Raw genomic sequence first — 113893 nt, 5'->3', positions numbered from 1 at the left:
AGATTGACGGGATCACCCGCAGGTTCGGCGACGTCACCGCGCTCGACGGCGTCTCGCTGGAGATCGGCCAGGGCGAGTTCTTCGCCCTGCTCGGCCCGTCGGGCTGCGGCAAGACGACGCTGCTGCGCATCATCGCCGGGTTCGAGACGCCCGACGCCGGCACGGTGACGCTCGACGGCGAGGACCTGCTGGACAAGCAGCCGAACCGGCGCCCCATCAGCCTGATGTTCCAGTCGTACGCGCTGTTCCCGCACATGACCGTCCAGAAGAACGTCGCGTACGGACTGGAGCGCGAGAAGCTGCCGCGCGCCGAGATCAAGAAGCGCGTCGGCGAGGTGCTGGAGACGGTGGGCCTGTCGGAGCTGGCCGGCCGCAAGCCGAGCCAGCTCTCCGGCGGCCAGCGGCAGCGCGTCGCGCTGGCACGATCCATCGTCAAGCGCCCGCGCCTGCTCCTGCTGGACGAGCCGCTGTCGGCGCTCGACAAGAAGGTCCGCGCCGACATGCAGCTGGAGCTCAAGCGGCTGCAGAACGAGGTCGGCATCACGTTCGTGGTCGTCACCCACGACCAGGAGGAGGCCATGTCGCTCGCCGACCGCATCGCGGTCTTCGACAGCGGCGCGGTGCGCCAGGTGGACGAGCCGGTCGCGCTCTACGAGCGGCCCCGCACCCCCTTCGTCGCCGACTTCGTCGGCGCCAACAACCTCTTCGAGGGTACGGCCGGCGCCAAGGACGAGCTGGAGACCGAGGACTTCGGGGTGCTGCCCGGCTCCCCGGCGGAGGGCCTGGAGCAGGGCGCCAAGGCGCTGCTGGCCGTCCGGCCGGAGCGGGTCAGGCTGATCGGGGCCACCGAGTCACGCGGCCTGAAGGGCACCGTGGTGGACGTAAGCTTCTACGGAGGCGTCTCCCACGTCTCGGTCGGGGTTCCCGGCCGGGGCAAGCCCGTGCTGGCGGCCGTCCAGGGCGCGAGCGAGGTGCGGCCGGGCGCCGAGGTCCGGCTCGACTGGCAGGCCGATGAGGCGGTCATCATCCCGGTGGATCAATGAAGCAGATCGTTGCCCGTGACCGTGCGGGCGTACGAGAGGATCAGCTCCGCGGCCTCGTCGGGGCCGATGAGCGGGTGACGAGCGGTGATGCGGTAGCCGTACGCGTCCTCCAGCGCGACCAGGTTGCGCGAGATCGTCAGCGTGTCGGTGGTGAGCCTGAAGACGCCCAGCGCCGCCCCGGTGTCCAGGATCGACTGGTACATCGACACCTGCCGGTCGTAGAGCGAGGTGAGCAGCACCCCGTAGACGCGGTTGCGGCCGGCCGCGCCGCCCATCTCGTTGAGCAGCCGCACGTCCGGGTCGAGCGATCCGGTGGGCAGCCCCGACCGGATCGTCAGCACCAGCTTGGCGACCGGGTCGGTGTGCGCGGCGAGCTGCCGCAGCCGCTGCTCGTAGAAGCGCTCCATGCCCGCGTGCTGCGCCTCGACCAGCAGCTCGCTCAGGTCGGGGTAGTGGTAGAGCACCGCGCCGGAGGTCAGCCCGGCCTCCTCGGCCACGTGCGAGAGCTGCACCCGGTCGATGCCATGCCGGATGATGGCCCGCCGCGCCGCCTCGATCAGGTCGATGCGCCGGTCACTGCGGCTCTTGCGCTGGGCCATCTTCGCCTTCGCTTCCCAGAGTTCGCTTTACATTCAGGAATCCGTTGACCATAGTGCCCTGAAGTTGACCTTCGCGCCAGATGCGTAATTGAATTCCCCTTCAAAAGGCTAGATCTCCCCCGGAGCGCACATGTCTCTCACCATCCTGTTCATGCCGGAAAGCGCCTACGGCCCGACCAACAACAGCGCCGGCATCGGCGACATCCTCCGCCGCCGCGGCCACCGCGTCGTCTTCGCCGCCGAGGCGTCGTGGAAGGGCAAGCTCGAGGCGCTCGGGTTCGAGGAGGACCTGGTCGACCTCGCGCCTCCGGCCGAGGAGGAGCAGGACGCGGGCCAGTTCTGGAAGGACTTCATCCGCGACACCGCGCCCGAATACCGCAAGAGCACCCGCGAGCAGCTGGAGACCGTCACCGCTCCGATCTGGAAGGAGCTGATCGACGGCGCCAAGTACTGCGAGCCGCAGCTCAAGGAGATCATCGAGCGGGTCCAGCCGGACGTCATCGTCGAGGACAACGTGCTCACCTTCCCGGCGCTGCTGACCGCCGGCAAGAAGTTCGTCCGCATCGTCTCCTGCAACCCGCTGGAGGTCCGCGGCGAGGGCATCCCGCCGGTCTTCTCCGGCCTGCCCGCCGCCGACCGCGCCGAGTGGGACGCCTTCCGTGCCGAGTACGACCGCACCCACCGCGAGATGTGGACCGCCTGGAACGAGTGGTGCGTCGAGCAGGGCACCGAGCCGCTGCCCGAGCTCGACTTCATCCACGAGGGCGACCTGAACCTCTACGTGTACCCGGAGCTGCTCGACTACGTCGACGCCCGCCCGCTGGGCGCCAACTGGCACCGGCTCGACTCCTCGGTGCGCGAGACCGACGAGGACTTCGAGCTGCCCTTCGAGCGCAACGAGGGCGCCTCGCTGGTCTACTTCTCGCTCGGCTCGCTCGGCTCGGCCGACGTGGGGCTCATGCAGCGGGTGATCGACGTGCTGGGGACCACGCCGCACCAGTACGTCGTCTCCATGGGCCCGCTGCACGAGGAGATCAAGCTCGCCGGAAACATGTGGGGCGCCGAGTTCCTGCCCCAGACGAAGATCATCCCGCAGTGTGACCTGGTCATCACGCACGGCGGCAACAACACCACCACCGAGGCGCTCCACTTCGGCAAGCCGATGATCCTGCTGCCGCTCTTCTGGGACCAGTACGACAACGCCCAGCGGGTGCACGAACTCGGCTATGGTGTCAGGCTTTCCACCTACGCCTTCACCGACGAGGAGCTGACGGGGGCGCTCGACCGCCTCCTCGGCGACGAAGAGATGCGCGCCAAGCTGGCCGCCGCCGGCGAGGAGATCCGCCGCCGCGACGGCCTGCGCAAGGCCGCCGACCTGATCGAGGAGCTCGGCCGCAGCTAGGCGGCCGGGGCCAGCGAGGAAAGTAAGTTCATGCGTACGTTGATCAACCCAGCCACCGGCACCGCCTGCGCCGAGGTGCCCGACACTCCCGTGGAGGCCGTCGAGGCCGCCGTGCGGCGGGCCCGCACGGCCTCCGCGGAGTGGGGCGAGGCCACGCCGGCCGAGCGGGCCAAGCTGCTGCTCCGGGTGGCGGACCTGGTGGAGGCCGAGGCCGAGGAGCTGACCAGGCTGGAGGTCGAGGAGACCGGCAAGCCCGCGGCCGTCTTCAGGGACGGCGAGCTGCCCTTCCTCGCCGACAACCTGCGGTTCTTCGCCGGGGCCGCCCGCTCGCTCGACGGCACCGGCGCCGGGGTCTTCAGCTCCGGCTACACCTCGGTGCTGCTGCGCCGCCCCGTCGGGGTGGTCGGGTCGATCGCGCCGTGGAACTTCCCGCTGGTCATGGCCGTCTGGAAGGTCGGCCCGGCGGTCGCCGCCGGCAACGCCGTGGTGATCAAGCCGGCTCCCCAGACGCCGCGCACGACGCTGCGGCTGGCCGAGCTGTTCGCCAAGGCGGGCGCGCCCGCCGGGCTCGTGCAGGCGGTCACCGGCGGCGCCGAGGTCGGCCAGGCCCTGGTCACCGACCCGGGGGTCGACATGGTGAGCGTGACCGGCTCCACCGAGACCGGCCGGGCCGTCATGACCGGCGCCGCCGCCACGCTCAAGCGGGTCCACCTGGAGCTCGGCGGCAAGGCTCCGGCGCTGGTCTTCGAGGACGCCGACCTGGCCGAGATGGCCCGCGGCGTGGCCATGGGCGCCACGTACAACACCGGCCAGGACTGCACCGCCGCCACCCGCGTGTACGTGGCCCGGCAGGTCTACGACGAGGTCGTGGAGGCGCTGCGGGCAACTCTTGCCGAAATCCGGGCCGGCGACCCCTGGGACCCGGAGACCGACATCGGCCCGCTGATCTCCGAGACGCACCGGGAGCGCGTGCACGGCTTCGTGGCACGTTCCGGCGGCCGGATCGCGCACGGCGGCGCGCCGGTCGCCGGGCCGGGCTTCTACTACCCGCCCACGCTTGTGACGGATGTCGCACAGGACAGCGAGATCGTCCAGGGCGAGCTGTTCGGGCCGGTGCTCGTGGTCCTGCCCTTCGACGGCGAGGACGAGGCGGTGCGGCTGGCCAACGACACCCGTTACGGTCTGGCCTCGTCGATCTGGTCGCGTGACGTGGCCCGCGCCATGCGCGTCTCACACCGGCTGGACGTGGGTGTGACCTGGGTCAACGACCATCTCCCGATCGCCAGCGAGGCTCCGCACGGCGGGGTCAAGGGCAGCGGGTCCGGCAAGGACATGAGCCAGGAGGCGGTCCTGGAGTACGCGGTGACGCGGCATCTCATGATCAAACACGCGGCGCCCGCTGAGCGGGACTCCTTCAGGCCAGCCTGAAAGCGTGTGCGGCGGAATGTCGCCCAAAATGCCTACTTGGGCGCATTTGATGGGATATGTTCGGTTGGCCGATCTGGTACGGAGTGTGTTCCAATTACCCAGCCCGGCAGATTCCCATGCGCCACACGCGTGTCTGATTTCTTCGAGCACGTAAGGCGAGAGGTAGCGAGAGTCAGTGAGGACGGAAAACCCCAAGCACACGAGGCCGGGGGACAACACAGGCGGACGTTTCCGGCTGGCGAACTGGCGCGTGCGCTCGAGGCTGGTAGCACTGATCCTCATCCCCACGGTCGTGGGTGTGCTGCTCGCCGGTTTGCAGCTCGCGAGCGCGATCAACACGAGCACCGAGTACCGGCGCCTCACCGAGGTGGCCGAGCTGGCGCAGCGCGTCGGAGCGCTCGCCCACGAGCTGGGCAAGGAGCGCACGCTCACCGCCTGGTACATCGCCGACCGCCGTCGTGCGGGGCGTCTCGCCCAGTTGCGTACCCAGCGTGGAACGGTCGATAACGCCAAAAAGCGGGTAATCGAGGCGGCAGGTGCGATCGACGACAGCCACGCCGCCCGCGTGCGCGCCGACGTCGACGGCATCCTGCGCTGGCTGAACGGCCTCGACGGCCTGCGTGACTCGATGACCGCCCAGAACGTCCCGCCCCGCGCGTCCATCAGCACCTTCACCGACATGATCGGCGTGCTCGCCAACCTGCAGAACGACCTCGGTGAGGGCATCGCCGACGACGGGCTCCAGGGTGACGCGGCCGCGCTGACGGCGCTGCAGCGGGCCAAGGAAGAGGTCTCCCGCCAGCAGGGCATCCTGGTCGTCGCCCTGGTCGAGCGGAAGCTGGACTACGACGACCTGTCCGACTTCCTGGGCTCCTGGAACCGGCAGCAGTCGGAGCTCGACAGCTTCACGCAGGAGGCGCGCACCGCCGACCAGGCCGCCTACCGGCAGGCCATGCGCGGCCCGGAGATCGACCGCGCCGACGCGATGCGCCAGCGGGCGCTGGCCCAGCTGCGCGAGTACTCCACCATCAGGGACCTCGACGTCACCACCCGGCGTGACCTCAGCCTCTGGTACGAGAGCACGACGCTGGCGGGCAACGCCATGCGCAAGGTCGAGGACAGCCTGGCCACCAGGGTCGTGACCCAGACCAGGGAGCTGAGCGACGCCGAGCAGCGCAACGCGATCATCTCCGGCGCGACCATCCTGATCCTGCTGCTCCTCGTCCTGGTGATCACCAGCCGGGTGGCCGGTTCGCTGGTCCGCCCGCTGCGCCGGCTGCGCGCCGAGGCGCTCCAGGTGGCCACCACCCGGCTGCCGGAGACGGTCCGCATCCTCCGCGAGGGCGGCGAGGGCGCCCAGATCCCCGAGGTCCCGTCGATCGGCGTCAACACCCGCGACGAGATCGGGGAAGTGGCCCGGGCCTTCGACGAGGTCCACCGCGAGGCGATCCGGCTGGCCGGCGACGAGGCCAAGCTGCGCGCCAACGTCAACGCGATGTTCGTCAACCTCTCCCGCCGCAGCCAGACTCTGGTCGAACGGCAGCTGCAGCTCATCGAGGGCCTGGAGCAGGGCGAGGAGGACGAGCAGCGGCTCGCCAACCTGTTCCGCCTGGACCACCTCGCCACCCGCATGCGCCGCAACAGCGAGAACCTCCTGGTCCTCGCCGGCCAGGAGGCCGCGCGGAAGTGGAGCGAGCCGGTGCCGCTGGTCGACGTGGCCCGCGCCTCGCTGTCCGAGGTCGAGAACTACGAGCGCGTCCAGATCCAGATCCCGTCCGGCATCCAGGTCGCCGGCCCGGCGGTCACCGACACCGTCCACCTGCTGGCCGAGCTGATCGAGAACGCCATCTCGTTCTCCCCGCGCGAGAGCAAGGTGCAGGTCAGCAGCCAGACCGCCGAGGGCGGCGTGCTGGTGACCATCAACGACCAGGGCATCGGCATGAGCCCCGAGGAGCTGGGCGAGGCCAACTGGCGGCTGGCCAACCCGCCGGTCGTGGACGTCGCCGTCTCGCGGCGCATGGGCCTGTTCGTGGTCGGCCGCCTGGCGCTGCGCCACGGCGTCCGTGTCCAGCTCAAGCAGCGCGAGCGCGGCGGCCTGAGCGCGATGGTGCTGCTGCCCGCGACGCTGCTCATCGGCGGGCAGGGCTCGGTGCCGAACCAGCGCTCGCAGTACGACGCGTTCACCAGCTTCGACCCGTCCCAGTTCGACTCCGCCGCCGCGGCGGCCAACGGCTCGGTCTTCCCCGCCCCGTCGTCCCTGTCCATGGAGACGAAGGACGTCCGGGGAAGCGACAGCGCGCCGCTCGACACCCAGTGGCCGGGCACGATCCCGGCGCCCGGTGGCGAGGGCTGGCCGTCCTACCCCGAGCCCGGCAAGCAGGACTGGCCGCCGTTCACCGAGCAGCCCGCCGCCGGCCAGCAGGGCGAGCCCCGCTGGCCGTCCTTCGCCGAGCAGCCGCCGGTCAACTCCGACGACTCCCGCTGGCCGTCGTTCGCCGACCAGCCGCCGCCGCCCAAGGCCGAGGAGCCGCGCTGGCCGTCCTTCGCCGACGAGCCGCCCGCGCAGCAGGACCAGCCGCGCTGGCCCTCGTTCGCCGAGGACCCCGCGGCGCGGCGCGACGAGGCCCAGTGGCCGTCCTTCGCCACCGAGCCGCCGCCGCAGCGGGAGGAGCCGCGCTGGGGATCCTTCGGCGACCCGGCCCCGCAGGCGCCCTTCGGGGCGGAGCCGAGCCAGCCCTTCGGCGCGGAACCGAACTCGTTCGGCGACCAGCGCTGGCCCTCCTTCGCGGAGACGGTCAAGGCCGCCCAGTCCTACCCGTCGAACGGCAGCGCCGACCCGTTCGGGCCCGGCGAGTACTCCTCTCAGGACCTGACCGGCCCGCTTCCCGCGGTGCGCAACTCGCCGATGGAGGAGCAGGGCGAGGAGTTCCTGCCGATCTTCTCCTCCGTCGGCTCCGACTGGTTCCGCCGGCCCGAGTCCGAGCAGAGCGCGGAGCCTGAGCTCCGGGCCGCCGCTCCGGTGGAGGAGGCGGAGACCGCCCAGCACGCGGCGGTGACCGACCGTCCGGTGCTGCCGCAGCGCACTCCGGGTCAGTCGGGCGCGGGCGCGTCGTGGTCCTCTCCCGCCGACAGCGGCTGGCAGGCCGCGCAGGCCGCCGCCCAGCCCGCGCAGGGCGGCACCACGTCGTCCGGCCTGCCGCGCCGCGTGCCCAAGGCCAACCTGGTCCCCGGTACGGCGAGCCTCGCCGAACCTGCGGTCACCTCGCCCGCTCCGCAGATCTCGCCCGAGCGGCTGCGGAGCCGGCTGTCGAGTTTCCAGCAAGGTGTACGGCAAGGCCGCGCGTTCACCCGCGGAGATGTGAATGAGGAGGAGCAATGAGAGAGTTGAGCCAGGGAGCGCGTGGCATCAACTGGCTGATCACTGATTTCGTCAACAACGTGCCCGGCGTCGCGCACACCGTCGTGGTGTCGGCCGACGGCCTGCCGTTGGCCTACTCCGAGGGCTTTCCCAAGGACCGGGCCGACCAGCTCGCCGCGGTGGCCTCGGGCGTGATCAGCCTGACCCAGGGCGCCGCCCGGGTTTTCGAGGGCGGGATGGTGACCCAGACCGTCATCGAGATGCAACGCGGACTGTTGATGATCATGTCGATCAGCGACGGCTCCTGTTTGGCGGTTCTGGCCGCACCCGACTGTGACATGGGCCTGGTGGCCTATCAGATGACGCTGTTGGTCGAGCGTGCGGGGCAGGTGCTGACGCCTGCCGTACGCGCTGAACTGCAGGCGGCCCGCCCCCGCTAGCCGGGCGGTGACAGGAGATCATGGTGTCAGGTCAGGGTTGGGCTGGTGATAGCAATACTCCGCCGCATCCGTCGGCTCCCCGTCCGCCGAAGTCCAGCTCCCTGGTCCGGCCGTACGCCGTGACCGGGGGGCGAACCGCCCCGCGGATGAAGTTCGCCATGGAGGCGCTGGTGTCCTCCGTGACGTCCGAATACCAAGACATTTCAATGCTGAGTCCGGAATATCAGGCGATCATTCAGCTGACTCGGAACGTCCGGTCAGTTGCCGAGATCTCCGCCCTCTTAAAGCAACCTCTGGGGGTGGTCCGGGTGCTGATCGCCGACATGGCGTCAGAAGGCCTGATCCGCGTGCACCAGCCTGCCCTGGACGCGGGCAAGCCGGACCTCAACCTGCTGGAAAGGGTGCTCAGTGGACTTCGCAGGCTCTAGCGCCGGGCTCACCTCGACGAAGATCGTCGTGGCGGGCGGGTTCGGCGTGGGCAAGACGACGTTCGTGAAAGCGGTGTCCGAAATCCTGCCGCTCACCACGGAGGCGGTGATGACGGACGCGTCGGCCGGTGTGGACGACGTCTCGCTCACCCCCAACAAGACGACCACCACGGTGGCCATGGACTTCGGCCGCGTGTCGCTGGACCGGGAGCTGATCCTCTACCTGTTCGGCACGCCCGGTCAGCACCGGTTCTGGTTCATGTGGGACGACCTCGTACGCGGCGCCATCGGCGCGGTCGTGCTGCTCGACACCCGCCGGCTGGCGGACAGCTTCCCCGCGATCGACTACTTCGAAGAGGCCAAGCTGCCGTTCGTCATCGGCATCAACGGCTGGGACGGGCAGTTCGCCCACTCGGAGGACGAGGTGCGCGAGGCGCTGTCGATCGGCCCGCAGACCCCGATCGTGCGGCTGGACGCCCGCGTCAGGGACTCGGTCAAGGCCACCCTGATCGCGCTGGTCGAGCACGCGCTGTCCCGCCACATGCACGCGCCCGCCTGATCCGGGCGGGAGAACGGCCGCCGCCGCGTTCCGGCGGCGGCCGCCGTGTGTCTCCGGCGCGCCCCCGGGAGGTCAGTGGGCCACCGGCTGGCCGCGGACCAGGCGGCCCACCTCGGCACGCAGGTGGACGAAGTCGGGGTGCTCGCGGGTGTTGATCTGGTCGCGCGGCGACGGCAGGTCCACCTGGAGGTCGGCGACGACGTGCGCGGGCGCCTTGGAGAGCACCACCACGCGGTCGCCCACGTACACGCTCTCGTCGATGTCGTGGGTGATCAGCACGATCGTCATCTTGTGATGCCCGCGCACCTTGAGCACGAGGTCCTCCAGGTCCTCGCGGGTCTGCGCGTCGACCGAGCCGAACGGCTCGTCCATGAGCATCAGCGTGGGCCGGTAGGCCAGCGCGCGGGCGATCGCCACCCGCTGCTGCATGCCGCCGGAGAGCTGGAACGGGTACTTGCGGCCCGCGCCGGAGAGTCCCACCGACTCCAGCGCCTCGGCCGCGGCCTCGCGGCGGCGCTTCTTGTCCATGTTCTTGCGGCGCAGCGGCAGCGCCACGTTGTCGGCCACCGACATCCAGGGGAACAGGGACCGGCTGTAGTCCTGGAACACCACGGCGAGGTTGTCGGGGGTCTGCCTGACCAGCTCTCCGTCGACCTTGATGCGGCCGCCGGTCGGGGTGATCAAGCCGGCGATGGACCGCAGGAGGGTGGACTTGCCGCAGCCGGAGGGGCCCACGATGCACAGTAACTCGCCCTCGGCCACGCTCAGGTTGAGCTGGTCGATGGCGTGGTGCGCGCTGGGCCCGCCGCCGCCGTAGATGTGGGTGAGGTTCTCTATCTCAAGCAAGGCGATTGTCCTAAAAAGGGGCGAATCCAGAGATAACACGGCGACTCTACCGAAGGCCACATTGGTTGCACATGGTTACGCCGTACCGGCCGGTTCATGTCAAGCGCCCGCCGTCTCGCGGGCGTGATGCCAGCCGAGCACGCGGCGCTCGACGACCAGGAACACCTCGTTCAGCAGATAGCCCAGGATGCCCAGGAGCACGATCCCGGCCCACATCGCCGGCAGGTTGAACATCGAGTACGCGACCGTCAGCTGGAAGCCGATGCCGTTCGTGGTGCCGGGCAGCAGCTCGGCGAAGACGGTGACGATCAGTGACAGCGACAGGGCCAGCCGCAGCCCGGCGAACACCTTCGGCAGCGCGGCGGGCAGCACGATGCGCAGCACCCGTTCCCGGCGCGACAGCCGGAAGGCCCGCCCGGTCTCCAGGTAGAGCGGCTCCACCGCGCGGGCGCCGTCGGCGGTGTTGAGCAGCACCGGCCAGATGATGCTGAACATGATGAAGGCGAGCTGCATCCGCATCCCGAAGCCGAACACCACGAGGAACACCGTCACCAGCGCCGGCGGCGGGATCGCCCGCAGGAACTGCAGCACGCCGTCGAGGTAGTCGTAGGCCCTGGAGGACAGCCCGAGCGCCAGCCCGAGCAGGATCCCGGCGGTGGCGCCGCCGGCCAGCCCGCCCGCCATCCTGCCCAGGCTCGGCAGGATGTCGGCCACGGCCTGGTCGGTCAGGAACAGCCTGCCGGGCGGCCCGGAGAACCACATGGCGTGCATCCGGGTCACGATCGTGGACGGCGGCGGGAAGAACGCGCTGCCCGCGGCCCTGGTCGCGACCTCCCAGAGGATCACGAGCACGATCAGCAGCGGCCACCGGAGCAGCGCCCCGCCCAGCCTGGTCATGAGCCGCCTCCCACGCGCGTGTGATGCCACCGGAACAGCCGCCGCTCGGCCGCCACCAGCAGGGCGTTGACCACCACGCCGAACAGCCCCACCCAGACGACCCCGGCGAGGATGTCGTCCATCCGGGCCGGCACCGCGATGCCGGCGAAGTAGATGAACACGCCGATGCCCTCGCCCCGCCCGGCCACGATCTCGGTGCTGACGGTCAGGATGAGCGCCACCCCGGTGGCCAGCCGGAAGCCGGTCATGATGAACGGCGCCGCCGAGGGCAGCGACACCCACCACAGCACCGAGAGACGGCCGAAGCCGTAGGAGCGCAGGGACTCCCTGGCCACCGGGTCCACGCCGCGCAGCCCGTACATCGTGTTGTAGAGGATGGGCCAGACGGCGGCGTAGATCACCAGCGTGACGCGCAGTTGCAGGCCGGTCCCGATGAGCAGCGCCACCAGCGGGATGAGCGCCACGGACGGGATGGGCCGCAGGAACTCCACGATCGCCCGCGTCGCCGCGTCGATCACCGGGACGCTGCCGAACAGCACGCCGAGCGGCACCGCGACCAGCGCCGCCACGGCCAGCCCGATCGCCCACGCGAGCACGCTCGTGCCCGCGTGCGCGCGGAAGCCCTCGTCGAACAGCAGGGCTCCGGCGCGCTGGAGGATCTCCGAGGCGGGCGGCAGGAACTCGGCCAGGCCGGCCCGCCCCGCGATCTCCACCAGCGCGGCGAACGCGAGCGCTCCCGTCACGCGGCGCGCCCACCGGGAGGACCGGGGACGCGCCAGAGGCGAGCGGGTGAGTACGGGGGCGTTCACCCCGAGGTGGTGGGCGACATCAGCGACGCGACGTCGATGTCCTTGCCGAGCCATCCGGCCTCGACCATCCAGTCGGCCACCCGCTGCAGCCGCACCGGGTTGTCGGAGCTGGAGAAGTACGGGAACGTGACGGTGGCGGCGGTCGCCTTCTCGATCTGGGTGAAGTTGGGCAGCACGTCGACGACGAGCTCGCGGTTGGACTCCATCATCTTGGCCGCGGCGTGCAGCGCGCGCTGGAAGGCGGCGGCCGTGTTCGGGTTCTTCTCGTACCATTCCTGGGTGCTGACGTAGCCCGAGATGGGGAACTCGGCGGCCGGGCCGGACGCCGGGTCGAGAATCTTACGGGCGCCCATCTGGGAGGTCGCCGCGGTGACCATGGGCTCACCCAGGTAAGCCGCGTCGATCTGGCCCTTCTGCCAGGCCGGCATGATGTTCTGGAACGTCACCTGGACGTATTTGATCTTTTTCGGATCGACATTATTTGCTTTTAGGACCTGGGTCAGCGCGAGCTCCTGGAAATTGTGCAGGACGTTCACGTTGATCGTCTTGCCTTCGAGGTCCTTGGCCGACCTGATCGGCGAATCAGGCAAAGCCATCACACTCAGGGAATCCGGGGCCGCGCGCGAGCCCTCGGCCAGGATCCGCAGCTTCAGCGCGCCCTGGTCGTGGGCCTGGAACATGGACACGTAATTGCCGAACATGGCGTCGATCTCGCCATTCAGGAGCATGGGAATGGCCTCGGGGGACGACTGCACGATCTGCGGCGTGACCTTGAGCCCCTCCTTCTCGAACAGTTTCTGGTCGATGGCCACGTACAGGGCGGCCGTGTCGATGGCCGGCAGGCCGACGACCTTGATCTCGGTCTTCTCCAGGCCGCCGTTGGCGGCAGCGGTTGAGGTCGGCGCGCTGGTCGTGGTGCTGTCACCGCTGCACGCGGTGATTCCCAGCGCCAGGACCAGCCCGATGACGGCGGCCCTGCTAGGACGGCCAAGCCTCATGTCTGGGACTCCCTTCGCACGGTTAGACGGAGCCTGAAGGTAGGGGGGTGGTCTGTTTCTCGCGGGAGGTGCGCCTGGACACGCAACAAGCACTGACGGTAGCACCAGATGGCGCTCCATCATCGCGAAAATAACACTTATGGTTGCATTGCCGGTTTGACGTTCTATCGTGGTGATTGGCTTGAACAATTAACAATCTTCGTGCTTTCGCCTGCCTTGACTGGGGTTGAGGGGCTCGGGTCGGGCGGTGAAGGAGGTGATGGGTGGGTTCCCGATACTGGTGATGCGTTCGATGATCGGCCAATACGAGCTGTGAGTCGGCTGCCCTCATTTCTCATGACGTGATGGGCGGTCTGGTGACCGTGTCGCGATATCGGGGACGATTAGGCGCCCCGTGCTCGAAATGGCCCTCATCTCGATAGTCAATGAGCCCCCACCCGCAATGGTCATCGAGATTCCCCGTCCGGGGCGAGAGGTTGCGAAGGCAGTGAGTAAGCAGGGTGCTGTAGCTTCCGTTGACCGCGAACCGCACGGCCACCAGGACCGACACCGGACCAGACCTTTCCCGAGCAGATTCCGTCTGGGCAACTGGCACGTGCGATCACGCCTGGTCGCGCTCATCGCGGTGCCCACGGCCGTGGGCGTCGCCCTGGGCGGCCTGAACGTGATCACCTCGCTCCAGGACGCGAACACGTACCAGACCCTGCGCGAGGTCGCCGAGCTGAGCGAGTCGCTCGGCGCGGTCTCCCACGCGCTCGCCGCCGAGCGGGACGAGACCGCTCTCTACATCGCCCAGGGCAGGCCCGACGTGCGCGAGCCGCAGCTGCGCGGCATCCACAACGAGGTCGACGACCTCATCGCGGACGTCAGGCAGCGCGCCACCGCCGTGAACGACACCCACGGCGACGCCGTCCGCCCGGTGCTGCGCAGGCTGGAGGAGATCCGGGCGCTGCGCGACACCGCCGTCGAGGGCAAGATCCAGCCGTTGCCGACGATCGTCAAGTACTCCCAGATCAACGCGGGCATCCTGCAGTTCCACGACCAGCTCGGCCAGGTCGCCGTCGACGACGTGGTCGCGCACACCGCGGGCGCCATGGCGGCGATCGCGCGGGCCAAGGAGCAGGCGTCCAGACAGCGCGGCATCCTGGCCAGCGCGCTGGACAAGAAGAGCTTCGACGCCGGCGAGCTGGACTCCCTCACCACGTCCAAGGCGCGGGAGGAGAGCGAGGAGACGCTCTTCGCCACGCTGGCGACGCAGGACCAGCTCGAACTCTTCCGCAACGTGGTCGTGGGCCAGGACATCGACCAGACCGACCTGTTCCGGTTGCGGGCCATCGCGCAGTCGGCGCAGAACCGGCCGCTGAGCATCGGCACCGACCCGGCCAAGGACGTCGCCACCTGGTTCGACGTGAGCTCCGGCAAGATCGAGGCGATGCGGAAGGTGGAGACCTCGCTGTCCTCCTCCCTCATCCTGCGCGCCCGCGCGCTGGAGGACGGCGCCAACAGGGCCGCGCTGATCTCGGCCGGGCTCATCATGATCCTGCTGCTCGTGGTGCTCGCCGTCATCACGCTCATCGCCCGCTCCCTGATCAGGCCGCTGCGGAGGCTGCGCCGCGAGGCGCTGGACGTGGCCAACCACCGCCTGCCGGAGACCGTGCGCACGCTGCGCGACAGCGGTGACGCGACGCCCGCCCCCGTCGCGCCGATCGGGGTCAAGACCGAGGACGAGATCGGCGAGGTGGCGCGGGCGTTCGACGAGGTGCACCGGGAGGCGGTGCGGCTGGCGGGCGAGGAGGCGCGGCTGCGCGCCAACGTCAACGCGATGTTCGTCAACCTGTCGCGGCGCAGCCAGACGCTGGTAGAGCGGCAGATCACCCTGATCGACGGCCTGGAGCAGGGCGAGCAGGACGAGCAGCGGCTGGCCAACCTGTTCAAGCTGGATCACCTGGCCACCCGCATGCGCCGCAACTCCGAGAACCTGCTGGTCCTCGCCGGTCAGGACCCGCCCCGCCGGTGGAGCCAGCCGGTCAAGATGGTCGATGTGGCCCGCGCCTCGCTGTCGGAGGTGGAGGGATACGAGCGGGTGGTGCTCCAGGTCCCCGACGGGGTGTCGATCGCCGGACAGGCCGTCAACGACGTGATCCACCTGCTGGCCGAGCTGGTGGAGAACGCGCTGTCCTTCTCCCCGCGCGAGACCCGCGTGACCCTCTCGGGCAGCCGGATCGACGGCGGCGGCGTGATGCTGTCGATCACCGACTCCGGCATCGGCATGACCCAGGAAGAGCTCGCCCAGGCCAACGAACGGCTGACGGACACGCCCGGCATGGACGTCGCGGTCTCGCGCCGCATGGGCCTGTACGTGGTGGCCAGGCTGGCGCACCGGCACGGCGTCCGGGTGCAGTTGCGCCCGCACGCCTCGGGCGGGCTGACCGCGATGGTGCTCATCCCCGAGTCGCTGCTCGCCCAGTCGGCCGCCCTCGCGGGCGCGTCCGGCGGCCAGGGCGACGCGTACACCGGGCCCCAGCCCGCGCCGATGCCGCTCAACGTCTTCCCGATGGGCCCCGGACACCCCTCCTTCCCAGGCCCCGACGTCGGAGCGGACGGCGTCGGCTCCGTCTGGCCGGCCCCGCCGTGGCCGCCGGACGGAAGCTGGCCGGAGCCCAGCCGGGGCGGCGGCGGGTCGTACGAGACCAACGACTGGGTGCCCCCGCGCACCCCCGGATGGAACGGCGGCAACCCGCCGATGCCCCGCCGTGGCATGCCCGACCAGCGGCAGCCCATGGGCTACGCGTACGGCGAGCGCATCGACCCGCCGGAGCGGCCGAAGTACGAGTTCCCCGGCAGCGAGCCGTCCACCGGCCCGCTCCCGGCCGTCGGCCCCGGCTCCTCCGGCAGCGGGGACGACTACCTGCCGATCTACGCCGCGGTGGAGTCGGCCTGGTTCGAGCGCGGCGGTTCGAGCTGGAGCTCGTCGAAGGCGGACGAGGGCTGGTCGGCGGCGCAGGCGGCCGTGGAGCCGGTACGCGACGGCTCGACCGCGGCCGGGCTGCCCAAGCGGGTGCCCAGGGCGAACCTGGTGCCCGGCTCGGCCGAGACCGCGTCGGCGCCCAAGGGCGTCATGCCGGTGCCCGCCGTCTCGCCGGATCGGACCCGCTCCCGGCTGTCGAGCTTCCAGCAGGGCTTCCGCGCGGCGCGCGACGACATCAACGGCGGCCGGACACCGGCGAACACGCCCCCGCCCGGCCCGGCCTTCGGCGGGAACGCGTCCGGAGGGAACACCTTCGGCGGCATCAACGGCAGGAACGACGACACAGGCGAGGACCTATGAACGAGCTGAGCCATGCCGCACGTGGCGTGGACTGGTTGATCACCGATTTCGTCAGCACGGTGCCGGGCGTGGCGCACGCCGTGGTGGTCTCCTCCGACGGGCTGCCGCTGGCGGCCTCGTCGGGGTTCCCCGCGGACAGGGCTGATCAGCTCGCGGCCATCGCGTCCGGCCTGGTGTCGCTGACCGCGGGAGCGGCCCGGGTGTTCGAAGGCGGCGGGGTGGCGCAGACCATCGTCGAGATGCAGCGGGGGCTGATGCTCATCATGTCGGTCTCGGACGGCTCCTGCCTGGCGGTGCTGGCCGCCCCCGACTGCGACATGGGCCTGGTGGCGTACCAGATGACCTTGATGGTGGACCGGGCGGGGCAAGTGCTCACGCCCGCGGTGCGTGCGGAACTGCGCGCGGCCCAGACCAGGTGATGCGGGTGACGGATTCGCGGTGGAACAGCGGCGGCTGGGAGCAGGGCCTCCCGCCCCGATCGCAGGCCGACCCGGCGTCGCCGGTGCGGCCTTACGCGGTGACCGGCGGGCGGACGGCGCCGCGGGTCAAGCTGGCGATGGAGGCGCTGGTGTCGTCGGCCACCGCCGAACACCGGGAGTTCTCCCATATAACCCCTGAATATCAAGCGATTTCCCGATTGTGTCGTCAGGTGCGGTCGGTCGCCGAGGTGTCGGCTCTGCTGCACATCCCGTTGGGGGTGGCGCGGGTGCTGATCGCCGACATGGCGGCTGAAGGGCTCGTACGCGTGCACCAGCCGCAGCTGGATGCCGGCCGTCCGGACGTCAACTTGCTGGAAAGGGTGCTCAGTGGACTTCGCAGGCTCTAGCGGGGAATTGACCTCGACCAAAATAGTGGTGGCCGGCGGCTTCGGGGTGGGCAAGACGACGTTCGTCGGCGCCGTGTCGGAGATCATGCCGTTGACGACCGAGGCCGTGATGACCGACGCGTCGGCGGGGATCGACGACCTTGGCATGACGCCGCTGAAGTCGACCACGACCGTGGCCATGGACTTCGGGCGGGTGTCCCTGGACCGTGACCTGATCCTCTACCTGTTCGGCACGCCGGGTCAGCACCGGTTCTGGTTCATGTGGGACGACCTGGTGCGCGGCGCGATCGGGGCCGTGGTGCTGGTCGACACGCGGCGGCTGGCCGACAGCTTCCCGGCGATCGACTACTTCGAGGAGGCCCAGCTGCCGTTCATCGTGGGCGTCAACGGCTGGGACGGGCAGTATCCGCACCCCGACAGCGAGGTCCGCGACGCGCTCTCGCTGGTCCCGCACATCCCGCTCATCCGCCTGGACGCGCGCTCCAAGGAATCGGTGAAGGGCGCGCTCATCCACCTGGTCGAGCACGCCCTGACCGTGCGCACCGCCGTCCCCGGCTGGAACGGCTAGGCGGGAACCGCCTCGATCACGCTGGCGGCGGCCTCCAGGCCGACGACCCTGGTCAGGGTGAGGTCCGCGCGGGCGAGCAGCGCACCGTACTCCGCCCTGCTGCGCTCGGCGCCGCCGTCGAAGACGGCGAGCATCCGCATGTCGAGGTCCTTGCCCAGGTGGGGAGCGTCGTCGTCGGGCAGCACGATCTCCAGGATCAGCACCCGGCCGGTCGGGCTCATCGCCTGACGCACCGTGCGCAGGATCGCCACCGCGTCCTCGTCGTCCCAGTTGTGCAGCACGCTGCCGAGCAGGTAGGCGTCCCGGCCCTCCGGGACCGACCGGAAGAAGTCGCCCGGCACCAGCTCGCAGCGGCCGGCCAGACCGTCGTCCGCGAGCGCCTGCCTGGCCTGCTCGACGACGTGCTCCCGGTCGAGCAGCACTCCGCGCATCTCGGGGTTGGCCCGCAGGATCGCCGACAGGATGTGTCCCCGCCCGCCGCCCACGTCCACCAGGCTGTGCACGCCGGTGAAGTCGTAGCCTTTCACCAGGCCCTCGATGAACGGGATCGCCCTGGTCGACATGTATTCGCCGAAGATCCTGCTCGCCTCGGGGTCGGTGGCCAGGCTCTCGTAGAGAGGGCCGTAGCGGGCCGTGAGCGCCGACGATCCCGAGCGGACGGTGGCGGGCAGGTTGCCCATCGCATACCAGAGCCTCTCGTCGCCCAGCATCCGGATCGACGAGCGCAGCGAGCCGGGGACGTCCGAGCGCAGCGCGGTGCCCCGTTCGGAGAGGTCGTAACGGTCGTCTCCGGCACGCCGCACCAGGCCCATGGCCGCCAGCTCGCGCAGCACCCTGCGGAGCGCGCGCGGATCCGCCTCGCACCGCCTGGCCAGCTCGGCCGGCTCGAGCGGGCCGTGGGCCAGCTCGTCGGCCACGCCCAGCTCGGCCATGGTCAGCAGGGCCGCGAAGCGGGAAAGATCCGCCATCGCGTCCCAGATGAGGTCGTCGGAGTGACGCATGGATTCCTTTCTCGATCTCGTATCGTCATGGTCTGCGGGTGGCCTGGCGGTGCCAGACCAGGACCCGCCGTTCGGCCAGCACGAACAGCGCGTTCACCAGATAGCCGAGCACGCCGAGCAGCGCGATCGCCGACCAGACGCCGGCCGCGTCGAAGCTCCGCTGCGCCTGCAGCATCTGGTAGCCGATGCCGTCGGTGCCGCCGAAGATCTCCGAGAGCACCATGAGGATCAGCGCCAGCGACAGGCTCAGCCGCAGCCCGGCGAAGATCTTCGGTGACGCCGCGGGGATGACGACCACCCGCAGATGCTGGGCCTTCGACAGCCCGAACACGGTGGCGGTCTCGGTGTAGGTGCGGTCCACCGACCGGGCGCCGTCGATGCTGTTGAGCAGCACCGGCCAGATGACGCCGAACACGATCGTGGCCAGCTGCGTCGCCAGGCCCGACTGGAACAGCACGAGGAACAGCGGCAGCAGCATCGGCGGCGGCACCGCCCGGCCGAACTCGATCAGCCCGTCCACGTACCCGGAGATGGTGCGCGAGCGCCCCAGGACCACCCCCACCACCACGCCGATCAGCGAGGCGAGGACCCAGCCGCCGAACATGCGGCCGAGGCTGGGCATGATGTTGGCGAACGCGTCATCGGTGAGGAACAGCCGGGAGGCCGGTCCCGAGAACCACAGCTCGTACATCCGCACGACGATCTCGCTGGGAGGCGGGAAGTCGTCGTCCACGTAGACGAAACGGGTGACCAGCTCCCAGGCGACTATCACCAGGGGTACGAACCAGAGCCGGTTGAGCACTTTCACGTCCGCGCCCCTCCCGTCCGCAGCCAGTGCCAGCGGAACAGGCGCCGCTCGGCCGTCTGCAACGCCAGGTTCGCCACCACTCCGAAGATCCCGGCCCACAGCGTGGCCGCCATGATCAGGTCCATCCGGTTGCCCGAGCCGGCCGCGACCGCGAACACGCCGATGCCGTTGACGCCGCCGGCCAGCAGCTCCGCGCTCACGGCCAGCACCAGCGCGATCCCGGCGGCGATCCGCACGCCGGTCGCCATGAACGGCGCGGCGCTGGGCAGGCTGACCCGGGCCAGCACCGCCAGCGGGCCGAACCCGAAGGTCCGCATCGACTCCTTGGCCAGCGGGTCGACGTCGTGCATGCCGTACAGGGTGTTGATGAGGATCGGCCACAGCGACGCGTAGACGATGACCGAGACCTTCATCAGCGAGTCTTCGGGGATGAGCAGGATCGCCAGCGGGATGATCGCCACCGACGGGATCGGCCGCATGAACTCCAGCAGCGGCCGGACCGCCTGCTCCGCCCGGGGCAGCGCGCCGAGCAGCACGCCCAGCGGCACCCCGACGCCGATCGCGACCAGCAGGCCGAGCGCCCAGTTGCCGATCGTGACCAGCATTCCTTCGAGGAACTCGGGGTCCGCCAGGAGGAGCGCGGCTTCGTACAGGATCACCGACGGAGCCGGGAAGTCGAACGTCCGGGACACCCAGAGTCTGACGACCAGCTCGCCGAGAATGAGGAAGCCCGCGACGCCGATGGCGCCGCGGGTCAGTTGGGCACTTCTCATCCTGCTGCTGGGGGAGCCACGATGATCGACTTCACGTCGATCGGCTTCTCGAGGTACTTGTACTCGAGCATCAGGTCGGCGACCTTCTGCAGCCGGTCGGCGTTCAGCTCGCTCGGGTAGGTGCCGAGCGTGATCACCGACGCGACCTCCGGCGTGATCTTCGTGTACGTCGGGATCATCGCCTCGATCTCCTTGCGGTCGCTGGAGGCGAGGGTCTGGGCCTTGGAGATCGCGCGCTGGAAGGCGGCCAGCGTCTTCGGGTGCTTCTGCGCCCACTCCTCGGTGGCCATCCAGCCGGCGATGGGCAGGTTCTCGGTCTCACCGGTCATCGTGTCGGCGAGCTTGCGGAAGCCGAGCTGGCTCTGCGTCGCGGTGATGAACGGCTCGGTGATCCAGCCGGCGTCGGCCTGGCCGCTCGCGATGGCGTTGCCCATCTCGGGGAACGGCTTCTCCGCGAATTTGACGTCGTTTTCAGTAAGACCGGCGACCTTCAGCTGCGTCGTCACGGCAAGCGTGGCGACGTTGCGCAGGTTGTTGACCAGGATGGTCTTGCCCTTGAGGTCCGCCACCGCGTTAATCGGCGAGTCCTTCGGGACCATGATGTTGAAGTTGTTTTCAGCGGCCTGGTACATGTCCGCGACGAGCTTGAGCTTCTTGCCGGCCTCGACCGCGGAGAAGGTCGAGACGTAGTTCGTCATGGAGATGTCGAGTGAGCCGTTCTCCACTTGCGGGATCGCGGCCGCGCCACCGGTAATGATGACCGGCTCGACCGTGAGGCCCTCCTCCTTGAAGTAGCCCTTGGCGTTCGCGATATAGAGCGACACGGGGTCGGGAATGGGGAGGGCCCCCACCTTGATGGTGGTCTTTTCCAGACCGTCGGCGTTGGCCGTCGTGTCGGGGGACTCGCCGCCGCTGCCACAGGCGGTAAGGGCGAGTGCGACTGCGGCGCCGACGGCAATGGCGCGACAGCGCAGGTTGCGTGTCATGGGGAAGGTCTCCTACCAGGGGGGAAGCTATTGGAGCGCGGCATTCGATCGCCGGGCGTGAAGCGTACCGGAGGGGAGATCAGAGCTGAAGCCGATCCGTCTCGAATCCCCTACTTTTCTGCTTAACACGACTTCTCGCTTTATAGTCGCATATATTACTTTCTGTCATCTAAAGGGTCATATGTCCGAATTGGAAGATCGTAGCTCTCCGTAAACGGAAGCTAGCGGCTCGAACAAAGCGGCCCTCTGGACGATGGAAAACTCGTGAGGCGTTGGCTCAACTATGAGGTTTGTGCTCAAATTGGGCACCGAACTTGCCTGCGATCACGCGTCGGCGTGCCAAATGCGCGTGATCCCCACTAAGCAGCAGGCTATGGCGAGAGGTTGCCACAGTGAGGACACCAGCGACCGATTCCGGTCGTAGCAGGGCGCAAGACCTGCCGGGACCGCCCGTTTCCACGCTGGCGCCGGCGGACCGGCCGCTGCCCAAGCCGGGCAGCTCGTTCGCTCTGCGTAACTGGCGAGTACGGACCCGCCTCATCGCCCTCATCGCCATCCCGACGATCGTCGGCGTCCTCCTCGGCGCGCTGCGCGTCGGCACCTCCATCGGCAGCGCCCAGCAGTACGCGCAGGTCGGTGAGGTCAACACGCTGATGAGCAGTGTCGGGGAGCTCGCGCACAACCTGGCGGTCGAGCGCGACCGGGCCGCCCGCTACGTCGCCTCCAATCGCAGACAGGGCGAACTGCAGCCGCTGACCACGCAGCAGGACATCGTCGACGCCAGCGCCAAGCGCTTACTCGGGATTTCGGGCTCCGCCCAGGGCCTGCTGTCGGATCTGGGCCAGAGGCGTCTGGAACTCACCCGCTTCCGGCTCGGGCAGCTGCCCACGATGCGCAAGACGATCCAGGGAAGCCAGCTCCCGCCGCTGCCGACCATCGAGAAGTACAGCGAGGTCATCAGCGATCTGCTGCAGCTCTTCGACGAGGTCGGCCAGGGGGCGGCCGACGAGCAGATCACCTCGACCAGCACGGCCATGCGCGCCGTGGCGCGGGCCGAGGAGGAGACCTCCAAGCAGCGCGCGCTGCTGTCCGCCGCGCTGCTGAAGAACGAGTTCACCGGACCCGAGTTCAACGCCTTCGTCGATGCCCGCGCCCGCCGCGAGAGCGAGCGGGCGACCTTCCGCAGCGCCGCCACGCCGGCCCAGCGCCAGCACTTCGACAACACGGTCACCAGCGTCGAGGTCGGCCGGGCCGAGTTCTACGCCAACCGCGCGATCTTCCTGCACAACGCGGGGACGGCGCTGCAGCGCCTGGACACCACGACCACCAAGGACGTCGACAAGTGGTACGACTCCATCACGCGGACGGTCGACAAGCAGAACGAGGTGCAGAAGGCCCTCTCGCAGCAGATCGCCACCCGCAGCGCCGACCTGCAGGGCGCCGACCGGCAGGCGGCCGCCTTCAGCATCGGCCTGGTCATCCTGCTGCTGGCGCTGGTCCTCGTGGTCACCGCCGTCATGGCGCGCTCGCTCGTACGGCCGCTGAGGCGACTGCGCGGGGACGCGCTCAAGGTCGCCGGCAAGACGCTGCCCGGCCTGGTGCGTCAGCTGCGCGAGGGCGAGGCGGATCCGGAGTCGCTGCACGTGCCGCCCATCCAGATCTCCTCCAAGGACGAGATCGGTGAAGTCGCGCGGGCGTTCGACGAGGTGCACCGGGAAGCGGTGCGGCTGGCGGGCGAGGAGTCCCGCCTGCGGGCCAACGTCAACGCGATGTTCGTGAACCTGTCGCGGCGCAGCCAGACGCTGGTCGAGCGGCAGATCACCCTGATCGACGGCCTGGAGCAGGGCGAGCAGGACGAGCAGCGGCTGGCCAACCTGTTCAAGCTGGATCACCTGGCCACCCGCATGCGCCGCAACTCCGAGAACCTGCTGGTCCTCGCCGGCCAGGAGCCGCCCCGCCGGTGGAGCCAGCCCGTCAAGATGGTCGACGTGGCCCGCGCCTCGCTCTCCGAGGTCGAGAACTACGAGCGGGTCGTGCTCCAGGTCCCCGACGGCGTCTCCGTCGCCGGCCAGGCCGTCAACGACGTCATCCACCTGATCGCCGAGCTGGTGGAGAACGCGCTGTCGTTCTCCCCGCGCGAGACCCGGGTGACGGTGTCCGGCAGCCGGATCGACGGCGGCGGCGTGATGCTGTCCATCAGCGACTCCGGCATCGGCATGACCCAGGAAGAACTCGTCCAGGCCAACGAACGGCTCGCCCAGACCGTGGCCGTGGACGTCTCGGTCTCGCGCCGCATGGGCCTGTTCGTGGTCTCCCGGCTGGCACAGCGGCACGGCATCCGCGTACAGCTCAGGACGCAGAGCGGCGGCGGGCTCACCGCGATGGTGCTGGTGCCCGAGAGCCTGCTGGGCGCGCAGACGCAGGGCTTCGACGGCGCGGCCGGCGCCGCCGGGGCGCTGGCCGGCATGCAGCGCGCCCGGGCCGAGGCCTTCACCTCGCCGCCGCCCGTGCCCCAGTGGGGCGACAACGGCTTCCAGATGAGCCCGGCGCACCCCTCGTACCCGGGGAGCGCGGAACCCAGCGGCTCCTGGCCCGCCACCAACGTGCAGTGGCCGTCCAACGGCGGCGGCTCGGGCGCGTGGCCGTCCGATCCGCGCGGCGGCGGCGGGTTCGACACCGACGACGTGTGGATCCCCTCGCGCGTCCCCGGCAGCTGGACGAACGAGCAGGCGCCGCCGATCGAGCGGCCCGCCGACCCGCTGCCGACCAGGAACCCGGCCAACCGCGGCAAGCAGTCGTACGACTTCCCGGAGACGGCCGAGTCGGGGGCCACCGGCCCCATGCCCGCGGTCAACGCCTCCTCGGGAGGGGACGACTACCTGCCGATCTTCGCCTCGGTGGAGTCGGCCTGGTTCGAGCGCGGTGGCAGCAGCGGCGCGTGGGGGTCGGCCAAGGCGGACGCGGGATGGACCGCGGCGCAGGCGGCGGCCGAACCCGTACGGGACGGCGCGACGGCCTCAGGGTTGCCCAAGCGGGTGCCGAAGGCGAACCTGGTGCCGGGCTCGGCCGACACGGCCGCGGCGCCCAAGGGGGTCGCCCCGATGCCCGCGATCTCACCGGACCGGGTGCGCAGCCGGCTGGCGAGCTTCCAGAAGGGCTTCCGTGCGGCACGCGACGACATCAGCGAGGGCAGGGCGAACGTCTCTGACCCGAGGGAGAACAGGGAGGAGGGCGCGTGAACGACCTGAGCCAGGCGGCGCGGGGAGTGGACTGGTTGGTCACGGACTTCGTCAACAGTGTTCCCGGTGTCGCGCATGCGGTGGTGGTGTCGTCTGACGGACTGCCCCTGGCCACGTCGGCCGGGTTTCCGGTGGACCGGGCCGACCAGCTGGCGGCGATCGCCTCCGGGCTGGTGAGCCTGACCCAGGGCGCGGCCCGGGTGTTCGAGGGCGGCGCCGTGAACCAGACGATCGTGGAGATGCAACGGGGGCTCATGCTGATCATGTCCATTAGCGACGGTTCCTGTCTGGGAGTGCTCGCCGCTCCGGACTGTGACATGGGGCTGGTCGCGTACCAGATGACGTTGATGGTGGATCGCGCCGGCAAGGTGCTGACCCCGGCGGTGCGTGCCGAGCTGCGCGCCAGCCAGACCAGGTGATGTAGGTGACGGACCCCAGATGGAACAGCGGCGGCTGGACTCCCCAGCCGCCTCCGCCGTCGAGCAACGACCCGGCCTCGCCGGTCCGTCCCTACGCGGTGACCGGCGGGCGGACCGCGCCCAGGGTCAAGCTCGCGATGGAGGCCCTGGTGTCGTCGGCGACGGCCGAGCACCGGGAGTTCTCCCACATCACTCCCGAATACCAGGCGATCAGCCATCTCTGCCGTCAGGTGCGGTCGGTCGCGGAGGTGTCGGCGCTGTTACGGATGCCCTTGGGCGTGGCGCGGGTGCTGATCGCCGACATGGCCGCTGAGGGCCTGGTCCGGGTGCACCAGCCGCAGCTGGACGAGGGCAGGCCGGATGTCAACCTGCTGGAAAGGGTGCTCAGTGGACTTCGCAGGCTCTAGCCCCGGGCTCACCTCGGCGAAGATCGTGGTGGCCGGCGGCTTCGGGGTGGGCAAGACGACGTTCGTCGGCGCCGTGTCCGAGATCATGCCGCTGACGACCGAGGCCGTGATGACCGACGCGTCGGCGGGGATCGACGACCTCGGCATGACCCCGCTCAAGACGACCACCACGGTGGCCATGGACTTCGGGCGGGTGTCCCTGGACCGCGACCTGATCCTCTACCTGTTCGGCACGCCCGGGCAGCACCGGTTCTGGTTCATGTGGGACGACCTGGTGAAGGGGGCGATCGGCGCGGTCGTCCTGGTCGACACGCGCCGGCTCGCCGACAGCTTCCCGGCCATCGACTACTTCGAAGAGGCCAAGCTGCCCTTCATCGTGGGCATCAACGGCTGGGACGGACGGTACCCGCACGGCGACAACGAGGTCCGTGAGGCGCTCACGCTCGCGCCGCACATCCCGCTCCTCCGTCTCGACGCGCGTACGAAGGACTCGGTCAAGGGCGCTCTGATCAACCTCGTGGAGCACGCGTTGTCGGTCCGGATGGCCGTGCCAGGCTGGAACGGCTAGCGAAGCGGATAGGCTGAGAGCAGACCCACATTCGCTTCGAGGACTGGCCAACCACGTGTTCGAGACGCTTTCCGACCGGCTGACATCGGTCTTCTCCTCCCTCCGATCCAAGGGTCGGCTGTCCGACGCCGACATCGACGCGACCACCCGCGAGATCCGCATCGCGCTGCTCGAGGCCGATGTCGCGCTCCCGGTGGTCAAGGCGTTCGTCGCCCGGGTCAAGGAGCGCGCCCGCGGTGCGGAGGTCTCGCAGGCGCTCAACCCGGCGCAGCAGGTCGTCAAGATCGTCAACGACGAGCTGATCGAGATCCTGGGCGGCGAGACGCGCAGGCTGCGTTACGCCAAGACGCCGCCGACCGTGATCATGCTCGCCGGTCTCCAGGGCTCCGGCAAGACCACGCTGGCGGGCAAGCTCGCCAAGTGGCTGCGCGAGCAGGGCCACGTGCCGCTGATGGTCGCCGCCGACCTCCAGCGCCCCAACGCGGTGCAGCAGCTCCAGGTGATGGGTGAGCGCGCGCAGGTCGCGGTCTACGCTCCGGAGCCCGGCAACGGGGTCGGCGACCCGGTCGACGTCGCCCGCCGCTCGATCGACGAGGCCAGGCGCCAGCAGCACGACATCGTCATCATCGACACCGCCGGCCGCCTCGGCATCGACCAGGAGCTCATGCGGCAGGCCGCCGACATCCGCGACGCGGTCCAGCCCGACGAGATCATGTTCGTGGTCGACGCCATGATCGGCCAGGACGCCGTCACCACGGCCCAGGCGTTCATGGACGGCGTCGGCTTCGACGGCGTGGTGCTCACCAAGCTCGACGGCGACGCCCGCGGCGGCGCGGCCCTGTCGGTGCGCCACATCACCGGCCGCCCGATCATGTTCGCCTCCACCGGCGAGAAGCTGGAAGACTTCGACGCCTTCCACCCCGACCGGATGGCCTCCAGGATCCTCGACATGGGTGACATCCTCACCCTGATCGAGCAGGCCCAGAAGACGTTCGACGAGGAGCAGGCCGCCAAGATGGCGGGCAAGCTCACCTCGGGCGAGAACTTCACGCTGGAGGACTTCCTCGAGCAGATGATGATGGTCCAGAAGATGGGCCCCATCAAGAACCTGCTCGGCATGATGCCCGGCATGGGGCAGATGCGCGACCAGATCAACTCGATCGACGACCGCGACCTCGACCGCATCGCCGCCATCATCCGTTCGATGACCCCGGCCGAGCGGCAGGACCCGAAGATCATCAACGGCTCCCGGCGGGCCCGCATCGCGAACGGCTCCGGCACCACGGTCAGCGCCGTCAACAACCTGGTCACCCGCTTCTTCGAGGCCCAGAAGATGATGAAGCGGATGGCCGGCGGCATGGGCATCCCCGGCATGCCGGGCGGCAAGGGCAAGGCGGCCAAGTCCTCCAAGAAGGCCAAGAAGGGGCGGCGCGTGAGCGGCGACCCGCGCAAGGCCGCGCTCGGCAAGGCGGCCGCGGCCGACGAGGCCCCCGCCGCGCCCAAGAAGGGCGGCGCGCTGGGCAACCTCGGCGGCAAGCTGCCTCCGGGCGTCGAGCTGCCCCCCGGCTTCGACCCGTCGAAGCTGCGGCTGCCCGGCCAGAAGTAATCTTCGTGGCGGCGGGCGTGTGGGTCCCGGGCAGTGTCCGGCGTCTGGCACAATGACATGTTGGAACACCGTGACCAGGCGGGTGCCCTCTCACCTCCCGCAGGTCACGTTTGTCCCTTGAGCGGGCTCGCATCGTGCCCCACTCGATGAGAAGCCGCTCACTCGTGTCTGTGAACGCAGGAGAGACCACACCCGTGGCAGTCAAGATCAAGCTCAAGCGGCTCGGCATGATCCGCAACGCTCAGTACCGCATCATCGTCGCCGACAGCCGCACCAAGCGTGACGGCCGTGCGATCGAGGAGATCGGTCTGTACCACCCGAAGGAACACCCTTCGCGCATCGAGATCAATGGTGAGCGTGCCGCTTACTGGCTGGGTGTCGGCGCGCAGCCGACCGAGCCGGTGCTCAAGCTGCTCAAGCTCACCGGCGACTGGCAGAAGTTCAAGGGCGAGCCCGCCCCGGCGCCTCTCAAGGTGGCCGAGCCGGCGCCCGACAGGCACGCCGTCTACGAGGCCGCCGCCAAGGAGGCCCTGGCCGGTGGCGAGACCGCCACCACCGCCACGACGCCGAAGAGGTCCAAGAAGAAGGACGAGGCCGAGGCCCCCGCCGAGACCCCGTCCGAGGGCGAGGGCTGACGTGCTCGAGGAGGCACTCGAGCACCTCGTGAAGGGCATCGTCGAACATCCCGACGATGTCCGGGTCCGCGCACGCCGCATCCGCAGCGGGCGCGTCCTGGAGGTCCGAGTGCACCCTGACGACCTGGGCAAGGTCATCGGCCGCGGCGGGCGCACCGCCAAGGCTCTGCGCACGGTCGTGAACGCCCTGGCCGACGGCAAGTACGTCCGGGTCGACCTGCTCGACCTGCACGAAGCGGTCCGTTGACGTCAGGTTTCGCGCGCCCTCATCGGTAAGCCCGGTGGGGGCGCTCGTGGTTGTGGAGAGGGAAGGTTCACGTGCAGCTGGTCGTCGGCCGGATAAGCCGTGCCCATGGAGTGCGCGGTGACGTCACCGTGGAGGTGCGCACCGACGATCCGGGGCTGCGCTTCGCCGTCGGCAACGCGCTCACGACCGACCCGCCCGAGCGCGGGCCGCTGGTGATCGAGAGCAGCCGCTGGCACAAGGGCGCACTGCTGCTTTCGCTCGCCGGCGTCACCGACCGCGACAGCGCCGAGGAGCTCCGCGGCACCCTGCTCGTCATCGACTCCTCGGACGTCGAGCCGTCCGACGACCCCGACGAGTTCCACGACCACCAGCTCATCGGGCTCACGGTCGAGACCACCGGCGGCGAGACCGTCGGCGAGGTGGCCGACGTCCTCCACCACGGCCAGGACCTGCTCGTGGTGCGGCGCGGCGGCGGCCGCGAGGAGGCGCTCGTCCCGTTCGTGAAGGCGCTGGTCCCCGTCGTGGATCTGGAGGGCGGCAAGCTCGTCGTCGATCCGCCGGAAGGCCTGCTGTGAGGCTCGACATCATCTCGATCTTCCCTGAATACTTCGCGCCGCTCGGCGTCTCGCTGATCGGCAAGGCCCGCGAGCGCGGCACCCTCGACGTCCGCGTCCACCAGCTCCGCGACTGGGCGCACGACGTCCACAAGACCGTCGACGACACCCCTTACGGCGGCGGCCCCGGCATGGTGATGAAGCCGGAGGTGTGGGGCGAGGCCATCGACGACGTCATCGGCGACGGCGGGCCCCGGATGATCGTGCCGACGCCGAGCGGGCGGCCGTTCACCCAGGAGCTGGCCCAGGAGCTGGCGGGGGAGGAGTGGCTGCTGTTCGCGTGCGGCCGCTACGAGGGCATCGACTCCCGGGTGATGGCCGAGTACGGCTCGCGGCTGCGCGTCGACGAGGTGAGCATCGGCGACTACGTGCTGGCGGGCGGCGAGGTGGCGGTGCTGGTGATGGTGGAGGCCATCGGCCGGCTGCTGCCCGGCGTGCTCGGCAACGTCCGCTCCGCCGTCGACGACTCCTTCGCGCCCGGGGCCATGCGCAACCTGCTCGAAGGCCCGGTCTACACCAAGCCGCCCGTCTGGCGGGGTCACGAGGTGCCGGACGTGCTGCTGTCCGGGCATCACGGCAAGGTCGCCAGATGGCGCCGTGACCAGGCGCTCCGCCGTACGGTCGCGACCCGGCCCGAGCTGCTGGCGGAGATCGACGCCGAGACGCTCGACAAGCACGACCGGCGGCTCCTCGACGAGCTGGCGTTTCGCGTCCCTCCGGAAGATGTGGCAAACTGAAGCGTCGCCAACTGCCATGTGGTTGGTCAGCATGCCCGGGAAGCTTCCCGGGTTCACCGAATCAGCAGGCGCGTCCGCCATGAGCCCAGGCCGGGTGGACCTCCGCGTGCTCGCGAGACTTGAGGAAGCATCTCTCATGCACACGAAGATCCAGGAGCTTGAGAAGGCCAACCTGCGCAGCGACGTCCCGGACTTCCGTCCCGGTGACACGCTCGAGGTTCACGTACGCGTCGTCGAGGGCAACCGCTCCCGCGTCCAGGTCTTCAAGGGGTTCGTGCTCCGCCGTCAGGGCGGCGGCGCCCGCGAGACCTTCACCGTCCGCAAGGTCAGCTACGGCGTCGGCGTCGAGCGCACCTTCCCGGTGCACAGCCCGGTGATCGAGAAGATCGTCGTGGCCAGCCGGGGCGACGTGCGCCGCGCCAAGCTCTACTACATGCGCGACCTGCGCGGCAAGGCGGCCCGCATCCGCGAGAAGCGTGAGACGCCCGTCAAGTGAGCCCGGCGTCCGAACGGCCCGCCCCGTGGGGCGGGCCGTTCCGCCTTTGCGGGGGCCTTCCCTTTATGTGGAGCGACTCGTGCCCGGTGTAACGTCGGTCGAGGCTTGTCGAGCCGACACATCATCTAGGCTCATCACCGATGACTAGCGAGAGCCAGGAGTACGGCGCGTCGCGCCGCCCTGTCGAGGACGAGGTGGACGTGGTCGCCGAAGAGACTCACCAACCGGCAAAAGGCGGGAAGCCCGACGAAGACCAGAAGAAGGAAAAGAAGGGCTCCTTCTGGAAGGAGCTCCCCGTCCTGGTCGTCGTGGCACTGGCCCTCGCGCTGATCATCAAGACCTTCGTGATCCAGGCGTTCTACATCCCGTCCGAGTCGATGGAGAACACCCTCCTCACCAACGACCGGGTCCTCGTCAACAAGCTCGTCTACCACACCCGCGACATCGAGCGCGGCGACGTCGTGGTCTTCTCCGGCGTCAACTCCTGGGACGGCGAGTTCCAGATGGAGGAGCCGAGCAACCCGGTCGAGGGCTTCTTCCGGTGGGTCGGCACCGCGTTCGGCATCGTGCCCGGCGAGAAGGACTACATCAAGCGGGTCATCGGCGTCGGCGGCGACCACGTCGAGTGCTGCGACAAGCAGCAGCGCATCACCGTCAACGGCGTGCCGCTCGACGAGAGCTCATACCTCTACCCGGGCAACCTGCCCTCGCGCGAGGAGTTCGAGACCGACGTGCCGCCCGGCCACCTGTGGGTGATGGGCGACCACCGGCAGGTCTCCATGGACTCGCGCTCCCACACCGGCGATCCCGGCGGCGGATCCATCCCCGAGAGCCAGGTCATCGGGCGGGCCTTCGTCATCGTCTGGCCGTTCTCCCGGGCCACCACGATCCCCATCCCCGAAACGTTCGCACAGCCCGCGCTCCAGGCGCTCAGCGGCGCGACACCGCTGGTCGCCGGGTTCGCGCTGGCCGTCCCCCTGGTTCTGGTCCGTAGGCGCTGGCTGCGGAGTAAGCGCTGATGGCCGCCACCGAGAAGGCGGAGTCCTTGGAGAAGAAGAAAAAGGGCGGCTTCCGGGAGACCGTCCTCCTGCTGATCACGGGGATCGGCATCGCCCTGTTGCTGCAGGCCTTCGTGGTCGGATCGTTCTACATCCCCTCGGAGTCGATGGAGAACACCCTCAAGATCAACGACCGGGTGTTCGTCAACAAGCTCGCCGGGCCGCCCGGGCGCGGCGACATCGTGGTGTTCAAGGGCTGGAACGGCGAAGACACCATCAAGCGGGTGATCGGCGTCGGCGGCGACCAGGTCAAGTGCTGCGACTCCAAGCGGCGCATCACCATCAACGGCAAGCCGCTCGACGAGTCGTCCTACCTCTACCCCGACGACTACCCCTCGGGCGACGAGTTCGACGTCAAGGTGCCCGAGGGCAAGCTCTGGCTGATGGGCGACCACCGCAGCGCCTCCGCCGACGCGCGCAGCCACATGGAGGAGCCCGGGGGCGGCTTCATCTCGGTCGACGACGTCATCGGCACGGCGGTCGTCCGCTACTGGCCGCTCGGCCGCGGCACGATCTTCACGAAGCCTGACAGCTTCGCACGGGTCGAGTAGTCGCGGTTTGCGCCGGATGGGGCGTACGCTTCCAGTGTCATGACAGTAGCGTTCCGCCCTCGACCGAGCGTGGTCCGGCGTGATTCCGGGCTCTACGCCTACGAGCGGGCGCTGGCCCGCCGCGGCCTCACTCCCATCGCCGGAGTCGATGAGGCCGGACGTGGCGCGTGCGCCGGCCCGCTGGTCGTCGCCGCCGTCATCCTGCGCAAGCCGATCGAGGGGCTGGGCGACTCCAAGCTGCTCACACCCGCCGTGCGGGAGCGGCTGCACGACCTCATCCTCGCCACCGCGCACGTCGGCGTCGTCGTCATCCCTCCGGAGGTCATCGACGCCAGGGGGCTCCACAAGTGCAACGTGGCGGGAATGCGGCGGGCGGTCGCGCGGTTGACCTGCGATCCGGGATACATCCTCACCGATGGCTTCCCGGTTCCGGGTCTGCCGGCGCCTTCGCTGGCGGTCTGGAAGGGGGACCAGGTGGCCGCCTGCGTGGCGGCCGCGTCGATAGTGGCGAAGGTGACGAGGGACCGGCTGATGGCCGCGCTCGACGAGGAGTTCCCGCTTTACGGCTTCGCCGAGCACAAGGGGTACGTCACGCCACAGCATCGCCTCGCACTCGAAACGCACGGCCCGTGCCCGCACCACCGTTACTCCTTCGTCACGGTGGCTAGGGGGATGGGCGAGAATGAAATGGGGGCCGGGGTTGCCTGATCAGGCACGCCGGGGGACCGGTACGACAGGAGGACCGCGATGAGCGCAGAGGATCTCGAAAAGTACGAGACCGAGATGGAGCTGCAGCTTTACCGCGAATACCGCGATGTCGTCGGATTGTTTACCTACGTGGTGGAAACGGAGCGGCGGTTCTACCTGACGAACTCGGTCGACCTGGACGTACGCACGGCGGAGAACGGTGATGTGTTCTTCGACGTGAAGATGCAGGACGCGTGGGTGTGGGACATGTACCGGCCCGCGCGGTTCGTGAAGAACGTCCGTGTGGTCACGTTCAAGGATGTCAACGTCGAAGAGCTGGCCAAGGCCGACCTGGAGATGCCCAAGGAGGGCTTCTCCGGTTAGCGGCGTGACAGGTTGACGAAGGGGCGCGAGCTGTTCGCGCCCCTTCGTCGTATGTGCGGGTCTTCTGGGTTGTCCACAGGGTGCCCGCGCTCGCCCCCGCTGTCCCCAGAGCCACGTTCGGGGCCGGACGCGGCGGCCCCCGTGCGCGAAGGTCAGTGCCCGGAGGTGGCACACATGGCCGCGAAGAACGAACTCGGCAGGCACGGCGAGCAACTCGCCGCCGACTACCTGCGTGCCGAGGGCATGACCATCATCGAGCGCAACTGGCGCTGCCGCCACGGCGAGATCGACATCATCGCCGAGGACGGCCCCACCCTCGTGGTGGTCGAGGTCAAGACCCGATCGAGCATGTCGCACGGCACGGCGCTGGAGTCCGTGCGCCCCGCCAAGCTGGCCCGCCTGCGCGCACTCGCCGCCAAGTGGCTGGCCGCGGAGTCGCGCACGTACGCCACGGTCAGGATCGACGTGATCGCCCTGGACCGCTTCGCGGGCGACTACTCCCTGCGCCACGTGCGGGGGGCGTCGTAGATGGCGGTCGCACGCACCCGCAGCGTCGCCCTGGTCGGCGTCACGGGCAGCTCGGTGGAGGTGGAGGCCGACGTCGGCAACGGCCTGGCGGGCATCCACCTCATCGGGCTGCCCGACGCGGCGCTGAGCGAGGCCAGAGAGCGGGTCCGCTCGGCCATGGTCAACAGTCATTTCCCGTGGCCCGACGCCCGCATCACGGTCAGCCTGTTCCCCGCCAGCGTCCCCAAGCGCGGCAGCCAGTTCGACCTGTCCATAGCGGTGGCCATCCTCGGCGCCGCCGGGGTGGTCCCGGCGAGCCGCATCGCGGGCCCGTTCTTCCTCGGCGAGCTCGGCCTCGACGGACGCCTCCGCCCGGTGCGCGGCGTGCTCCCGTCCGTGCTGAGCGCGGCCAAGGAGGGCGACGACATCACCGTCGTGGTCCCGGCGGCCAACGCCGCGGAGGCCGCCCTGGTCCCGGGCGTGCGGGTGATCCCGGTGCCCGACCTGCGCCGCCTCGTGGAGTGGCTCCGCGCGGACGACTTCCCGTCGTCGATCGAGACGCCCGCCCACCCTCCGACGCCGGGCGGGACGCCCGATCGCTTCGGGGCGCCCGCCCACCCTCCGACGTCGGCCGCAACGTCCGACCGCTTCGGGGCGCACGGCCACCCCCTGACGCCGGCCGGGACGCCCGACCGCTTCGGGGCGTCCGGGCACTCGCGGCCGTCCCCGCCCGTCCAGCCGCACGTCGACCTGTCCGACGTGGTCGGCCAGCCCATGGCCAGGCGCGCCCTGGAGGTCTGCGCCGCGGGCAACCACAACCTGTGGATGCTCGGCCCGCCCGGCACCGGCAAGACCCTCCTGGCCGAGCGCCTGCCCACGCTGCTCCCCGACCTGGAGCTCGATCACGCCCTGGAGGTCACGGCCATCCACTCCGTCGCCGGCGCGCTCCCGCCCAACAGCCCCATGGTCTTCCGTCCGCCGTACATCAGCCCGCACCACACCGCCACGGCGGCGGCGATCGTCGGCGGCGGCAGCTCGGTCGTCCGTCCCGGCGCGGTCTCCCTGGCGCACCGGGGCATCCTGTTCATGGACGAAGCGCCCGAGTTTCCCTCCCACGTGCTCGACTCGTTGCGGCAGCCGCTGGAGTCCGGGCAGGTGACCGTGTCCAGGTCGATCGGCTCCGTCACCTTTCCCGCGCGTTTCATCCTCGTGCTGGCGGCCAACCCCTGCCCGTGCGCCCAACCGCAGGACAAGGGCGGAGAGTGCCAGTGCTCGCCCACCACCCGGCGCCGCTACCTGAGCAGGCTCTCCGGCCCGCTCCTCGACCGCGTCGACATGAAGGTCACCGTGGCGCGCTCGTCCAGACGCGAGCTGATGGCCGACCGGCAGTTCGTCGAGACCAGCGAGACCGTGGCAGGGCGCGTTCTCGCGGCCCGCGCCCGCGCCGCCGAACGCCTCACCGGCACGCCATGGCGGACCAACGCCGAAGTCCCCTCCGCGGCCCTGCACTCCCGGTTCCGGCCGTCAGATGCCGCCATGAAGCCCATGACGAGCTGCCTCGACTCCGGCTCCCTGAGCGCCCGCGGCCTCGACCGTGTCGTCCGCGTCGCCTGGACGCTCGCTGACCTGGCGGGCAAGCCCCGCCCCGACGAGGACGAGACCTCGGCCGCGCTGGCCCTCTGGCTCGGCCTCAATCCATGACAGCCATCCGCCACCGGAGGATCACCATGAGCACCCCCGATCACGAGGCGAGAGCCGCCCTCATGCGCGCCGCCGACGCCGGCGACACCGTCATGGGCGCCCTCGTGTCCCACCTGGGCGCCGTCCAAGCGCTCCAAGCCGTACGGGAGAGAGCCGCGCCACCCGGGTTCGCCCTCGCCGAAGAGCTGGCCGGCCGCTTCCAGAGCTGGCACGCCCGCCTGGCGGCCTGCGACCCCGCGGCCGACCTGGAGGCGGGCGAGCGGGCAGGCGCCAGGCTCGTCATCCCCGGCGACGCCGAATGGCCCACCCAGCTGGACGCGCTCGGCTCCGGCCGCCCGCTCGGCCTCTGGCTCCATGGCACGGCCGACCTGCGCTTCTCCTGCCTGCGTTCGGTCGCGGTGGTCGGCGCGCGAGCCGCCACCTCCTACGGCGTCCACGTCGCCGCCCAGTTCGGCATCGGGCTGAGCGAGGCTGGATGGACTGTGGTGTCCGGCGGCGCCTTCGGCGTCGACGGCGCCGCCCACAGGGGAGCGCTGGCCGCCGGAGGCCCCACGGTGGTGGTCCTGGCCTGCGGCGTCGACTACTGCTACCCGGCGGAACACCGCTCCCTGTTCGCCGGAGCCCGCGACCGGGGCGTGCTGGTCAGCGAATGCCCGCCGGGCGTCCGGCCGACCCGGTCCCGCTTCCTGATCAGAAACCGCGTGATCGCCGCCCTGTCCAGGGGCACCCTGGTCGTGGAGGCAGCCCTGCGCAGCGGCGCGCTCAACACGGCCGGCCACGCCCTCACGCTCGACCGGCATCTCGGCGCTGTCCCCGGCCCCATCACCTCCGCCCTGTCCGACGGCTGCCACCGTCTCCTGCGCGAACGCAAGGCCGTCTGCGTGACGACCCCGGAGGAGATGATCGAACTCGTCGGCGTCATGGGCGACGACCTCGCCCCCGCGTTGCGGGCCCCCGCCCTTCCCCGGGACTCTCTGCCGGAGCAGACCAAGCGCGTCCTGGACGCCGTCCCGGCCAGGATCAGCGCGGGCCCCGCCACCATCGCCGTGACCGCCGGCGTGGACCTCAACACGGCCCTCAGCGCTCTGGGCTCCCTGGCGGCCACCGGCTACATCGAACGCACCGCCGGCGGCTGGCGCGCCCGCCGCCCGGTCTCACCGATCTACCCGAAGGCCGAGCCTGCCCTTCCGCGGTCCACCCCGGCGCCCGCCGCCGACGACCTCGCCGTCGTACCGAATCCGCCCAGGGAAGCGTCCTCGGCGAGCAACTCCGGCGTACCCGAAGAGCTCCCGGAGGTGGTGCCGTCCATGCCTGATCCCTGCGGCGTGCCGACGGAACCGGCGGGATCGGAGCCGTCGTCCCGCTCGGCCGCGGCAGGCGCTCCGGCTCCATCGGCTCCCACGGAGGGACCTTCCTTTCACGGTCCGGGATCACCCGTCAGTACGGGGAAATCCGCGGCTGGGACATCGGTTCACGCGAAGGAGTCTCTTGTGCAGGGTTCCGCGACGCCGGTCAGTTCGGCGGAGCCTGGGACTGGGGCGTCTGCCCGTGCGGGGGAGTGTCCTGTGCGGGCTTCGGCTTCGCCGGTCAGCTCGGCGGAGCCTGGGACTGGGGCGTCTGCCCGTGCGGAGGAGTGTCTTGTGCATGCCTCCGCGACGCCGGTCAGCTCGGGGGCGTTTCCGGCTGGGGCCTCGTCGTCAGCGCATATGGGTAGGGCTCCCTCCCGTGCTTCGGCATTGCCGGTCGGTTCGGCGGAGTTTGGGGCTGGGGCGTCGGTCCGTGTGGGGGAGTGTCCTGTGCAGGCTCCGGCGTCGCCGGACTGGGCGGGACAGCCCTCGGCCGGGGGGTGCGCGTCCTCGGTTGGTCTGGGGGCGGCTGTGGGCGGGGCGTCGGAATCCTCCGATTGGGTGGGTGGGCTTCTGGATCGGGGTTCGCGGTCGGAGTCCTCGGTATGCCCGGAAGAGATCGCAGGCGCTGTTCCGGAGACGCTTGCCTGTCCGAGTGCGTTGGCCGGACCTTCCGCTTCGTCGGAGGAGTGCGCTGATCCCGGAGGCCTGATCCCGCGACCACGACCGGCTCGCGAATGAGCGCACGCGGTCACGCGGGGATCAGGATCGCTGCTCATGTTCGCCTTCGGTGTCGCCTCCTGCGACGGCCACAGCATCGACTCCTGCGACGGCCGGCACCGCCTGAGGCGACTCGATGACCACTGCGCCGCCGAGCAGGCGGTCGCTGGGGTTTTCCCTATCGACGAAGGACTGGGAGATCGCTGGAATGCGGGAGCCGGCGGCGTGCCGACGATGCGTGGGATCGAACTGTCGTTGAACGGCGCAGGGCGGTGAGCCCGGCTGGGCCAGTCGGCCAGGGGTCAACACCAGGTCTCAGGGTTTGCGTTCGCGACATCACGGGAGCGATCGAGCGAGAAGCGCTCTCTTCGGAAGGAGGGGAGTAATCGCCATGGGGAAAGATTGAGGGGTGGCTGACGGTGGAGGCGCTGTGGACGTCAACGACGTGATCGGTGAGTTCGAGTCGTACCTGCGGTTCGAGCGGGACCTCTCGCCGCATACGGTCCGGGCCTATGCCGGTGACGTGACCTCGCTGCTCGAACACCTCGGCGGCACGATCGACGGCCTGGACGTGAGCGCGCTGCGGGGATGGCTGGCGACGCAACATGACGAGGGCAAGGCCCGCGCCACGCTCGCCCGGCGGACGGCGTGCCTGCGGACGTTCACCGCCTTCTGCCATCGGCGCGGGTGGCTCCCCGACGATCCCGGACTGCTACTGGGCACGGCCAAGGCTCCACGCGCGCTGCCCGCCGTACTCGATCAGGAACAGGCGCGCCAGGCGCTCGACACGTCACCCACCGGGGAGCCGAAGGATCTGCGCGATCAGGCCATGCTGGAGTTGCTGTACGCGACGGGGATCCGGGTGAGTGAGCTGTGCGGGCTGGACGTCGACGACGTGGACCGGGATCGCCGGGTCGTGCGGGTGCTGGGCAAGGGGCGCAAGGAGCGGGCGGTGCCGTTCGGCGCTCCGGCGCTGCAGGCGCTGGACAGGTGGTGCGTGCACGGCAGGCCCTTGCTGATGTGTGAGGGGAGCGGTCCGGCGCTTTTCCTGGGGGTGCGCGGCGGGCGCATCGACGCGGGCACGGTCAGGCGGGTGGTCCACGCCCGGGTGCGGCAGGTGGAAGGCGCTCCTGAGATGGGGCCGCACGGGCTGCGGCACAGCGCCGCGACCCACCTGCTCGAGGGCGGGGCCGACCTGCGCAGCGTCCAGGAACTCCTCGGTCACGCCTCGCTCAGCAGCACCCAGGTCTACACGCACGTCTCGATCGACCGCCTCCGCCGCGCCTACAACCAGGCCCACCCCCGAGCCTGACTACCGGGCACCGCACCGCCACGCGGTCTCCGCTCTGGTTCCTGCCCCCGAGCGTTCGCGTCGCCGCTTGTGTCACAGGTGCCGGCTCTGGTTTTGAGTACTGGTGTTTGCCGATGGGAAGTCCTCGGCAGGTGGTTCGTCTTGACCGACCGCCTACCGGAGATCTTCATCAGTTCTCTTTGAAAACGCCGTCTTCATGTGAGGGAGGAAGCGGACCTCTGCGCGGCAGGTGCCGCAAGCGCCTGGATGACCGGAGGGTCCTGTCGGGCATCTTGTTCGTGCTCTACAGGTATCCCTGGGAGTTCCTGCCTCAAGAGCTGGGCTTCGGTTCGGGGATGACCTGCTGGCGGAGACCGCGGGACTGGCATCAGGCCGGGGTGTGGCAGAAGCTGCACGAACTCCTGCTGGCTGAACTGCATACCGTGGGCAAGCTGGACTGGTCCAAGGCGGTGATCGACAGCTCCCACATCCGGGCGCTGAAGGGTGGCCCGAAACGGGTCCGAGCCCGGTCGACCGTGCCAAGCCGGGCTCCAAGCACCACGTCATCGCCGACGGCAACGGCATCCCGCTCGCCCTCAGCCTGACCGGCGGCAACCGCAACGACGTCACCCAGGTCATGCCGCTGCTCCGGTCGATCCCGCCGATACGTGGCCGGCGCGGCCGGTCACGTCAACGCCCGAAGGCGTTGTACGCCGACCGGGGCTACGACCATGACAAGTACCGCCGGATGTGGTGGGCCACAGGCGTCAAGCCGGTCATCGCCCGCCGGGGTACCGGGCACGGCTCCGGCCTGGGTGCACATCGTTGGGTAATCGAGCAGACGATCGCCCTGCTGCACTGGTTCCGCCGCCTGCGCATCCGCTGGGCGATCCGCGACGACATCCACGAAGCCTTCATGACCCTCGCCGCTGCGATCATCTGCTGGCGACGGCTCACGAGCAGTTGATAACAAGTCAGCGATCGGATCCAACCGCCGATAGGTCCCCCACGGCGTCGCCGTAGTACGCCGAGCCTGCCAGGTGGAACGCTATCTGTCGGAATGTCCAGCCCGCGCCGGGCGATCGGTCGAGCTGGTCTAGGGTGAGCGCGCTCAATCGGTTGGTCCAGATCTGGCTGAGCCGGGTGAGCCGGCTCTTGGCCTCGTCCAGGTCCTGGTCAGTGAAGGGCGCCAGATCGCCAGGAGTTGTGCTCGCTGACGCATGCCAGCGATCAGGAATCGTGGGGTTGCCAGCCAGCCGTGCGTCCACCTCGGCGAGATGATCGATGAGGTGATCGGCGACTCGGCGGATTGCCTTGTGCGGGGTGTAGATCCGATCACCGGCGCGCACCGGGTGACCGTCCCACGTTGTCCACGTCGCTGCCAGGTCGAGTACGTGGTCGATCATCAACGACACGACCAGCGCCGGTTCACGATCATCAGTGGTCGGAATCTCATCGGACATCTACGGCCTCCAGCTCAACGCGTCTCACGGCCGGACGGGACACACTCACTGACCCCGACCCGGCGCAAACCGACAACGGCTTAGGAACGGAACCTAGGCTCCAGACATCTCGATCGGCATCGAAGTATGGATGCACAGCCGGTCAAGACTCATTCCGTTAGGACCTCTAAGCGGGCCGCCGTTGAAACGCGGCACGACAACGCACGGTTCGGTGGTGTGCTGGTTCGGTGGCGACAACCAAGACACTGAACCAGCGATCAGAACCAACCCTGGCCAACTGCGACCATCCCAACCACACCGTGCGGACCCGCGCACTGCACGCCTACCTGCGCTGGCGCAACGCTCACGCTCGTCATCCCGACGTGCTGGCCGCGCAACCACGCGAACGCGCCCGTATCCGCGGCGAGAAAGGCATCCGCGGGGGTGGCCGAACGCTGGCATCCGCCGCGTGACCACCCGCCCGGTACTCTCGCCACGCTGAAGGAAAGGACAGTTCGCACCTCATGCAGATCCTGCAGACGAATCACGCGCTGCTGAGCCGACTACTGCCGGCGGTCAAACCGGAGGATCTCACCGTCCGCCAAGGACAATTCCACCAGGTAGTGATCGGCGCAGACCGTGTCGTGTGCCTGCCTCGCACCGAGGCTGCGGCCACCCGGCTGCCGCGCAGGGCCGCTGTCTTGCGCCTGCTTGCCGGATTCGATCTCGGCTTCCGCACGCCTCGGCCACTGCCGGAGAGCAACACTCAGGGCACAGACCAGCCGCAGTTCCTGGTCCTCAGCCGCGTTCCCGGAGCCCCGCTGGAGGTCGAAGCACTCAAAGACCCCCCGGTAGCCGAGGCCGCGGCGGCGCAGTACGTCACGCTGCTTACCGAGTTGGCCAGGATCGGCACTGAGGAGAACGTGCGAGCGGCCCTGCCGGCACCACAGGATCGATGGCGGCAGTTCGCAGCCGACGTCCGCGCCGAACTGTTCGGGCTCATGTCCGATGGCGGGCGTCGACGAGCCGAGCGAGAGCTCGCGGCGCTCGACGGCCTTCACCACATCACCGATGCGGTGGTCCACGGTGATCTCGGTGCCGAGAACGTCCTATGGGAGTGCCATGACGGATTGCCCGTGCTCAGCGGGGTGATCGATTGGGATGAGGTCACGATCGGTGATCCCGCGGAGGACCTTGCGGCCGTTGAGGCCGGCTACGGCACGCATTTCTTGAATCGGGTACTGACGCTGGGCGGCTGGACGGACAGCACGATGGCCACCCGCATCGCCATCATTCGCACAACCTTCGCCCTGCAGCAGGCTCTATCCGCGCACCGGGACGGCGACGAAGAACAACTGGCGGACGGCCTGATCGGCTACCGCTGAATCCGTCCCCCGGCGCCACCGTGATCGTCGTCTACTCCCCTCACTGGTGTTGACGGACAGCACCCGATCCCCGAAGACGCGGACGAGCCTCTGCAAAGGAGCTCATGCCTGCAATAACCCGGTGATCGTTTCCGGTCACAGCACTAGCTGTGAAGGAGGAATCTTCACGGGCGACCGGTTGTGAAGGGGGAGCCTTCACGGGCGACCGGTTGTGAAGGGGGAGCCTTCACGGGCGACCGGTTGTGAAGGGGGAGCCTTCACGGGCGACCGGTTGTGAAAGGGGAGCCCTCGCGGGCGTCCGTGGGATCCCGGTCCTTCCGGGACGGGAGGATGTCTGCGATCGGCCCGAGGGCCTGGGGCCGATCGCACACCTCGTGGCGGGCTTGGACGTGGGGTCCTAGGACGGCTCGTCCGGGAACCAGGTGCCGTGGAAGCCAGTCGGCACGCCGCGTGGCAGGTGGACGGTCGCCACCGGTCCTGCGGCGACGTCGGAGGCGTCGAGCACGAGGAGTCGGGACGCGCTCCCGTCGAGGGTGGTGGTGATGGTGATCAGCCAGCCGTCGTCCTCACGGCGGGGCCCGGAGGTCGCGGGCACGAAGACCGCCTCGCCGGTGCTCGTCCACTCGGGCAGGGCGTGGGCGGTGACCTCGCCGCCCGACAGGTCGTACTTGACGATCTCGGGGCCGGCGACGGCGTAGAGATAGCGCGCGCCCCGGCCGACCCGTTCGTCGTCGAGTGTCGGGAACTCCACCGAGCGGTCGTCGAGCGTCTCCTCCTTGGCCACGCCGGTCACCGGGTCGAGCGTCCAGCGGTGCAGCAGGGCCGAGGCGGAGGAGGCGGCGGCAGCGGCGGCGGGCCCCGCCGGGTCGTCCGTGATGTCGGGGGTGCTCCAAAGGGCGGTGAAGTCGGCGCGGGCGTAGCGGACGGCGTTGAGGACGATACGGCCCGACGCGTCCTCGTGAGCGTCGCCGACGTGGAAGACGTAGCAGGGATCGACGTCGAACCAGCGCACCGGGGCGTCGGGCCGGTCGTGGCGCATGACGCCGAGGCGGGCGCCGTATCCGTCGTCCCACTGGTAGGGCATGGTCTTGCCGACCAGTTCCGGCCGGAAGGTGAGCGGAAGGTCGAGCCAGACCACATGGTGCTCGGTGATGGCGAAGTCGTGCATCATCGTGCCCCCGGGGACGGTGATCTCACGACTGTGCACGAGCTCGCCTGACGCGTCGAGCCGGTGGTAGGTCAGGTAGGGCGGGACCATGCCGTACCCGAAGAAGTGCAGTTCGCCCGTCGCGGGGTCCTGCTTCGGGTGCGCGGTCATGGCGGTGGTGAGCCGCCCGCCGAAGTCGTGCGCGCCGACCGTGTCGAGCTCCGGCGTGACCTCGTACGGCAGGCCGCCCTCCTCCAGCGCGAGGATGCGGCCCGCGTGGCCGATGACGTGCGTGTTCGCGGCCGAGATGGACAGGTCGGGGGTGCCGTCCGGCCTGAGCTCCGGTCGGCCGGCGAGATACGCCGTGCGGACCCACCGGTTGCGGTACCACTCGGCGCGGCCGTCGCGCAGCCGTACGCCGTGCAGCATGCCGTGTCCGAGGAACCAATGGTCGGACGGCTCTCCCGGCAGCGGGTTGGGGCCGTTGCGGATGTAGCGGCCGTTGAGCTCGGGCGGCAGCGTGCCGGTCACGGGCAGGTCCGCGGCGTCGATCTCATCCGGGACCGGGGCCAGGTGGCCGGTCATGTGGGCGGGTGTCTGTGGCATGTGGGTTCCTCTCGATGCTGCTCACCAGTCTTCACGTATCCAATTGGACATGTCAATGCTGACATGTCCAATTGGAGTGATAAGGTCGGCGGCATGGCGCTGCGATACGCACTGCTCGGCCTGCTGGCGGAGCAGCCGGCGAGCGGGTACGAACTGGCGAAGGCGTTCGAGGGCGACCTCGGCCGGTACGCCTGGCAGGCCGGTCACAACCGGATCTATCCAGAGCTGGCCCGTCTCGTCGACGAAGGCCTGGTCGAACGTGCCGAGGAAGGCGCGCGGGGCCGCCGCGTCCACACCCTCACCGCCGCTGGACTCGAGGAGCTGCGTGCGTGGCTGCGCCAACCGTGGGAGGGCAGCACGGTGCGCAACGAGGGGGTGCTCAGGCTCTTCCTGCTGTCCGCGCTCGATCCCGGCGACGCCCGGAAGATCCTTCATGAGGTGGCCGCGCGGTGTGAGGAGGAGCTCGCCCCGCTCAGGGAGATCGTGTCCGGCGAGACGCCGATCTCCCCGGAGGGGCGTCTGGAGCTCGGCTGGCTTGCCGCCGGCTATGGCCTGCGCCAGTACGAGGCCTCCCGGGACTGGGCCGTCTGGGCTCTCGGCGAGCTCGACAAGGTTGACTGCGGGGGATGAAAGCCTCGGGGTGACTCTCGCCGGCGATCATTTGGTCGGTGATGAAGATGGCCAGGGCCTGTTGGTGGCCTGCGGGGTCTGTCTGTCTGCGATCACGTGCGGGTCCCGGGTGATGGTGGCTGTTGGGTGAGGGTTGCCATGGTCATCGCCTGTTCGCTCAGTTGTCGCCCTTCGCTGCCGGGGCTGGGCGATCCGGCTCTTTTCTGTGCTGGCCTCTGGTGGCCGGAGGGCGGACTGCGTGCTTCCCCCGTGATCGGCGCCTGCGGGCTCTTGTACGGAGCAGGCGGAGGACGAGGCCGAGCAGGAGGAGGGCGGCGAGGGCCGTCAGGGCGAGGGGGCCTGGTGGCGGGGTGGCGGCGGATCGGGGGAGGAAGGCCGGGAGCCGGTTCGGGGACCCGGTGGGCAGAGCTGACGAGGTGGCGGCCGGTGTCGGCACCTGGGCTGAGATCGCGGTGACCTGTGGCGGGAGTTGGGCCGAGGTCGCGGTGGCGGGTGGTGGCAGTCGGGCCGAGGTCGCGGTGGCGGGCTCGGACTCCCAATAGGGCAGGAGGCGGATGCGGGTACCGGTCAGCAGGAGGAGGGGATCGAGGTACGTCAGGCCGTCGCGGAGCCCCCAGTGGAGGCAGGACTCCGGGCAGTGCGGCGGGGCCGGGGCGAGGGTGCCCAGGAGATCGCCTGCTGACACCGGGTCGCCCGGGCGGACTGCCGGGGTCACAGGGAGGTACGTAGTGCGCAAGCCGCCCGCGTGGTTGACGGTGACGACGCCTCGGCCTGCTACTGAGCCCGCGAAGCCGACCGAGCCTGCACCCGCGGCGAGGACCGGGGCGGCAGGTGGTGCAGCGAGGTCGACGCCTCTGTGACCGGCCAGCCAACGGGCCGGCGGCGGGGAGAAACGGCGCAGGATCTCGGGAGTGCCGTCCAGGGGCCATCGCCAGGCGTTGCCAGCAGGTGCGGCGAACAGCGACCCGGTGCCACGGGCCGCGGATGGTGTGCGGAACGGGATCCCGCTGCGGTGGGTTGCGGATGGTTCGGTGAGGGGACGCGCGGTACGGGTCGCCGCGGGCGGTGGTGCGAGGAGGGTCTCGGCGCGGATGGGTGCGGGGAGGGGAGGGCGGGCGCCGCGGGGCATGGACGCTGCGGCGGGTACGTGTGGGTCGGCGTTCGCCGAGACAAGGGGTGCGGCGGCGGAAAGGGCGACAACCAGGAGGGGGATGGCCAGGGCGATGCGGGGAGGCATGCACGTGAGTGTGCGGCTCAGCGGGGCGGCGGTCCTGGGGCGAACGCGGTTCTGTGGATAAGGGCGGGCGGACGGTGGCAGGGCTGTGGACGAGGAGGGGCGCCGTACGTGGAAGGGAGTTCTGTCTTGCCTCAGAACGGTCCGTCCTTGATGAACCTCCTGTCTTGCCTAAGACGGTCCTTCCTTGACCTCCTGTACGCCTAGGACGGTCGTCTTTGACGTCCTCTCTCGCCCATGACGGTCCGTCCTTGATATGTCTCGCCCGGCACGGCCCGTCCTCTGACGAACCTCATGGACGGACGGCAGGCCTCTAGACCAGGGGCTGGCGCTTGGTGACCTGGCGTTCCTGGTGCGTTGAAGAGTTCAACGGCACGGAGTCGGGCTGCCGGTAGGACGGGGGGCGCGAGGACGGGGAGCGGAGGGGAGAGGCCCAGATCCAGAGGATGGCGGTCGCGATCCCGACCGCGCACACCAGGATCACCGGACGCAGGCCGAGCACCTCGGCCAGGGCCCCGCCCGCGAGCCCGCCCAGCGCCATCACGCCCTGGACGGCGAAGGTCATGGTCGCGTTGACCCTGCCGCGCAGTTCCTCGGCCGTGTCGCGCAGGATGATCCCGCTCATGCACGAGGCGAACGCCACCACGATGCCGCCCGTCGCCGTCCCGGTCAGGGCGAGCACGGTGACCTTCCACCACAGCGGCCCGTCCAGCAGGCCGACGGCCAGGATCTCCAGAGGGAAGAACAGCACCGAACCCAGCAGCACCTTGTTCTCGCCGTACCGTTCGGCCAGGCGGGTGACCGCCCAGGCGCCCAGGAGACCCCCGACGCCGCCGAGCGCGGTGAGCAGGCCGATCAGGCCCTTCGGGATTCCGAGGGTGTGCAGCATGTACAGCATCGACACGGCCACGTACGCCATCGCGAAGAAGTTGATCGTCACCCCGGCCCCCAGCAGGGCGCGGAGCACAGGCTGGGTCACGCTCACCCGCAGGCCCGCGACCACGTCACGCCACAGGCCGCGCGAGGGGGCGGGCTGCCGGTTCTCGGGCGTCCTGATCGTCCGCAGGAGCAGCGCCGACACCAGGAAGGAGATGCCTTCGACCAGCACGGCCAGCGGCGCGGTCAGCACCTGCACCAGCACGCCCGCCAGCCCGGGCCCGGCCACGGACGCCACCGAGTAGGAGGCGTTGAACCCGGCCATCGCGGCGGTCCTCTGGTCAGGAGGGACGAGCGCGGCCACGTACGGGAAGTTGGCGGACCTGAAGAGCACCGCCGCCGTGCCGATCACGAGGGCGACGGCGATCAGCCACGGGATCGTGAGCACCCCGAGGAACCACGCCAGCGGCACGGTGAGGGCGGCGGCGCAGGACACCAGCTCACAACCGATCATGAGCGGCCGGTGGCGGCGCAGGCGGTCGGCGATCGCGCCCGAGTGCAGGCCGAACAGCAGGGCGGGCACCGATGCGGCGGCCGTCAGCACGCCCATCTGGAAGGGCGAGGCGGCCAGCAGGGTGATCGCGGTCAGCGGCACGGCGAGCTTGGAGACCTCCGAGCCGGTGATCGAGATGGTGCGCGCCGACCAGAGCAGCCGGTAGTCGCGCTGCCGGCGCAGCGGTACGGACGGGTTCATGCGTCGAACTCCAAGATGTGAAAGAAACCCTTTAGGACTATGAAAGTAATCCTTCAGAGTTCTGAAGGCAATCTTTCAGATCTGATCGCGGTACCTTGGGCGCATGGACACGGAAGGGCTCAGCGACCCGAAGGCGATGCGGGCCCTGGCTCATCCGGCCAGGCTGGCGATCCTGAGCCGGCTCCGCACAGAGGGCAGCGCCACCGCGACCGAGGTGGCCGAGAGCGCCGGCATCACGCCCAGCGCCGCCAGCTACCACCTGCGGATGCTGGCCAAGTACGGCTTCGTCGAGGACGCGCCGCCGCGCGGCGACGGCCGGGAGCGCCTGTGGCGGTCGATCGGCACGGCCCTGCAGGTCGGCGTAGTGCCCGAAGACCGGCCGGACGTCCGCGAGGCCAAGAACGTCCTGATCCGCGCGCTCCGCCGTGACGCCCACGACGAGGTGGAGCGGGCGCTGAGCGCCGTCGAGCAGGAGCCCGAGGAGTGGCGCGACGCCACCCTCTTCTCCCGTACGACGCTCAGGCTCGACGCCGCCGAGATGGCGCGCCTGGCCGGGGAGATCGGCAAACTGCTGGAGCCGTACGTGGCGAGCATCCGGAGCCAGGAGGACGCGCCGGAAGGCGCGCGGATCGCCGAGGCCCAGATCAACCTGTTCGTACGCTCCAGCAGGCCGGTCCCTGGCCTGCCCACCGAAGACCACGACAGGGCGGCGCCGGGTCCGGACGGGCCGCGTTGACCTGATCGGTCAGGCGGGTGCGGCGCGGGAGGTAGACTTTTCGGTGGCCTGGGACCCAGGCCGACTTCGCATGCCTCGCCAAGGATCGCGCCATCGGTCCGGGTTCTGCCCGGCTGGAGCGGTTCGGGGCATCAGGGCGGTGCCGACCGGTCACCGCGACACAACCGAGAACGCGCCCGGCCCCGGCAGGGCGCCCAACCTGGAGGACCAGCTCATGGCCCCCGTCGTCACCATGCGACAGCTGCTTGAGAGCGGCGTTCACTTCGGACACCAGACCCGCCGCTGGAACCCGAAGATGAAGCGCTTCATCTTCACCGAGCGCAACGGCATCTACATCATCGACCTGCAGAAGTCGCTGTCCTACATCGACCGCGCCTTCGACTTCGTCAAGGAGACCGTCGCCCACGGCGGCACGATCCTGTTCATCGGCACGAAGAAGCAGGCCCAGGAGGCCATCGCCGAGCAGGCCGCCCGGGTCGGCATGCCGTATGTCAACCAGCGCTGGCTCGGTGGCATGCTCACCAACTTCTCCACCGTGCACAAGAGGCTTCAGCGCCTGAAGGAGCTCGAGGAGCTCGACTTCGACAACGTCGCCGCCTCGGGGCTCACCAAGAAGGAGCTCCTCATGCGCCGGCGTGAGAAGGACAAGCTGGAGCGCACGCTCGGCGGCATCCGCGACATGGGCCGCGTGCCCAGCGCGGTGTGGGTCGTCGACACCAAGAAGGAGCACATCGCGATCAGCGAGGCCAAGAAGCTCGGCATCCCCGTGGTCGCGATCCTCGACACCAACTGCGACCCCGACGAGGTCGACTACCCGATCCCGGGCAACGACGACGCCATCCGCGCCGTCGGCCTGCTGACCCGCGTGGTCGCCGACGGCGTGGCCGCCGGGCTCATGGCCCGCTCGGGCGCCTCCCGCGGCGACGAGAAGCCGGCCGCCGCCGAGCCGCTGGCCGAGTGGGAGCGCGAGCTCATCGAGCAGGGTGGTGGCGAGCAGGGCGAGGCCCAGCCGCAGGAGACCGCCGAGGCGGCCGCTCCGGCCGCTCCCGCTGAGGAGGCTCCCGCCGCCGAGGCCGAGGCCGAGGCGCCGGCCGTCGAGGCCGAGGCCAAGCCCGAGGGCGAGCAGCAGGCCTGACCTGCCCGCGCCGCACCCGGATCCACCCGCCGCCGCCCGTGCCCGTTTCCCGGGCACGGGCGGTGAGCGGCGGACGGTCCCTCTCGGGCTGATCGGCCCGGGGGGTTCGCGGACGGACCGGTGCCGGGGCTGGTCAGGGGGCAGGCGAGCAGGACGTTCCGGGTCCGAAATGACGGGCACGGGACGCGTACCGGCTTCTGCGCGGCACGCGGTGCCGTGACGACAGCCGAGCGGCGGCGCCCGCTCGACGCACGACGACATCCACCGACATCTCACAAGGAAAAGCAATGGCTTCCGTGAACATGGCCGACGTCAAGCGGCTTCGCGAGATCACCGCCGCCGGCATGATGGACTGCAAGAAGGCTCTGGAGGAGGCCGAGGGCGACTTCGACCGCGCCATCGAGCTGCTCCGCCTCAAGGGCGCCAAGGACGTCGGCAAGCGCGAGGCGCGCACCGCCTCCAACGGCCTGGTCGCGCTCAAGCAGGACGGCGACTCCGTCGCGGCGCTGCTGGAGCTCAACTGCGAGACCGACTTCGTGGCCAAGGGCGACCGCTTCCAGGAGCTCGCGGCCCAGGTGGTGGCGCACGTCCTGGCCACCCGGCCGGCCGACGTGGCGTCGCTGCTGGAGTCCTCCTTCGACGGCCAGACCGTCAAGGAGCACCTCGACGCCGCCAACGCCACGCTCGGCGAGAAGATCGAGGTCCGCCGCTTCGCCGTGATCGAGGGCGGCTACGTCGGCGCCTACATGCACAAGACCGACCCGGCGCTGCCGCCGGCCGTCGGCGTGCTCGTCCAGCTCGACAAGCCGAACGCCGAGGTGGCCAAGGACATCGCGCAGCACGCCGCCGCCATGGCCCCGCAGTACCTCAAGCCCGACTCCGTCCCCGCCGACGTCGTCGACAAGGAGCGCAAGCTCTTCGAGGAGATGACCCGCGAGGAGGGCAAGCCCGAGGCCGCCATCGGCAAGATCGTCGACGGTCGCGTCAAGGGCTGGTACAAGGACTTCACGCTGCTGGAGCAGGCCTTCGTCAAGGACAACAAGAAGTCCGTGGGCAAGTACGCCGAGGAGAACGGCGTTCAGGTCCAGGCCTTCGTCCGCTTCAAGGTCGGCCAGGCATAGGCTGGAGCGAGTCGTCCAGTCCGAAGAACCGCCGAGAGAGGGAGGCCGCCGCCGTGCAGGACAATCAGGAGCCAGCCACGACGGCGGCTGCTCCGCCCCGAAGCCAGCTCCGCTGGAAGCGGGTGATGCTGAAGCTGTCCGGTGAGGCGTTCGCCGGCGGCGAGCCCCTGGGGATCGACCCCGTGGTCGTCGACCACCTGGCCGACTCGATCACCGAGGCGGTGCGCGAGGGCGTCCAGGTGGCGATCGTGGTCGGCGGGGGCAACATGTTCCGCGGCGCCACCCTGTCCGAGGGCGGCATCGACCGCGCCAGGGCCGACTACATGGGCATGCTGGGCACCGTCATCAACTGCCTGGCCCTGCAGGACTTCCTGGAGAGGCGCGGCGTCGAGACGCGGGTGCAGACCGCGATCACCATGCAGCAGGTCGCCGAGCCGTTCCTGCCGCGCCGCGCCATCCGCCACCTGGAGAAGGGGCGTGTGGTCATCTTCGGCGCGGGGCTCGGCTCGCCCTACTTCTCCACCGACACCGCCGCCTCCCAGCGGGCTCTGGAGATCGGCGCGGAGGCGTTGCTCAAGGGCACCCAGGTCGACGGCATCTACGACTCCGATCCACGGAAGAATCCCGACGCGGTGCGGTTCGACCAACTGGACTACGGAGAGGTGCTTCTCCGTGACCTCGCGGTCATGGACGCCACCGCGATCAGCCTGTGCAAGGACAACGACCTGCCGATCGTGGTCTTCGACCTGATGGGCGAGGGCAACATCCTGCGAGCGGTCCGCGGTGAGAAGATCGGCACGCTGGTGAGTCCCGCAGGCAAATAGGTGTGAGCCCGACACCGCCAGCTAGAAGACAGGGAGCCGCTGTGATCGACGAAACCCTCCTCGAAGCCGAGGACAAGATGGACAAGGCCGTCTCGGTCGCGAAGGAGGACTTCGCGACCATCCGGACGGGCCGGATCACCCCCTCGATGTTCAACAAGATCACCGCCGAGTACTACGGCACGCCGACGCCGATCCAGCAGCTGGCGTCGTTCCATGTGCCCGAGGCTCGCATGGTGCTCATCCAGCCGTACGACAAGAGCTCGATGCCCGCGATCGAGAGGGCCATCCGCGACTCCGACCTCGGCGTCAACCCGACCGACGACGGCCAGGTGATCCGCGTGACCTTCCCCGAGCTGTCGGAGGAGCGTCGCAAGGAATACATCAAGGTCGCCAGGAACAAGGGCGAGCACGCCAAGGTGTCCATCCGCAACATCCGGCGCTCCGCCAAGGAGACGCTCGACAAGATGATCAAGGATGGCGACGCGGGCGAGGACGAGGTCAGGCGGGCCGAGAAGGAGCTCGACGACCTCACCCAGAAGCACGTCGCCAAGGTTGACGAGCTGCTGAAGCACAAGGAAGCCGAGCTGCTCGAAGTCTGAGCGGCCCGCTGCCGGCGGACCGCGGTCAGCGGACCGCCGCAGGTAGCGCATCTACGGCCCTCGCCTGACGGCGAGGGCCGTGGCCTATGGAGAAGTCTTGGAAGAACGCACGGCCGGCCCCAGCCCGAGCGGCGGCAGCCGCACCGGCCGCAATCTCCCCGCCGCGATCGGTGTCGGCCTCGGACTCGCCGCCCTGGTCCTGATCTCCCTCTACACCGTCAAAGAGCTCTTCCTGGTAGTGGTCACCGCGGCGGTCGGCGTCGGCGTGGTGGAGCTGGTGCGGGCGTTCGCCACCCGCGGCATCCGGGTGCCGGCCGCGCCGGTCCTGGCCGGGCTGGCCGCGATGCAGGCCGCCGCCTACTGGGGCGGCGGGGTCTGGCTGCTCGGCACGTTCGTGGTGTTCGCGCTGGCGCTGCTGGTGTGGCGGATGTTCGCCGACGGCACCGACGGCTACGTGCGCGACGCGACGGCGTCGGTGTTCATCCTGTTCTACCCGGCGTTGCTGGCGGGGTTCGTGGCACTGCTCCTGGCGCCTGACGACGGCAGCCACCGGGTGGTGGTCTTCATCGCGGTCACGGTGGCCAGCGACACCGGCGGTTACGCCGCGGGGGTGCTGTTCGGCAGGCATCCGATGTCGGTGATCAGCCCGAAGAAGACCTGGGAGGGCTTCGCCGGTTCGGTCCTGGCCTGCACGGTCGTGGGCGCGTGGCTGGTGACGTGGTTGCTCGGCGGCGAGTGGTGGCAGGGCGCGCTGCTCGGCGCGCTGGCCGCGGCGCTGGCCACCATGGGCGACCTGATCGAGTCGATGATCAAGCGGGATCTCGGCATCAAGGACCTGGGCTCGATCCTGCCCGGCCACGGCGGGCTGATGGACCGGCTCGACTCGCTGGTGGCCACGCTGGTGCCGGTCTGGCTGCTGCTCTCGCTCTTCGTCTAGCCGGTCAGGGCCTCGGCGGTGATCGGGGTGAGCCAGAGCCACCGTACGGCCTCCCCGCCAAATGCAAACCCCGACATATCCGGCATGTCAGGGGGGTCGGCCTGCATGAGCACCCCGGAGTACTGCGGCCCCAGCGGGAACGTCTCCGGCTCGTGATACCACTTGGCGGTGTGGCCGTGGCCGAGCCAGGTAACCGAGTGCCACGGATACTGCGCCAGCCACACCAGCAGCAGCGCCGCGTCGCGCGGGTTCGCCCGGGTGGCCACCGCCAGCTCGATCCTGGCGTACGCGCCGGGCTGGTCGATCCACTGCTCCACCGTCGGCATCCGCTGGCAGCTCATCCCCACCGTCGACAGCACGCTGAACACCCGGTCGCCGTGAGCCGGGCGCTCGGTGATGCCGACGGTCGGCAACCGGTCACCGGCGGCGTCCCAGTAGCGGCCCGACGGGCCCAGCACCCGGTCCAGATGGCCCATCACGAACTGCTGGAACGACGGCCACGACCCCTCGGAGTAACGCCAGCGCCAGTAGGACCCGGCGTTGGCGATGCGCGGGCTCAGCCCTTCGAGCGCCTCCGACAGCGCCCACGCGAACGGCGACTCGCCCACCGCGTCCCGGGCGTAACCCGGCATGCCCCGATGCATGTCGGCCCAGCCCGGGATGACCGCCAGCAGATCGTCCTCCTCGTACAGCGCCACCCCGTCACCCTCCTCGAACCAGAGCGGGGTGAGCTGGCCCAGCGGCCGGCGCCCCCCGGGGTGGAGGGTGTTGGCCCGCGGCATCAGCGGAGGCAGGCCCGCGTTGATCCGCGCCAGGTCGACCACGTCGGGGGCGGCCCGATGGTTGGCCAGCCAGCAGGCGCCGTGCACGGTGCCGTCAGGAGAGCACAGGTAGGCGACCGAGGCGTCCTCGTCGCGCTCGACCACGAGCGTCCGGCTCCCGTACGGGTTGCCGGCGGTGAGGACGACCTCGGTGTGCCCCTCGCCCGACGCAGACCGGAAAATCGCCATACGGGGAAACTGTAGATCCGCGAGTCGCTCTCGTGCGAGCCTTACCCCGATCGGGAGCGCCGGGTGACGGCCATGGAATTCGCCCCGCCGGGCAAGCGTTCACTACCCTGGTCGGCAATCCCCGTGACAAGCAGAGGCAGGATCGTGTCCCAGCAGCCAGGCCAGCTCACCTTCGTCGCCCCGCGCAGGGCCAAGCCGGCTCGCCACCTCGCGGACCTGTCCATGGCCGACCGCCGCGCGGCCGTCACCGAGCTGGGGGAGAAGGCGTTCCGCGCCGACCAGCTCTCCCGCCACTACTTCGAGCGGCTGACCACCGACGTGCAGGCGATGACCGACCTGCCCGCGGCCTCCCGCGACAAGCTGTCGGCGCTGCTGCCGCCGCTGCTCACCTCGGTACGCGAGCAGACCACCGACCGCGGCACGACCCGCAAGACGCTGTGGCGGCTGTTCGACGGCGCGCTGGTCGAGTCGGTGCTGATGCGCTACCCCGACCGCGTGACGATGTGCGTGTCGTCGCAGGCCGGCTGCGGCATGAACTGCCCGTTCTGCGCCACCGGCCAGGCCGGGCTGACCCGCAACATGTCCACCGCCGAGATCGTCGAGCAGGTGGTCGCGGGCGCCCGCGCGCTCGCGGCGGGCGAGGTGCCGGGCGGCCCCGGCCGGGTGAACAACGTGGTGTTCATGGGCATGGGCGAGCCGCTGGCCAACTACAAGCAGGTGATCCAGGCGGTCCGCCGCCTGGTCGAGCCCGCCCCCCACGGGCTGGGCATCTCCGCCCGCGGCGTCACCGTCTCCACGGTCGGGCTGGTGCCCGCGATCGGCAAGCTCGCCGACGAGGGCCTGCCGGTCACGCTCGCGCTGTCGCTGCACGCCCCCGACGACGAGCTGCGCGACACGCTGGTGCCGATCAACACCCGGTGGAAGGTGGCCGAGGTGCTCGACGCCGCCTGGGCGTACGCGGCGAAGACGAAGCGGCGGGTGTCCATCGAGTACGCGCTGATCAAGGACATCAACGACCAGGAGTGGCGGGCCGACCTGCTCGGCAAGCTGGTCAAGAACAAACTCGTGCACGTCAACCTGATCCCGCTCAACCCGACCCCCGGCTCGAAGTGGACGGCGTCCCGGCCGGAGGACGAGCGCGCGTTCGTCAGGCGGCTGGAGCTCCACGGCGTGCCGGTGACGGTCCGCGACACCCGCGGGCGCGAGATCGACGGCGCCTGCGGCCAGCTCGCCGCCGCCGAGTGATCTACGGCCTGGTACGGCGGAGCCACGCGTACGCCGCCAGGCCGAGCAGACACCAGACCAGCGAGACGGCGGCCAGCTCGGGGAGCTGGGCGACCAGCCGTTCGGCGCTCGCGGCGCGCATCCACACCGTGAGCGGGACCGTGAGCCAGTGCAGCGGCGACGCGCTGATGAGCAGCATCGCGACGAACCCGGACACCAGCGCCATGATCGACAACGCCGGTGACGGCAGCAGGGCGCGGCTGGTGAGCGCCCCGAGCGTGAGGCCCGCCAGCGCGCTCAGCGCGTGCAGCACGATCCCGGCGGCCAGCACCGGCCCCGGGGGCGTGGCGCTCATCCCGAGCAGCACTCCCCAGACCAGGGCCAGGGCGGCGAACGCGGCGCACGCGGTCAGCGCGGCCAGCAGCCCGGCCGCCAGCTCCCTGCCGCGGCCGCCCGCCAGGGCCGCGGACATCTCCCGCTGCCGGTCCGGCTCGGTGTCGAGCAGGCTCCGGGCGGCCCAGGCCAGGAGCGGGAGGATCAGCACGGCCGAGTCCGCCAGGACGGCCGCCTCGTGGCCCGCCGGCGCCCGGGTGGCGTAGACGACGGCCAGCGCGGCCAGCAACGCCAGCAGCGCCTGATGGACCCGGTGCGACCGGACGTAGGCGGCCAGCCGGAACGCGCTCAGAGCGATCACCGGGACTCTTCCCCCCTCACCGGGCGGGCAGGGTATCCCTCACCGCGCATCCGCTCCAGAAAGGCCCCCAGATCCCCGACCGGCACGGTCACCTCCACAGCGACCCCACCTCCGTGCACACCCACTCCGACATCAGCAGAACCTCCTACGGCCCTTCCGCCGGCCTCACCGGCGGGACTACCGACAGTCGTCGCGGTCGTGTCGGGCGTGACCGCGGGTTCTCCGGCGATGCCCCCGACGGCGTCTTCGGCGGGTCCTTGAGGGGTGGTTCCGGCGAGCTTTCCCGCGAGTACGGGGGTGCGTGCCGGGGTCGTCTCCACGAGGCGTCCGTCCGTGATCGTCCAGTGGCGCAGAGACGGGAGGTCGCGCAGGCCGCCCTGGTGGTCGGCGGTCACCACGATGGCGCCGCGCGCCGACAGTTCGGCCACGATGGGCGGGAGTTCGTCGCGGGTGCCGGAGTCCAGCCCGGCGAACGGTTCGTCGAGGAGCAGCAGCCCCGGCTCCGCCATCAGCGCCTGTGCCAGACCGACCTTGTGCGCGCTGCCCTTGGACAGCTCGCGCAGCCGCACGCCCAGCAACTGCTCCATGTTCAGCCGCTCCGCCCACGGACGCCACCGCCCGCCGCACACGCGCGCCATGTGGTCGAGGTAGCCGGACACGGTGAACGGCTGCTCGCCGGGGAACCGGTCGGGGGCCAGCCCGACGGCGGCCGGGCGGCCGGTGATGGCGCCGCCGGTGGGCCTGAGCAGCCCGGCGAGCAGGCGCAGCAGCGTGGACTTGCCCGCGCCGTTGGCCCCGGTGAGCTCGACCACGTCGCCGGGGGCCAGCTCGGCGTCGGCCTCACGGATGACGGATGGATCACGTCTTCGATAGCGGAAAGACACGTCGGTCAGGCGCATGGTGGTCTTTACCATAGACACCGGCCCGCAGGGCCGGGATAAAAGGACCCCAGAGGGCGACCCCCCGTCAGGACCCAGAAGGAGTGGGCTTGAACCGCTTTCCGCGCGTCATGGGTATGCGTTCAGGCTATGACCCCGCCGAGGTCGACGCTCTGATCGAGCGGATCGAGGCCACGCTGGGCAGAGGCTCACTCGACGCCGAGCCCGTGACCGCCGACGAGGTGCGCGCGGCCACCTTCCGCTCCCGGCGCCGCGGCTACCAGGAGACGGCGGTCGACTTCGCGCTGGAGGCGTTCGTGGTGGCGCTGGAGACCATGACCCAGCGGCCGGTGCGGCTGGCCCTCGCCGAACCCACGGGCGAGCTGCTGCGCGAGGAGTGGTTCGAGAGCCAGGCGGCCCGCGTGGAGAAGGTGATGTTCCGGTCGGCCCGCATGGCCACCGGCTATCACGAGGACGAGGTCGACGCCTTCCTCGACCGGATCGTGGCCACGCTGCGCGGCACCACCCAGTATCCGGTGACGGCGAAGGAGGTGCGCGAGGTGAAGTTCGGCACCGTCGTGCTGCGGCCCGGCTACCTGATCGCCGACGTCGACGCGTTCCTGGCGGGCATCGCCGACGTGCTGGAGCAGCGCGCCTGACCGTACGCGTCAGGCGTTCACAGACGCAGCCCCGACTCCAGGTGGGCCAGCGCCCTGTCGATCTCTTCGGGACCGTCCATGGCGGGGGTGTGCGCCCACTGCGTCCACACCATCGCCACCACCCCGAAGACGGCGCCGACGGCGTTGCGGACCCCGGGGTCGTCGGCGGCGCGGCCGGCCCGGTCGGCCACGGCCGCGCAGACCTCGCGGATCAGCCCCGGGCTCCTGCGCAGGTTGGCCACCACCAGTTCGGGCACGGTGGCCGCGAACACCTCCCGGGCGTGACCGGCGGCGATCTCCTCTTCGGACAGGGCGGCGAACGCCGCGCGTAACGCGCCGCGCAGCACAGGGACCGGCTGGCCGGGCGGCTGGACCGCCAGCGCCTCGACGAGCGGCGGGAACCGGTCGAGCGTGACCAGGTCCTCCTTCGACGGGAAGTAGCGGAAGAAGGTGGCGGGGGAGATCTCGGCCGCCTCGGCGATCTGCTCGACGGTGGTGGCGTGGTAGCCGCGCTCGCGGAAGAGCCGGAACGCCTCTCGCAGGATCGCCTCCCGGGTCTTCGCCTTCTTGCGCTCGCGCAGCCCGCCGTCAGCCATGCGAAAAATCTTACCGTACGTGCAAATGATGGTTTACTCTCAACTGAGAGGCTACTTTCATGTTCGTCCGGGAGACGCCATGGGTGATGACATCAACGGCCTGCACCACGTCGGCCACATCGTGCGGGACCTGGGCGAGGCGACGGAGAGATACCGGCAGCTCGGTTTCGCCGTGGGGACGCCCGCCTACCCCGTCCTCCAGGGTCTGTCCGGCGGTGCGGCCGAGCCGGTCGGCGTGGCCAACGCGCACGTGTACTTCCCCGGTGACTTCATCGAGCTCGTGGCCCTCGTCGACGCCGGCCGGATGCCGGGAGCGGCCCGGCCGATCCCGCTGCGGGTGCCCGACGACAAACTGGCGGGACTGGCGGCCGCCGTCCGCGCCACCGCCGCTAACGTCGTGACCTTCCTCGACCGGTTCCAGGGCGTCCACATCGTGATCGCGGACACCTCCGACATCGACGGCCTCGCGGCGCGGTTGACCGCCGCCGGCGTCGGTCACGGCGGAGTCCACGCCGTCCAGCGTCCCGTCGAGACCCCCGCGGGGATCACGATGGAGCCCGCGCGCTACGTCGAGATCTCCGCCCCCGGCCTGCCGGGCCGCGTGCCGGAGGGGCGCATCGGCTTCGCCCAGAACGCGCCGGTCGCCGTTCCCGACCGGCATCCCGCCCACCCCAACGGCGCGACCGGGCTGATCGGATGCGTCCTGTGCGTCGACGACCAGGCCCTCCCCGACCTGACACACCGCTACAGCACCTACTTCGGCCGGCCCTGGGGTGACTTCAGGCAAACGGCGGGTGCCCACGGCGGGACGCGCGGCGACCTCGGGCCAGTGGTGGGTGACCTCGGCGGGGCGCGTGATGACCTCGGCCGAGCGGTGGGTGGCCTGGTGGTGCGGTTCCGTCGGGCGGGTGTGACGGTTGTGGGGGCGTCGGCGCTGGATGGGCTGCTGCCGGGCGAGCGGCCGGCCGGGCTGCCCGGGTTCGTCGCCTACGCGGTGTCCGTGCGCGACCTCGACGCCACCGAAAGGCTTCTGCGTGGCAACGGCGTTCCCGTGGTCAGGCGCGGGCACGGGGAGGTGTTCGTGCCCGCCGACGCCGCGCTGGGCGTCGCGGTCGTCTTCCGTCAAGAAGACTGAGAACGGTCAGACCCGGGCTCGGCCCTCGCTGAAGTCCTCACGGTTCAGGAGGGCCACGATCACCGAGACCACCGGTGAGGCCAGGAAGGCGCCGGCGATGCCGAAGAGCAGGCTGCCGACCGCGATCGCGATGAGGATCACCGCCCCCGGCAGGTCCAGCGCCTTGCCGTAGATCTGCGGCGCCAGCACGTGCCCCTCGATCTGCTGCACCAGCACCGTGACCCCGACCACGATGAGCGCGATCAGCCAGCCCTTGGCCACGAACGCCACCACCGCCGCCAGCAGACCGGCCGTGAACGCCCCGACGATCGGCAGGAACGCGCCCACCCAGGTCAGCACCGCCAGCGGCACCGCGATCGGCACCCCGAGTATCCACAGCGCGGTCCCGATGAAGAGCGCGTCCACCGCCCCCACGATGGCGACCCCGCGGATGTAACGGCCGATGACGCCGAACGCCACCGGCCCGGCCTCGCGCAGCCGCTGCCTGGCCCCGGCCGGGAACAGGCCGGTCAGCCAGTGGAAGAGCCGGTCGCCGCCGTGCACGAAGTAGATGCCCAGGATGACCGCCAGCACGGCCCCCACGATGATCTCGGTCGCGGTGCGCACCCCGGCCACCGCGCCGGTGGTGATCTGCTGCTGGCGCTGCTCCACCCACCGCCTGCCCTGGGCGACGAGGTCCCCGAAGTCCAGGCCGAAGTTGGCGGCCAGCGCGTGCAACTGCTCCAGGACCGTGCCCACGCTGGCGCGCAGCTCGGCCAGGCCGCTGACGGTGGTCGGCACCAGCAGCGCGAACAGCCCTCCCGCCAGCAGCAGGCCGCCCACGAACGTGATCACGGTGGCGAGCGACCTGCCCAGGCCGCGCCGCATCAGCCAGCGCGCGGGCGGCGCCAGCAGCGCGGCGACGAACAGTCCCACGATGATCGACAGGACCACCGTGCCCACATGGGTCAGGCAGTAGAGCACCACGGCGGCGATGCCCACCCAGCCCAGTGCGCGCCAAGGGTCCATCGTCGCCTCCCCCGAGATCAGGCCCGGACAGTGGCCTTCCCTCGGGGCGGCTGCGGCAACCCTGCTGGTCAGCCCGCTGGCGGGGTCAGCCGGCGGTGCTGGTCGCGCTTCGCGGTCTCGTACGCGGTCCTGGCCTCGCGGCCCGTGCCGGTGCTGGAGACCTCCGCGACCGGGACGTCCCACCAGGCCTCGGACGACGGGCTGTCGATCGCCGGGTCGGCGCGCACGTACACGACGGTCACGCCACGGGACGCGCGGGCCGTGTCGAGCGCCTTGCGCAGCTCGGCCAGGGAGCCGGGGCGCAGCACGGTCGCGCCCAGGCTGGCCGCGTTCGCCGCGAGGTCGACCGGGAGCGGCCCGCCGTCGTAGCGGCCCTCGCCCCGGTAGCGGTACGCGGTGCCGAGCCGTTCGGCGCCGACGCTCTCCGAGAGGCGGCCGATGGAGGCGAAGCCGGAGTTGTCGACCAGCACCACGGTCAGCTTGACGCCCTCCGCGACGGCCGTGACCAGCTCCTGGGCCATCATCAGGTACGAGCCGTCGCCGACCATGACGAAGACCTCGCGCTCCGGGGCGGCCAGCTTGACCCCGAGCCCGCCGGCGATCTCGTAGCCCATGCACGAGTAGCCGTACTCGACGTGGTAGCTTCCCGGCCCGCTGGGCCGCCAGAGCTTGTGCAGGTCGCCGGGCATGGACCCGGCCGCGCAGATGACCACGCCGTCGTCGCCCGCCGCCGCGTTCACCGCGCCGATGACGGCGGGCTGCGGCAGCGGGTCGCCGTCGAGCGCGTACGCCGCGTCGACGGCGGAGTCCCAGGCCCGCGACAGGCCGGTGGCGCGGGACCGGTAGTCCTCGCCGGTGGCCCAGCCCGAGCACGCCGCCGCCAGGTCCGCGAGCCCTTCGCGGGCGTCGGCGACGAGCTGAAGCCCGGACATCTTGGCGGCGTCGAAGCCGGTGACGTTCAGATTGACGAACCGGGCCTCCGGCGCGAACAGCGAGTGGGAGGCCGTGGTGAAGTCGCTGTAGCGGGTGCCGACGCCGATGATCAGGTCGGCCTCGCGGGCCAGCGCGTTGGCGGCCGTGGTGCCGGTCGCGCCGATCGCGCCCATCGCCATCGGGTGGCCGTGCGGCAGCGCGCCCTTGCCCGCCTGGGTCTCGGCGACCGGGACGCCGAACGTCTCGGCGAAGGCCCGCAGCTCACCGGTGGCCTCGCTGTAGATCACGCCGCCGCCGGCCACGATCAGCGGCCGGGACGCGGCCTTGACCAGCTCGGCGGCCCCGGCCAGCGCGGACCGTTCGGGGCGCGGCCTGGGGATGTGCCAGACGCGCCGGGCGAACAGCTCCTCCGGCCAGTCGGCGGCCTCGGCCTGCACGTCCTGCGGCAGCGACAGCGTCACCGCGCCCGTCTCGGCCGGGTCGGCGAGCACCCTCATGGCCGCCAGCAGCGCCGCCGGGAGCTGCTCGGGCCGGTTGACCCGGTCCCAGAAGCGGGAGACCGGCTTGAAGCAGTCGTTGACGGAGACGTCGTAGGAGCGCGGGTCCTCCAGCTCCTGCAGCACCGGGCTCGCCACCCGGGTGGCGAAGATGTCGCCGGGCAGCAGCAGCACGGGCAGCCGGTTGATGGTCGCGGCGGCCGCGCCGGTGACCATGTTGGTCGCGCCGGGGCCGATCGAGGTGGTGCAGGCCAGCGTCGACAGCCGGTTGGCGGCCCGCGCGTACGCGGCGGCGGTGTGCACCATGGCCTGCTCGTTGCGGCTCAGATAGTAGGGCAGGCCGGGGCCGGAGGTGGCCAGCGCCTGGCCGATGCCGGCCACGTTGCCGTGGCCGAAGATGCCGAAGACGCCGCCGAACATCCGGTGCTCGACGCCGTCGCGCTCGGTGTGCTGGGCGGCGAGAAAACGCACCACCGCCTGGGCCACGGTCAGCTTCACGAGGTCCTCCCGAAGGGCAGCCGGGGGTCGATGTCCTGGCCGTCCCAGGTGGCGCGGATCCAGGCGTGGCGGGGGTCGTCGCAGAACGCCATGGACCGCTCACCGGCGGGGCCGGCCAGCACGTTCAGGTAGTAGAGGTCGTAGCCGGGCGCGGCCATGGACGGGCCGTGGTAGCCGTACGGCACCAGCACCACGTCGCCGGAGCCCACCTCGGCCAGGGTGTCGATCTGCCCCCGCTCGGAGGAGTAGACGCGCTGGTAGCCGAGCCCCTGATCGGCCACCTCGAAGTAGTAGATCTCCTCCAGCACGGCCTCGCCGGGGTTCGCCGTGTCGTGCTTGTGCGGCGGGTAGGACGACCAGTTGCCGCCGGGGGTGAGCACCTCGACGGCGACCAGCTTGTCGCAGGCGAGGACGCCGGGCGCGGCGAAGTTGTTCACCTGACGGCTGGCCTGGCCGGCGCCGCGCAGCTCCACCGGCACCGCCGAGGCGGGCACGTGGCGCGGCTCCAGGCGGCGGGCGGCACGCGCGGACGGCAGCGCGATCCGGCCCGTACCGGTCAGCGTCACATGCTCAGAAATCGGGATATAGGCGAAATCTGAGGGCCCGGCGAACACCGACGGCCGCCCGGCCAGCTCGAAGACCCGCGAGCCGTCCGCCCCGACCGTCACCGTGCAGGAGCCCGACAGCGGCAGGACGATCATCTCCTCCTCGCCGGTGTCGAACGACACGGGAGCCCCGGCCAGGTCCACCACCCGCAGGCCCGAATAGTCCCAACCGGCCAGCGACGGCGTGATCTCCACGGCCCACGGCCCGTTCGCGGCCTTGCCGTACGGGAAGAATGTCATGATCCAGCCTCTCGAACCAGTGCGGCGGCGCCGTCCACGGCGGTGGCGACGTCATCGTCCGGAGGGTAGAGCAGGGCGCGGCCGACGACGAGCCCTCGCACGCCCGGCAGGCGCAGCGCGCGCCCCCAGTCGGCGAAGGCGGCGGCAGCGTCCGGCGGGTCGCCGCCGAGCAGCAGCGCCGGCAGCGTGGTGGCGGCCATGACCCGCTCCATCTCGGCCACCGCCGGGATCTTCAGCCAGGTGTAGGCGGAGGTGACGCCGAGCGCCTGGGCCACGCTGATGGCGCGGATCACCGCGTCGGGGGACAGGTCGTTGCGGACCGCCCCGGTCTCGGTGCGCGTCGTCCAGAACGGCTCCACCATCGCCACGAGCCGCCTCCTGGCCAGATCGGTGACGGCGCGGGCGCACGACTCCAGGGTGGTGACGCTGGCGGGGTCGGACGGGTCGATGCGGCACAGCATCTTGCCGCCGTCGAGCCGCATCTCGTCGATGGCGGCGGCGTCGTAGCCGGTGAACCGGTCGTCCAGCTCGAACACCGAGCCCTGCAGGCCGCCCCTGTTCATCGAGCCGAAGGCCAGCTTGCCCTCCAGCGCGCCGAGCAGCAGCAGGTCCTCCAGCACGTCGGGGGAGGCCAGGATGCCGTCGACGCCGGGCCGGGCCAGCGCGACCCGCAGCCGGTCGAGCAGGTCGGTCCGGCTGGCCATGGCCAGCGGCCGGTCGCGCACGGCCAGCGCGCCGCGCGCCGGGTGGTCGGCCGCGACGATCAGCAGCCGCCCGCCCTCGCCCGGCAGCTCACGCCGCTGACGGCGGGCCGCGGCCTGCGCGATCGCCCCGGGCCTGGTGGCGCGGATGTGGGTGAGCTCCTCGTACCGCGTGGTCCTGGGCAGCGTGACGTCGCTCAAGGACGCACCTCGCTCCGCGGGTCGGTAGCGGCCTCTCCGGCGGTGGTCGCGGGCCGGTCCTCCAGCAGGGCCAGCACCTCGCCGGTGGTCGGCATGGCCTCCGCGCAGGCCAGCCGCGCCGCCACGTGGGCGCCCGCCGCGTTGGCGAAGCGCACCGTACGCTCCAGCGACCAGCCGCGCACCAGCCCGAGGCAGACCGCGCCGCCGAAGGCGTCGCCCGCGCCCAGCCCGTTGACCACCTCGACCCGGACCGGCTCGGCCACCACGTGCTCTTTCCCGCTGCGGGCCAGCACCCCGTCGGGGCCCATCTTCACGATCGCCACCTCCATCCCGGCGTCGAGCAGCGCCTGCGCCGCAGCCTCCGGGTCGCGGGTGCCGACGGCGATCTCGACCTCGTCGAGGTTGCCCACGGCCACGTTCGCGTGCGGCAGCGCGCGCCGGTATTCGCGCTCGGCCGCCTCGCGCGACTCCCACAGCATCGGGCGGTAGTCCAGGTCGAACACGGTCCACCCGGACGGCGCGGTCCGGGCCGCCAGCGCGGCGGCGTGCGCCGAGCGGCTGGGCTCCTGGCTCAGCCCGGTCCCGGTGAACCAGAAGACCGGCGTCCGGCGGATCGCGTCCAGGTCGAGCGACTCGGGGGTGATCCGCAGGTCAGGCGGATGCTCGCCCCGGTAGAAGTAGATCGGGAAGTGGTCGGGCGGGAAGATCTCGCAGAACGTGACCGGCGTGGGCGGCCCCTCGACCGTCCCCACGAAGACGTCGTCGACACCGAATCCGCGGATCGCCTGCCGTACCCACTCCCCGAAGGGGTCGGCGCCCACGGCGGTCACCACGGCGGGGCGCAGGCCGTGACGCGCCGCGGCGACCGCGACGTTCGTCGGGCTGCCGCCGAGGAACTTGCCGAAGGACTCGACGTGAACCAAGCTCACGCCGGTCTGCAGCGGATAGATGTCGACGCCGCAGCGTCCCATCGTGATCAGGTCGAACAACGCACCTCCAGAGCTGGAGCTTCCGGCAGACACTATGGCATATTGTCATGACATACGGATGTCCGCTATGTTTCTCAACTGTGCCCCGTGCCGTATTCCGAAGGGCCCCGTGGGCACGCTCCCCGGAATCAGCCAGGACTTTTACGTCATATACATGTCATGACATATTGGCCCTGACTTCCTCCCTTATGGACGTGTCGGAGGGTTTGCAGAATGGTGCGGAACAGGTCGATGGGTGTGGTCGCGGTGCTCGCCGCGTCCGCGCTGGGACTGGCCGCGTGCGGCCAGTCGTCCGGTGATGGCGGCGAAGGCGGCGCCATCGAGTTGACGATCGCCCAGAACGCCATCGCCGGAGGCAAGAACGCGGCGGCGGCCGACCACATCGCCAACTGGGTGATCCCCAAGTTCGAGGAGGCCCAGAAGGCCAAGGGCAAGGACGTCACGGTCAAGTTCGTTCCCAGCGGCGTCGACGACGAGCAGTACAAGACCAAGCTCTCCCTCGACCTGAAGTCAGGCAAGGGCGCCGACGTGATCGACATCGACGGCATCTGGGCCGGGGAGTTCGCCGAGGCGGGCTACATCAAGCCGCTGGCGGAGGTCGCCGGGCCGGAGGCCGAGAGCTGGGAGGGCTGGCAGCAGATCCCGGAGGCCGTCCAGGGCCTGGCCACCTACAACGGCAAGAAGTACGCCCTGCCCGTCGGCACCGACGGCCGCGTGCTCTACTTCAACAAGACGCTCTTCCAGAAGGCCGGGCTGCCCGCCGACTGGCAGCCGGTGAGCTGGCAGGAGGTCCTCGACGCGGGCGAGAAGCTCAAGTCGTCCGGCGTCCCGGTGCCGATCCAGATCAACGCCGGTACCGCCATGGGCGAGGCCACCACGATGCAGGGCGTGCTCCCGCTGCTGGCAGGCGCCGGCGGCGAGGTGCAGGTGGACGGCAAGTGGACCGGCGCGGCGCAGCCGCTGAAGGACGTGCTCGGCCTCTACCAGAAGGTCTACGGCGGCAGCGGCCTCGGCGACCCGAAGCTCCAGCAGGAGGCCAAGGGCCGCGACAAGTCGTTCCAGCAGTTCGCCGAGGGCAAGGTCGGCATCCTCCTGGAGGGCGACTACTTCTGGCGCGGCGTGGTCAACCCCAAGACCGGCGTCGCCCCGATGGCCGACCGCGACGAGGTCGTCGGCTACGCCAAGATCCCCGCGATCGAGCCCGGCAAGGGCATCCGCGGCCAGGACTTCGTGAGCATGTCCGGCGGCGCGCTGCGGACCCTCAACCCGAACAGCAAGCACCCGAAGGAAGCCTTCGAGCTGCTGGCCTTCACGCTGTCGGCGGACGCGCTGAAGGAAGAGACCAAGGACGGCAACGTGCGCATCACCCCGCGCACCGACGTCAACAAGGAGATCCTGGCCGGCGAGCCGCTCCTGACCTACATCTCCGACGAGGTGCTCCCGCTGACGGCCTACCGGCCGCCGGTTGCTGTCTACCCGCAGGTGTCGGTCGCGCTCCAGGAGGCCACGGCCGCGGTCGCCGGCGGCACGGCCGCCGACCAGGCGGCCGCCGACTACCAGAAGAAGCTCGAAGGAATCGTCGGTGGCGCAGCAAACGTCGCCTCCTGACACGAAGGCCCTCGACGAGTCGCCCGCCCGCGGCTACAGCTCCGACGCCGCGGGCCTGGGCAGGCTGCGGGCGGGGGCCTTCGTGGCGCCCGCCCTGGCGCTCATCGCGGTCTTCCTGGTCTTCCCTGCTCTCTGGGTCATGTACCTGGGGCTGATGAACTACCGGCTGACCGGGATCGCCGCGGCCGAGCCGCAGTTCGTCGGCCTGGACAACTATCTCAAGGCGCTGTCGGACCCGGGGTTCTGGAACTCCACCGTGCTGACCTTCCAGTTCGTGCTGGGGTCGGCCGTCATCGGGCAGGTGGTGCTCGGCTTCACCCTCGCCTGGCTGATGCGCAACCGCCGCGGCACGCTGAAGAGCGTCGTCGAGGGCGTGGTCATCCTGGCCTGGATCCTGCCGAGCGCGGTCGTGGCGTTCCTGTGGGTGGCGCTGCTCGACCGCGACAGCGGCACGCTCAACGCGCTGCTCGGCATCCCGGGCTTCGCCTGGCTGCTCGACTATCCGATGCTGTCGATCATCCTCTTCAACACCTGGCGCGGCACCGCGTTCTCGATGATGCTCTACGGCGCCGCGCTCGGGAACGTGCCGCCCTCCCACCTGGAGAGCGCCAGGCTGGCCGGGGCGTCCGGCTGGCAGCAGCTGCGTGACGTGGTCTTCCCGCACATCCGCGGGCACATCCTGACCAACCTGCTGCTGATCAGCCTGTGGACGTTCAACGACTTCGGGCCCTTCCTGCTCACCGCGGGCGGCCCGGAGAACAAGACGGAGATCCTGGCCGTGTACGTCTACAAGACCGCGCTCCAGGCCGGTGACCTGGGCTACGGCGCCGCGATCTCCACGATCATCCTGCTCATCAACCTGGTCGTGGCGATCTTCTACCTGCGGCTGCTCAGGAGGAAGGGATGACGCGGTTCGTCGCCGGCCGGATCGGCTTCTACACGCTGGTCGCGTTACTGCTGGCCTTCTTCACGATCCCCCTCCTGTGGCTCGCCTCGGCGCCGTTCACCTCGAACCCCACGTACGAGGTCCGGGTGCCGGACTTCACCTGGGAGAACTTCCAGATCATCCTGGATCACCCGTACGCGCTCGGCTCGCTGGTCAACTCGCTGATCCTGGCCATCGGCACGGCGGTCCTGGTGGTGGTGATGTCGGCGCTGGCCGCCTACGCGCTCAGCCGGGTGCGGCTGCCGGGCCGCGACGCGCTGCTCTACGCGCTGCTGCTCCTCTCGTCGATCATCACCGGCACGGCCGCGATGGTGCCGCTGTTCCAGCTCGCCATCGAGCTGGGCCTGATCGACTCGCACACGGGCCTGATCCTGATCATGACCGGGGGCCTGCTGCCCGCCGCGATCTTCATGATCAAGGACTTCATGGACACCACGCCGAAGTCGTACGAGGAGTCCGCGCGGGTCTTCGGCGCCTCGCCGCTGCAGATCGTCCGCCACGTGGTCGTCCCCGTCGTCCGGCCCGGCCTGGCCACGATCGCCGTGTGGACGATCGCGAACGTGTGGGGCAACTTCCTCATGCCGTACCTGCTGCTCAGCGACGTCGAGAAGCAGCCCGCCGCGGTGATCATGTACACCCTCTACACCGAGGGCGGCCAGGCCAACCTCAAGGTGCTGTCCACGTTCGGCCTGCTCTACTCGGTCCCCGTGGTGCTCATGTACCTGTTCGTCAGCAAGAAGTACGGCTTCCGCTTCCACGGAGGGATCAAGCGCTGAAATGGCCGCAATCGAACTTCGGGGCCTGACCAAGGTCTATCCCGGTGGAGTGAAGGCGCTCGACTCGCTGGACCTGACCATCCCCGACGGCGAGTTCTTCGCCCTGCTCGGCCCCTCGGGCTGCGGGAAGACGACGCTGCTGCGTACCATCGCCGGTCTGGAGACCGCGACCGGCGGCGCGGTCGTCATCGGCGGCCGCGACGTGACCAGGGTGCAGCCGGGCGGCCGCGACGTCGCCATGGTCTTCCAGGACTACGCGCTGTTCCCGCACATGGACGTCACCGACAACATCGCCTACCCGCTGCGGATCAAGAAGGTCGCCAAGGCCGAGCGCCGGGCCAAGGCGGAGGAGGTGGCCGCCCGGCTGGGCCTGGAGAAGCTGATGGACCGGCGGCCCGGCCAGCTCTCCGGCGGCCAGCAGCAGCGCGTCGCGCTGGCGCGGGTGATGGCCACGCAGGCGCAGGCGTTCCTGTTCGACGAGCCGCTGTCCAACCTGGACGCCAGGCTCCGCCTGGAGGCGCGCACGTTCCTCAAGAAGCTCCAGCGCGAGCTGGGCGTCACCACCGTGTTCGTCACCCACGACCAGGCCGAGGCGCTGGCCATGGCCGACCGGATGGCGATCATGGAGGCGGGGCTCATCCGCCAGATCGGCACTCCTTCCGAGGTGTTCCAGCGGCCCGCCAACACCTTCGTCGCCGGATTCATCGGCTCGACTCCGATGAACCTGCTGGACGCCGTCGCCCGGGGTGACACCCTTGAGGTGGCCGGGTGCAAGGTGCCCGTCCCCGCCTCGGCGGAAGGACTCGTGGTCGACGGGGAGAAGCTCGTGTACGGCGTGCGCCCTGAATACATGACCTACCAGGCCGGAACCGTCGAGGGCGGCCTGAGCGGCAGCGTGGTCATCCTGGAGAACCTCGGCGCGTCCCACCTGGTGACCCTGGACGTCGGCGGCGTCACGGTGCAGGGCGTGGTGGCCGAGGGTGAGGAGCCCGCGCTGGGCGAGCAGGGCGCCGTGGTGCCCAGGAGCGACCGCGCGCTGGTCTACCGCGACGGTGAGCTGGTGGCCGCATGACCGTCATCAGGGGCCGCTGGAGCCTGGACGACCGGCTGGAGCGCATCCTGCGCGAGGTGCCGTTCGAGGTGCCGGCGGGCACCGCCGCCGTCACCGTCCGGCTGTCGTACGACCGTTCCCAGGGCGTGCTCGACCTGGGCTGCGCCGGGCCGGGCGGCTTCCGCGGCTGGTCCGGCGGGGCCCGCGACGAGTACACGATCACGCCCGGCTGGGCCACGCCCGGCTACCTGCCCGGCGAGCCCGAGACCGGCGAGTGGCAGGTGTGGCTGCGCCTGCACCGGATCCCGCCGCAGGGTCTCGACTACACGCTGGAGATCCGTACCGAGACCACGCCCCCGCCGCCGGAGGAGGAGGCCGAGCCGGCGCACGGCGAGCGGCCGCCGCGGCGCGACGTCCCCGACCTCGACGGCCTGCGCTGGTTCGCCGGCGACTTCCACGCCCACACCGTCCACAGCGACGGCCAGCTCACCATCGCCGAGCTGGCCGAGCTGGCCCACGGGCGCGGCCTGGACTTCCTGGCCGTCACCGACCACAACACGGTCAGCCACCACCCCGGGCTGGCCAAGACCGACCGGGGCATCGCGCTGCTGCCCGGCCAGGAGGTCACCACCGACCGCGGGCACGCCAACGTGTTCGGCGACGTCGGCTGGGTCGACTTCCGCGATCCGGCCGACTCCTGGGTTGCGCACGCCGAGCGCGCGGGCGGGCTCATCTCCATCAACCACCCGCTCGGCGGCGACTGCGCCTGGCTGCAGCCGCTCACCCGGCGGCCCAGGATCGCCGAGGTCTGGCACTCCGGCTGGTGGGACCGGCGCTGGGGCGCCCCCCTGGCCTGGGCCGACGCCTGGCATCCCGACCTGGTGGCGATCGGCGCCAGCGACTTCCACCGGCCCGGGGCCGACGGCCTGCCCGGCTCGCCCACCACCTGGGTGCTCGCCGAGGACACCGGCGCGGTGTTCGCCGCCGTCGCCGAGGGCCGCACCGCCATATCCGCGGGGCCCGACGCCCCCCTGCTGCTGCGCCTGGGCGACGAGCTGCTCGCCCTGGACGCCGACGGCCTCATCCTGGTACGCCCCGGCGGCGAGCGCCTGGTCATCCGCGGCGACAGGGTGCTGCTGCCCGCCGCGGAAGGACGGCACCGCCTGGAAACCTACGAGAACGAGGTGATGGCGCTATGCGCCTGATCAGTGTCGCCAACGCCCCCGTGAGCTTCGGCGTGTTCGAGCTGAGCGACGCGCCGCCGCCCCTGACCTCCGCCGAGATGGTCTCGGCCATCGCCGGCGCCGGCTACGAGGGCATCGACCTCGGCCCCATCGGCTATCTCGGCACCAAGGACGACCTGGCCGAGCGGCTGGACGGGCTGCTGCTCGCCGGCGGCTGGGCCGACCTGCGCTACGGCGACGCCGGCGAGTTCGGCAAGGGGCTGGACGCCCTGGACGCCACCCTGGAGGTGTTCGCCGCAGCCCCGCCCGCCCCGGACCATCTCAAACCCCGGCCGACGCTCGGCTGCTCCGGCTCGCCCGCGCGCTTCGCCCGCCCCGGCGGGAACGCTCCAGGGTTGGAGCCGGGGGAGTGGGCCGGATACGCCTCGCGCGTCCAGGAGGCGGTCCGGCGCTGCCGCGACGCCGGCTTCGAGCCCGCCTTCCACCACCACCTCGGCACCTACGTCGAGACCCCCGAGGACGTGGAGCGGCTGCTGGAGCTGACCGACGTGCAGCTCTGCCTCGACACCGGCCACCTGCTGCTGGCCGGGGGAGACCCGGTGACCGCGCTGCGCGACTGGTCGGGCCGGATCGGCCACGTGCACGTCAAGGACGGTGACCGGGCGATCCTGGCCCGCGCCCTGGACGACGGCGTGGACCTGCGCGAGCTGATGGGCCGGGGCGGCTTCGCCCCGCTCGGTGAGGGCGAGCTGGACCTGCCCGGCGTGGTGCGGGCGCTGGAGGAGACCGGTTACACCGGCTGGGTGATCATCGAGCAGGACACCCTGCCCGGCAGGCGGTCAGTTGCCCAGAACATCACCGATCAAGCCGCCAACCGCGAGAAGCTACGGGAACTCGGACTTTGACGTCACGCTGGAGGATCCAGTCTTGAAGATCGCCCTTGTCGGGTGCGGCGCCGTCACGCAGGCGGTGTACGCGCCGCTGCTGTCGCGCCGTCGCGACCTGTTCGAGGTGACGGCCGTCTGCGACCTGTCGCGGACGCTCGCCGACGCCGCCGGTGACCGGCTGGGCGCGCCCGGCCGGTACACCTCTCTCGACGCGATGCTGGAGGCGGGCGGCTTCGAGGCCGTGCTCGTGCTCGCCTCCGGCTCCCACGGCGACACCGTGCGCCGGGCGCTCGCGGCGGGTCACGCGGTGCTCTGCGAGAAGCCGCTGGCGCTGACCCGCGCCGAGGTGGCCGAGCTGCCGGAAGGCCGGCTCATGGTCGGCTACATGAAGCAGTACGACCCGGCCGTGCGCCGGGCCGGGAAGCTGCTGGCCGAGCTGGGCGGGCCGGACGCCATCAGGTCCGTCGAGGTGACCGTGCTGCACCCCAGCGGGGAGTCGCAGCTCGCCTTCGCCAACCTCACCCAGGCCCGCGACGTGCCCGCCGACCTGCTCACCACGCTGCGCGCCCGCGAGGAGGAGCTCGTGTCGCGGGCGCTCGGCGAGGAGGCGCCCGCGCCGGTCCGCGACCTGTACGCGATCGCGCTCGGGTCCGTCTGCCACGACCTGTCGCTGCTGCGCGGCTTCACCGGCTCGCCCGCGGAGATCGGGCACGTCGAGACGTGGGGGGAGGCGCCCGGATCCGTGGAGATCTCCGGGCGGCTCCCGGCCGCCGGGCGGTTCTCCATCCGGTGGCACTACCTGGAGGACTATCCCGCGTACCGGGAGACCGTGGTCATCCACCACGACGCCGGCTCGCTGGAGCTGGTCTTCCCCTCGCCCTACCTGATGAACGCGCCCACCGTTCTCACCGTGGTGTCCGGCGGCGAGAGCCGCGCCGAGTGGCGCGAGGTGACCGAGGCGTTCGAGGTCCAGCTGGCCGCCTTCCACGCCTTCGTCACCGACGGCACGCCGCCGCTCACCGACCGGGCCGGCGCGCTGGAGGACATCGTCACCGCCCAGCGCATCGCGGCCCGCTACGCCGTACAGCATGACCTGCCGATCGGAGGGGAAGCAGCGTGACCGCAGAGTTCGCCGGGGAGATCGTCGTCGTCCCGCACACCCACTGGGACCGGGAGTGGTACGAGCCGTTCCAGCGTTTCCGGCTGCGGCTGGTCGCGCTGATGGACGAGGTGCTCGACACCATGGAGCGCGAGCCCGGCTACCACTTCACCCTCGACGGGCAGCTCGCCTGCGTGGACGACTACCTGGAGGTGCGGCCGGAGAACCGCGACCGGGTGGCCGCCCTGGTCGAGTCCGGCCGGCTCGCGGTCGGGCCGTGGCAGATCCTGCTCGACGAGTTCCTCTGCTCGGGCGAGAACATCGTGCGCAACCTGGAGCTGGGCATGGCCAGGGCCGACAAGCTCGGCGGCGCCATGCCGGTCGGCTACCTGCCCGACATGTTCGGCCACACCGCGCAGATGCCGCAGATCCTGAGGCGGGCCGGGCTTCCCTACGCCTGCGTGTACCGAGGCGTGCCGTCGTCGGTGACCACCGACGCGTTCGCCTGGGTCGCCCCCGACGGCACCGCGATCCGCACCCAGTACCTGCCCGCGGGCGGCTACGGCAACGGCGCCCACCTGTTCGAGGACCCCGATCGGCTGGTCGAGCGCGGCGCCGCCTTCGTCGAGACCATGCGCCGCTGGCACGGGCCCGACGGGCCGCTGCTGGCCATGTACGGCACCGACCATTCAGCCCCGGTGCGCGGCCTGCCCGAGATGGTGAACGGGCTCGGCGCCCGCATGGACACCCTGTCCGGCTACGTCACCGCGCACCCGGCCGACGTGGAAGGGCTGCCCCGGGTGGCGGGTGAGCTGCGCTCGCACGCGCGGGCCAACATCCTGCCCGGCGTCATCTCCGTACGCGCGCACGTGAAGCAGGCCATGGGCCGCGCCGAGCGGATGGTCGAACGGTACGCCGAGCCGCTGGCCGCGCTCTGGGGCGCGGAGTGGCCCGGCCGGTTCCTCGACATGGCCTGGTGGCGGCTGGTCGACGCCAGCGGCCACGACTCGGTGACCGGCTGCGGCGTCGACGAGACCGCCCAGCAGGTGGCCGCCCGCATCGCCGAGGCCGAGCACCTCGGCCAGGCCGTGCGCGACATGGTCACCGCCCGGCTGTCCGCGTCCGTGCCGTCCGGCGGCATGCTCGTCGTCAACCCCACGCCCGCCGCCCGGCGCGGCGTGGTGCTGCTCGACCTGGCGGGCGAGGACCCGGTCGTCGACCCGGCCGGCGCCAGGGTGCCGATCCAGCCGCTGGAGTACGCGCCGACGCTGCTGCTCGACGAGGAGATGGACCCCGTCACGGCGCTCACCTTCGTCCACGGCACCGAGCTGTACGGGCAGCAGATCACCGGCTGGTCCGCCGAGGACGGCGTGCTGACGTTCACCGTCGCCCGCGAGTCGCGGCTGCCGTTCGACGTCGGCCAGGTGCGCGGCGCGCTCGCCGGGATCACCCGGGTACGCATCCTCGCCGAGCCGCGCCGCACCGTGGCCGCGCTCGTCGAGGCGCCGCCCCTCGGCCACACGAGCGTGCGGCCGGAGCGCGGCGGCGGCCACGCCAGCGACCTGCCCGCGTCGACCCTGCCGGTCGGGGCCGACGAGCGGGTGCTCGACAACGGGCTGCTCCGCGTCGAGGTGGACCGCGACGGCACCCTGACCCTGACCGGCGCCGGCGGCGTCACGCTCAGCGGCGCCGGGCGCATCGTCGACGGCGGCGACGTGGGCGACAGCTACAACTACGCGCCTCCGGCCGAGGACCGGTTCGTCTTCGAGCCGGAGTCGGTGCACGTGGAGATGGTGTGCGCCGGTCCGCTGGTGGCCGCGTACGACGTGTGGCGCACCTACCGGTGGCCCGCCGCAGGCGACGGGATCGAGGGCACGCCGGAGATCCCCGCGCGGTCCCGCACCGAGGCGACCGAGGAGATCGCCGTCCGCACCCGCGTCGAGCTGCGCGCGGGCGAGCCGTTCGTCCGGCTCAGCGTCGACTTCGACAACCGGTGCGCCGACCACCGGGTACGGCTGCACGTGCCGCTGCCCGAGCGGGCCGCCGAGTCGCACGCGGAAGGCCAGTTCGCGGTCGTCACCCGCGGCCTCAGAGCCGAGGCCGGCTGCGGCGAGGAGCCGCTGCCCACCTACCCGGCCTCCTCGTGGGTGGCCGCCGGGGGAGTGGCGGCGCTGCTGGAGCACGTCACCGAGTACGAACTGGTGGAGGACGGCGGGGAGCTGGCGCTCACGCTGCTGCGCTCCGTCGGCTACCTGTCACGCAACCGGCACGCGCTCCGGCCCGAGCCCGCGGGCCCCCAGCTGCCGACCCCGGCGGCGCAGTCGCGGGGGCTGCGGTCGGTGAGCCTCGCGCTCATGCCCTACAGCGGGACGTGGTCGGCGGTGCCCGGCGCGGCCGAGGTGTTCAGGCACGACCTGCTGACCGTGGCCGGATCGGGCGACCCGTCCCTGCCGCTGCCCGCCCCCGCCGCGGGGCTGTCGGTCACGGGCGACGGCGTGGTCATGACCTCGCTGCGGGCCCGTGAGGAGTGGAAGGAGCTCCGCGTGGTGGCCCTGTCGGACGACCCCGCGGAGGCTCTGGTCACGGGTGACTTCACCCGCGCCCGCCGCGCCGACCTGCGCGGCCGCCCGGGTGACGAGCTGGAGGTCACGGACGGCACGCTCCGCCTTCCGCTGGGCGCCTGGGAGATCGCCACCGTGCAACTGTCCTAGGACCGGTCGTCCCGGTCGGTCAGGCCGAGCTGGCCGGCGGCCTGGAGGGCCAGCCAGACCTCGGTGAAGGCGGTCGTCGAGGTGAGGTCGCGCCCCGTCAGCGACGCGAAGCGGCGCAGCCGGTACGCCAGCGTGTTGGGGTGGATGTGCAGGAGCGCCGCCGTGTCCTCGGCCCGGCGGTCGTGCTCCATCCAGGTGCGGACCGTGGCCAGGAGCTGTGAGCCGTGCGCGGCGTCGTACGCGATCACCTCGCCCAGGACGTGGTCCACCAGGGCGGCCAGGGTGTCGGCGTCGTCCGGCAGCCAGCGCCCGGTCGGGTCCCTGCCGTAGACGACCAGCGGCTGCCCGGACTCGGCCGCCCGGGTGGCCGCCCACTCGGCCTCGCGCCGAGCCACCCTGGTGGAGGCGCCGGGCGGGAACGGCCGGCTCATGCCCGCCCTGACGGCCGGCAGGCCGGTGACCGGCCCGGCCAGTGAGGGCGGGCCGAGCACGTACAGGTCGTCGCCCCGCCGCAGCATGAGGTGCGGGTGGTCGGCCAGCGCCCGCCGCAGGCCGACGTCATCGGCGCCGCGCACCACGACGAGCACCGCGTCGGTGTCGGTGGGCAGCCCCAGCCGGGCCAGGCGGCGGCGAGCGGTGGCCGGGTCGAGCAGGTCCTGCAGCAGCTCCGACAGCGTCTCGGCGCCCTCGCGGCGCAGCGTCTCCCGCTCGTGCCTGGCCATGGCCACCTGGAGCGCGGCCACGGTGGCGATGTGCTGGACCACGGCCAGCCCGGCCGGCCGGGCGCCCTCGCGCTCGAACGCCACCAGGAACCCCGCGGGCCCGCCGGGAGCCGGCACCGGCAGCACGAAACCGCCGGGGACGGTCGGCGGCGCCTCCGGCTCCGAAGGCAGCACGTCCAGCGACGGCGGCACCGGCACGCCGGGCAGCAGCGGACGCCCCTGCGGCGTGCACAGGAACACCTGGTAGCCGGAGAGCCGCTCCAGCCGCTTGAACAGCGTCGCCGTGTCGAGATCCTCGGACGCCAGCCAGCGCAGCGCCCCGAACACCTGGAGCTGCGCGCCCAGCCGGTGGCGGGCGTCCTCCTGCACCGCCGCGGCCACCTCCTGGGCGACGGCGATGAACGGCACCGCCAGCGGCACCTCCAGCACCGGCATGCCGCGCCGCTCCGCAGCCTCGAAGAACGCCCGGTGCAGCGGCGGCACGTGCAGCTGCGCCGACAGGGCCAGCGCCGACACGCCCGCGTCGTCCAGCCGCTCCAGGTATGCCCGCTGATCGGCGGCGGAACGGGGCACGCCGATGCCGGTCGTCATGATCACCTCGGCGCCGAGCAGCCACGGCGTCGGGTCGGCCAACTCGCTCACGTGCGCCCACGACACCGACCGGCCGAGCCCCGCCTCGCCCGCGAGCAGCCGCAGCTGCAGGGCGGGGGAGCGCAACAGGTCGAGCACCGTCACCTTGTGGTCCGCCACAACACCTACTGTAGGACTTCGTGACGCGGCCAATTGCCGCAGGTCAGAAGCGTGACATTGACTGTGCCCATGAATAAAGGCCCCGTCGACTCAGCCAGGGTCCCGCGTTTCGCCGGGCCCGCCACCTTCGCCCGGCTGCCTCGCCTCGACGAGGTCGGACGCGCGGACGTGGCGGTCGTGGGCGTGCCGTTCGACAGCGGCGTCTCGTACCGGCCTGGAGCGAGGTTCGGCCCCGCCGCGGTCCGCGAGGCGTCGCGGCTGCTGCGGCCCTACCACCCCGCGCTGGACGTCTCCCCGTTCGAACGCGCCCAGGTGGTGGACGCGGGAGACATCGTCGCCAACCCGTACCACATCGAGGAGGCGATCGAGAGCGTCGAGGCGGGGGCCGCCGCGCTGGACGCCCGGCTGGTGACGATCGGCGGCGACCACACGATCGCGCTGCCGCTGCTCCGCGACGCCGCCCGGCGCCACGGGCCGGTCGCTCTGCTGCACTTCGACGCCCACCTGGACACCTGGGACACCTACTTCGGCGCCGAGTACACGCACGGCACCCCGTTCCGGCGGGCCGTGGAGGAGGGGCTGCTCGACACCGAGGCGCTCAGCCACGTCGGCATCCGCGGCCCCCTGTACGGCAAGAAGGACCTCGACGAGGACCGGCGCCTCGGCTTCGGCATCGTCACCGCGGCCGACGTGCTGCGGCGCGGCGTCGACGAGGTGGTCGACGCGCTGCGCCAGCGCATCGGCGACCGCCCCCTGTACGTGTCGGTCGACATCGACGTGCTCGACCCGGCACACGCCCCCGGCACCGGCACCCCGGAGGCGGGCGGGCTCACCAGCCGCGAACTGCTGGAGATCCTGCGCGGCCTGGCCGGAGGGAACCTCATCGGCGCCGACGTGGTCGAGGTGGCGCCGGCCTACGACCACGCCGAGATCACCTCGGTGGCCGCCTCCCACGTCGCCTACGACCTCGTCAGCCTGCTGGCCCTCCAGGAGTACAAGTGAGCACCCCCATCACCGAGATCGAGACCCGCGGTGTCGACCGCATCCCCGACGCCGAACGCACCGCCCGCCCGCTGGACCTGTTCAGGGTCTCCTTCGGCGGCGCGAACACGTTCGCCACCTGCGTGCTCGGCGCCTTCCCCATCCTGTTCGGCCTGTCGTTCTGGCAGGGCTTCGCCGCGACCGTGCTCGGCCTGCTCGTCGGCGCGCTCATCCTGGCGCCGCTGTCGCTGTTCGGGCCGCTCAACGGCACCAACAACGCCGTCTCCTCCTCCGCCCACCTGGGCGTGCACGGCCGGATCGTCGGCTCGTTCCTGTCACTGCTGACGGCGATCGCGTTCTTCTCGATCTCCGTGTGGTCCTCGGGCGACGCGCTCGTGGGCGGCGCGCACCGGCTCGTCGGCCTGCCGCAGAACGACTTCATGTACGGGATCGCGTACGCGATCTTCGCGGGCCTGGTGCTCGTGGTGTGCGTGTACGGGTTCCGGTTCATGCTGTTCGTCAACAAGATCGCGGTCGTGGCGGCGTCGGCGCTGTTCGTGCTCGGCGTGTTCGCGTTCGCCGGCGACTTCGACCCGTCGTACGCGGGCATGCTGGCGCCCGGGGACCCGCTGTTCTGGCCGTCGTTCATCGGCGCGGCGCTGATCGTGCTGTCGAACCCGGTCTCGTTCGGCGCCTTCCTCGGCGACTGGTCGCGCTACATCCCGGCGGACACGCCGCGGCGGCGGGTGATGGCGGCCGCCTTCCTGGCGCAGGCGTCCACCATCCTGCCGTTCTTCTTCGGCCTGGCCACCGCGTCGATCATCGCCGGCAAGGCCGCCGAGTACATGGACCCGGCCGCGCCCAACTACGTCGGCGGCCTGCTGGCCATCGCGCCGACGTGGTACTTCGTGCCCGTCTGCCTGATCGCGCTGATCGGCGGCATGTCCACCGGCACCACCTCGATGTACGGCACGGGGCTGGACTTCGCCAGCGTGTTCGCCCGCTTCTCCCGGGTGCGGGCGACGCTGTTCATCGGCTCGCTGTCGATCGTGTTCGTCTTCGTCGGCCGCTTCGCGGCCAACCTCACGCAGAGCATCTCCACGTTCGCCACGCTGATCATCACGTGCACGGCGCCGTGGATGGTGATCATGATGCTCGGGTACGTGACACGCCGCGGCTGGTACGACCCCGAGGCGCTGCAGGTGTTCACCCGGCGGCAGCGGGGCGGGCGCTACTGGTTCAACCACGGCTGGAACTGGCGCGGCATCACCGCCTGGCTCGCCTCGGCGCTGCTTGCGCTGGCCTTCGTCAACCTGCCCGGCCAGTTCGTCGGGCCGCTCGGCGACCTGGCCGGCGGGGTGGACGTGTCGCTGCCGCTGGGCCTGGGCACGGCCGCGGTGCTCTACCTGGCGCTGCTGTGGGCCTTCCCCGAGCCGCGCGAGGTGTACGGCCCGCTCGGCCCGCGCTGGGTGCGGGCGGCCGACACGCCCGTGCCGCCGATCGTGCCCATCGCCGCCCCGGCGCCCGAGCCCCAGAGGCTCACCGGCGTGTGAGGATGGCCGTCATGGAGCTGGTCGACCTGTCGGTGCCGATCGTCACCGGGATGCCCGTCTACCCGGGTGATCCCGAGGTGACGATCGAGCCGGCACTCACCGCAGGCCGCGACGGGGTCAACGTCCTGGCCGTGCACCTGGGCTCGCAGTCCGGGACCCACGTGGACGCGCCGTTCCACCTGGACGACACCCTGCCCGACCTGGACGAGCTGCCGCTGGAGAGGTTCGTGGGGCCCGCCGTGACGGTCGACGCCCGGGGGCTCGCCCCAGGCGCGGCGATCGGGCCCGGCCTCTTCAGGGGCGAGCTGGGCCGGATCGTGCTCGTCGCCACCGGGTGGTCGGCCCACTGGGGGACTCCCGCGTACCTCGATCATCCGCACCTCACCGAGGAGGCGGCGCGGCTGCTCGTGGAGCGGGGCGTGCGGACCGTGGGGATCGACGCGCTGAGCGTCGATCCCACCCCGGCGGAGGACTTTCCCGCGCACCGGGTGCTGTGCGGGGCGCACGCGGTGATCGCCGAGAACCTCACCGGGCTCGGCCGGCTGCTGGACGCGCAGGCGGCCGGACGGGCCGTCGAGGTGTCGATGCTGCCGATCCGGCTCGCGGGCGCCGACGGGGCGCCGGTCAGGGCCGTGGCCCGGCTATCGGGTGCCCCATGAGTAGGTCTGCTTGCGCAGCTTCAGATAGACGAACGACTCCGTGGCCCGCACCGCCGGTATGGCACGGATCTTGCTGAGGATCTCCAGCAGGTGACGGTCGCCCTCGCACACCACCTCGACGATGACGTCGAAGGAGCCGGCGGTGAGCACCACGTAGTCGATCTCCTCTATCGCCGCCAGCTCGTCTGCCACGGACTCCAGGTCGCCCTCGCACGTGACGCCGATCATGGCCTGGCGCGGGAAGCCGAGCGTCAGCGGGTCGGTCACCGCGACGATCTGCATGACGCCGGCGTCCTGCAGGCGCTGGACGCGCTGGCGGACCGCCGCCTCCGACAGGCCGACGGCCTTGCCGATCGCGGCGTACGGTTTGCGCCCGTCGGACTGGAGCTGCTCGATGATCTGTTTGGACAGCTCGTCCAGCACGACCGGTCCGGATGCCGCGTCCTTGCTGCGGCGTACGCGCGGCGGCGTCGTCATGTCGAGGGATCCTCCAAGCGGTCCGGCATGTTACGGGGGCGTTCCCGCCGGGTTGCCGTCCTGGTGCGACATGCTTTCAGTTCTCGGCGGTCTGTCAAGCGAATTCGTAGCAATTTGATATCTTCACCACGAAATCCCTTGTTCAGATGCGGTTACTCTGTAAGAGTCGCGGCATCTCGCCCACCTGCGACATCAGTAAGCCATCTCACCAGGAGGTCATCCCTTGACCGTCCGTCTCCAGAACTTCGTCAACGGTGAGTTCGTGGACGCCAAGAGCGGCCGATTCTCCGACGTCATCGATCCTTGCACCGGCGAGGCCTACCTCCAGGCCCCGATCTCCGGCCCCGAGGACGTGGACGCCGCCTACGCGGCGGCCGCCGCCGCGTTCGAGTCGTGGGGCGCCACCACGCCGGGAGAGCGGTCGAACCTGCTGCTCAAGGTCGCCGACGCCATCGAGGCGCGGGCCGACGAGATCAACGAGGCGGAGTGCCGCAACACCGGCAAGCCGCGCGCCCGCATGGCCGAGGACGAGACGCCGGTGGCGGCCGACCACTTCCGCTTCTTCGCCGGTGCCGCCCGCACGCTTGAGGGCCCGACGGCCGGGGAGTTCCTCGCCGACCACACCAGCGTCATCAGGCACGAGCCGATCGGCGTGATCGGCCAGGTCACGCCGTGGAACTACCCGGTGATGATGGCGGTGTGGAAGATCGCCCCCGCGCTCGCGGCCGGCAACACCGTGGTGCTCAAGCCGTCCGACACCACCCCGGTCGCCACGCTCAAGCTCGCCGAGATCGTCGGCAGCGTGCTCCCGCCCGGCGTCTTCAACGTCATCACCGGCGACCGCGAGACCGGCGCCACGGTGGTGAGCCACCCGACCGCCGCGATGGTGGCGATCACCGGGTCGGTCGGCGCGGGCATGTCGGTGGCCAGGAGCGCGGCCGACGACCTGAAGCGGGTCCACCTGGAGCTCGGCGGCAAGGCCCCTGTCGTGATCTTCGAGGACGTGAAGGACCTGCGCAAGGCGGCCGAGGACATCGCCGTGGCCGGCTTCTACAACGCGGGCCAGGACTGCACCGCCGCCTGCCGGGTGCTCGTCCACGAGAGCGTGCACGACGAGTTCGTGGCCGCGCTGGCCGAGGCCGCCGCCGCCACGGTGACCGGCGACCTGTCCAACGAGGACGCGCTGTACGGCCCGCTCAACAACGAGACCCAGCTCGCCCGGGTGCAGGGCTTCATCGACCGCGTCCCCGCGCACGCCAAGGTGCTCACCGGCGGGCAGCGGGTCGGCGACCGGGGCTACTTCTTCGCCCCCACCGTCGTCGACGGCCTCAAGCAGGACGACGAGATGGTGCAGAACGAGGTGTTCGGCCCGGTCATCACCGTCCAGACGTTCACCGACGAGGCCGATGCGCTGGCCAAGGCCAACGACGTCAGGTACGGGCTCAGCAGCTCCGTGTGGACCTCCGACCACGGCCGCGCGATGCGGATGTCGAACAAGCTCGACTTCGGCGTGGTCTGGGTCAACACCCACATCCCGTTCGTCTCGGAGATGCCGCACGGCGGCTTCAAGCACTCCGGGTACGGCAAGGACCTGTCGGTGTTCGGCCTGCATGACTACACCAGGGTCAAGCACGTCATGCACTTCATCGGCGAATAGCCCGAAAAATCACGGTAAAGCACGCACAAAGGGAATCCCCCCGACATGGCCGATCAGAGTCCGATCGACACTCCAACTGACCGTGCGATCGAGCTGGAGGACGTCCTCAAGGAGTACGTCTCGCATGGCGAGGTCGTCCAGGCGGTCAAAGGCGTGACGCTGGACATCGCCGAGGGGGAGTTCTTCTCCCTCCTCGGCCCGTCCGGTTGCGGCAAGACCACCACCATGCGCATGATCGCCGGGTTCGAGGAGCCGTCGAAGGGCGTGATCCGGCTGCACGGCCGGGACGTCACCGACGTCCCGCCGAACAAGCGCGACGTGAACATGGTCTTCCAGTCCTATGCCCTGTTCCCGCACATGAGCGTGTGGGACAACGTGGCCTTCGGGCTGAAGCAGAAGAAGACGTCGCGCGAGGAGATCAAGCGGCGGGTCGGCGAGATGCTGGAGATCGTCGACCTGACCGGCCGCGAGAAGCGCCGCCCGCGCGAGATGTCCGGCGGCCAGCAGCAGCGCGTCGCGCTGGCCCGCGCGCTGGTCAACCGGCCGCGCGCGCTCCTGCTCGACGAGCCGCTCGGCGCGCTCGACCTCAAGCTCAGGCAGGCCATGCAGCTGGAGCTCAAGCGCATCCAGCGCGAGGTCGGCATCACGTTCGTGTACGTGACGCACGACCAGAACGAGGCGCTGACCATGAGCGACAGGATCGCCGTCATGAAGGACGGGCTAATCGAGCAGCTCGCCGGGCCGCGCGAGATCTACGAGCGGCCGGCGACCACCTTCGTGGCCGGCTTCATCGGCACCTCCAACCTGCTGACGGGCACCGCCACCGGCGGCGTGCTGAAGGTCGGCGAGGGCCGGGTGCTGGTGCCCGGCAAGGAGGGCGAGGTGTCGGTGACCGTACGGCCCGAGAAGATCACCCTCGCCAAGCAGGAGCCCTCGGGTGACGTGAGCGCCCTGCCCGGAACCGTCTCCGAGGTCGTCTACCTCGGGACCTACAACAGCTACGCCGTGCGGATCGCCGACGGGGACGAGATCACGGTGTTCGAGCAGAACGCGCACGACGCGACGGTCACGGCGGAGCGGGGCGACTCCGTCTGGCTGTCGTGGCAGGCGCAGCACTCATATGTGATGGGAAGTTGATAGCACGTCATGAACCGCCTGCATTCCCCCGCCCTGTACCGGGGCATGACCCAGCCCCGCACCCGCCGTGACGTCTTCCGGCTGGCCGGCCTGTCCGCCGCCGGGCTGGCCCTGGCCGCCTGTGGCGTCCAGGGGCAGAAGGCCGCTCCGCCGAAGGCCGACGCCGTCGCCGACTACTGGGCGAGCCAGAAGAAGAACGGCAAGGTCGTCTTCGCCAACTGGCCCGAGTACATGCCCGAGGACCACGGCCCGCTGAAGAAGTTCCAGCAGGAAACCGGGATCTCCTACGAGTACAAGGAGGTCATCAACGAGAACACGGAGTTCTTCGGCAAGGCCGACCCCGTGCTCCGCGCCGGCCAGCCGCTCGGCTACGACATCGTCGTCATGACCAACGGCATCCAGCTCCAGCACATGTTCGAGCTGGGCTACGCGGTCACGCTGGACCAGTCGAAGATGACGAACTTCCAGGCCAACGCCGCCGAGGCGTACAAGAACCGCGCCTACGACCCGGGCAACAAGTACACGATGCCGTTCGCCTCCGGGTTCACCGGGATCGCGTACAACACCAAGTACGTCAAGGACGACATCACGAGCATCCAGGCGATGTTCGACGCCAAGTACGAGGGCCGGGTCGGCATGATGGCCGACGCCCAGGAGATCGCCAACTTCGGCATGATCGCCCTCGGCGTCGACCCGGAGAAGTCGACCGAGGACGACTGGAAGAAGGCCGGGGAGAAGCTCCAGGCGCAGCGTGACGCCGGGATCGTGCGCAAGTACTACAACCAGGACTACATCGACGCCCTGTCACGCGGTGACATCTGGGTGTCGATGGCCTGGTCCGGCGACGTCTTCCAGCGGCAGCTCGCGGGCGAGCCGGTCAAGTTCGTGATCCCCGAAGAGGGCGGCACGATCTGGACCGACAACATGCTCATCCCGAAGGGCGCGGCCAACCCGGTCGACGCCATGATGCTGATGGACTTCCTCTACAAGCCGGAGATCGCCGCCGAGCTGGACGAGTTCATCCAGTTCGTCACCCCGGTGCCGGCCGTCCAGGAGCTGCTGCGCGAGAAGGCCGCGAGCGCGTCGGGCGACGACAAGAAGGCCCTGCTCGACATGGCCGAGAGCCCGCTGATGTTCCCGACCGAGGCCGACTACGCCAAGCTCCACAGCTACACGCCGCTCACCACGGCCCAGGAGCAGGTGTTCAACCCGATCTTCCAGTCCGTCACCCAGGCGTAGGCCATGAGGCGTCTCACCCCCTACCTGCTCGCGCTGCCGAGCTGGATGTGGCTGGCGATCTTCCTGGTGGTGCCGCTGGCGGCGATGGCGTCGGTGTCGCTGCAGACCGGGAACGTGATCGACGGCTTCGTCATGACGTTCAGCTTCGGCAACTACGGCGACGCCCTCGGCACCTACAGCACCCAGCTGGTCCGCTCGCTGGGCTACGGCGCGACGGCGACGGCGGCCATGCTGGTGATCGGCTATCCGGTCGCCTACTGGATCGCCTTCAAGGGCGGCAGCCGCAAGTCGGTCTACCTGTTCCTGCTGCTGCTGCCGTTCTTCGTGTCGTTCGTGCTGCGGACGATCTCGTGGGGCTTCCTGCTGGCCGACGACGGCATCGTGCTCGGCACGCTGAAGAGCTGGGGGGTGCTGTCCGCCGACTTCCACGTGCTGGCCACCTCGTTCGCGGTGATCGCGGGCCTGACGTACAACTGGCTGCCGTTCATGATCCTGCCGATCTACGTGTCGCTGGAGCGGGTGGACCCGCGCCTGGTGGAGGCCGCGCAGGACCTGTACGCGACACGCGGCACCGCCTTTCGCAAGGTGGTGCTGCCGCTGTCGCTGCCGGGCGTGTTCGCCGGGGTGCTGATGACGTTCGTGCCGGCCACGGCCGACCCGGTCAACGCCCAGGTGCTCGGCGGCACGGGCACCACCATGATCGGCAACATCATCCAGACCGAGTATCTGGTCAACAACGACTACCCGACGGCCTCGGCGCTGTCGTTCACGCTGATGGCGGTGCTGCTCGTGGGCATCTTCGTGTACGCCAGGGTGCTCGGCACCGAGAACGTCCTAGAGGCGGCGGCCCGATGAGGGGGGTGCGCGGGAGGTTCGGCGACCGGCTGCTGCACGCCTACACCTGGCTGATCATCCTGTGGCTGGTCGCGCCGATCGCCGTCATGATCGCGTTCGGCTTCAACGACAAGCAGAGCAAGTCGAACGCGACCTGGCAGGGCTTCACGCTCAAGTGGTACGGGGAGCTCTTCGCGATCCCCGACCTGAGCGACGCGCTGGTCAACTCGCTGCTCATCGCGGTGGCCAGCACGATCGTCACCGTGGTCATCGGCACCATGCTCGGGCTGGCCCTGGGCCGCCACCGGTTCCGCGGCCAGGGCACGACGAACTTCCTGGTGTTCGCCGCGATCTCCACGCCCGAGCTGGTCATGGGCGCCTCGCTGCTGTCGCTGTTCGTCTCGGCGAACGTGCCGAGGAACCAGATAACGATCACCATCGCGCACGTGCTGTTCTCGCTGGCGTTCGTGACCGTGACCGTGCGGGCCCGGGTGGTGAGCCTCGACCCGTCGCTCGAAGAGGCGGCCAAGGACCTCGGGGCGGGGCCGTGGGCCACGTTCCGGCAGGTCACGCTGCCGTCCATCATGCCCGGCGTGCTGGCCGGGGCGATGCTGGCCTTCGCACTGTCCATCGACGACTATGTGGTGACGAGCTTCGTCAACGGCTCCGAGCTCACCTTCCCGCTGTGGATCATCGCCTCGGTGAAGACGGGCATCCCGCCGCAGGTGAACGTCATGGGTACGCTGATCTTCGGCGTGGGCGTACTGATCGCGATCGTCAACGCGGTCGCGGCCCGGCGCCGTACCTGAAAGACCTCAGCCCCCCGCGGACCGCGCGGGGGGTTTCGACGCTGCCGGCAAAGAACAGGGAGGCGAGATCGGATTCCGGCGGGGGGAACCCGCGCGTGATCACCGTTTTGGTCCCGCAATTTTCGACTTTTGACATACACCGTAGGGAAGTGGGATTTGTGGATCCGCTGAAGGCGCTGGCTGACGCGGAGCGCAAGCCGTACTGGCTGGACAGCCCGGCCAGACCCGAGCCGCGACCGCGGCTCTCCGGACACACCACCGCCGACCTGGTCGTCGTCGGCGGCGGTTTCTCGGGCCTGTGGACGGCCCTGATGGCCAAGGAACGCGACCCCTCGCTGGACGTGGTGCTGCTTGAGGGGCGCAGGATCGGCTGGGCGGCCTCCGGCCGCAACGGCGGGTTCTGCCTGGCGACCCTCACGCACGGACTGCCCAACGGGCTGGAGCGCTGGCCGGACGAGATCGAGCGGCTGGAACGCATGGGCGTGGAGAACCTCGACGAGATCGAGGCGACGCTGCGGCGCCACGACATCGACTGCTCCTTCGAGCGCACCGGCGAGCTGAACGTCGCCACCGAGCAGTGGCAGCTCGACGCCCTGTACGAGCACCTCGACCTGATCGAGGAGCTCCGGCTGGACTACGTGCCGCTGGACCGGGAGCAGATCCGCGCCGAGATCGACTCGCCCACCTACCTGGGCGGGCTCTGGGACCGCAGCGGCTGCGCCATGCTCGACCCCGCCCGGCTGGCGTGGGGGCTGCGCGAGGCGTGCGTGCGGCTCGGGGTGCGGGTGCACGAACGCAGCCCGGTGCGCTCACTGGACGACGACGGCGCCTCGATCACCCTGCGCACCCCGCACGGCTCGGTCACCGCCGGCAGGGTCGCGCTCGGCACCGGGGTGTTCTCGCCGCTGCTGCGCCGGCTCAAGCACTTCGTGGTGCCGGTGTACGACTACGCGCTGATGACCGAGCCGCTCAGCGACGCCCAGCTCGGCGAGATCGGGTGGCGCAACCGGCAGGGCGTGGGCGACGGCGCCAACCAGTTCCACTACTACCGGCTCACCGACGACAACCGCATCCTGTGGGGCGGCTACGACGCCGTCTACTACAACGGCGGCCTGGTCAAGCCGGAGTACGAGCAGCGCGACGAGACCTTCGTCAAGCTGGCAGGCCACTTCTACGACACCTTCCCGCAGCTGTCCGACGTGCGCTTCACCCACCGGTGGGGCGGCGTGATCGACACCTGCAGCAGGTTCAGCGCGTTCTACGGGCAGGCGCACGGCGGGCGCCTGGCCTACGCGGTCGGCTACACCGGCATGGGCGTCGGCGCCACCCGGTTCGGCGCGAACGTCATGCTGGACCTGCTGTCGGGGCAGCGCACCGAGCGCACCGAGCTGCGCATGGTACGGGAGAAGCCGATGCCGTTCCCGCCCGAGCCGGTCCGCTCGGGCGTCATCCAGTTCACCCGCTGGTCGATCGCCAAGGCCGACGAGCACCAGGGCAAGCGCAACCTGTGGCTGCGCACGCTGGACCGGATGGGGCTGGGCTTCGACTCCTAGCGGCACGGGCCCGCGGCCGGCCCGGCCGCGGGCCCTTCCCGCCACACTGGAGAGATGAGAATCGAATTCGCCGCCGACGGCGTGCCGCTGGTGGGAGAGCTGCGGGTGCCCGACAGTACGGAGCCGTGCCCGGCCCTGGTCCTGACCGGCCCGTTCACCGGCGTGCGTGACCAGGTGACCGGGCTGTACGCGGAGCGGCTGGCCGCCCGAGGGTTCGTCACCCTGGCCTTCGACCACCGCAACTGGGGTGAGTCGGGCGGCGAGCCGCGCTGCCACGAGGACCCGCAGGGCAAGCTGCACGACCTGCGCGCGGCGGTGTCGTTCCTGCGCTCGCGGCCGGAGGCCGACGGGGAGCGGATCGGCGCCGTCGGCATCTGCCTGGGCGGCGGCTACGCGCTCAAGTTCGCCGCGTTCGACCCCCGGGTGAAGGCGTTCGCCGGGATCGCGGGCGCGTACAACAACCCGTACACGATGCGCGCGGGCATGGACTACCAGGCGGCCCTGGCCTCCTTCACCGCCGTGCTGGAGCGGCAGGACCAGGGCGGGCCGGTGGCGTACATCCCGGCGGTGGCCGAGGAGGGGGAGGCCGCCATGCCCGGCGCGGAGCCGTACGCCTACTACGGCACCGCCCGCTCGGCCTCCGCCCACTGGGCCAACCGGGTGACCAGCGCGAGCGTGCGCGAACTGATCACGATGGACAACATGATGGGCGCCGACTTCCTGTCGCCCAAACCGGCGCTCCTCGTGCACGGCGTGGCCGACCGGTTCTGCTCGCCCGAAGGCGCCGAGGAGGCGTTCAAGCGGCTGGACGAGCCGAAGAAGCTGGTCTGGCTGGACGCCAGGGAGCACATCGACCTGTACGACCGCGAGCCGTACGTGACGCAGGCCGTCGAGGCGACGGCGGAGTTCCTGCACGCGCATCTCTAGCCGGGCCGGCGTCCGAGGGCTCAGTGCGCGCGTACGAGATCCTCCTCCGGGATGACCTTGGGCACGCCGCGGAGCCCCACCAGCGCGAGCGCCGCCACGACCACCAGCATCGCCGACGTGGCGAGCGCGGTGACGTTCACCGCCTGCACGAACGCCTCCCGCGCCGCCAGCACGAGCTGACCCGCCTGCGCGGCGGGCAGCGACTCGGCCGTGGCCAGCGCCCCGGCGATCGACTCGCGCGCCGCCTCGCCCGGCACCCCGGCGGGCACCTCCAGGCGGCCGGCATAGGTGCTGTTCAGCACCGTGCCCAGGATCGCGATGCCGAGCGCGCCGCCCAGCTCGAACGAGGTCTCCGAGACCGCCGCCGCGGCGCCCGCCCGCTCCCTCGGCGCGGTGGCCAGCACGTTGTCGTTGTTGACGGTGAACGCCAGCCCGATGCCCATGCCGCCCACCACCATGGCGCACGCCATGACCGGGTAGCTGACCTCCAGGCCGATCGTGGAGTAGTAGAAGAACGCCACCGCGTTCAACAGCAGGCCGAGCGCCACCACCCCGTTCCTGCCGATGCGGTTCACCAGCGGGGCGGCCACCACGCCGCCGATCGCGCCGCTCAGCCCACCCGGCAGGCCCGCGAGCCCCGCCTGCAGCGGCGACCAGCCCAGCACGAGCTGGAAGTACCAGGCGAAGAACAGCGACATGGCCATCATCGTGAAGATCGCCAGCAGGTTGGTGCCGATCGACGCGGAGAACGCGCGCCGCCTGAACAGCCGCACGTCGATCAGCGGCTCGGCCAGCTTCGTCTGCCGCCAGACGAACACCAGCAGCCCGGCCACCCCGAGCACCCCGGTGACCTGCACGTCCACGTGCGCCAGGCCCTTGTCGGCCGCTTCCTTGACCGCGTAGACGACGGCCACGATGCCGGCGAACGACAGCGCCACGCTGATCAGGTCGATGCGCCCCGGCTCCGGGTTGCGCGACTCGGGCAGCACCCGTACGCCGACGACGACGATCAACGCCATGATCGGCAGGTTGATCAGGAACACCGAACCCCACCAGAAGTGGTCCAGCAGCAGCCCGCCGATCACCGGGCCGAGCGCGAACCCGGCCGCGCTCATCCCGCTCCAGACGCCGATGGCGGTGGTGCGCTCGGCCGGGTCGGTGAACACGTTCCTGATGATCGAGAGCGTGGACGGCATGATCGTCGCGCCCGCCACGCCCAGCAGGGCCCGCGCCACGATGAGCAGCTCGGGGTTCGGCGCGTACGCGGTCACGGCGGAGGCCGCGGCGAACGCGACCGCGCCGATCAGCAGCAGACGCTTGCGGCCGATCCGGTCGCCCACGTTGCCCATCGTGATGAGCAGGCCCGCCAGCGCGAACCCGTAGATGTCGCCGATCCACAGCAGCTGCGTGGAGGAGGCGCCGAGGTCGGCGACCAGCCGTGGCAGGGCGAGGTGCAGGACCGTGAGGTCCACGGACAGGAGGAGGGTGGCCAGGCAGCAGATCGCGAGTCCGGCCCATTTCTTCGTCATGCGGACCACGGTCGCGCCCGGCGCTGACCGCGTGCCTACCGACCGCTGACCGCCGCCAGCGCGGCGGCGATCCGCTCCCTCAGGTCGTTCACGCTGTACCAGCCCGCCGGGCACTCCTCGCGGGCCCGCTCCAGCCACGTGCGAGCGGCGGCCAGGTCGCCCACCGCCAGCGCCACCTCGCCCAGCCCGCAGTGCGCCCTGGCCAGGATGTCGGTCGAACCGACGCGGCGGGACAGCTCCGCCGCCCTCTCGTAGTCGGTACGCGCCCGCTCCGGATCGCCGGTACGGGCCAGCGCGTCGGCGCACCGGCACAGGCTCTCCGCGACGTCGGCCAGCGCGCCCAGTTGCCGCGCGACCTCCATGGCTTCCTTCGCCCTGGCCAGCGTGGTCACGTGGTCCTCCTGCTCGGCGGCCAGGTCGGCGAGGCCGGACAGCGCCAGCATGGTGCCCCAGCGCTCACCCATGGCGCGGAAGGCGGCCAGCGACCGCTCGAACTCCGCTCCGGCCCTTTCCGGCTCGCCCGACTCCTGCAGCATGAACCCGTACCCGCACCCGGTGAGCGCGGTCGACCACGGCGACATCGGCACCGCCGCGGTCAGCGCGCGCAGTTGCGAAGGCGTGGCCACCCCTTCCGGCGGGCCGGTGAACATGGCCAGCAGCAAGGTCAGGAACTCCAGCTTCGCCGGCATGTAGTCCGTCGGCAGGGAAGGACGCAGCCCTTCGAGCCGCTCGGCCAGCCAGTCATCGCCCACGCCGGTCCAGGCCGCGACGAGCACGCACATGGCGTACTCCTCCTTCAGGCCCTCCGGCGCGGCGTCGCCGACGCGTTCCAGCAGCTCCGCGGCGAGGGTCGTGCTGACCGTCCGGTGGCCGCGCATCCACCAGTAGCAGGCGCAGTAGGCCAGCAGCCGCAGCGCCGTCTCCAGCCGGCCCGACTCGGTCGCCCAGCGCACGGCGGCGTTGAGGTCGTCGCTCTCCGCGTCCAGGCGGGCGAGCCACTCCAACTGCTCGGCGCGGCGCAGGTGGTCGTCGGCGGTGATCGCGAGATCCAGGTAGTAGGCGGCGTGCGCCTCCCGCATCGTCTCGGCCTCGCCCGCCTCCGCCAGCCGCTCGGCGCAGAACGCGCGGATGGTCTCCAGCATCCGGTAGCGGCCGTCGACGGCCTCCACCAGCGACTTCTCCGCCAGCGAGAACAGCACCTCCTCGGGCAGCCCGCACACCCGCTCGGCCGCCTCCGCCGTCGCGCCGCCCGCGAACACCGTCAGCCGTCCGGCCATCCGCTGCTCGTCCTCGTCCAGCAGGTCCCAGCTCCACGCCACCACCGCGCGCAGGGTCTGGTGGCGCGGCAGCGCCGTCCTGCTGCCGCGCGCCAGCAGCCGGAACCGGTCGTCCAGCCGCGCCGCCACCTCCGCCACCGACAGCGTGCGCAGCCGGGCCGCCGCCAGCTCGATCGCCAGCGGCAGGCCGTCCAGGGCGTGGCAGATGCGGACCACCTGCTCGACGTTCTCGGGGGTGACCGCGAACGCGGGCCGCACCGCCGCCGCCCGGTCGGCGAACAGCCGTACCGCCGGGTAGTCGAGCGGGTCCCGCGCGTCGGGCGGCGGCAGCCGCAGCGGCGACACCGGCACCAGCGACTCGCCGGTGATGCCCAGCGCCTCCCTGCTCGTGGCCAGCACCCGCAGCCCCGGGCAGGACCCGAGCAGCGTGTCGGCCAGCCTCGCGGCCGCCTCCACCACGTGCTCGCTGTTGTCCAGGATGACCAGCAGCTCCCGGCCGGCGAGCGCGGTCACCAGCCGCTCCAGTGGCTCTGGCAGCTCCGGCCCGTGCCGGTCCCGGATCCCCAGCGCGGCCAGCACCGCCGGAGCCACCTCGGCATCCGCGGTCACCGGGGCGAGCTGCACCAGGCACACATCCCCGTCGGCCCGCTCCGCCACCTCCAGCGCCAGCCTCGTCTTCCCCGCCCCTCCGGCCCCCACCAACGTCACCAACCTGGACGCCGCCAGCTCCCTGCTGACCTGCCGCAGCTCCTCCCCCCTCCCCACAAAACTGCTCAGCTGCGCCCGCACCCCCACCTTGACCCCAGCCCCACCCGACCAGACCCCCCGCGAGGCGCCCCCACCCACGTCAGCGGCCCCACCACCCGGACCGCCCCAGACCTGGCCACCATCGGAGCCCTCCAGGCTCTCCCACGGGCCGCCCCCACCGCGCCCGGCTCCGCCCCCACCACGCTCGGCTCCGCGCCCGTCCAGCTGGTTGAAGCGGACGTCGTCTCCCCAGTCGGCTGCGGGACGCGCCGTATCGGGCCGGTGCTCGCGGTGAGTGCCACCGCTTCGGTCGTGCTGGGCGTCGGTGTGGGAGGTCTCCCACGGGCCGCTTCCGGCGTTCTCGGCTCCGCGCGCGTCCGCACTATCGTGCTCGCGGTGCCCGCCGCCGCTCGGAGCGTGATGGGTGCTGGTGTGGGGGGTTTCCCATGGGCCGCTCGCGGTGTGCTGGGCTCCGCGTGTGTCCGGTGGGGCGTTGTCTTGCTGGTAGGTGGTGGGATACGTCGTATCGCGGGGGCCGCTGCTCGGGTCGTGTTGGGTGCTGGCGTGGGAGGTCTCCCATGGGCCGCTTCCGGCGTGCTGGGATTCTCGCGCGTCCGCCGTATCGTGCTCGCCGCCGCTCTGGGGTCCGCGTGTGTCCGGTTGGGTGTCGTGTGAACGGGGGGTGATGGTCTGCGGACTTGTGGGGGTGAGGGGCGGTAGGGGGAGGGTGGCGAGGCCGAGGGCGGGGTCGGCGCGGAGGACCGCCAGGTGGGCTGCCGCGAGCTCGGGCCCCGGTTGGATGCCCAGCTGGTCGTCCAGGATGCGCCGGCCCTCGGCGTACGCGGTCAGGGCCTCCGCCTGACGGCCGCTCCCGTACAGGGCACGCATGAGCTGGGCGCGCAGCCGCTCGCGGAGTGGATGGTCGGCGACGAGCCGGCGCAGCTCGGCGGCCAGCTCGCGATGCCGGCCCAGCTCCAGATCCGCCTGCGCCCGATCCTCGATCGCCGTGAGGCGCAGCTCGGACAGCCGGGCCGCCGACGCGCCGGCGTGCGGCGCGTCGGCCAGGGGCGCGCCCCGCCACAGCTCCAGCCCTTCGCGCAGCAGCGCCGACGCCCGCCCCGCGTCGCCGGACCCCAGCGCCCGCCGCCCCTCGGCGGCCAGCCACTCGAACCGGCTCGCGTCCACGTCCATCGGATCGGCCACCAGCCGGTAGCCCGCCGGATGGAACTCGACCCGGTCCCGCCCCAGCGCCCTGCGCAGCCGTGACACCTGCGACTGCAGCGCGTTCGCCACCCCCTCGGGCGGCTCCTCCCCGTACAGCCCGTCGACGAGCTGGTCGGCCCCCACCACCCGCCCGGGCTCCAGCGCGAGCAGTGCGAGCAGCGCACGCACCCGGGGACCGCCGACCGGGATCCCGGTCCCGTCGTCACCCAGCACCTCGGTGGGGCCGAGGATCTCGAAGCGCATGCCTCTGATTATCGCGGTCCCGGCAGCATGGCGGTGATGTCCCCATAGCTGGGCATAACGGTCTCCTCCCGCGAACCTGACGGACGCACGGCGGCGAGCGCGGACAGGGCGCCCCACAGGCTCGCCCGGTACAGCAGAGACCCCGTGCTGACCCGCGCCACCCCGGCCCGCGCCAGCTCGTCCAGGCCCGGCCCGCCCGGCTGGTACAGGATGTTGACCGGCAGAGGAGTCAGCTCCACCAGCTCGGCGACGGCGCCCAGGTCGCTCAGCCCCGGCACGAAGATCCCGTCAGCGTGTCCGTACGCCCGCACCCGCTCCGACGGGCCGCCCGTCTTGAGCCAGCACGTGTCGGTACGGGCGTTCACGAACACCCCGTGGCCCTTCGCCGCCTCGATGATCTCCTGGTGCAGGCGGACCGGCCGCAGCGTGCCGTCGGCCCGGCCGTCCTCCAGGTTGACCCCCACGACCCCGGCCGCGGCGAGTCCGGCGACCAGTTCCGCCACCTCGGCGGGGTCGTCGCTAAACCCGCCTTCCACGTCCACGCTGACCATCACCCCGAGGCCGGTGATCGCCCCGGCCAGCGCCACGGTCTCCGCCTTAGTTGCCCCGGCGGCGTCGGGCCTGCCGTGCACGGCGGACACGCCGAGGCTCGTGGTGCCGATCGCGGCGAACCCCTCCCGGGCCAGCAGCGCCGCGGACCCGTAGTCCCACGCGTTGGGCAGCAGCAGCGGCTCGCCGCGCCGGTGCAGCGCCCGGAACTCCTCGGTCATCGTCCCAGCACCCCCGCCACGACTCCTGCGGCCAGCGCCATCGCGTGCCGCCGGGCGGGACACGGGCGCACCCCCGCGCCGAACGTGAGGTGGGCTCCGGCGTCCCGGTTGACCTGGACCAGATCGATCCGCACCTCTGCCCCGGTCTCCCGGTCCATCCGCCGCGTCACCTTGAGCGGCGGGTCGAGCCTGAGCGTGCGCTCCAGCACCCGCGCCACGGCATCGCCGGGTCCGGCCTGACGCAACGCGTTCCGTACCAGCCCTTCGGTCGCGTCGTGCGCCTGCAGCAGCAACGTGATCAGCGCCACCGACGATCGGACGAGGCCGGCGTCGGCGGCGAGGGTGAGCAGGTCGCGGACGGCCGCGTCGGCCTCCGGGGTCTCCTCGCCGGACAGATAGCCGGGGGCGGCGGCGCGCACGGCTTCCACCAGCCGGCCGGTGTCCAGGACGCCGAGGGCGTGGCCGAGCACCGTCACGGGGACGCCCTCCCAGCGGCCGTCCCGCTCCAGCGTCAGCTTCCTGGCGGCGTCCCGGAGCGCGTCCGGGTCGAGGGCGTCGAGCGACTCCTCGAGCAGCCGCCGGCGCCGCGCGTGCACCTCCCCGGTGCTGAACCGGGAGGCGTGGGAGCGCAGCCAGGCGAGCGTGCCCTCCGGCGCGTCCTGCCTGACGGGAGGCGGGATGTAGCGGGTGTCGGCGAGCACCGCGAGGGCCTCGGCACGGTGGGTGATGACCATGAGTCCACGCTAGATCGGGAACGTTTCGGCCCCGGTCGAAGTGTCGTCAGGCGGCCAGGCGCTCCTGGGGTTCCCCGACGGTCTCGCGGGCGGGGACGGCCACCGCCGCGGGGCGCGCGCCGGCGGCCGCCATGACCACCAGGAGCGCCATGTCCGCGACCACCAGGGCGCGCTCCAGCAGCCCGTAGTAGCCCTCACCGCCGATCCAGACGGAGGTGAACGAGGCCGGATGCGCCGCCAGGTACACGGCCAGCACCAGCCCGGCGGTCACCGCCAGCGCCCGGACCGCGCTCCACCGGGCGGCCCGTGCCCGCCCGCGCGCGAGCGTCCAGCCCGCCACCGGCAGGGTGGTGAAGACCAGGGCCGCTGCCCACCGGTGGATCTCCCCGGTCAGAGACTTGATCTCGCCCGGGTCGGTCGGGAAGACCGCGCTGAGCATCAGCCCGGCGGCCGCGGCCAGCAGCAGCACGCGGGTCGCCGCCGTACGGCGAGGGTCGGACGTGGCGAGCCCGTACGCCAGGCTCAGGCACGCCGCCGCCAGCGCGAGCATCCCCAGTAACGTCGGCGCCATCCCGCCAGGCACCAGGGCGTAGTCGCTGAGCAGCGGCTGGGCGGGCAGCGTCAGCTCGGCGTAGCCGAGGGCGCCGGCGGACGCCAGCGCCGCCGTGACGGTGGCGGCGGTCGCGGCACGTGAGGTCATCGCGTCACCTCGTCATAGATCTGCTCGAACCGGGCGAGAGAGGTCTGGTGGTCGTGGGTGAGCGCGAGCTCGCGGCTGGCCAGGCCGAGCCGGTCGCGCAGGTCGCCGTCGGTCAGGACGGAGGTCAGGTGGCGGGCCAGCGCCAGCACGTCCCCGGGCGGGAACAGGTAGCCGTTGTCGCCGTTCACCAGGTGCGGCAGCGCCATCGCGTCGGCGACCACCACGGGCAGGCCGGTCGCCATCGCCTCCAGGGTGGCGATGCTCTGCAGCTCGGCCACGCTCGGCATGGCGAACACGTCGGCGGCCGCGTACGCCTGCGGCATGTTCTCGTCGGCCACGAACCCGAGGAACGACACGCGCTCCGCCACCCCGATCCGGGCGGCGAGCGTCTCCAGCGTCTCGCGCTGGTTGCCGCTCCCGACGAGCGCGAGCTGGGCGTCGGTCTCGTTGAGCACGTACGGCATCGCCCGGATGAGGTCGGAGAGCCGCTTCTCCTCGTCCAGCCGGCCGACGAACAGCACGGTCGGCCGGTCCGGCAGGCCGAACAGCTTGCGCGCCCACTCCTTCGGCTCGGCGTGCGGGTGGAAGCGGGTCAGGTCGATGCCGCAGGAGACGGCCTCGACGTCGCGGTCGAAGCCCTGCTCGGCCAGGAGCGCGGCGGCCAGCGGGGTGGGCGTGGTGACGTGGTCGGCCTTGCCGAACACCCGGCCGAAGTCGCGCCAGGCCAGCCGGCTCGCGCCCGCCCGCAGCCGGGCGGGGACGTGGCCGAACTGGAAGAGGTTGTCGGGCATGAAGTGGTTGGTGGCCACGACGGGGACGCCGCGGCGGCGGGCGGCGGCCAGGGCGGCCCTGCCGACCACGAAGTGGCCCTGAGTGTGCAGCACGTCGGGGTCGACGGCGGCCATCAGCCGGTCCAGCCGCGCGGGGACCGCGACCCGCATCGTCGGGTGGACGAGCAGCGGCGCCGAGCGCTGCCGGTGCACGATCACGCCGTCGATCACGTCGGCGCCGGCCGGGCCGAGGTCCGACTGGCACACCACGTGCACCTCGTTGCCACGCGCGGCCAGGCCGGTGGCCAGCCGGTGGGCGAAGTAGGCCGTGCCGTTCACGTCAGGCGGGTACGTGTCGGTCGAGATCATGATCCGCCGGGGGCGTTCGGGGGCGGGGGAGAGGCCGGCGTCCCGGTGGGTCCGGTGCAGGGGCATCGCCATGGTGGGTGACTCCTCAGGGTTTCTTCTAGGTGGGGGTTCCGGCCCGGGGAGGCCGGCTTTCCAGCGGGGTCGTACGGGCGAGGGCGACGGTTCCGGCGGCGGCCAGCGCCGCGGCCGCCACGGGCGCGAGGCCGGTGGGGAGCGGCTCGCCGAGCAGCAGCGCGCCGAACGCCACCGCGGTGAGCGGGTCGGCGATCTGCAGGGCGGCGAAGGAGACGCCGAAGTGGCCGACGGAGTAGGCGCGCTGCAGCATCACCAGGGCCAGCAGCGCCGGGACCGGCAGGGCCAGCAGGTAGGCCCAGTCCCAGCCGCCGTCCACCAGCACCCGCACGAGCGTGGCCGTGGCGCCGTACAGCACCCCGGACGCGGTGGCCAGCAGCGCGGCCCGCCACGCGGGGGCGGCCGCCCGCGCGCCCGCCCACAGCAGCACCGCCGCCGCGCCGGAGACGCCGAGCAGGGTGAACAGCTCCCGCGGCTCCAACCGCACCGGCACGTCGGACTCGGGCACCAGCAGGACGAGGCCGACCAGCCCCGCCGCGACCACGGCCGCCGCGCCCAGCTCGGACGTGGACGGCCTGCGGCCGTGCAGGGTCGCCGCGATCGGCAACGCGAACAACAGGCTGGCCACCCCCATCGGCTGGACCACGGTGAGGGGGCCGAGGCCGAGCGCCACGATGTGCAGCCCGCCGCCGGCCAGGATGGCGGCTCCGCCCAGCAGCCAGCGTGGCCGCCGCAGCAGGGTCAGCATCCCGGGCTTGTCGGTGCCCACCGCCTCGAACTGCTGCAAAGCCGCTCCGAGTGCGAAGAACAGTGAGCCGATCAGGGCGATCACCGCGGCCGGCACCGTCATGCCCCACTCCTTTCAGCTGGATGGTCACCCGGCAGGGTCAAACCGACGTGTCCGAGGGAAGTCGCACGGGGGAAGCGTTGGTGGCGCGCCGCTTCCGCAGCCAGCGGACGGTCTCCACCACGGCCGTGACGGACACGGCGATGCCCAGCCCGAGCAGCAGCCCCTTGATCGGGTCGCGCTCGAACGCCATCCCGCCGAAGAACCCGATCAGCCCCGAGTACAGGCCCCACGAGGCCGCCGCGATCGCGTCGAAGATCGTGAACAGGCGAAGCGGATAGCGGACGGCGCCCATGGTGAGCGTGGTCGCGGTCCGCCCGCCGGGGATGTAACGGGCCACGACCAGCACCAGGCCGCCGCGCTCGGCGAGGGCGTCGCGCGCCCACACCATCGCCTTGCGCTTGCGCAGCCGTCCCCCGCCCTTGAGACCGAGCAGGTAGGAGATGTGGTCGCCGGCGAACGCGCCGAGCGCCGCCACCAGGATCACCAGCGCGAGGTTCGGCTCGCCCGTGGCCGCGAACACCCCGGCGGTGATCACGGAGGTCTCCGCGGGCACGATCGGGAAGAACCCGTCGAGCAGGGAGAGCGTGAACAGCGCGAGGTAGAGCCAGGGCGAGGACATCACCTGCTGGAGGAACTCCAGGACGGCGTGCGACATCAGCGTGAACTCCGATCGATTGGCGCGCACTCTCACCCTGGCGGCGAGAGGTGCCGGCGGACATCGGGGATCTCCCGGGGACGAACGCGGGCTCTTCCCCTACCGGGGTCAGGGCCCGTACGCTCCGAACCTAGGAATCCCGCAGGCCACCGCGCATCGGACGATCGGTACGCGGTACCCCCGACTTTCGTCAGGGGCGGCGCTACGACCTCCGGTTGACACCCTTCGATCAAAGCGGCCGGACGGACCCGGCACATCAGTGCGGGCATCCGAGTTGATGGTGGTGCTAGCCCCACCGCCGGCGGGGGAGCGCGAGCCACCCGACTTTCGTCAGGGGCCGGCGCAGACCTTCGGGGGGAGCGGGTCCCGCCTGGTCGCGGATACCGTCGTGGGCGTGAACGGACTACGCCGCGACGACCGTCGCCAGGTGCTCAGAGACGTGGTCCTGTGGGTGCTGCTGGCGATCGTGATCAGCGCCATGGGGCCCGATCCGCTGAGAGACCTCGGCGCGTTCTGCGCGATCACGGTGCCGCGCCTGGCTCTTGGAGCGCTCGCCGTCCTCGTCGGCAGGCCGTGGCCGCTGGCGGCGGTGGTGCTGCTGCTGCCGCTCGGGCCGTGGGACTTCGCCGACAGCCTGGCCACCTCCGACATCACCTGGCTCATCCCCGGCGCCATCCAGGTCAAGATCTTCCCGTTCGCGCCGGTCTCGCCGTTCTCCATCTGGTACGCCTACCTCGCCGGACGCCGCCTGCCCCGGGCCCTGCCCTGGTCCATCCCGGCACTGGTCGCCGTCCTGATCACCGCCATCGGCGTCGTCCTCGTCGTCCACGGGGGCGGCGCGGCCGGTCTGTGGATCACCATGATCACCGGCCTGATCGGCACCTACCTGGTCCCCTACCTCCTGGGCCTGCTCCGCAGGCGGCTCCTGCAGCAGCGGGACCAGGCGCGGCAGGCGGCCGAGGCGCAGGCACGGCTGCGCGAGCGGGCGCGCATCGCCCGCGACATGCACGACTCGCTCGGCCACGACCTGGCGCTCATCGCCGTCCGCGCCGCCGGCCTCGAACTGTCCCCCACCCTCGAACCCGCCCACGCCAGAGCGGCGAGCGAACTGCGCGCGGCGGCCGCGGACGCCACCGAGCGGCTCCGCCAGATCATCGGCGTACTCCGCGAAGACACCGACGCCGCCCCCCTCGCCCCCACCACCGAAGCGGCGCGAGTCGCCATCACACCGCACTCCCCGGCACGCGAAACCGGCCCCGTCACTCCGTCCGTTCCGGCAGGTGAGGAGGATGTTGTCGCGGGGGCCGCTCGCGCGGGCGACGATGTCGCGTCGCCTCCTACGGCGGGCGATGACGCCGAGGTGCGGGAGGACGTGGTGGCGCTGGTGGAACGGGCCCGTGATTCCGGGATGGCGATCACGCTGCGGCTGGAGAGACCGATTCCCGGCCTGGCGCACAGGGTGGTGCAGGAAGGGCTGACGAACGTCGCCAAGCACGCGCCGGGCGCCGTGATCGAGGTCGCGGTCACCCCGCACCTGGTCGCCGTCCGCAACGGCCCGCCCGCCCGCGCCCCCCAGGTCACCGCCACCGGCGGCTTCGGCCTGCCGGGGCTGAGGGAGCGGGTGCGCCTGGCGGGCGGCACCCTCCGGGCCGGCCCAGCGGACGGCGGCTACGAACTGGCCGCGGAACTGCCGTGAGTCCCCCGTACGGAAGCTCAGACGTACGGAGCTGCTCTCCCCCGTACGGGGGAGCGGGATCCCCTGCCCGCGTGAGGCCCACGAGCGGCCGGAAGAGCAGCCTGGGAGGCATGAACGAGACACCGAGAGCCGGCGTGGGCCGGGTCACCGCGGCGATCGTGGCCATCGCCGCCATGCTTCCCTACCTCACGCTCAAGGTCCTCTGGCTGACGGGCAGCCCGGTCGGCGTCACCGACCCGGCGCTCATGGACGACTCGACGATGTACGGCATGAACGTGCTGACGTTCGGCATGGACGCCGTCGCGCTGGTCCTGGCGCTCGGGTTCACCATGCGGTGGGGGATGCGGCTGCCCGCCTGGCTGGTGCTGCTGCCGCTGTGGGTCGGCACCGGCCTGCTCGGCGTGATCGTGGTCACGACGCCGCTGGGGCTGCTGCTCGAAGGGGCGGCTCTGTTCGACGTCGGCGGCCCGATCGAGCCCTGGGTCTACGTCATGGTCTACGGCGGGTTCATCGGGCAGGGCATCGGACTCATGGCCGCTTTCGTGCTCTACGCCCGGGACCGCTGGCCCGCCGTCTTCACCACCACCGCCGAGGCCCCGTACCAGTCGCTGACGAGACCGTTCCAGCGGGTGGTGGCGTGGGGCTCGCTGCTGGTGGCGGCCGTCATCGGGGGTGTCCGCTTCTCGTGGGCGTTCGGCGGCGACGCGGGGCTGCCGCCGGAGGCCGCCGCGGCGATGACCTCGGCGGGCGCGTTCCAGCAGGGGATCAAGGGCCTGCTGGCCGTGGCGGCGGGCGTGGCGCTGGTTGCCCTGGTCAGGGCGAACGCCCGCCGGCCGTTCTGGCAGCCGCTGGTCGTGGCCTGGCTGGGGTCGGGGTCGCTGTTCGGCTGGGGCCTCTACGCGATGATCATCACGGCCACGGCCGCGCCGCTCAGCGGCGGAGCCACCGGGCTGACCGACCTGCTGGAGCTGTTCGGCATGCTGACCGGGATGGCCATGGGGATGTGTGGAGCGTTCCTGCTGGCCGAACGGTCAGCCGTGCGCCACGTGCAGCCGGCGCAGCAGCCGCTTGAAGCCGAAGACGGAGACGGTGATCGCCAGCCCGCTTATCACGGCCACCGCTGACGTGCGCAGCACGATGTACCCGCTGAGCGAGCCCGAGAGCGACTCGTATATCGCCAGCGCGATGCTCAGGCCCGAGTTCATCAGCAGGACGAACGCCCACAGCAGCGTGATCCTGGCGAAGAACCTGCGGACCCGCTCGTGCTTGAGCACCGCGTTCGGCAGGTGGATGTAGTCGAGGGTGAGCTTCTCCACGAGCGGCCTGTTCAGCCGCACGGACGCGAGGAAGGCGATGCCGATGCAGATGGTGCCGAGCTCGGGCTGGATGAAGTACCACATCCAGGTGCCGGTCCACAGCCCGATCACCGTGCGCAGCGTGATCGCCGCGGCGGCCAGATACATCGTGGCCGGCACCCGGATCCCCCTGATCAGCCGCCATGCCACGCCCACGTAGACCCACGAGCAGGTCAGGATGAGCGCCCACTGGAGGCCGAGCAGCATCATCGCGGCATAGAACACCACCAGGGGAGCGACCACAGCTTCCAGCAGCTGCGGGGCGGCCTGACGGGCCAGGGCGGTCAGACGAGGCAGGGTGACGGGAGGGTGGTTCAACGCTTGCTCCGCAGATTGGGCCGACGGGCTTGGACTACCCCGGCTTCGGGCCGGCAGGCTTGCCGGACGGACCGCTCGATGTCACCCAGCGGCCACCCTGGCATACTCCGACCTTCGCATCCGGGGGTTGCCGGGCGCTTTCCGGTGGCTTACCGTACCCGACCCCCTAAGGGGCGACTGCCTCTTTTGACACGTTGAGAATGGCCGCCCGGCGGCGATCAGCTCAGCGACGAGGCCGCGAGCGACGCCCCGAAAGCGACGAACACCGCACCGACACCCGAGGTCAGGCCCGCACTGAGCCGCCGCCGGGACCGGAACTGGGCGGCCAGGAAAGAGCCGCAGAAAATCAGCGCTGTGAGATAGAGCGCGCTGAACACCTGGATGATCGAGCCCAGGATGAGGAACGAGAGCGCGGGCGTGGCGTAACCCGGGTCGACGAACTGGACGAAGAACGACACGAAGAACAGGATCGCCTTGGGGTTGAGCAGGCTGATCGCCAGCGCCTTGCCGAACGGGCGCGGGGCACGCGACACCCGCTCGGGGCCGCTCGTCACGGCCGCGGCGACATCCTTGTTGCGCCACGCGCGCCAGGCTCCCCGGATCATCTGGAGCCCCAACCAGGCCAGATAGACCGCGCCCGCGTACTTCACGATGGTGAACACCAACGGCGTGGAGCGCAGCAGCGAGGCGGCGCCCGCGGCGGACAGCAGCATCAGCACGGTGTCGCCGACGAACACCCCGCCCGCCGCCCGGTATCCCTGCCGCACGCCGTGCTGCGCGGCCTGGGCGAGCACGAACAGCGAATTCGGTCCCGGCAACAGGATGATCAGAAAAGCGCCGATGACATATGTCCAGATATCTGTGATGCCGAAGAACATCCCGCCTCGCTCCAGGCCTGACATGGGGGTGACAATGCAGATTACCCCTACCGGGGAGGCGTAGATTGGGCCTTCCCCCGCACAGGGCGCCTCTTCACTCTCAGTTCAGGCGCGCGTCAACACCCGAGCCCGCGCGCTCTAGGAGGACGAGGTGCACCGCCGTTTGGTCATCCTGCTCGCCGCTCTGTCCCTGGTCTGCCTGACCGGCGCGACCGGGGCGGGGGCATCCGCCGAGCCACCCCCCAACAAGCAGTACCGCGTCCAGGGCCCGTCGAACGCGCAGGAACGCAGCGCGGTCGCGGCCACCGGCGCGGCCATCGACGAGGTGACGAAGGAGTCGGTCCTCATCACCGCCACGGAAGCCGAGGTCACCGCCATCAGGAACCTCGGTTACCGGGTCGCGGAGGTCCCGCGCCCGAGATCCACGTCCGATGCCGCGGCCGCTGACTTCCCGCCATCGGACTCCGCCTACCACAACTACGCCGAGATGATCGCGTACATCGACGACCTGGTCGCCGACCATCCGGGCATCGCGAGCAAGTTCTCGTACGGGACCTCGTACGAAGGCAGGCAGCTCGTCGGCGTCAAGATCAGCGACAACGTCGCGACGGACGAGGCGGAGACGGAGGTGCTGTTCACCGCCCACCAGCACGCCCGCGAGCACCTCACCGTCGAGATGGCGCTCTACATCATGGACCTGCTCACCGACGGGTACGGCAGCGACTCCAGGGTCACCTCCCTGGTGAACTCCCGCGAGATCTGGATCATGCCGGACCTCAACCCGGACGGCGGCGAGTACGACATCGCCACGGGCAGCTACCGGTCCTGGCGCAAGAACAGGCAGCCGAACAGCGGCACCTCCGCCGTCGGCACCGACCTCAACCGCAACTGGGGCTACCAGTGGGGCTGCTGCGGCGGCTCCTCCGGCTCGCCTTCCAGCGACACCTACCGGGGCCCGTCGGCCGAGTCGGCGCCCGAGGTCCGCGCCGTCGCGAACTGGGTACGCGGCCGCGTCGTCGGCGGTGTGCAGCAGATCAAGGCGCACATCGACTGGCACACCTACAGCGAGCTGATCCTGTGGCCCTACGGCTACACCTTCAACGACACCGCGCCAGGTCTGACGCTGGACGACAGGAACGCGCACGCCACCCTCGGCCAGAGCATGGCCTCGACGAACAGCTACACCCCCGAGCAGGCCAGCGACCTCTACATCACCGACGGCACCATCAACGACTGGCTGTGGGGCGTCTACAAGATCTTCAGCTACACGTTCGAGATGTACCCGACCGGCTCCAGCCCCGGCTTCTACCCTCCCGACGAGCAGATCGTGCCGCAGACCACCCGCAACAGGGAGGCCACGCTGCGGTTCCTGGAGTATTCCGACTGCGTCTACCGGATCATCGGCAAGGAGTCCCAGTACTGCGGCACCGGCACCCCGCCGACGACCGTCTACTCGGACACCTTCGAGACCGCTACCGGCTGGACGGTCAACCCGAACGGCACCGACACGGCCACCCTCGGCCAGTGGGAGCGCGGTGACCCCGCCGACACCTCCTCCTCGGGCCCCAAGCAGCTCGGCACCACGGTCAGCGGCAGCAACGACCTGGTGACCGGCCGCCTGGCCGGCAGCTCGGCGGGCGCGTACGACATCGACGGCGGCGTCACCTCGATCCAGTCGCCGCCGATCACGCTGCCCGCCGGCGGGACCACCAGCCTGTCGCTGTCCTGGTACCTGGCGCACGGGTCGAACGCGACCAGCGCCGACTACTTCCGGGTCAGGGTCGTGGGCAACACCACGGCGACCGTCTTCCAGCAGGCGGGCGCCGCGTCCGACCGGGACGCCGCGTGGAGCGTGGCCACCGCGGACATCAGCTCGTTCGCCGGGCAGACGGTGCGCATCCTCATCGACGCCGCCGACCTGTCCACCGCCTCGCTCGTCGAGGCGGCGGTCGACGACGTCCGGATCACGCGGCAGAACTGAACCGTCCGTGCCCCCGCCACCCGGCGTGGCGGGGCATCGGAGGCGGTGACGCATTGGGTCTTGTAAGCCCGGGGTGTCAAGGCTACGATCACGTCAACTCTTAGGAAACTTTCCTAACAGATCGGACCTCTTGACGGCTCGCGTCTGCCTCCGCGGGCCGTGCCGTGCGGCTTGCGCTCTCACCCCCCGGCGCAAGCCGCGCGGTACGCCACCGACAAGGACGACAATGTGAAAGCACGCGTGATCCTGGTCGTGCTCGCGACCCTCGCACTCGGACTCACCGCATCCCCCGCCCAAGCCGCCTCGGCGACCGCCGCCTTCACCAAGATGTCCGACTGGGGCACCGGTTTCGAAGGCAAGGTCACCGTCACCAACGGCACCTCCAGCCCGATGAACGGCTGGAACGTCCAGTTCGACCTCCCGTCAGGCTTCTCGATCGCGTCCGCCTGGGACGCCACGCAGTCCAGGAACGGGCAGCACTACACCTTCACCAACCCCTCCTGGGCGCCCGCGCTCGCCCCCGGCGCGAGCGCGAGCTTCGGCTTCACCGGCAGCCCCGGCAACTTCCCCGGCATCACCGGCTGCACGCTCAACGGCGCGTCCTGCGACGGCGGCACCGTCCCGGGCGTCCCCGGCAGGCCCGGCGGTCTCACCGCGACGGGCGGCGCCGGCGCCATCACCCTGACCTGGACCCCCGCGAGCGGCGCCGTCGACGGCTACCGCGTCTACGAAGGCTCCGCTGTCAAGGCCGCTGTCAGCTCGGCCACCGCGACCATCACCGGCCTCGGCGCCTGCGAGACCCGCACCTACACCGTCCGGGCGCACAACGGCGCGGGCGAGTCGGCGCCCAGCGACCCCGCCACCGCCACCACCGCCGGCTGCGACCCCGGCGAGCCGGGGGAGGGGCTGCCCAAGCACTTCCTCACCGGCTACTGGCACAACTTCGTCAACCCCGCCACCGAACTGCGCCTGTCGGCCGTGCCCGACGAGTACGACCTGATCGCCATCGCGTTCGGCGAGGCCACCGCCACTCCCGGCGAGGTCGTCTTCGGCGTCGACCCGGGCCTGGCGAGCGCGCTCGGCGGCTACACCGACGCCCAGTTCAGGGCCGACGTCCGGACGCTCAAGCAGCGCGGCAAGAAGGTCATCCTCTCCGTCGGCGGCGAGGCCGGGCGGGTGCAGGTCGCCAGTGCCGCCGCCGCGACCAGGTTCGCCGACTCCGTGTACGGGATCATGACGTCGTACGGGTTCGACGGCGTGGACATCGACCTGGAGAACGGGCTCAACGCCACCTACATGGCCCAGGCGCTCCGGGCGCTGCACGCCAAGGCCGGCTCCGGACTGATCATCACGATGGCGCCGCAGACCATCGACATGCAGTCGACCGGGATGGAGTACTTCAAGCTCGCCCTGTCGATCAAGGACATCCTCACGGTCGTCCACATGCAGTACTACAACTCCGGCTCCATGCTCGGCTGCGACCAGGCGTGGGCGTACTCCCAGGGCTCGGTCGACTTCCTGACCGCGCTCGCCTGCATCCAGCTGGAGAACGGGCTGCGCCCCGACCAGGTGGCGCTGGGCCTGCCCGCCGGGCCGGGCGCCGCGGGCGGCGGCGTGGTCGCGCCCGCCGTCGTCAACCAGGCGCTCGACTGCCTGGCCACCCGCACCCGCTGCGGATCGTTCGTACCCCCGCGCGCCTACCCCGGGATCAGGGGCGCGATGACCTGGTCCATCAACTGGGACGCCACCCACAACTGGAACTTCTCGAAGACCGTCAAGCCGCACCTCCGAGGAATGTCATGAAATTTCGACGTATGTTCCTTGCGTTACTCGCCTCCCTCGCCATGACCCTCTCCGGCCTCGCCACCGTCGCCGCCCCCGCCGCGTACGGCGCGACGGCCGCCGCCTACGCGGCCTGGACGGCCTGGACCCCCTACACCGCCGGCACCCGCGTCACCCACAACGGCGTCGACTACGAGTGCCTCCAGAGCCACACCTCCCAGCCGGGCTGGGAGCCCAACGTCGTGCCCGCCCTGTGGAAGCAGGTCGGCGGCGGCAGCGGCGGGGACACCCAGGCGCCGTCCGTGCCGGGCAACCTGCGCTCGACCGGCGTCACCTCCAGCAGCGTCTCGCTCGCCTGGAACGCCGCCACCGACAACGTCGGCGTCACCGGCTACGACGTCTACCGGGGCGGCAGCCTGGTGACGACCGTCGGCGGCACCTCGTACACCGACACCGGCCGCGCGGCGAACACCGGCTACACCTACACCGTCAGGGCCCGCGACGCCGCCGGCAACCAGTCCGGCCACAGCAACTCCGTCACCGCACGGACCTCCTCGGGCGGCGACGACCCCGGCCCGAACCCGAGCCGGATGCCCGGCGCCCCCTACCTCTGGATGGGCTGGGGCAACCCGCCCAACCCGGGCACCGTCATGGACGCGACCGGCGTCAAGTCGTTCACCATGGCGTTCATCCTGTCCAGCGGCGGCTGCAACCCGGCCTGGGACGGTCAGCGCCCCCTCACCGGCGGCGCCGACCAGCAGGCGATCAACACGATCAAGTCCAAGGGCGGCAGCGTCCAGATCTCCTTCGGCGGCTGGCAGGGCAACAAGCTCGGCCCGAACTGCGCCACCCCGCAGGCCTTCGCCGGCGCCGTGCAGCAGGTCATCAACGCGGTCGGCCCGGCCGTGGTCGACTTCGACATCGAGAACTACGACGAGTTCGAGAACTACACCGTGCAGGACCGCATCCTGAACGGCCTCAAGATCGTCAAGCAGAACAACCCGAACGTCAAGGTCGTCGTCACCTTCGGCACCAGCAGGACCGGCCCGAACGCCCACGGCGTCCGCCTGATCAACCAGGCCAGAGCGCTGAACGTGCCGATCGACAACTTCACGATCATGCCGTTCGACTTCGGCAGCTCCAACATCTACCAGGACACCGTCAACGCCTCGGAGGGCCTGAAGAACGCGCTCAAGAACGCCTACGGCTACACCGACGCGCAGGCGTATGCCCGCATGGGCATCTCCGGCATGAACGGCCTGTCCGACCAGCAGGAGCTGACCACCCCGCAGACGTGGACGCAGATCCGCGACTGGGCCAGGTCCAAGGGCCTGAACCGGCTCGCGTACTGGGGCGTCAACCGTGACCGCCCCTGCCCCGGCGGCGGCGTCGTCTCCAACTGCAGCGGCATCTCCCAGGCCGAGTGGGAGTTCACCCGCATCACGGCGGGCTTCTGACAAGACCCGAGCCCGGGGCGGCGCCCCCGCCCCGGCTCACGGCAACCGCACGAGCTGGGTGGGCTTGAGCGGCACCCCCACCCCCGGCGGACGGTAGACCGGCAGCGCCTCCCCGTACTCGTACATCCAGGCGTGGTCCACCACCGTCCGCATCCCGGGCTCACCCGGCTCCGGCTCCTCCCGGGCCGGCTCCACCTGCCCGTCCGACAGCTTCGCCACCATGTCGGCGACCAGTCTGGAGTCCGGAGTGGCCAGATCGCACCGTTCGTCCGGCCCGATCAGCAGGTCCACCTGCGGCGGCAGCGGGTAGATCCACCGCGGCAGCGCCAGCACCCGCGGCGGCGGCGCCATCGGCAGCCCGCCGCGCACCGCGTCCAGCAGCACCGTCCGCGACGTCCGCCGGTCGAACATCCCGTCGGCCAGCGCCCAGCTCAACGCCCCCAGGTCCGCCCGGTCCTCGCCGCACGCGTGCAGCACCAGGTACGGCACGAGCGGCACGCCCGCCCCGCCCGACGCCTGCGCCCACCCCCGGCGGCAGCCGGTGAGCACGAGCAGCGCCAGCATCGCCCGGTAGGCGGTGTCGGCGTGCGGCGTGTCGAGCCAGCCGGGCACCACGATGCACCGCCCGCCCGTCTTCTCGGCCGTGACGCCCAGCTCCCTGGCCAGCTTCAGCGCCCGCGAGGCCGCCACCCCGGTGTGCGCCTCCTGCCAGCCGGGCGTGTACGGGGAGGTCTTGTCGTCGTAGCCGTCCGGCCAGCTCCCCGGCAGACCCGGCCGGGCCAGCCCGTACACCGCCAGCAGCAGGTCGAACACGGTCGTCACCAGGCCCTCGCCGTCGCGCACCGCCGGCACCCCGCGGCGCAGCACGCCCGGCCCCACGTCGAACCGCGGCAGCAGCACCTCCGTCGCCGCCGCCCCGTCGCCCCCGTACAGGCTGAGCCGCCCGGCGTCGCGGCCGAGCAGCCCGCCGGGCACCAGCCCGTCCTCCAGCTCGCGCAGCCGCACCAGGGCCGGCAGGTCGGTGCGCGCCATCGCGTGCGCGGCGAACGCCGGCCGGTCCAGGAAGAACTCCTTGAGCAGCACGTGCCCGACCGCCATGGCCAGCGCCCCGTCCGTGCCCGGCCGCACCACGAGCGTCTCGTCCGACAGCCGCGTCGGGTGCGGGCCGATGGCCACCACCTTCTGCCCCTTGTACCGGCCGGCGATCACCCACGGCGATCCGGGCGCGCGCACGTTCCTGTTGTTCTCACCCCAGAGCAGTACGTACGCGGCATTCGCCCAGTCCTCCGCCCGCGGCCCTTCGAAACGCGGGCCGAGCAGTTGCTCGGGCGCGCTCGACTGCTCGGTGAGCACCGCGCCGCCCATCCCGCGTACGAGCCCGGCCAGCGGCGAGGTCGCCAGCGCCGCCACCTGGTCGGCGCCGTGCTCGGACGCGGTGTGCACGATGGCCGCCGCGGCCAGCTCGGCGGCCGTCGCGTCGTCCAGGGGGACCCGGCGGCCACCCCGCGCCTGCCGGTAAACCTCAGAGTTCGCTGTGAGTTTCGCCCAGGCGGCGACCGGGTCATGCAGCCCTTCGCGCACCTCGAAATAGAGCCTGACCAGTGTCTGGTTGACTTCGGATCCCCCCATGCGAAAAGTTCAGCACAGACGGTCATGTTCTGACGCGTTACGACCCCGCATGTCGGAGATCCGGAAACAAAGCCGTGTGGCAGCGCGGAGGGGCGTAGGGCAGTCTAGGTCCCGCCATGGAAACTGCACTCCCTATCGCGATCATCCTCGTCACCGGCCTCGCGCTCGCCCTCGTCGCCCAGTGGCGCGACTGGCGACCGCCGCTCTGGGCCGCCTTGGCCGTCGGTGTGGTGGTCCGCGTCGTGCTGATGTTCTTCGCGGCGGGCGACGCCCACCAGCCGGTCGACTTCGTCAACAGCTTCAAACCGGCGGGCGAGGCCGTGCTCAACGGCCAGGACCCGGTCCTGGCCAGCAAGGGCGGCTGGCACTTCCTGCCGACGATCCCGTACGTGTACGGCATCCTGCTGTGGCTCGGCATCCCGTGGGAGTGGTCCGGCCGGATCGTCACCGTGGTGGCCGACATCGTGCTCATCCCGCTGGTGGCCAAGCTCGCCGGTGGGCCGAAGGCCTCGCTGCGCGCCTTCCAGTACGCGCTCAACCCGCTCGCGCTGATGGTCGCCTGCCTCCATGGCCAGGTCGAGCCGGTGGCGCTGGTGTTCGGGGTGGCCGCGTTCGTGGTCGCCCGCGGCCCCGGCGCCCCCACCCCCCGGATGGACGTCATCGCCGTGACCAGGCGGGCGCCGGCCGACCACGGCTGGTCCGGTCTCCCCGGATGGGCGCTGCGCACGCTCGGGCAGGCGCTGAGGCCGGGCCCCGGCGACCGGGCGGGCCTCAAACGGGGCGCCTACGCCGGTCTGCTCATGGGCCTGGCGCTGTGCGCCAAGAGCTGGCCGATCTGGCTGGTCCCCGGCATGGTGCTGTTGCTGCCGCAGCTCCGGTCCCGGATCGTGGCGCTGTTCTGCACGGGCGCGGTGCCGCTCTTCTTCCTGGTGACGCTGCCCGTCTTCGCCGGCACCTCGATCAGCCAGATCCCCCAGGTCATCGACACCATCCGGGCCATCCGCCCGATCGTCGGCGAGTGGGGCTGGACCCCCCACTTCACCGGCGGCGACTGGGCGCTGCGCGCGGACCTGGCGACCTTCGGCACCTACCTGATCTACGCGTGCGTCGTGGCCGCGATCATCATCTGGTGGCGGGCCGACCCGATCGACATGACGCTGGCCATCCTGCTGATCTTCATGGTGGTCACGCCCAGGCTGGGCGCGCAGTACCTGCTCTGGTTCATGCCGTTCCTGGTCGCCCGGCCCACCCGGTTCGCCTGGCCGGCGATCATCGGGGTGTCGCTCTGGGCGGGCTACGGCTACCTCTACATGACCCAGTACGAGGACACCGCCTGGTGGCTCCTGCACCAGGACTGGTCGCGGGCGTCGATCGTGCTGCTGCCGGTCCTGCTGGCCGCGATGCCGTGGGGCCGGCGCAACCCGCCCGAGCACGAGACGGCCGGGCCCGCCGCTCCGACGGGCCCGGCACGCCTCACCTCACAGGTCTAGCCGGTCGTACACCGTGAGCCACTGGTCCGGGTGCACGTGGCCGACGACGGCGTCGCGGGCCACCCCGGCGGCGGCGAGGGCGGCGTCCACCCCGTCGTAGCGGGTCCTGAGCGAGGCGCGCAGCGAACCGCCCACCCCGCTGAACCCCAGCTCCACCAGCCGCTGCCAGTCCCGCCCCGAGCCGACCAGCGGCGCCGGCCTGCGCTCGATCCGCAGGATCGCCGAGTCGACCGAAGGGATCGGCCGGAAGCTCTCCCGGCCGATCCGGTCGCCCATCCGCCAGGAGAACCACGGCCACGACTCCACCGTGACCAGGCTCCACCGGCCGTAGCCGCCCGCCCGCTTGCGGGCGTACTCCAGCTGGGTGACCATCGTCGCCGAGGTCAGCGACCGGGCCCGCAGGCACCAGCCGACGATCCGCGACGTGGCCGAGTACGGGATGTTGCCCACCACCGCGAACGGCTCGCCCGGCGGGCGGGCCGCGGTGAAGTCGCCGCGCACCACCTCGACGCGCGGATCGTCGCGGGTGCGCGACCTGAGCCGGCCCGCCAGCCGCGGGTCGATCTCGTAGGCGACCACCCGCGCCCCCGCCGCGGCCAGCGCCAGGGTCAGCGCGCCTTCGCCCGCCCCCGGCTCCAGCACCAGACCCTCGGGAGCGGCGGCCTTGACCACCAGCTCCAGGGCATGCCTGTCGGCCAGGAAGTTCTGGGAGAGCACGCGTCTCGCCCTGTCCCTGGGCGTGCGGCCGCCCGAGCTCCTGGCCTTCTTCTGCGTGTGTGAATGATTTCCGTGCGCGTAATCCTGCGCCACAGCTGCCCTTCCGGGTCCTCGAGTCGATGAATGGCTCGAAGGGCCCCGGGCGCGCCGCGGAACGCGCTCGACCGGTCGCGTCCGCTAGCGGGCCAGAGGCCGGCTGCGGCGAATGCGAACCGCGTAGAAGCAACCTGCGTAGAAGCAACACATGCGGCCGACCGTACGCAGGAGCGCTCGCCGACGGCAACCGAATAAGCCCGCGCGCCGCGTCCGATTCGTACAAGCGTCAGGCGGAACGGGGCGACTAGCGTGAACCGCATGGACGTTCTCCACCGTGCACACGGCTACCTGCTGACCCATGCCAGGCTCCTGGACCGGCTCCGCTTCGAGGCCCTGTTCGCGGGCGGCCCAAGGGATCGCGTCCTCGACACCCTGCGCTGCTACCAGAACCCCGACGGCGGCTTCGGCCACGCGCTCGAACCCGACCTGCGCGGCGCCGCCAGCCAGCCGGAGCCGGTCGAGGTCGCGTTCTGGATCCTCGACGAGCTGGACGCCTTCGCCGACCCGATGGTCCGCTCCGCCTGCGACTACCTGGTGTCCGTCACCACCCCCGACGGCGGCGTGCCCTTCTGCCTCCCGACCGTCCGCGAGGCCCCGCGCGCGCCCTGGTGGGAGACCCCCGACGACCCGCCCGGCAACCTGATCCCCACCGCCTCGATCGCCGGCCTCCTGCACAAGCACGGCATCGACCACCCGTGGCGCGGACCGGCCACCGACTTCTGCTGGAGGAGCATCTCCGCCGTCGACAAGACCACCCCGTACGAGGCCCGCGCCATCGTCACCTTCCTCGACCTGGTGGACGACGAGGAGCGGGCACGGTCGGAGTTCCAGCGGCTCAAGGACGCAATCCTGGCCACGGTCACCTTCGACCCCGAAGCTTCCGGCGACGCCCACTTCCCCCTGGACTTCGCCCCCGGCCCTCTGCGGTTCCCCCTGTTCACGGAGGACGTGCTGGCCCGCCACCTGGACGCCCTGCTGGCGGCCCAGTCGGAGGAAGGCGGCTGGAACGGTAACTGGCCCATGTGGACCCCCGTGGTGGAGCACGAGTGGGGCGGCTACCTCACCATGGGACGCCTCAGGACTCTCCAGGCCTACGGCCGCCTCCCCACGTAGGGACAACCCCGCCCACGCGGGAATGTCGGTGAGCGGGCGTAGCGTGGAAGCATGTACGCCGAGTGGCCGCCGGAGCCCGCGCTCGCCGGGCGGGTCGTCTGCCTGTGGCGGCAGGTGAGCGAGGACGACCGCACCCAGCTCGTCGTGCCCGACGCCTGCGTCGACCTCATCTGGGGCCCTTCCGGCCCGTTCGTGGCAGGCCCCGACACGGGCCCCGTGCCCACGTCGATGCGTGTGGGCGACATCTTCACCGGCATCCGCTTCAAGCCCGGCGCGACGGGAGAGGTGTTCGGCGTCCCGCTGTCCGAGCTGCGCGACCAGCGCGTGCCGCTCGACGCGCTCGGCGCCCTCCCGCCCCTGGACGACGCCCCCGACCCCATGCCCGTCCTGCGCGCCGCGATCGCCGACCGCCTGCGCCGCACCCCGCCCCCCGATCCGGCCGCCCCCGCCGCCGCGGCCGCCCTCCGCCGGGGCGACAGCGTCCGTGAGGTCGCGTGGGAGCTGGGGCTGAGCGAGCGCCAGCTCCACCGCAGAAGCGTCGCCAGCTTCGGGTACGCGCCCAAGACCCTGCAGCGCATCGTCCGCTTCCAGCACGCCCTGCGTCTGGCCAGGTCCGGTGTCCCACTCGCCGAGGTGGCCGCGGTCGCCGGCTACGCCGACCAGGCCCACCTGTCCCGCGACGTCAGGCGCCTGAGCGGCGTGACTTTGAGCCGGTTGGCCGGGTGACCGTCGGCGGCCTGTTGGAGATGAGCGCCCCCGCCCACGCCGCGGCCGGATCGCTGTCGATGAGCAGCGCCTTGGCCAGCAGGCTCAGCGGGATGGCGAGGATCGCGCCCAGCGGCCCGAGCACGAACGCCCAGATGATGAGCGAGAGAAACGTCATCGTCGTCGACAGCCCCACCGCGTCGCCGAGAAACTTCGGCAGGAGGAGCGACTGCGTCACCACGTTGAAGACCACGTACGCCGCGACGACCAGCAACATCTCACGCACCCCGGCGTCGAGCAGGGCCAGCGTGGCCGGCGGGACCAGCGCGATGACGAAACCGATGTTGGGGATGTAGTTCGCGATCAGCGCGAGCACCCCCCACAGGAGCGGCAGCGGCACCCCGATGAGATAGAGCGCGATCACGTCCAGGATGGCGTTGATCAGCCCGAACACGGTCGAGACGATCAGGTAGCGCCTGGTCTTGCGGGCGAACCGGCCGAGCGCCTCCACCAGCGCGACCTTCCTGCCCTCCCCGGAGTCGAGCACCCTGGCCGTGATGGGCGCGTCCAGGCACATCGCCAGCATCAGGACGACGATGAGGAACAGGGCGGAGAAGACACCGATCACCCCGCCGAGGAGACTCTGCGCGATGCCGATCACCCGCGCCGGGTCGAAGCTGTCGATCGCCCGGTCGAGCTGCTCGCCGCTGATGCCCCTGGCGATGGCGAAGGCCCGCGCGTCGGTGAGGAGCTCCTCGAACCGCCTGGTGTACGCGGGCGCCAGCTCGCCGAGCTGCACCGCAGCCATCGTCAGCACCCCGGCCATGCCCAGCAGGACGAGCAGCATGATCAGGAACGGCACCGCGACCTGCAGCCACACGGACGCGCCGCGCCGGGCCAGCCACGAGCGCACCGGCGCCACGGCGATCACCAGCACCAGCGCCAGCACGAGCGGCCCGACGACGGACGACACCTCCCGCAGGCCGAACAGCACGATCAGCGCCCCGGCGATCCCCACCAGGATGATGAGCGCCCTCGGCGCGGACTGCTGGTTCACGCACGGTACGTACCCGTGTCGTCACGGTGACACCGAGGTGAACGCCGATTTGACGCCCAGGGGAGGCGTCCATACAGTTCTCCGTGTTCTGAACGGGCGAACCGGTCTCGTGCCGGCTCCCCGCCTCTGCTCTCCATCCTTTGATCAAGTGTCCGGTTGGACAAGGGTCGAAGTTCGGAGTAAGGTAGAGGGGTTGCCTCGGAGACGGGGCGGTTGCTGATTCCTGCAGCTCGATGGGGTTCGCGTCAATTTGACACGAACTTGGGGGGCTGCGAAGATTGGTAACACAAAGACGAAATGAACGCCTCTTCGGCAGGGGCCGCTGGTCGGGTCTTGCCGGGGTGTACGCGTCCGTTTCTTGAGAACTCAACAGTGTGTTAAAAGCCAGTGCATGATGCACAACCCCGTCATGATTTTTCATGTGACGGATTCCTTTTTGGTTGGGATTCAAATTCATTTTATGGAGAGTTTGATCCTGGCTCAGGACGAACGCTGGCGGCGTGCTTAACACATGC

The 113893-nt window shown here is 70.9% G+C and carries 105 protein-coding genes, 1 rRNA gene and 2 pseudogenes (2 of these 108 running past the window's edge); 71 read left to right on the top strand and 37 right to left on the bottom strand.

Annotated features, from left to right (window positions below):
- Positions 1-7: the end of an ABC transporter permease gene (locus tag ACIBF7_RS25315; RefSeq protein WP_148033802.1), read on the top strand. The gene continues 779 nt to the left of window position 1, outside the view; only the last 7 of its 786 coding nucleotides appear in the window; the start codon falls outside the window, past its left edge; its stop codon occupies positions 5-7.
- Positions 1-1043: the 3' portion of an ABC transporter ATP-binding protein gene (locus ACIBF7_RS25310; RefSeq protein ID WP_364226547.1), read on the top strand. It extends 7 nt beyond the left edge of the window; only the last 1043 of its 1050 coding nucleotides appear in the window; its start codon lies beyond the left edge, outside the window; it ends in the stop codon at positions 1041-1043. Before ACIBF7_RS25315 ends, ACIBF7_RS25310 begins: the two co-directional genes overlap by 14 nt.
- Here the strand turns inward: ACIBF7_RS25310 and ACIBF7_RS25305 are convergent.
- Positions 1037-1642 (bottom strand): TetR/AcrR family transcriptional regulator, encoded by a 606-nt coding sequence (locus tag ACIBF7_RS25305; protein ID WP_148033800.1) that lies wholly within the window; start codon positions 1640-1642, stop codon positions 1037-1039. The two genes, ACIBF7_RS25310 and ACIBF7_RS25305, sit on opposite strands and share 7 nt — an antisense overlap.
- Positions 1643-1772: 130 nt before the next feature.
- Between ACIBF7_RS25305 and ACIBF7_RS25300 the strand changes: the two genes are divergently transcribed.
- The 6 genes from ACIBF7_RS25300 (at position 1773) to ACIBF7_RS25275 (ending at position 9257) form a co-directional block, all read left to right on the top strand.
- Positions 1773-3044, top strand: a complete 1272-nt coding sequence (locus tag ACIBF7_RS25300; RefSeq protein ID WP_364226550.1) for a glycosyltransferase — start codon at positions 1773-1775, stop codon at positions 3042-3044.
- 30 nt (positions 3045-3074) lie between these two features.
- Complete coding sequence (locus ACIBF7_RS25295) at positions 3075-4472, top strand: aminobutyraldehyde dehydrogenase (RefSeq protein WP_148033798.1); 1398 nt, start codon at positions 3075-3077, stop codon at positions 4470-4472.
- A gap of 250 nt (positions 4473-4722) precedes the next feature.
- Positions 4723-7851: a nitrate- and nitrite sensing domain-containing protein gene (locus ACIBF7_RS25290; RefSeq protein ID WP_397198314.1), complete on the top strand. Its 3129-nt coding sequence runs from the start codon at positions 4723-4725 to the stop codon at positions 7849-7851.
- Between the two features lie 5 nt (positions 7852-7856).
- Positions 7857-8270: a roadblock/LC7 domain-containing protein gene (locus tag ACIBF7_RS25285; protein WP_219546601.1), complete on the top strand. Its 414-nt coding sequence runs from the start codon at positions 7857-7859 to the stop codon at positions 8268-8270.
- A 20-nt stretch (positions 8271-8290) separates the two neighbouring features.
- Positions 8291-8698, top strand: coding sequence for a DUF742 domain-containing protein (locus ACIBF7_RS25280; RefSeq protein ID WP_246640375.1), 408 nt, complete (start codon positions 8291-8293; stop codon positions 8696-8698).
- On the top strand, positions 8679-9257 hold the full coding sequence (locus ACIBF7_RS25275; protein ID WP_148033795.1) for an ATP/GTP-binding protein: 579 nt from the start codon (positions 8679-8681) through the stop codon (positions 9255-9257). Before ACIBF7_RS25280 ends, ACIBF7_RS25275 begins: the two co-directional genes overlap by 20 nt.
- Before the next feature lie 72 nt (positions 9258-9329).
- Here the strand turns inward: ACIBF7_RS25275 and ACIBF7_RS25270 are convergent, their stop codons facing one another.
- From ACIBF7_RS25270 to ACIBF7_RS25255, 4 genes are all read right to left on the bottom strand, one after another.
- On the bottom strand, positions 9330-10103 hold the full coding sequence (locus ACIBF7_RS25270; RefSeq protein WP_187281345.1) for an ABC transporter ATP-binding protein: 774 nt from the start codon (positions 10101-10103) through the stop codon (positions 9330-9332).
- Positions 10104-10202: 99 nt separating this feature from the next.
- Positions 10203-11000 carry an ABC transporter permease gene (locus tag ACIBF7_RS25265; RefSeq protein WP_364226558.1) on the bottom strand — a complete coding sequence of 266 codons (798 nt, stop codon included), beginning with the start codon at positions 10998-11000 and terminating at the stop codon, positions 10203-10205.
- The gene (locus ACIBF7_RS25260) at positions 10997-11743 is read right to left on the bottom strand and encodes an ABC transporter permease (RefSeq protein WP_271275863.1); all 747 of its coding nucleotides are present in this window, start codon (positions 11741-11743) and stop codon (positions 10997-10999) included. The genes ACIBF7_RS25265 and ACIBF7_RS25260 overlap by 4 nt, the downstream gene beginning before the upstream one ends.
- A gap of 62 nt (positions 11744-11805) precedes the next feature.
- A complete protein-coding gene (locus tag ACIBF7_RS25255; protein ID WP_187281344.1) occupies positions 11806-12807 on the bottom strand; it encodes an ABC transporter substrate-binding protein in 1002 nt (333 codons plus the stop codon).
- Between the two features lie 595 nt (positions 12808-13402).
- Here ACIBF7_RS25255 and ACIBF7_RS25250 point away from each other — a divergent pair.
- From ACIBF7_RS25250 to ACIBF7_RS25235, 4 genes are all read left to right on the top strand, one after another.
- Complete coding sequence (locus tag ACIBF7_RS25250; protein ID WP_364226563.1) at positions 13403-16135, top strand: nitrate- and nitrite sensing domain-containing protein; 2733 nt, start codon at positions 13403-13405, stop codon at positions 16133-16135.
- Positions 16132-16554 (top strand): roadblock/LC7 domain-containing protein, encoded by a 423-nt coding sequence (locus ACIBF7_RS25245; protein WP_148033790.1) that lies wholly within the window; start codon positions 16132-16134, stop codon positions 16552-16554. Before ACIBF7_RS25250 ends, ACIBF7_RS25245 begins: the two co-directional genes overlap by 4 nt.
- An 83-nt stretch (positions 16555-16637) precedes the next feature.
- Positions 16638-16961 (top strand): DUF742 domain-containing protein, encoded by a 324-nt coding sequence (locus ACIBF7_RS25240; RefSeq protein ID WP_148034881.1) that lies wholly within the window; start codon positions 16638-16640, stop codon positions 16959-16961.
- A gap of 7 nt (positions 16962-16968) precedes the next feature.
- Positions 16969-17529: an ATP/GTP-binding protein gene (locus ACIBF7_RS25235; protein WP_148033789.1), complete on the top strand. Its 561-nt coding sequence runs from the start codon at positions 16969-16971 to the stop codon at positions 17527-17529.
- On the opposite strand, the gene ACIBF7_RS25230 is transcribed toward ACIBF7_RS25235, so the two are convergent.
- From ACIBF7_RS25230 to ACIBF7_RS25215, 4 genes are read right to left on the bottom strand one after another with little or no spacing between them, the layout of a single operon-like run.
- Entirely contained in the window at positions 17526-18530 is a 1005-nt protein-coding gene (locus ACIBF7_RS25230; RefSeq protein WP_148033788.1) for a methyltransferase, read from the bottom strand. The genes ACIBF7_RS25235 and ACIBF7_RS25230 overlap by 4 nt on opposite strands.
- Positions 18531-18555: 25 nt before the next feature.
- Positions 18556-19338, bottom strand: a complete 783-nt coding sequence (locus tag ACIBF7_RS25225) for an ABC transporter permease (protein WP_219546583.1) — start codon at positions 19336-19338, stop codon at positions 18556-18558.
- On the bottom strand, positions 19335-20111 hold the full coding sequence (locus tag ACIBF7_RS25220) for an ABC transporter permease (protein ID WP_148033786.1): 777 nt from the start codon (positions 20109-20111) through the stop codon (positions 19335-19337). Before ACIBF7_RS25220 ends, ACIBF7_RS25225 begins: the two co-directional genes overlap by 4 nt.
- A complete protein-coding gene (locus ACIBF7_RS25215; protein WP_261808793.1) occupies positions 20108-21097 on the bottom strand; it encodes an ABC transporter substrate-binding protein in 990 nt (329 codons plus the stop codon). Before ACIBF7_RS25215 ends, ACIBF7_RS25220 begins: the two co-directional genes overlap by 4 nt.
- A gap of 392 nt (positions 21098-21489) precedes the next feature.
- Here ACIBF7_RS25215 and ACIBF7_RS25210 point away from each other — a divergent pair, with 392 nt between their 5' ends.
- The 20 genes and pseudogenes from ACIBF7_RS25210 to ACIBF7_RS25115 form a co-directional block, all read left to right on the top strand.
- Positions 21490-24336, top strand: coding sequence for a nitrate- and nitrite sensing domain-containing protein (locus ACIBF7_RS25210; protein WP_397198313.1), 2847 nt, complete (start codon positions 21490-21492; stop codon positions 24334-24336).
- Positions 24333-24755, top strand: a complete 423-nt coding sequence (locus ACIBF7_RS25205; RefSeq protein ID WP_148033784.1) for a roadblock/LC7 domain-containing protein — start codon at positions 24333-24335, stop codon at positions 24753-24755. The genes ACIBF7_RS25210 and ACIBF7_RS25205 overlap by 4 nt, the downstream gene beginning before the upstream one ends.
- 5 nt (positions 24756-24760) lie before the next feature.
- Positions 24761-25162 (top strand): DUF742 domain-containing protein, encoded by a 402-nt coding sequence (locus tag ACIBF7_RS25200; protein ID WP_148033783.1) that lies wholly within the window; start codon positions 24761-24763, stop codon positions 25160-25162.
- A complete protein-coding gene (locus ACIBF7_RS25195) occupies positions 25116-25730 on the top strand; it encodes an ATP/GTP-binding protein (protein WP_148033782.1) in 615 nt (204 codons plus the stop codon). Before ACIBF7_RS25200 ends, ACIBF7_RS25195 begins: the two co-directional genes overlap by 47 nt.
- A 55-nt stretch (positions 25731-25785) precedes the next feature.
- Positions 25786-27336 carry a signal recognition particle protein gene (gene ffh / locus ACIBF7_RS25190; protein WP_148033781.1) on the top strand — a complete coding sequence of 517 codons (1551 nt, stop codon included), beginning with the start codon at positions 25786-25788 and terminating at the stop codon, positions 27334-27336.
- A 194-nt stretch (positions 27337-27530) separates the two neighbouring features.
- The gene (gene rpsP, locus ACIBF7_RS25185) at positions 27531-27971 is read left to right on the top strand and encodes a 30S ribosomal protein S16 (RefSeq protein WP_148033780.1); all 441 of its coding nucleotides are present in this window, start codon (positions 27531-27533) and stop codon (positions 27969-27971) included.
- A 1-nt stretch (position 27972) separates the two neighbouring features.
- Entirely contained in the window at positions 27973-28218 is a 246-nt protein-coding gene (locus ACIBF7_RS25180; protein ID WP_148033779.1) for an RNA-binding protein, read from the top strand.
- Positions 28219-28289: 71 nt separating this feature from the next.
- The gene (gene rimM, locus ACIBF7_RS25175) at positions 28290-28793 is read left to right on the top strand and encodes a ribosome maturation factor RimM (protein WP_148033778.1); all 504 of its coding nucleotides are present in this window, start codon (positions 28290-28292) and stop codon (positions 28791-28793) included.
- Positions 28790-29569, top strand: a complete 780-nt coding sequence (gene trmD / locus ACIBF7_RS25170) for a tRNA (guanosine(37)-N1)-methyltransferase TrmD (RefSeq protein WP_271275860.1) — start codon at positions 28790-28792, stop codon at positions 29567-29569. The genes rimM and trmD overlap by 4 nt, the downstream gene beginning before the upstream one ends.
- Positions 29570-29705: 136 nt before the next feature.
- Entirely contained in the window at positions 29706-30065 is a 360-nt protein-coding gene (gene rplS / locus ACIBF7_RS25165) for a 50S ribosomal protein L19 (RefSeq protein WP_148033776.1), read from the top strand.
- A gap of 140 nt (positions 30066-30205) precedes the next feature.
- A complete protein-coding gene (gene lepB, locus ACIBF7_RS25160; RefSeq protein WP_219546585.1) occupies positions 30206-31084 on the top strand; it encodes a signal peptidase I in 879 nt (292 codons plus the stop codon).
- Positions 31084-31674 (top strand): signal peptidase I, encoded by a 591-nt coding sequence (gene lepB / locus ACIBF7_RS25155; RefSeq protein ID WP_148033774.1) that lies wholly within the window; start codon positions 31084-31086, stop codon positions 31672-31674. The genes lepB (ACIBF7_RS25160) and lepB (ACIBF7_RS25155) overlap by 1 nt, the downstream gene beginning before the upstream one ends.
- A gap of 39 nt (positions 31675-31713) precedes the next feature.
- Positions 31714-32382: a ribonuclease HII gene (locus ACIBF7_RS25150; protein ID WP_148033773.1), complete on the top strand. Its 669-nt coding sequence runs from the start codon at positions 31714-31716 to the stop codon at positions 32380-32382.
- A gap of 39 nt (positions 32383-32421) precedes the next feature.
- Positions 32422-32745, top strand: coding sequence for a DUF2469 domain-containing protein (locus ACIBF7_RS25145; protein ID WP_026215037.1), 324 nt, complete (start codon positions 32422-32424; stop codon positions 32743-32745).
- Positions 32746-32919: 174 nt separating this feature from the next.
- Positions 32920-33273 (top strand): YraN family protein, encoded by a 354-nt coding sequence (locus tag ACIBF7_RS25140; protein WP_148033772.1) that lies wholly within the window; start codon positions 32920-32922, stop codon positions 33271-33273.
- Positions 33274-34953 (top strand): YifB family Mg chelatase-like AAA ATPase, encoded by a 1680-nt coding sequence (locus ACIBF7_RS25135; protein ID WP_397198312.1) that lies wholly within the window; start codon positions 33274-33276, stop codon positions 34951-34953.
- Between the two features lie 26 nt (positions 34954-34979).
- Positions 34980-37040: a DNA-processing protein DprA gene (gene dprA, locus ACIBF7_RS25130; protein ID WP_397198311.1), complete on the top strand. Its 2061-nt coding sequence runs from the start codon at positions 34980-34982 to the stop codon at positions 37038-37040.
- Between the two features lie 36 nt (positions 37041-37076).
- Positions 37077-37295, top strand: a complete 219-nt coding sequence (locus ACIBF7_RS25125) for a hypothetical protein (RefSeq protein WP_397198310.1) — start codon at positions 37077-37079, stop codon at positions 37293-37295.
- A gap of 154 nt (positions 37296-37449) precedes the next feature.
- Positions 37450-38331 carry a tyrosine recombinase XerC gene (locus ACIBF7_RS25120; protein WP_397198309.1) on the top strand — a complete coding sequence of 294 codons (882 nt, stop codon included), beginning with the start codon at positions 37450-37452 and terminating at the stop codon, positions 38329-38331.
- A gap of 233 nt (positions 38332-38564) precedes the next feature.
- A pseudogene (locus ACIBF7_RS25115) lies at positions 38565-39277 on the top strand (IS5 family transposase); the annotation flags it as partial.
- Between the two features lie 7 nt (positions 39278-39284).
- Here the strand turns inward: ACIBF7_RS25115 and ACIBF7_RS25110 are convergent.
- Positions 39285-39773 (bottom strand): hypothetical protein, encoded by a 489-nt coding sequence (locus ACIBF7_RS25110; protein WP_397198308.1) that lies wholly within the window; start codon positions 39771-39773, stop codon positions 39285-39287.
- A gap of 266 nt (positions 39774-40039) precedes the next feature.
- On the opposite strand from ACIBF7_RS25110, the pseudogene ACIBF7_RS25105 reads away from it, so the two are divergent.
- A pseudogene (locus tag ACIBF7_RS25105) lies at positions 40040-40225 on the top strand (IS630 family transposase); the annotation flags it as partial.
- Positions 40226-40276: 51 nt separating this feature from the next.
- Positions 40277-41137, top strand: a complete 861-nt coding sequence (gene vph, locus ACIBF7_RS25100; protein ID WP_397198307.1) for a viomycin phosphotransferase — start codon at positions 40277-40279, stop codon at positions 41135-41137.
- Between the two features lie 397 nt (positions 41138-41534).
- Here the strand turns inward: vph and ACIBF7_RS25095 are convergent, their stop codons facing one another.
- The gene (locus ACIBF7_RS25095; protein WP_397198306.1) at positions 41535-42890 is read right to left on the bottom strand and encodes a carotenoid oxygenase family protein; all 1356 of its coding nucleotides are present in this window, start codon (positions 42888-42890) and stop codon (positions 41535-41537) included.
- 93 nt (positions 42891-42983) lie between these two features.
- Here ACIBF7_RS25095 and ACIBF7_RS25090 point away from each other — a divergent pair, with 93 nt between their 5' ends.
- The gene (locus tag ACIBF7_RS25090) at positions 42984-43520 is read left to right on the top strand and encodes a PadR family transcriptional regulator (protein ID WP_397198305.1); all 537 of its coding nucleotides are present in this window, start codon (positions 42984-42986) and stop codon (positions 43518-43520) included.
- Positions 43521-43677: 157 nt separating this feature from the next.
- Here the strand turns inward: ACIBF7_RS25090 and ACIBF7_RS25085 are convergent, their stop codons facing one another.
- Together ACIBF7_RS25085 and ACIBF7_RS25080 are read right to left on the bottom strand one after the other, a co-directional pair.
- Positions 43678-44649 (bottom strand): peptidoglycan DD-metalloendopeptidase family protein, encoded by a 972-nt coding sequence (locus ACIBF7_RS25085; RefSeq protein ID WP_397198582.1) that lies wholly within the window; start codon positions 44647-44649, stop codon positions 43678-43680.
- Positions 44650-45067: 418 nt separating this feature from the next.
- Positions 45068-46384 carry an MFS transporter gene (locus tag ACIBF7_RS25080; RefSeq protein ID WP_271275853.1) on the bottom strand — a complete coding sequence of 439 codons (1317 nt, stop codon included), beginning with the start codon at positions 46382-46384 and terminating at the stop codon, positions 45068-45070.
- A 103-nt stretch (positions 46385-46487) separates the two neighbouring features.
- Between ACIBF7_RS25080 and ACIBF7_RS25075 the strand changes: the two genes are divergently transcribed.
- The 6 genes from ACIBF7_RS25075 (at position 46488) to ACIBF7_RS25050 (ending at position 51736) form a co-directional block, all read left to right on the top strand.
- Positions 46488-47120, top strand: coding sequence for an ArsR/SmtB family transcription factor (locus tag ACIBF7_RS25075; RefSeq protein ID WP_397198304.1), 633 nt, complete (start codon positions 46488-46490; stop codon positions 47118-47120).
- Between the two features lie 214 nt (positions 47121-47334).
- Positions 47335-48255, top strand: a complete 921-nt coding sequence (gene rpsB, locus ACIBF7_RS25070) for a 30S ribosomal protein S2 (RefSeq protein WP_219549363.1) — start codon at positions 47335-47337, stop codon at positions 48253-48255.
- 287 nt (positions 48256-48542) lie between these two features.
- The gene (gene tsf, locus ACIBF7_RS25065) at positions 48543-49376 is read left to right on the top strand and encodes a translation elongation factor Ts (protein ID WP_148033763.1); all 834 of its coding nucleotides are present in this window, start codon (positions 48543-48545) and stop codon (positions 49374-49376) included.
- Between the two features lie 125 nt (positions 49377-49501).
- Positions 49502-50200, top strand: coding sequence for a UMP kinase (gene pyrH, locus ACIBF7_RS25060; protein ID WP_246640903.1), 699 nt, complete (start codon positions 49502-49504; stop codon positions 50198-50200).
- 41 nt (positions 50201-50241) lie between these two features.
- Positions 50242-50799: a ribosome recycling factor gene (gene frr, locus ACIBF7_RS25055; protein ID WP_397198303.1), complete on the top strand. Its 558-nt coding sequence runs from the start codon at positions 50242-50244 to the stop codon at positions 50797-50799.
- A 97-nt stretch (positions 50800-50896) separates the two neighbouring features.
- The gene (locus tag ACIBF7_RS25050) at positions 50897-51736 is read left to right on the top strand and encodes a phosphatidate cytidylyltransferase (protein ID WP_397198302.1); all 840 of its coding nucleotides are present in this window, start codon (positions 50897-50899) and stop codon (positions 51734-51736) included.
- On the opposite strand, the gene ACIBF7_RS25045 is transcribed toward ACIBF7_RS25050, so the two are convergent.
- Complete coding sequence (locus ACIBF7_RS25045) at positions 51733-52746, bottom strand: suppressor of fused domain protein (protein ID WP_364226612.1); 1014 nt, start codon at positions 52744-52746, stop codon at positions 51733-51735. The two genes, ACIBF7_RS25050 and ACIBF7_RS25045, sit on opposite strands and share 4 nt — an antisense overlap.
- Positions 52747-52890: 144 nt before the next feature.
- Between ACIBF7_RS25045 and rlmN the strand changes: the two genes are divergently transcribed.
- Entirely contained in the window at positions 52891-53991 is a 1101-nt protein-coding gene (gene rlmN, locus ACIBF7_RS25040; protein ID WP_271274956.1) for a 23S rRNA (adenine(2503)-C(2))-methyltransferase RlmN, read from the top strand.
- Between the two features lies 1 nt (position 53992).
- On the opposite strand, the gene ACIBF7_RS25035 is transcribed toward rlmN, so the two are convergent.
- Positions 53993-54664 carry a hypothetical protein gene (locus ACIBF7_RS25035; protein ID WP_271274957.1) on the bottom strand — a complete coding sequence of 224 codons (672 nt, stop codon included), beginning with the start codon at positions 54662-54664 and terminating at the stop codon, positions 53993-53995.
- Positions 54661-55563 carry an ATP-binding cassette domain-containing protein gene (locus ACIBF7_RS25030; RefSeq protein WP_397198301.1) on the bottom strand — a complete coding sequence of 301 codons (903 nt, stop codon included), beginning with the start codon at positions 55561-55563 and terminating at the stop codon, positions 54661-54663. Before ACIBF7_RS25030 ends, ACIBF7_RS25035 begins: the two co-directional genes overlap by 4 nt.
- A gap of 83 nt (positions 55564-55646) precedes the next feature.
- On the opposite strand from ACIBF7_RS25030, the gene ACIBF7_RS25025 reads away from it, so the two are divergent.
- On the top strand, positions 55647-56201 hold the full coding sequence (locus ACIBF7_RS25025) for a DivIVA domain-containing protein (RefSeq protein WP_261808790.1): 555 nt from the start codon (positions 55647-55649) through the stop codon (positions 56199-56201).
- Positions 56202-56218: 17 nt separating this feature from the next.
- Here the strand turns inward: ACIBF7_RS25025 and ACIBF7_RS25020 are convergent, their stop codons facing one another.
- Entirely contained in the window at positions 56219-56797 is a 579-nt protein-coding gene (locus tag ACIBF7_RS25020; RefSeq protein WP_397198299.1) for a TetR family transcriptional regulator, read from the bottom strand.
- Between the two features lie 79 nt (positions 56798-56876).
- Here ACIBF7_RS25020 and ACIBF7_RS25015 point away from each other — a divergent pair, with 79 nt between their 5' ends.
- Positions 56877-57932 carry a VOC family protein gene (locus ACIBF7_RS25015; protein WP_397198298.1) on the top strand — a complete coding sequence of 352 codons (1056 nt, stop codon included), beginning with the start codon at positions 56877-56879 and terminating at the stop codon, positions 57930-57932.
- 6 nt (positions 57933-57938) lie between these two features.
- Here ACIBF7_RS25015 and ACIBF7_RS25010 read toward each other — a convergent pair whose 3' ends face one another.
- The 5 genes from ACIBF7_RS25010 to iolC form a co-directional block, all read right to left on the bottom strand.
- Positions 57939-58940 (bottom strand): AI-2E family transporter, encoded by a 1002-nt coding sequence (locus tag ACIBF7_RS25010; RefSeq protein WP_364226626.1) that lies wholly within the window; start codon positions 58938-58940, stop codon positions 57939-57941.
- Positions 58941-59008: 68 nt separating this feature from the next.
- A complete protein-coding gene (gene iolD / locus ACIBF7_RS25005) occupies positions 59009-60868 on the bottom strand; it encodes a 3D-(3,5/4)-trihydroxycyclohexane-1,2-dione acylhydrolase (decyclizing) (RefSeq protein WP_397198297.1) in 1860 nt (619 codons plus the stop codon).
- A complete protein-coding gene (iolB, locus tag ACIBF7_RS25000) occupies positions 60865-61713 on the bottom strand; it encodes a 5-deoxy-glucuronate isomerase (RefSeq protein ID WP_397198296.1) in 849 nt (282 codons plus the stop codon). The genes iolD and iolB overlap by 4 nt, the downstream gene beginning before the upstream one ends.
- Positions 61710-62615, bottom strand: a complete 906-nt coding sequence (locus ACIBF7_RS24995; RefSeq protein WP_372452508.1) for a deoxyribose-phosphate aldolase — start codon at positions 62613-62615, stop codon at positions 61710-61712. Before ACIBF7_RS24995 ends, iolB begins: the two co-directional genes overlap by 4 nt.
- Positions 62612-63604: a 5-dehydro-2-deoxygluconokinase gene (iolC, locus tag ACIBF7_RS24990; RefSeq protein ID WP_397198295.1), complete on the bottom strand. Its 993-nt coding sequence runs from the start codon at positions 63602-63604 to the stop codon at positions 62612-62614. Before iolC ends, ACIBF7_RS24995 begins: the two co-directional genes overlap by 4 nt.
- 213 nt (positions 63605-63817) lie before the next feature.
- Here iolC and ACIBF7_RS24985 point away from each other — a divergent pair, with 213 nt between their 5' ends.
- Genes ACIBF7_RS24985 through ACIBF7_RS24950 form a run of 8 tightly spaced genes read left to right on the top strand, consistent with a single transcriptional unit; the run spans position 63818 to position 73866 of the window.
- Positions 63818-65212, top strand: a complete 1395-nt coding sequence (locus tag ACIBF7_RS24985; RefSeq protein ID WP_397198294.1) for an extracellular solute-binding protein — start codon at positions 63818-63820, stop codon at positions 65210-65212.
- On the top strand, positions 65187-66119 hold the full coding sequence (locus ACIBF7_RS24980) for a carbohydrate ABC transporter permease (RefSeq protein WP_397198293.1): 933 nt from the start codon (positions 65187-65189) through the stop codon (positions 66117-66119). Before ACIBF7_RS24985 ends, ACIBF7_RS24980 begins: the two co-directional genes overlap by 26 nt.
- Positions 66116-66934 carry a carbohydrate ABC transporter permease gene (locus tag ACIBF7_RS24975; protein WP_148033749.1) on the top strand — a complete coding sequence of 273 codons (819 nt, stop codon included), beginning with the start codon at positions 66116-66118 and terminating at the stop codon, positions 66932-66934. Before ACIBF7_RS24980 ends, ACIBF7_RS24975 begins: the two co-directional genes overlap by 4 nt.
- Position 66935: 1 nt before the next feature.
- On the top strand, positions 66936-68006 hold the full coding sequence (locus tag ACIBF7_RS24970; RefSeq protein ID WP_364226640.1) for an ABC transporter ATP-binding protein: 1071 nt from the start codon (positions 66936-66938) through the stop codon (positions 68004-68006).
- Complete coding sequence (locus tag ACIBF7_RS24965) at positions 68003-69190, top strand: CehA/McbA family metallohydrolase (protein ID WP_187281340.1); 1188 nt, start codon at positions 68003-68005, stop codon at positions 69188-69190. Before ACIBF7_RS24970 ends, ACIBF7_RS24965 begins: the two co-directional genes overlap by 4 nt.
- The gene (locus ACIBF7_RS24960) at positions 69181-70074 is read left to right on the top strand and encodes a TIM barrel protein (RefSeq protein ID WP_397198292.1); all 894 of its coding nucleotides are present in this window, start codon (positions 69181-69183) and stop codon (positions 70072-70074) included. Before ACIBF7_RS24965 ends, ACIBF7_RS24960 begins: the two co-directional genes overlap by 10 nt.
- A gap of 22 nt (positions 70075-70096) precedes the next feature.
- Positions 70097-71176, top strand: coding sequence for a Gfo/Idh/MocA family protein (locus ACIBF7_RS24955; protein ID WP_397198291.1), 1080 nt, complete (start codon positions 70097-70099; stop codon positions 71174-71176).
- On the top strand, positions 71173-73866 hold the full coding sequence (locus tag ACIBF7_RS24950; RefSeq protein ID WP_397198290.1) for an alpha-mannosidase: 2694 nt from the start codon (positions 71173-71175) through the stop codon (positions 73864-73866). Before ACIBF7_RS24955 ends, ACIBF7_RS24950 begins: the two co-directional genes overlap by 4 nt.
- On the opposite strand, the gene ACIBF7_RS24945 is transcribed toward ACIBF7_RS24950, so the two are convergent.
- A complete protein-coding gene (locus tag ACIBF7_RS24945; RefSeq protein ID WP_271274970.1) occupies positions 73863-75338 on the bottom strand; it encodes a PucR family transcriptional regulator in 1476 nt (491 codons plus the stop codon). The two genes, ACIBF7_RS24950 and ACIBF7_RS24945, sit on opposite strands and share 4 nt — an antisense overlap.
- Before the next feature lie 69 nt (positions 75339-75407).
- Between ACIBF7_RS24945 and speB the strand changes: the two genes are divergently transcribed.
- Genes speB through ACIBF7_RS24930 form a run of 3 tightly spaced genes read left to right on the top strand, consistent with a single transcriptional unit; the run spans position 75408 to position 78531 of the window.
- Positions 75408-76340: an agmatinase gene (gene speB, locus ACIBF7_RS24940; RefSeq protein WP_397198289.1), complete on the top strand. Its 933-nt coding sequence runs from the start codon at positions 75408-75410 to the stop codon at positions 76338-76340.
- The gene (locus tag ACIBF7_RS24935) at positions 76337-77872 is read left to right on the top strand and encodes a purine-cytosine permease family protein (protein WP_397198288.1); all 1536 of its coding nucleotides are present in this window, start codon (positions 76337-76339) and stop codon (positions 77870-77872) included. Before speB ends, ACIBF7_RS24935 begins: the two co-directional genes overlap by 4 nt.
- Before the next feature lie 11 nt (positions 77873-77883).
- A complete protein-coding gene (locus tag ACIBF7_RS24930) occupies positions 77884-78531 on the top strand; it encodes a cyclase family protein (RefSeq protein ID WP_397198287.1) in 648 nt (215 codons plus the stop codon).
- Here ACIBF7_RS24930 and ACIBF7_RS24925 read toward each other — a convergent pair.
- Positions 78514-79008, bottom strand: coding sequence for an Lrp/AsnC family transcriptional regulator (locus ACIBF7_RS24925; protein ID WP_148033742.1), 495 nt, complete (start codon positions 79006-79008; stop codon positions 78514-78516). The genes ACIBF7_RS24930 and ACIBF7_RS24925 overlap by 18 nt on opposite strands.
- A gap of 223 nt (positions 79009-79231) precedes the next feature.
- Between ACIBF7_RS24925 and ACIBF7_RS24920 the strand changes: the two genes are divergently transcribed.
- From ACIBF7_RS24920 to ACIBF7_RS24890, 7 genes are all read left to right on the top strand, one after another.
- Positions 79232-80665 carry a gamma-aminobutyraldehyde dehydrogenase gene (locus ACIBF7_RS24920; protein ID WP_148033741.1) on the top strand — a complete coding sequence of 478 codons (1434 nt, stop codon included), beginning with the start codon at positions 79232-79234 and terminating at the stop codon, positions 80663-80665.
- A gap of 45 nt (positions 80666-80710) precedes the next feature.
- Positions 80711-81802, top strand: coding sequence for an ABC transporter ATP-binding protein (locus ACIBF7_RS24915; RefSeq protein WP_148033740.1), 1092 nt, complete (start codon positions 80711-80713; stop codon positions 81800-81802).
- Positions 81803-81811: 9 nt separating this feature from the next.
- The gene (locus ACIBF7_RS24910) at positions 81812-83041 is read left to right on the top strand and encodes a PotD/PotF family extracellular solute-binding protein (protein ID WP_148033739.1); all 1230 of its coding nucleotides are present in this window, start codon (positions 81812-81814) and stop codon (positions 83039-83041) included.
- A 3-nt stretch (positions 83042-83044) separates the two neighbouring features.
- Positions 83045-83896, top strand: a complete 852-nt coding sequence (locus ACIBF7_RS24905; protein WP_148033738.1) for an ABC transporter permease — start codon at positions 83045-83047, stop codon at positions 83894-83896.
- Complete coding sequence (locus tag ACIBF7_RS24900; protein ID WP_148033737.1) at positions 83893-84684, top strand: ABC transporter permease; 792 nt, start codon at positions 83893-83895, stop codon at positions 84682-84684. Before ACIBF7_RS24905 ends, ACIBF7_RS24900 begins: the two co-directional genes overlap by 4 nt.
- Positions 84685-84842: 158 nt before the next feature.
- Positions 84843-86237, top strand: coding sequence for an FAD-binding oxidoreductase (locus ACIBF7_RS24895; RefSeq protein WP_148034870.1), 1395 nt, complete (start codon positions 84843-84845; stop codon positions 86235-86237).
- Positions 86238-86291: 54 nt separating this feature from the next.
- Positions 86292-87164, top strand: a complete 873-nt coding sequence (locus ACIBF7_RS24890) for an alpha/beta hydrolase (RefSeq protein WP_397198286.1) — start codon at positions 86292-86294, stop codon at positions 87162-87164.
- Positions 87165-87184: 20 nt separating this feature from the next.
- Here the strand turns inward: ACIBF7_RS24890 and ACIBF7_RS24885 are convergent, their stop codons facing one another.
- The 8 genes from ACIBF7_RS24885 to ACIBF7_RS24850 are packed head-to-tail and all read right to left on the bottom strand — an operon-like array spanning position 87185 to position 97134.
- Positions 87185-88693, bottom strand: a complete 1509-nt coding sequence (locus ACIBF7_RS24885) for an MFS transporter (RefSeq protein ID WP_148033735.1) — start codon at positions 88691-88693, stop codon at positions 87185-87187.
- A gap of 35 nt (positions 88694-88728) precedes the next feature.
- Positions 88729-92184, bottom strand: a complete 3456-nt coding sequence (locus ACIBF7_RS24880) for an AfsR/SARP family transcriptional regulator (protein WP_397198285.1) — start codon at positions 92182-92184, stop codon at positions 88729-88731.
- 8 nt (positions 92185-92192) lie between these two features.
- On the bottom strand, positions 92193-92954 hold the full coding sequence (locus tag ACIBF7_RS24875) for an isocitrate lyase/phosphoenolpyruvate mutase family protein (RefSeq protein ID WP_397198284.1): 762 nt from the start codon (positions 92952-92954) through the stop codon (positions 92193-92195).
- Positions 92951-93688 carry a hypothetical protein gene (locus tag ACIBF7_RS24870; RefSeq protein WP_397198283.1) on the bottom strand — a complete coding sequence of 246 codons (738 nt, stop codon included), beginning with the start codon at positions 93686-93688 and terminating at the stop codon, positions 92951-92953. Before ACIBF7_RS24870 ends, ACIBF7_RS24875 begins: the two co-directional genes overlap by 4 nt.
- A 46-nt stretch (positions 93689-93734) precedes the next feature.
- Entirely contained in the window at positions 93735-94388 is a 654-nt protein-coding gene (locus tag ACIBF7_RS24865) for a DUF998 domain-containing protein (RefSeq protein WP_397198282.1), read from the bottom strand.
- Positions 94385-95593 carry a glycosyltransferase gene (locus ACIBF7_RS24860; RefSeq protein WP_148034868.1) on the bottom strand — a complete coding sequence of 403 codons (1209 nt, stop codon included), beginning with the start codon at positions 95591-95593 and terminating at the stop codon, positions 94385-94387. The genes ACIBF7_RS24865 and ACIBF7_RS24860 overlap by 4 nt, the downstream gene beginning before the upstream one ends.
- Positions 95594-95624: 31 nt before the next feature.
- The gene (locus tag ACIBF7_RS24855) at positions 95625-96449 is read right to left on the bottom strand and encodes a DMT family transporter (RefSeq protein ID WP_397198281.1); all 825 of its coding nucleotides are present in this window, start codon (positions 96447-96449) and stop codon (positions 95625-95627) included.
- A 37-nt stretch (positions 96450-96486) separates the two neighbouring features.
- Complete coding sequence (locus ACIBF7_RS24850; RefSeq protein ID WP_261808784.1) at positions 96487-97134, bottom strand: DedA family protein; 648 nt, start codon at positions 97132-97134, stop codon at positions 96487-96489.
- Between the two features lie 364 nt (positions 97135-97498).
- Here ACIBF7_RS24850 and ACIBF7_RS24845 point away from each other — a divergent pair, with 364 nt between their 5' ends.
- Together ACIBF7_RS24845 and ACIBF7_RS24840 are read left to right on the top strand one after the other, a co-directional pair.
- Positions 97499-98800: a sensor histidine kinase gene (locus tag ACIBF7_RS24845; RefSeq protein ID WP_397198280.1), complete on the top strand. Its 1302-nt coding sequence runs from the start codon at positions 97499-97501 to the stop codon at positions 98798-98800.
- 110 nt (positions 98801-98910) lie between these two features.
- Positions 98911-99924, top strand: a complete 1014-nt coding sequence (locus tag ACIBF7_RS24840) for a hypothetical protein (protein WP_397198279.1) — start codon at positions 98911-98913, stop codon at positions 99922-99924.
- On the opposite strand, the gene ACIBF7_RS24835 is transcribed toward ACIBF7_RS24840, so the two are convergent.
- On the bottom strand, positions 99832-100473 hold the full coding sequence (locus ACIBF7_RS24835) for a VC0807 family protein (protein WP_148033729.1): 642 nt from the start codon (positions 100471-100473) through the stop codon (positions 99832-99834). The two genes, ACIBF7_RS24840 and ACIBF7_RS24835, sit on opposite strands and share 93 nt — an antisense overlap.
- Positions 100474-100691: 218 nt before the next feature.
- Positions 100692-101351 (bottom strand): leucine efflux protein LeuE, encoded by a 660-nt coding sequence (leuE, locus tag ACIBF7_RS24830; RefSeq protein ID WP_148033728.1) that lies wholly within the window; start codon positions 101349-101351, stop codon positions 100692-100694.
- 151 nt (positions 101352-101502) lie between these two features.
- On the opposite strand from leuE, the gene ACIBF7_RS24825 reads away from it, so the two are divergent.
- From ACIBF7_RS24825 to ACIBF7_RS24815, 3 genes are all read left to right on the top strand, one after another.
- Positions 101503-103332 carry a M14 family zinc carboxypeptidase gene (locus ACIBF7_RS24825; protein ID WP_397198278.1) on the top strand — a complete coding sequence of 610 codons (1830 nt, stop codon included), beginning with the start codon at positions 101503-101505 and terminating at the stop codon, positions 103330-103332.
- Positions 103333-103560: 228 nt separating this feature from the next.
- Positions 103561-105135, top strand: coding sequence for a chitinase (locus ACIBF7_RS24820; RefSeq protein WP_397198277.1), 1575 nt, complete (start codon positions 103561-103563; stop codon positions 105133-105135).
- A gap of 11 nt (positions 105136-105146) precedes the next feature.
- Complete coding sequence (locus ACIBF7_RS24815; RefSeq protein ID WP_397198276.1) at positions 105147-106571, top strand: carbohydrate-binding protein; 1425 nt, start codon at positions 105147-105149, stop codon at positions 106569-106571.
- A 36-nt stretch (positions 106572-106607) separates the two neighbouring features.
- On the opposite strand, the gene ACIBF7_RS24810 is transcribed toward ACIBF7_RS24815, so the two are convergent.
- A complete protein-coding gene (locus tag ACIBF7_RS24810; RefSeq protein WP_271279379.1) occupies positions 106608-108200 on the bottom strand; it encodes a molybdopterin-dependent oxidoreductase in 1593 nt (530 codons plus the stop codon).
- A 116-nt stretch (positions 108201-108316) separates the two neighbouring features.
- On the opposite strand from ACIBF7_RS24810, the gene ACIBF7_RS24805 reads away from it, so the two are divergent.
- Positions 108317-109690, top strand: a complete 1374-nt coding sequence (locus ACIBF7_RS24805; protein ID WP_397198275.1) for a hypothetical protein — start codon at positions 108317-108319, stop codon at positions 109688-109690.
- On the opposite strand, the gene erm is transcribed toward ACIBF7_RS24805, so the two are convergent.
- Positions 109679-110500, bottom strand: coding sequence for an ErmE/ErmH/ErmO/ErmR family 23S rRNA (adenine(2058)-N(6))-methyltransferase (gene erm, locus ACIBF7_RS24800; RefSeq protein WP_148033723.1), 822 nt, complete (start codon positions 110498-110500; stop codon positions 109679-109681). The genes ACIBF7_RS24805 and erm overlap by 12 nt on opposite strands.
- Before the next feature lie 261 nt (positions 110501-110761).
- Between erm and ACIBF7_RS24795 the strand changes: the two genes are divergently transcribed.
- Positions 110762-111616 (top strand): hypothetical protein, encoded by an 855-nt coding sequence (locus ACIBF7_RS24795; RefSeq protein ID WP_397198274.1) that lies wholly within the window; start codon positions 110762-110764, stop codon positions 111614-111616.
- A gap of 51 nt (positions 111617-111667) precedes the next feature.
- Complete coding sequence (locus ACIBF7_RS24790; RefSeq protein WP_397198273.1) at positions 111668-112342, top strand: helix-turn-helix domain-containing protein; 675 nt, start codon at positions 111668-111670, stop codon at positions 112340-112342.
- On the opposite strand, the gene ACIBF7_RS24785 is transcribed toward ACIBF7_RS24790, so the two are convergent.
- Entirely contained in the window at positions 112299-113378 is a 1080-nt protein-coding gene (locus tag ACIBF7_RS24785; protein WP_397198272.1) for an AI-2E family transporter, read from the bottom strand. The two genes, ACIBF7_RS24790 and ACIBF7_RS24785, sit on opposite strands and share 44 nt — an antisense overlap.
- 457 nt (positions 113379-113835) lie before the next feature.
- On the opposite strand from ACIBF7_RS24785, the gene ACIBF7_RS24780 reads away from it, so the two are divergent.
- Positions 113836-113893, top strand: a 16S ribosomal RNA gene (locus ACIBF7_RS24780); the annotation flags it as partial.

The sequence above is a fragment of the Nonomuraea sp. NPDC050478 genome (genome assembly GCF_044458265.1).
In the GTDB taxonomy this organism is placed as follows: Bacteria; Actinomycetota; Actinomycetes; order Streptosporangiales; family Streptosporangiaceae; genus Nonomuraea; species Nonomuraea ferruginea.
This window is presented reverse-complemented; position numbering and strand designations above follow the sequence as displayed.

Bases quoted from the DNA above. Each gene is read 5' to 3' on its own strand.
- ACIBF7_RS24790 (WP_397198273.1), top strand. From the start codon at position 111,668: ATGTACGCCGAGTGGCCGCCGGAGCCCGCGCTCGCCGGGCGGGTCGTC.
- ACIBF7_RS25230 (WP_148033788.1), bottom strand. From the start codon at position 18,530: ATGCGTCACTCCGACGACCTCATCTGGGACGCGATGGCGGATCTTTCC.
- ACIBF7_RS24855 (WP_397198281.1), bottom strand. From the start codon at position 96,449: ATGACGGTGCCGGCCGCGGTGATCGCCCTGATCGGCTCACTGTTCTTC.
- ACIBF7_RS24910 (WP_148033739.1), top strand. From the start codon at position 81,812: ATGAACCGCCTGCATTCCCCCGCCCTGTACCGGGGCATGACCCAGCCC.
- ACIBF7_RS25295 (WP_148033798.1), top strand. From the start codon at position 3,075: ATGCGTACGTTGATCAACCCAGCCACCGGCACCGCCTGCGCCGAGGTG.
- iolB (WP_397198296.1), bottom strand. From the start codon at position 61,713: ATGACATTCTTCCCGTACGGCAAGGCCGCGAACGGGCCGTGGGCCGTG.
- pyrH (WP_246640903.1), top strand. From the start codon at position 49,502: ATGCTGAAGCTGTCCGGTGAGGCGTTCGCCGGCGGCGAGCCCCTGGGG.
- ACIBF7_RS25030 (WP_397198301.1), bottom strand. From the start codon at position 55,563: ATGCGCCTGACCGACGTGTCTTTCCGCTATCGAAGACGTGATCCATCC.
- ACIBF7_RS24810 (WP_271279379.1), bottom strand. From the start codon at position 108,200: ATGGGGGGATCCGAAGTCAACCAGACACTGGTCAGGCTCTATTTCGAG.
- ACIBF7_RS24805 (WP_397198275.1), top strand. From the start codon at position 108,317: ATGGAAACTGCACTCCCTATCGCGATCATCCTCGTCACCGGCCTCGCG.
- ACIBF7_RS25255 (WP_187281344.1), bottom strand. From the start codon at position 12,807: ATGAGGCTTGGCCGTCCTAGCAGGGCCGCCGTCATCGGGCTGGTCCTG.
- ACIBF7_RS24965 (WP_187281340.1), top strand. From the start codon at position 68,003: ATGACCGTCATCAGGGGCCGCTGGAGCCTGGACGACCGGCTGGAGCGC.
- lepB (WP_219546585.1), top strand. From the start codon at position 30,206: ATGACTAGCGAGAGCCAGGAGTACGGCGCGTCGCGCCGCCCTGTCGAG.
- ACIBF7_RS25215 (WP_261808793.1), bottom strand. From the start codon at position 21,097: ATGACACGCAACCTGCGCTGTCGCGCCATTGCCGTCGGCGCCGCAGTC.
- ACIBF7_RS25145 (WP_026215037.1), top strand. From the start codon at position 32,422: ATGAGCGCAGAGGATCTCGAAAAGTACGAGACCGAGATGGAGCTGCAG.
- ACIBF7_RS25075 (WP_397198304.1), top strand. From the start codon at position 46,488: ATGGACACGGAAGGGCTCAGCGACCCGAAGGCGATGCGGGCCCTGGCT.
- dprA (WP_397198311.1), top strand. From the start codon at position 34,980: ATGAGCACCCCCGATCACGAGGCGAGAGCCGCCCTCATGCGCGCCGCC.
- ACIBF7_RS25015 (WP_397198298.1), top strand. From the start codon at position 56,877: ATGGGTGATGACATCAACGGCCTGCACCACGTCGGCCACATCGTGCGG.
- ACIBF7_RS24860 (WP_148034868.1), bottom strand. From the start codon at position 95,593: ATGCCCCTGCACCGGACCCACCGGGACGCCGGCCTCTCCCCCGCCCCC.
- ACIBF7_RS24900 (WP_148033737.1), top strand. From the start codon at position 83,893: ATGAGGGGGGTGCGCGGGAGGTTCGGCGACCGGCTGCTGCACGCCTAC.
- ACIBF7_RS25220 (WP_148033786.1), bottom strand. From the start codon at position 20,111: ATGAGAAGTGCCCAACTGACCCGCGGCGCCATCGGCGTCGCGGGCTTC.
- rplS (WP_148033776.1), top strand. From the start codon at position 29,706: ATGCACACGAAGATCCAGGAGCTTGAGAAGGCCAACCTGCGCAGCGAC.
- ACIBF7_RS25135 (WP_397198312.1), top strand. From the start codon at position 33,274: ATGGCGGTCGCACGCACCCGCAGCGTCGCCCTGGTCGGCGTCACGGGC.
- lepB (WP_148033774.1), top strand. From the start codon at position 31,084: ATGGCCGCCACCGAGAAGGCGGAGTCCTTGGAGAAGAAGAAAAAGGGC.
- ACIBF7_RS24960 (WP_397198292.1), top strand. From the start codon at position 69,181: ATGCGCCTGATCAGTGTCGCCAACGCCCCCGTGAGCTTCGGCGTGTTC.
- tsf (WP_148033763.1), top strand. From the start codon at position 48,543: ATGGCTTCCGTGAACATGGCCGACGTCAAGCGGCTTCGCGAGATCACC.
- ACIBF7_RS25045 (WP_364226612.1), bottom strand. From the start codon at position 52,746: ATGGCGATTTTCCGGTCTGCGTCGGGCGAGGGGCACACCGAGGTCGTC.
- ACIBF7_RS25140 (WP_148033772.1), top strand. From the start codon at position 32,920: ATGGCCGCGAAGAACGAACTCGGCAGGCACGGCGAGCAACTCGCCGCC.
- ACIBF7_RS25085 (WP_397198582.1), bottom strand. From the start codon at position 44,649: ATGCCCCGCGGCGCCCGCCCTCCCCTCCCCGCACCCATCCGCGCCGAG.
- ACIBF7_RS24875 (WP_397198284.1), bottom strand. From the start codon at position 92,954: ATGACCGAGGAGTTCCGGGCGCTGCACCGGCGCGGCGAGCCGCTGCTG.
- ACIBF7_RS24815 (WP_397198276.1), top strand. From the start codon at position 105,147: ATGTTCCTTGCGTTACTCGCCTCCCTCGCCATGACCCTCTCCGGCCTC.
- ACIBF7_RS24975 (WP_148033749.1), top strand. From the start codon at position 66,116: ATGACGCGGTTCGTCGCCGGCCGGATCGGCTTCTACACGCTGGTCGCG.
- ACIBF7_RS25150 (WP_148033773.1), top strand. From the start codon at position 31,714: ATGACAGTAGCGTTCCGCCCTCGACCGAGCGTGGTCCGGCGTGATTCC.
- ACIBF7_RS24890 (WP_397198286.1), top strand. From the start codon at position 86,292: ATGAGAATCGAATTCGCCGCCGACGGCGTGCCGCTGGTGGGAGAGCTG.
- ACIBF7_RS25110 (WP_397198308.1), bottom strand. From the start codon at position 39,773: ATGTCCGATGAGATTCCGACCACTGATGATCGTGAACCGGCGCTGGTC.
- ACIBF7_RS25020 (WP_397198299.1), bottom strand. From the start codon at position 56,797: ATGGCTGACGGCGGGCTGCGCGAGCGCAAGAAGGCGAAGACCCGGGAG.
- ACIBF7_RS25245 (WP_148033790.1), top strand. From the start codon at position 16,132: ATGAACGAGCTGAGCCATGCCGCACGTGGCGTGGACTGGTTGATCACC.
- leuE (WP_148033728.1), bottom strand. From the start codon at position 101,351: ATGTTCTTCGGCATCACAGATATCTGGACATATGTCATCGGCGCTTTT.
- ACIBF7_RS24840 (WP_397198279.1), top strand. From the start codon at position 98,911: ATGAACGAGACACCGAGAGCCGGCGTGGGCCGGGTCACCGCGGCGATC.
- ACIBF7_RS25195 (WP_148033782.1), top strand. From the start codon at position 25,116: ATGTCAACCTGCTGGAAAGGGTGCTCAGTGGACTTCGCAGGCTCTAGC.
- ACIBF7_RS24870 (WP_397198283.1), bottom strand. From the start codon at position 93,688: ATGGTCATCACCCACCGTGCCGAGGCCCTCGCGGTGCTCGCCGACACC.
- ACIBF7_RS24905 (WP_148033738.1), top strand. From the start codon at position 83,045: ATGAGGCGTCTCACCCCCTACCTGCTCGCGCTGCCGAGCTGGATGTGG.
- ACIBF7_RS25125 (WP_397198310.1), top strand. From the start codon at position 37,077: ATGTTCGCCTTCGGTGTCGCCTCCTGCGACGGCCACAGCATCGACTCC.
- ACIBF7_RS25010 (WP_364226626.1), bottom strand. From the start codon at position 58,940: ATGGACCCTTGGCGCGCACTGGGCTGGGTGGGCATCGCCGCCGTGGTG.
- speB (WP_397198289.1), top strand. From the start codon at position 75,408: ATGAATAAAGGCCCCGTCGACTCAGCCAGGGTCCCGCGTTTCGCCGGG.
- ACIBF7_RS25280 (WP_246640375.1), top strand. From the start codon at position 8,291: ATGGTGTCAGGTCAGGGTTGGGCTGGTGATAGCAATACTCCGCCGCAT.
- ACIBF7_RS24930 (WP_397198287.1), top strand. From the start codon at position 77,884: ATGGAGCTGGTCGACCTGTCGGTGCCGATCGTCACCGGGATGCCCGTC.
- ACIBF7_RS25265 (WP_364226558.1), bottom strand. From the start codon at position 11,000: ATGACCAGGCTGGGCGGGGCGCTGCTCCGGTGGCCGCTGCTGATCGTG.
- ACIBF7_RS25090 (WP_397198305.1), top strand. From the start codon at position 42,984: ATGGCGCTGCGATACGCACTGCTCGGCCTGCTGGCGGAGCAGCCGGCG.
- ACIBF7_RS24880 (WP_397198285.1), bottom strand. From the start codon at position 92,184: ATGCGCTTCGAGATCCTCGGCCCCACCGAGGTGCTGGGTGACGACGGG.
- ACIBF7_RS24795 (WP_397198274.1), top strand. From the start codon at position 110,762: ATGGACGTTCTCCACCGTGCACACGGCTACCTGCTGACCCATGCCAGG.
- ACIBF7_RS24865 (WP_397198282.1), bottom strand. From the start codon at position 94,388: ATGACCTCACGTGCCGCGACCGCCGCCACCGTCACGGCGGCGCTGGCG.
- vph (WP_397198307.1), top strand. From the start codon at position 40,277: ATGCAGATCCTGCAGACGAATCACGCGCTGCTGAGCCGACTACTGCCG.
- rpsB (WP_219549363.1), top strand. From the start codon at position 47,335: ATGGCCCCCGTCGTCACCATGCGACAGCTGCTTGAGAGCGGCGTTCAC.
- ACIBF7_RS24925 (WP_148033742.1), bottom strand. From the start codon at position 79,008: ATGACGACGCCGCCGCGCGTACGCCGCAGCAAGGACGCGGCATCCGGA.
- ACIBF7_RS25095 (WP_397198306.1), bottom strand. From the start codon at position 42,890: ATGCCACAGACACCCGCCCACATGACCGGCCACCTGGCCCCGGTCCCG.
- ACIBF7_RS25300 (WP_364226550.1), top strand. From the start codon at position 1,773: ATGTCTCTCACCATCCTGTTCATGCCGGAAAGCGCCTACGGCCCGACC.
- ACIBF7_RS24885 (WP_148033735.1), bottom strand. From the start codon at position 88,693: ATGACGAAGAAATGGGCCGGACTCGCGATCTGCTGCCTGGCCACCCTC.
- ACIBF7_RS25305 (WP_148033800.1), bottom strand. From the start codon at position 1,642: ATGGCCCAGCGCAAGAGCCGCAGTGACCGGCGCATCGACCTGATCGAG.
- ACIBF7_RS24970 (WP_364226640.1), top strand. From the start codon at position 66,936: ATGGCCGCAATCGAACTTCGGGGCCTGACCAAGGTCTATCCCGGTGGA.
- ACIBF7_RS24985 (WP_397198294.1), top strand. From the start codon at position 63,818: ATGGTGCGGAACAGGTCGATGGGTGTGGTCGCGGTGCTCGCCGCGTCC.
- ACIBF7_RS25080 (WP_271275853.1), bottom strand. From the start codon at position 46,384: ATGAACCCGTCCGTACCGCTGCGCCGGCAGCGCGACTACCGGCTGCTC.
- ACIBF7_RS24915 (WP_148033740.1), top strand. From the start codon at position 80,711: ATGGCCGATCAGAGTCCGATCGACACTCCAACTGACCGTGCGATCGAG.